General features: G+C 39.8%; 69 protein-coding genes (1 of these 69 running past the window's edge). 49 read left to right on the top strand and 20 right to left on the bottom strand.

The window, feature by feature from the left end; translation table 11 throughout:
- The 14 genes from ACFO6W_RS02165 to ACFO6W_RS02100 all read left to right on the top strand — a co-directional run.
- Positions 1–498: the 3' portion of a hybrid sensor histidine kinase/response regulator transcription factor gene (locus tag ACFO6W_RS02165; protein ID WP_379993663.1), read on the top strand. The gene continues 3,309 nt to the left of window position 1, outside the view; only the last 498 of its 3,807 coding nucleotides appear in the window; its start codon lies beyond the left edge, outside the window; it ends in the stop codon at positions 496–498.
- A 500-nt stretch (positions 499–998) separates the two neighbouring features.
- Positions 999–3,452 carry a glycoside hydrolase family 31 protein gene (locus tag ACFO6W_RS02160; RefSeq protein WP_379993662.1) on the top strand — a complete coding sequence of 818 codons (2,454 nt, stop codon included), beginning with the start codon at positions 999–1,001 and terminating at the stop codon, positions 3,450–3,452.
- 3 nt (positions 3,453–3,455) lie between these two features.
- Positions 3,456–4,826 carry a glycoside hydrolase family 43 protein gene (locus ACFO6W_RS02155; RefSeq protein WP_379993661.1) on the top strand — a complete coding sequence of 457 codons (1,371 nt, stop codon included), beginning with the start codon at positions 3,456–3,458 and terminating at the stop codon, positions 4,824–4,826.
- Positions 4,827–4,841: 15 nt separating this feature from the next.
- Positions 4,842–7,427 carry a xylan 1,4-beta-xylosidase gene (xyl3A, locus tag ACFO6W_RS02150; protein WP_379993660.1) on the top strand — a complete coding sequence of 862 codons (2,586 nt, stop codon included), beginning with the start codon at positions 4,842–4,844 and terminating at the stop codon, positions 7,425–7,427.
- Between the two features lie 30 nt (positions 7,428–7,457).
- Positions 7,458–9,401 (top strand): glycoside hydrolase family 97 protein, encoded by a 1,944-nt coding sequence (locus tag ACFO6W_RS02145; protein WP_379993659.1) that lies wholly within the window; start codon positions 7,458–7,460, stop codon positions 9,399–9,401.
- 13 nt (positions 9,402–9,414) lie between these two features.
- Positions 9,415–10,749: a glycoside hydrolase family 43 protein gene (locus ACFO6W_RS02140; RefSeq protein WP_379993658.1), complete on the top strand. Its 1,335-nt coding sequence runs from the start codon at positions 9,415–9,417 to the stop codon at positions 10,747–10,749.
- A 3-nt stretch (positions 10,750–10,752) separates the two neighbouring features.
- Complete coding sequence (locus tag ACFO6W_RS02135) at positions 10,753–11,016, top strand: sialate O-acetylesterase (protein WP_379993657.1); 264 nt, start codon at positions 10,753–10,755, stop codon at positions 11,014–11,016.
- 14 nt (positions 11,017–11,030) lie between these two features.
- A complete protein-coding gene (locus ACFO6W_RS02130; protein WP_379993656.1) occupies positions 11,031–13,457 on the top strand; it encodes a glycosyl hydrolase family 95 catalytic domain-containing protein in 2,427 nt (808 codons plus the stop codon).
- A 706-nt stretch (positions 13,458–14,163) separates the two neighbouring features.
- Entirely contained in the window at positions 14,164–17,337 is a 3,174-nt protein-coding gene (locus ACFO6W_RS02125) for a SusC/RagA family TonB-linked outer membrane protein (RefSeq protein WP_379993655.1), read from the top strand.
- Between the two features lie 10 nt (positions 17,338–17,347).
- Positions 17,348–19,204: a RagB/SusD family nutrient uptake outer membrane protein gene (locus tag ACFO6W_RS02120; RefSeq protein WP_379993654.1), complete on the top strand. Its 1,857-nt coding sequence runs from the start codon at positions 17,348–17,350 to the stop codon at positions 19,202–19,204.
- A gap of 29 nt (positions 19,205–19,233) precedes the next feature.
- Positions 19,234–22,071 (top strand): SusC/RagA family TonB-linked outer membrane protein, encoded by a 2,838-nt coding sequence (locus ACFO6W_RS02115; RefSeq protein ID WP_379993653.1) that lies wholly within the window; start codon positions 19,234–19,236, stop codon positions 22,069–22,071.
- 18 nt (positions 22,072–22,089) lie between these two features.
- A complete protein-coding gene (locus ACFO6W_RS02110; protein WP_379993652.1) occupies positions 22,090–23,859 on the top strand; it encodes a RagB/SusD family nutrient uptake outer membrane protein in 1,770 nt (589 codons plus the stop codon).
- Between the two features lie 30 nt (positions 23,860–23,889).
- Complete coding sequence (locus ACFO6W_RS02105; protein ID WP_379993651.1) at positions 23,890–24,903, top strand: DUF5627 domain-containing protein; 1,014 nt, start codon at positions 23,890–23,892, stop codon at positions 24,901–24,903.
- A gap of 20 nt (positions 24,904–24,923) precedes the next feature.
- Positions 24,924–27,095, top strand: coding sequence for an endo-1,4-beta-xylanase (locus ACFO6W_RS02100; protein WP_379993650.1), 2,172 nt, complete (start codon positions 24,924–24,926; stop codon positions 27,093–27,095).
- A gap of 313 nt (positions 27,096–27,408) precedes the next feature.
- On the opposite strand, the gene ACFO6W_RS02095 is transcribed toward ACFO6W_RS02100, so the two are convergent.
- The 6 genes from ACFO6W_RS02095 to ACFO6W_RS02070 form a co-directional block, all read right to left on the bottom strand.
- Positions 27,409–29,463, bottom strand: coding sequence for an alpha-galactosidase (locus ACFO6W_RS02095; protein ID WP_379993649.1), 2,055 nt, complete (start codon positions 29,461–29,463; stop codon positions 27,409–27,411).
- A gap of 380 nt (positions 29,464–29,843) precedes the next feature.
- Positions 29,844–32,138 carry a GH92 family glycosyl hydrolase gene (locus ACFO6W_RS02090; RefSeq protein WP_379993648.1) on the bottom strand — a complete coding sequence of 765 codons (2,295 nt, stop codon included), beginning with the start codon at positions 32,136–32,138 and terminating at the stop codon, positions 29,844–29,846.
- A 125-nt stretch (positions 32,139–32,263) separates the two neighbouring features.
- On the bottom strand, positions 32,264–33,742 hold the full coding sequence (locus ACFO6W_RS02085) for a RagB/SusD family nutrient uptake outer membrane protein (protein ID WP_379993647.1): 1,479 nt from the start codon (positions 33,740–33,742) through the stop codon (positions 32,264–32,266).
- Positions 33,743–33,766: 24 nt separating this feature from the next.
- Positions 33,767–37,225: a SusC/RagA family TonB-linked outer membrane protein gene (locus tag ACFO6W_RS02080; RefSeq protein WP_379993645.1), complete on the bottom strand. Its 3,459-nt coding sequence runs from the start codon at positions 37,223–37,225 to the stop codon at positions 33,767–33,769.
- Between the two features lie 200 nt (positions 37,226–37,425).
- Complete coding sequence (locus ACFO6W_RS02075) at positions 37,426–38,562, bottom strand: FecR family protein (protein WP_379993644.1); 1,137 nt, start codon at positions 38,560–38,562, stop codon at positions 37,426–37,428.
- An 84-nt stretch (positions 38,563–38,646) separates the two neighbouring features.
- Complete coding sequence (locus ACFO6W_RS02070; protein WP_379993643.1) at positions 38,647–39,249, bottom strand: RNA polymerase sigma factor; 603 nt, start codon at positions 39,247–39,249, stop codon at positions 38,647–38,649.
- 501 nt (positions 39,250–39,750) lie between these two features.
- Here ACFO6W_RS02070 and ACFO6W_RS02065 point away from each other — a divergent pair.
- The 22 genes from ACFO6W_RS02065 to ACFO6W_RS01960 all read left to right on the top strand — a co-directional run bounded on the left by ACFO6W_RS02065 (position 39,751) and on the right by ACFO6W_RS01960 (position 72,815).
- A complete protein-coding gene (locus ACFO6W_RS02065; RefSeq protein ID WP_379993687.1) occupies positions 39,751–41,346 on the top strand; it encodes a glycoside hydrolase family 32 protein in 1,596 nt (531 codons plus the stop codon).
- Between the two features lie 586 nt (positions 41,347–41,932).
- The gene (locus ACFO6W_RS02060; RefSeq protein ID WP_379993642.1) at positions 41,933–42,541 is read left to right on the top strand and encodes an RNA polymerase sigma-70 factor; all 609 of its coding nucleotides are present in this window, start codon (positions 41,933–41,935) and stop codon (positions 42,539–42,541) included.
- A 52-nt stretch (positions 42,542–42,593) separates the two neighbouring features.
- Positions 42,594–43,637: a FecR family protein gene (locus ACFO6W_RS02055; RefSeq protein WP_379993641.1), complete on the top strand. Its 1,044-nt coding sequence runs from the start codon at positions 42,594–42,596 to the stop codon at positions 43,635–43,637.
- Positions 43,638–43,804: 167 nt separating this feature from the next.
- Positions 43,805–47,161: a TonB-dependent receptor gene (locus ACFO6W_RS02050; protein ID WP_379993640.1), complete on the top strand. Its 3,357-nt coding sequence runs from the start codon at positions 43,805–43,807 to the stop codon at positions 47,159–47,161.
- A 14-nt stretch (positions 47,162–47,175) separates the two neighbouring features.
- Positions 47,176–48,957, top strand: coding sequence for a RagB/SusD family nutrient uptake outer membrane protein (locus tag ACFO6W_RS02045; RefSeq protein ID WP_379993639.1), 1,782 nt, complete (start codon positions 47,176–47,178; stop codon positions 48,955–48,957).
- Positions 48,958–48,978: 21 nt separating this feature from the next.
- Positions 48,979–49,755 carry an endonuclease/exonuclease/phosphatase family protein gene (locus tag ACFO6W_RS02040; protein WP_379993637.1) on the top strand — a complete coding sequence of 259 codons (777 nt, stop codon included), beginning with the start codon at positions 48,979–48,981 and terminating at the stop codon, positions 49,753–49,755.
- Between the two features lie 6 nt (positions 49,756–49,761).
- On the top strand, positions 49,762–50,550 hold the full coding sequence (locus tag ACFO6W_RS02035; RefSeq protein WP_379993636.1) for a hypothetical protein: 789 nt from the start codon (positions 49,762–49,764) through the stop codon (positions 50,548–50,550).
- 8 nt (positions 50,551–50,558) lie between these two features.
- Positions 50,559–51,350, top strand: coding sequence for an endonuclease/exonuclease/phosphatase family protein (locus tag ACFO6W_RS02030; protein ID WP_379993635.1), 792 nt, complete (start codon positions 50,559–50,561; stop codon positions 51,348–51,350).
- 19 nt (positions 51,351–51,369) lie between these two features.
- Positions 51,370–52,905, top strand: a complete 1,536-nt coding sequence (locus ACFO6W_RS02025) for a hypothetical protein (protein WP_379993634.1) — start codon at positions 51,370–51,372, stop codon at positions 52,903–52,905.
- A gap of 220 nt (positions 52,906–53,125) precedes the next feature.
- Positions 53,126–54,382 (top strand): Gfo/Idh/MocA family oxidoreductase, encoded by a 1,257-nt coding sequence (locus tag ACFO6W_RS02020; RefSeq protein WP_379993633.1) that lies wholly within the window; start codon positions 53,126–53,128, stop codon positions 54,380–54,382.
- 24 nt (positions 54,383–54,406) lie between these two features.
- The gene (locus ACFO6W_RS02015; protein ID WP_379993632.1) at positions 54,407–57,214 is read left to right on the top strand and encodes a 3-keto-alpha-glucoside-1,2-lyase-like domain-containing protein; all 2,808 of its coding nucleotides are present in this window, start codon (positions 54,407–54,409) and stop codon (positions 57,212–57,214) included.
- A 7-nt stretch (positions 57,215–57,221) separates the two neighbouring features.
- Entirely contained in the window at positions 57,222–58,514 is a 1,293-nt protein-coding gene (locus tag ACFO6W_RS02010) for a GntP family permease (protein ID WP_379993631.1), read from the top strand.
- Between the two features lie 345 nt (positions 58,515–58,859).
- Positions 58,860–59,054: a hypothetical protein gene (locus tag ACFO6W_RS02005; protein WP_379993630.1), complete on the top strand. Its 195-nt coding sequence runs from the start codon at positions 58,860–58,862 to the stop codon at positions 59,052–59,054.
- A 181-nt stretch (positions 59,055–59,235) separates the two neighbouring features.
- Entirely contained in the window at positions 59,236–60,384 is a 1,149-nt protein-coding gene (locus tag ACFO6W_RS02000) for a glycerate kinase family protein (RefSeq protein WP_379993629.1), read from the top strand.
- 544 nt (positions 60,385–60,928) lie between these two features.
- On the top strand, positions 60,929–62,959 hold the full coding sequence (locus ACFO6W_RS01995; RefSeq protein WP_379993628.1) for a glycoside hydrolase family 97 protein: 2,031 nt from the start codon (positions 60,929–60,931) through the stop codon (positions 62,957–62,959).
- Between the two features lie 290 nt (positions 62,960–63,249).
- Entirely contained in the window at positions 63,250–64,551 is a 1,302-nt protein-coding gene (locus tag ACFO6W_RS01990; RefSeq protein WP_379993627.1) for a hypothetical protein, read from the top strand.
- Positions 64,552–64,606: 55 nt separating this feature from the next.
- A complete protein-coding gene (locus ACFO6W_RS01985; protein WP_379993626.1) occupies positions 64,607–65,767 on the top strand; it encodes an imelysin family protein in 1,161 nt (386 codons plus the stop codon).
- Positions 65,768–65,897: 130 nt separating this feature from the next.
- Positions 65,898–67,286, top strand: coding sequence for a di-heme oxidoredictase family protein (locus ACFO6W_RS01980; protein ID WP_379993686.1), 1,389 nt, complete (start codon positions 65,898–65,900; stop codon positions 67,284–67,286).
- Between the two features lie 25 nt (positions 67,287–67,311).
- The gene (locus ACFO6W_RS01975; protein WP_006799955.1) at positions 67,312–68,532 is read left to right on the top strand and encodes a porin; all 1,221 of its coding nucleotides are present in this window, start codon (positions 67,312–67,314) and stop codon (positions 68,530–68,532) included.
- Between the two features lie 11 nt (positions 68,533–68,543).
- Complete coding sequence (locus tag ACFO6W_RS01970; RefSeq protein WP_379993625.1) at positions 68,544–69,269, top strand: hypothetical protein; 726 nt, start codon at positions 68,544–68,546, stop codon at positions 69,267–69,269.
- A 12-nt stretch (positions 69,270–69,281) separates the two neighbouring features.
- On the top strand, positions 69,282–70,427 hold the full coding sequence (locus tag ACFO6W_RS01965; RefSeq protein ID WP_379993624.1) for a Rid family hydrolase: 1,146 nt from the start codon (positions 69,282–69,284) through the stop codon (positions 70,425–70,427).
- Between the two features lie 9 nt (positions 70,428–70,436).
- Entirely contained in the window at positions 70,437–72,815 is a 2,379-nt protein-coding gene (locus ACFO6W_RS01960; RefSeq protein ID WP_379993623.1) for a cytochrome c biogenesis protein CcsA, read from the top strand.
- 10 nt (positions 72,816–72,825) lie between these two features.
- Here the strand turns inward: ACFO6W_RS01960 and ACFO6W_RS01955 are convergent, their stop codons facing one another.
- Entirely contained in the window at positions 72,826–73,572 is a 747-nt protein-coding gene (locus ACFO6W_RS01955; RefSeq protein WP_379993622.1) for an NUDIX hydrolase, read from the bottom strand.
- 200 nt (positions 73,573–73,772) lie between these two features.
- Between ACFO6W_RS01955 and ACFO6W_RS01950 the strand changes: the two genes are divergently transcribed.
- The 4 genes from ACFO6W_RS01950 to ACFO6W_RS01935 all read left to right on the top strand — a co-directional run bounded on the left by ACFO6W_RS01950 (position 73,773) and on the right by ACFO6W_RS01935 (position 80,438).
- Positions 73,773–76,073, top strand: a complete 2,301-nt coding sequence (locus ACFO6W_RS01950) for a glycoside hydrolase family 3 protein (protein WP_379993621.1) — start codon at positions 73,773–73,775, stop codon at positions 76,071–76,073.
- A 43-nt stretch (positions 76,074–76,116) separates the two neighbouring features.
- Entirely contained in the window at positions 76,117–78,429 is a 2,313-nt protein-coding gene (locus ACFO6W_RS01945; RefSeq protein ID WP_379993620.1) for a TonB-dependent receptor, read from the top strand.
- A 20-nt stretch (positions 78,430–78,449) separates the two neighbouring features.
- The gene (locus ACFO6W_RS01940) at positions 78,450–79,379 is read left to right on the top strand and encodes an endonuclease/exonuclease/phosphatase family protein (protein ID WP_379993619.1); all 930 of its coding nucleotides are present in this window, start codon (positions 78,450–78,452) and stop codon (positions 79,377–79,379) included.
- A 261-nt stretch (positions 79,380–79,640) separates the two neighbouring features.
- On the top strand, positions 79,641–80,438 hold the full coding sequence (locus ACFO6W_RS01935) for a histidine phosphatase family protein (protein WP_379993618.1): 798 nt from the start codon (positions 79,641–79,643) through the stop codon (positions 80,436–80,438).
- Between the two features lie 425 nt (positions 80,439–80,863).
- On the opposite strand, the gene ACFO6W_RS01930 is transcribed toward ACFO6W_RS01935, so the two are convergent.
- The 4 genes from ACFO6W_RS01930 to ACFO6W_RS01915 all read right to left on the bottom strand — a co-directional run bounded on the left by ACFO6W_RS01930 (position 80,864) and on the right by ACFO6W_RS01915 (position 84,811).
- Positions 80,864–81,718, bottom strand: coding sequence for a DUF1932 domain-containing protein (locus ACFO6W_RS01930; RefSeq protein ID WP_379993617.1), 855 nt, complete (start codon positions 81,716–81,718; stop codon positions 80,864–80,866).
- A 5-nt stretch (positions 81,719–81,723) separates the two neighbouring features.
- The gene (locus ACFO6W_RS01925) at positions 81,724–82,992 is read right to left on the bottom strand and encodes an MFS transporter (RefSeq protein WP_379993616.1); all 1,269 of its coding nucleotides are present in this window, start codon (positions 82,990–82,992) and stop codon (positions 81,724–81,726) included.
- Between the two features lie 204 nt (positions 82,993–83,196).
- Positions 83,197–83,928 (bottom strand): LytR/AlgR family response regulator transcription factor, encoded by a 732-nt coding sequence (locus ACFO6W_RS01920; RefSeq protein WP_379993615.1) that lies wholly within the window; start codon positions 83,926–83,928, stop codon positions 83,197–83,199.
- A 13-nt stretch (positions 83,929–83,941) separates the two neighbouring features.
- Complete coding sequence (locus ACFO6W_RS01915; protein ID WP_379993614.1) at positions 83,942–84,811, bottom strand: sensor histidine kinase; 870 nt, start codon at positions 84,809–84,811, stop codon at positions 83,942–83,944.
- 446 nt (positions 84,812–85,257) lie between these two features.
- On the opposite strand from ACFO6W_RS01915, the gene ACFO6W_RS01910 reads away from it, so the two are divergent.
- From ACFO6W_RS01910 to ACFO6W_RS01890, 5 genes are all read left to right on the top strand, one after another.
- Positions 85,258–85,716, top strand: coding sequence for a MarR family winged helix-turn-helix transcriptional regulator (locus tag ACFO6W_RS01910; RefSeq protein ID WP_379993613.1), 459 nt, complete (start codon positions 85,258–85,260; stop codon positions 85,714–85,716).
- A gap of 6 nt (positions 85,717–85,722) precedes the next feature.
- A complete protein-coding gene (locus ACFO6W_RS01905) occupies positions 85,723–86,847 on the top strand; it encodes an efflux RND transporter periplasmic adaptor subunit (protein ID WP_379993612.1) in 1,125 nt (374 codons plus the stop codon).
- 82 nt (positions 86,848–86,929) lie between these two features.
- The gene (locus ACFO6W_RS01900) at positions 86,930–90,097 is read left to right on the top strand and encodes an efflux RND transporter permease subunit (RefSeq protein ID WP_379993611.1); all 3,168 of its coding nucleotides are present in this window, start codon (positions 86,930–86,932) and stop codon (positions 90,095–90,097) included.
- 2 nt (positions 90,098–90,099) lie between these two features.
- Positions 90,100–91,509, top strand: coding sequence for an efflux transporter outer membrane subunit (locus ACFO6W_RS01895; protein ID WP_379993610.1), 1,410 nt, complete (start codon positions 90,100–90,102; stop codon positions 91,507–91,509).
- A gap of 542 nt (positions 91,510–92,051) precedes the next feature.
- The gene (locus ACFO6W_RS01890) at positions 92,052–92,273 is read left to right on the top strand and encodes a winged helix-turn-helix domain-containing protein (RefSeq protein ID WP_379993609.1); all 222 of its coding nucleotides are present in this window, start codon (positions 92,052–92,054) and stop codon (positions 92,271–92,273) included.
- Between the two features lie 202 nt (positions 92,274–92,475).
- Here the strand turns inward: ACFO6W_RS01890 and ACFO6W_RS01885 are convergent, their stop codons facing one another.
- Together ACFO6W_RS01885 and ACFO6W_RS01880 are read right to left on the bottom strand one after the other, a co-directional pair.
- Positions 92,476–93,435 (bottom strand): hypothetical protein, encoded by a 960-nt coding sequence (locus ACFO6W_RS01885; RefSeq protein WP_379993608.1) that lies wholly within the window; start codon positions 93,433–93,435, stop codon positions 92,476–92,478.
- Between the two features lie 199 nt (positions 93,436–93,634).
- Positions 93,635–94,594 carry a hypothetical protein gene (locus tag ACFO6W_RS01880; RefSeq protein ID WP_379993607.1) on the bottom strand — a complete coding sequence of 320 codons (960 nt, stop codon included), beginning with the start codon at positions 94,592–94,594 and terminating at the stop codon, positions 93,635–93,637.
- A 503-nt stretch (positions 94,595–95,097) separates the two neighbouring features.
- On the opposite strand from ACFO6W_RS01880, the gene ACFO6W_RS01875 reads away from it, so the two are divergent.
- From ACFO6W_RS01875 to ACFO6W_RS01860, 4 genes are all read left to right on the top strand, one after another.
- Positions 95,098–95,700: a hypothetical protein gene (locus ACFO6W_RS01875; protein ID WP_379993606.1), complete on the top strand. Its 603-nt coding sequence runs from the start codon at positions 95,098–95,100 to the stop codon at positions 95,698–95,700.
- Between the two features lie 7 nt (positions 95,701–95,707).
- Complete coding sequence (locus ACFO6W_RS01870; protein WP_379993605.1) at positions 95,708–97,246, top strand: L-type lectin family protein; 1,539 nt, start codon at positions 95,708–95,710, stop codon at positions 97,244–97,246.
- A gap of 561 nt (positions 97,247–97,807) precedes the next feature.
- A complete protein-coding gene (locus ACFO6W_RS01865) occupies positions 97,808–100,822 on the top strand; it encodes a SusC/RagA family TonB-linked outer membrane protein (protein ID WP_379993604.1) in 3,015 nt (1,004 codons plus the stop codon).
- Positions 100,823–100,843: 21 nt separating this feature from the next.
- Positions 100,844–102,421, top strand: a complete 1,578-nt coding sequence (locus ACFO6W_RS01860) for a RagB/SusD family nutrient uptake outer membrane protein (protein WP_379993603.1) — start codon at positions 100,844–100,846, stop codon at positions 102,419–102,421.
- A 215-nt stretch (positions 102,422–102,636) separates the two neighbouring features.
- Here ACFO6W_RS01860 and ACFO6W_RS01855 read toward each other — a convergent pair whose 3' ends face one another.
- The 7 genes from ACFO6W_RS01855 to ACFO6W_RS01825 form a co-directional block, all read right to left on the bottom strand.
- Positions 102,637–104,154: a calcineurin-like phosphoesterase C-terminal domain-containing protein gene (locus ACFO6W_RS01855; protein WP_379993602.1), complete on the bottom strand. Its 1,518-nt coding sequence runs from the start codon at positions 104,152–104,154 to the stop codon at positions 102,637–102,639.
- A 96-nt stretch (positions 104,155–104,250) separates the two neighbouring features.
- On the bottom strand, positions 104,251–105,729 hold the full coding sequence (locus ACFO6W_RS01850) for a hypothetical protein (protein ID WP_379993601.1): 1,479 nt from the start codon (positions 105,727–105,729) through the stop codon (positions 104,251–104,253).
- Between the two features lie 32 nt (positions 105,730–105,761).
- Positions 105,762–108,599 carry a M16 family metallopeptidase gene (locus tag ACFO6W_RS01845; RefSeq protein WP_379993600.1) on the bottom strand — a complete coding sequence of 946 codons (2,838 nt, stop codon included), beginning with the start codon at positions 108,597–108,599 and terminating at the stop codon, positions 105,762–105,764.
- A gap of 4 nt (positions 108,600–108,603) precedes the next feature.
- Positions 108,604–109,110, bottom strand: coding sequence for a hypothetical protein (locus ACFO6W_RS01840; RefSeq protein WP_379993599.1), 507 nt, complete (start codon positions 109,108–109,110; stop codon positions 108,604–108,606).
- Between the two features lie 17 nt (positions 109,111–109,127).
- On the bottom strand, positions 109,128–110,615 hold the full coding sequence (locus ACFO6W_RS01835) for a RagB/SusD family nutrient uptake outer membrane protein (protein ID WP_379993598.1): 1,488 nt from the start codon (positions 110,613–110,615) through the stop codon (positions 109,128–109,130).
- A 25-nt stretch (positions 110,616–110,640) separates the two neighbouring features.
- On the bottom strand, positions 110,641–113,853 hold the full coding sequence (locus ACFO6W_RS01830) for a SusC/RagA family TonB-linked outer membrane protein (RefSeq protein ID WP_379993597.1): 3,213 nt from the start codon (positions 113,851–113,853) through the stop codon (positions 110,641–110,643).
- A gap of 157 nt (positions 113,854–114,010) precedes the next feature.
- Positions 114,011–115,162 carry a FecR family protein gene (locus tag ACFO6W_RS01825; RefSeq protein WP_379993596.1) on the bottom strand — a complete coding sequence of 384 codons (1,152 nt, stop codon included), beginning with the start codon at positions 115,160–115,162 and terminating at the stop codon, positions 114,011–114,013.
- Between the last annotated feature and the right edge of the window lie 181 nt (positions 115,163–115,343).

The raw sequence follows: 115,343 nt of genomic DNA, 5'->3' as shown, positions 1-115,343 counted from the left end.
TCCGATAAAACAAAACAATTAGAGGGTCTCGGTCTGGGTGCGGATGATTACATAACAAAACCTTTTGATATAACGGTTCTTACAAAACGTATAGAGTCTATTTTGAAAAATAGAGAAATTGTTCGGGAGAGAACTTTAAAAATGATAAATGCAACCGGAAATAAGGAGAATGTCTTTTCGAACGAACTGAATGACCGCTTTATTAAAAAAGCTCTTGATATTGTACGGAAGAATATTGATAATAGTGAATTTGGAAAAGATGAATTTGCTTCAGCAATGAATGTCAGCCCTTCTTTGTTGTATCAAAAAATGAAAAATCTTACAGGTCAGTCCCCTATAGAATTTATTAAGGCAATACGTTTCAATTATGCATCCGAACTACTTCAATCAGGAAACTATAACATAACCGAAGTAAGTGAAATGTGTGGCTTTTCGAGTGCAAATTATTTCAGTACCGCCTTCAGAAAATATTTTGGTAAAGCTCCAACAGAATATTAGATCAAACCGATCTGGTAAGTATAAATTTCTCTCTTAATTACTCAGTCTGAAGATTGTATATTTTGAAAACAATGCAGGGTATCATTCTCTTCTTGCTCCTTGATCGTTCACATAGATTCGGGATAGGAGCTTTTCTAACAAAACCCTATTTATACTTTTAAAGAGTTGGAATATCCAGTAAAAACCTAATACATCATACTAGCGTTGACCAAAAATCGCTAAAAAAGGCTTTAAAGAGTTTGATACTTTAAACCGTAACCGAATTTATTTAACTTCTGAATAAACCACAGTAAAAAGCCAAATTCCCCGAATCCTGAGATAACAGCAATAATATAATAGGGGATCAGGACTTTTTATTTAAAATAGAGAGTATATTATATGATCTGTCTAAAATATAAGGTTTATTGTTTAAAAACGAAGTAAATGAAGTGTCTATATCAGTAATTTTGTATTACCAACACTAAGATTAACATATTAATTAAATTCAAAATATTTTAATCATGAAAAGCCGATTAATTACAAAGTTTTTATGGTTGTTTTTTTTGCTGATAGAAAGCTTATCAATAATAGGCCAAAACTTTCAGAAAACAGCTAACGGAATCAAAACTGAGATTGATTCTATAAGTATAGAATTGCAATTCTACACTCCGTCAACCATTAGAGTGGTCAAATCACCCAACGGCTGGAAATATACAAAAGAGAGTCTTTCAGTCGTGGCAACACCCGAAAATACAGCATTTACTGTAACACAAAAGGGTGATGTTGTAACACTAAAAAGTAGCAAATTACTTGTTAATGTAAATCTGAAAACAGGGCTAATTACTTTTTACAATATCAATAATAAAGTTTTATTTAAAGAGAAAAAAGCTCCTGTATTCACCGAATTTAATGATGCAGGAACTAAGACATTCAAAGTATATCAGCCTTATCTGCTCGATAGAGATGAATCTATATATGGTTTAGGCCAGTTGCAAAATGGAAAAATGGTGCAACGTAACCAAACCAAATACCTGATTCAAGGCAATGTTGAGAATGTGGTTACATTCTTTCAGTCAGACAAAGGATACGGAGTGTTTTGGGATAATTATTCCCCGACCACTTTCAAAGACGACGAGAAGGAAACCTCATTTATATCTGAGGTGGGGGATTGCATTGATTATTATTTCATGCAGGGAAGCGATTCTGATGGAGTTATAGCTCAAATGAGAAACCTTACAGGGCAGGTACCTATGTTTCCGTTATGGACATATGGCTATTGGCAAAGTAAAGAACGCTATAAGAGTCAAGAAGAAATTACAGGTGTAGTAAGAAAATACAGAAAAATAGGTGTTCCTATCGATGGTATAATTCAAGATTGGCAATACTGGGGACATAACTACCTGTGGAATGCAATGGATTTTAAGAATCCGGATTTTAATGATCCTCAAAAGATGGTTGACGATATACATTCCATGAATGCCCATATGATTATTTCTATCTGGTCGTCATTTGGTCCGGCAACAAAGCCTTATAGGGAGCTGGATAAGAACGGAATGTTATTCAATTTTTCCACATGGCCTCAGTCTGGTATGGACTCTTGGCCACCGGATAGAGACTATCCGTCAGGCGTACGCGTATACGATGCATATAACCCCAAAGCCCGCGACATTTACTGGAAATATCTAAGCGAAGGCATATTGAAATACGGAATGGACGGGTGGTGGATGGATTCTACCGAGCCTGATCATTTAGATTGGAAGCCGGAAGATATGAATACGAAAACTTACTTAGGCTCTTTCCGAAAGGTAAGGAATGCTTTCCCTTTAATGACAGTAGGCGGGGTGTACGAACATCAGCGTGCCGAAAATTCGGATAAACGTGTATTTATTCTAACCCGGTCCGGATTTGCCGGGCAGCAACGTTACGGAGCAAATGTATGGTCGGGTGATGTCGGTTCTTCATGGGAATCATTGCGTAACCAGATACCTGCCGGACTCAACTTTTCCATCTGTGGCCTACCTCATTGGAACAGTGATATAGGTGGCTTTTTTGCAGGACAATACAATAAGAATTGGAATGATGGTAGCGCAACTAAGAATCCTCTATTCCAGGAACTTTATGTGCGTTGGCTGCAATTCGGAGCATTTAATCCGATGATGCGTTCACACGGGACAGATACTCCCAGGGAAATATATCATTTTGGAGAGAAAGGCGAACCGATATACGATGCTATAGAGAAAATTATCAATTTACGATATTCTTTATTACCTTATATTTATTCAACATCGTGGGAAGTAACGAATAAACAATCGAGCTTTATGCGTGCTTTGGTAATGGATTTTCCAAAAGATAAGAATGCCTTGAATTTGAATGATGAATTCATGTTTGGTAAAGCGTTTTTAGTAGCCCCTATCGTCAATGCCCAATATACTACAGAAAAAGTAGTAAAAGTAAATGAAGAAGATGGATGGAACCGTACCGAATCAAGAGATGCTGATGGGAATCTGATCGTAAACTTTAAAGAGAAAAAGGCTACGGATGTATATCTACCGGCAGGTACTGTCTGGTATGATTTCTGGACAAATCAAAAATATAATGGTGGACAGCAGATAACTTTAGAAACTACAATTGATATGATACCATTGTTTGTTAAAGCCGGCAGTATAATCCCCCTTGGGCCAAAGGTGCAATATGCTACCGAAAAAAAATGGGATAATCTGCAGCTTCGGGTTTATACAGGAGCAAATGGCTCTTTCATCTTATATGAGGATGAGTTTGACAACTACAATTATGAAAAAGGTGAATATACAGAAATACCTGTTACATGGAATGATTCTGCTCACAAATTAACCATTGGAGAAAGAAAAGGTTCGTATAAAGGTATGTTATCGAATAGAAAATTCACTGTAATACTTCAGGATGGAACGAAAAAAGAAGTAGAATATAATGGAAACAAATTAGAACTAAAATTATAATATATGGGATATAAATTGAATTACTATTTACTGACAGTAACATTCTCTTTCATATTTGTAGTGATGGTAAGGGCCCAGAATCCCATCATCCAAACATTTTATACTCCCGATCCGGCCCCCATGGTGTACAATGATACATTATTTCTCTATACGGGCTGTGATGCGGATACCGCCAGTTATTTCGATATGAATGAATGGCAGGTATTTTCTACGGTCGATATGGTAAACTGGACTGATCATGGAGTACAGCTTTTCTATAAAGATTTCAAATGGACAAAGCCCAAATCTGCTTGGGCAGCCCAGTGTATAGAGAGAAACGGGAAGTTTTACTGGTATGTATGCTGCGAATACCCGGGAAACTGGCATGTGATAGGTGTGGCTGTATCCGATCGTCCTACCGGACCATTCAAAGATGCGATTGGCAAGCCATTAGTATATACGGGTAAAATGGGAGATATTGATCCTACAGTATATATTGACGATGACGGACAAGCTTATCTTTATTGGGGTAATGGTAAAGTCTGCTATGTGAAACTCAATGAGGATATGATATCTTATGATAAAGAAATGGGGATTGCGGAACTGGATATGAATAAAGAACAATTTGAATATTTGGAACGCAATGATCCCAACCGTGCAAATACGTTGTTTGAAGAAGGGCCATGGCTTTATAAACGGAACGGATTGTATTATATGATATATGCGGTTGGTGGTATCCCCGAATATATAGCTTATTCTACAGCATCGTCTTTTAACGGACCTTGGAATTATAGGGGTGTAATAATGAATAAGGGCTACGAAGATCTGGCATTTACCAACCATCCCGGTATTGTGGACTATAAGGGAAAATCTTATTTTTTTTACCATAATCAAGGAATATCCAAACATGGGTTCAGACGTTCTACATGCATCGAAGAGTTTAATTTTAATGCCGATGGTACTTTCCCAAACATAAAACCTACAAAAGAAGGTGTTTCTCCTATTGCAACACTGAATCCTTATAGACGGACAGAAGCCGAAACTATGGCTTGGGGACAGGGGGTGAAGACAAAGAAAGATAGTAAAGGAGGAGTTTATCTGACTTCAATCCATAATAATGATTATATAAAAGCGAGAAACGTTGATTTTGCTAAAGGAGTTAAATCTATTGAAATTATTGCGACCCCGGTTGCAGGAGGAGAGATCGAAATTCGCTTGGATGAAGCTGATGGAGCATTGATAGGAATATGCAAAATCGATAAAACAGGGAATTCAGATACTTGGGGCAGCTTTTCCGCTAAGGTGAAAAAAACAGGCGGAATCCACGACTTGTTTTTTGTATTTAAGGGAGCTGATGGAGAACTATTCAATCTTGATTATTGGATATTTAAATAATAATTACTTAATATTATGAGGATTATAATACTTATATCAGCGTTATGCTGCTATATCGCATCATTCGCGCAGATAATGCCTTATAAAGATGCAAATTTAACTCCGGAAGAAAGAGCTCAAGACCTTTTATCACGTCTGACATTAAAAGAAAAAGTAGGATTGATGGGTGATAATTCAATCGAAGTCACTCGCTTAGGAGTAAAGAAATTTGCATGGTGGAGCGAAGCCTTACATGGAGTAGCTAATCAGGGAGGAGTAACAGTGTTTCCCGAGCCTATCGGAATGGCTGCATCTTTCAACGATGAGTTGTTATACCATGTTTTCGATGCCATATCCGATGAAGCGCGTGCCATATTTCATTTTCGAGAGAAGAAAGGAGATGAACGCAGGCAAGATAACGGGTTGTCGGTATGGACACCAAATGTAAATATTTTTCGCGATCCACGTTGGGGGCGTGGTCAGGAAACATATGGTGAAGACCCTTACCTTACTTCGCGAATGGGCATATCGGTTGTAAACGGCTTACAGGGACCTAAAGATGCAAAATATAAGAAACTTTTAGCATGTGCCAAACATTACGCAGTTCATTCAGGACCTGAATGGAACAGACATGTGCTAAACCTGAATAATCTGGACAATCGGCATCTGTGGGAAACATATATGCCTGCGTTTCAGGTCTTAGTCCAAAAAGCAGATGTGAGTCAGGTAATGTGTGCCTATCATCGTCAGGATGATGATCCTTGTTGTGGCAACAACCATTTATTAAAACGTATTCTTCGCGATGAGTGGGGCTTTAAGCGTATGGTCGTCTCTGACTGCGGCGCAATTGCAGATTTCTATACTTCTCATAAAGTATCATCCGATGCACTACATTCAGCGGTTAAGGGTGTATTGGCGGGTACCGATGTAGAGTGTGGTTTTGGATATACTTATCATGAACTGGTCGACGCTGTCTCACGGGGCTTGATATATGAAGCTGATATTGATAAAAGTGTTTTGCGATTATTGACCGAACGTTTCAGATTAGGAGATTTTGATGATAATTCAATCGTACCTTGGGCAAATATTCCCGATACAATAATTAATTGTAAGAAACATCAGGCCTTAGCGTTGGAAATGGCTCGCCAGTCGATGACTTTGTTACAAAACAAAAATAATATCCTACCTCTTTCCAGCAAAAAGAAAATAGCTGTTATCGGCCCTAATGCAGATGATGCAAAATTGATGTGGGGTAACTACAATGGTATTCCCGTAAAAACGGTAACTATATTAGAAGGTATTAAGTCTATTGCAGGTAAAGATATTTTTTATGAAAAGGGTTGTGATATAGTAGATGATATGATTCTTGAGTCTTATATAACAAGATCTACGGCTGATGGGAAAACGGGGATTAAAGCAACATATTGGAATAATAAACAACGAACCGGAGATGCGATAAATACTATACAGTACGATAAACCCATGAGGCTATCTACAACAGGCCAGCATCCCTTTGCCGATAAAGTCAATTTACAAAATTTTTCAGCTGTTTATGAAACATCATTTATTGCGCCGGAAACTGAGGAAATTGTATTCAAAATACAATCAGTAGGAGATTGCCAGCTCTTTATTAATAATGAACTTGTCTCTGAATATAGCTCATGGCGGTTTGTCGCCAGGCGCACTCCTTATAAAGTGGAAAAAGGAAAACAGTATGATATAAAAATAAATTTCACACAGAACTACGATTTTACAAATGCGAATTTGAATTTCGACATGGGGAAAGAATCTCCTGTCGACTATAAAGGTCTTGTCAACAGATTAAAAGATATAGATGTCGTCGTATTTGCAGGAGGAATATCGGGTGAACTCGAAGGAGAAGAGATGCCTATCGAAATGCCTGGATTTAAAGGGGGTGATCGCACAGATATTGAATTACCAGCTTCACAAAGAAATTGCATAAAGGCATTGAAGAAGGCTGGAAAAAGAGTAATCATGGTCAACTGTTCGGGTTCAGCTATAGGTTTAATGCCTGAAAGTGAAAGTTGTGAAGCTATATTGCAGGCTTGGTATGGCGGTCAGTCAGGGGGGCAGGCTATAGCTGAAGTCCTTTTTGGAAAATATAATCCTTCAGGTAAATTACCTATTACATTTTATGAAAATATCGATCAGCTACCCGATTTTGAAGAATATGATATGAAGGGGCGCACTTATCGATATCTGGAAGATAAACCTCTTTTTCCATTTGGTTATGGACTGAGTTATACAACCTTTGATATAGGTAGGGCTACCGCAAGTAGTATATCAGCCAAAGCAGGAGAAAAAATAAAGTTGGTTATCCCCGTCAAAAATACGGGAAAACGCACAGGCTCTGAAACAGTTCAGGTGTATGTGAAAAAAGTAGATAGTGGCGGTCCGATAAAAACACTTCGGTCATTCAAGCGAATAGAACTACCTCCTAATGTATCACAAGATCTTACATTTGAGCTAGAACCTTCATTTTTTGAATGGTATGATCCTGCAACTTTAAGGATGAACATATTATCCGGCGATTATGAGATTCTTTATGGGACTAGTTCTGATAACAAAGACCTGCAAACCCTAAACATAACATTAATCTGACAATTTTAAATAATAACTGACAAAAACGCTATGAAAACTTTTTTACCGTTAATCTTACTTTTTTGTTCTTTAATAACATCTTCATTTGTTCGTTCACAAGAAGCTGTAATTACAAGTCCTAACAAAGATCTAAATCTGAAAATATTTATCGAGAATGGAAAACTGTTGTATACTGTAAATTATAAGAATGCGGTGATCCTTGAAAAATCACCTTTAGGATTACAAACAAACGAAGGTGATTTTAGTACCGGTCTATCGTTTGTTGGAAAATCGGAAAATAAAATAAGTAAAACATATACACAAGATAAAATTAAACGTTCAGAGGTAAACTATGAAGCGAACACGCTGAAATATACCTTTCAGAATGGAAAAGAACAAAAGATGTCTGTTCTTTTCCAAATAAGTAATAATGATATTGCTTTCCGGTACGAACTTCCTGCATGGGGTGATCGTAGGGCATGCGTAGTAGTGGCAGAGATCACAGGCTTTCGTTTTCCTTCATACACGACTGCATTCCTGTCTTATATGATGGGCCCAATGGGAGCTTTTGCCCGGACTTCTCCTAGTTACGAATCAGGTTATCAGGCTGACGTTCCTATCGGAGATACCAAGTCTAATACAGGTTATGTATTTCCGGGACTTTTCAAGGTAGGAGAGGATGGTTGGGCTTTACTTTCCGAAACGGGAGTAAGCAGCTTATATTGCGCCTCACATTTAAGTGCTTATAAAGAGGGTCTGTATACTGTCGAATATCCAAATCAGAAAGAAAACAATGGGTTTGGGAGTGTTGGTGCCCAGTTAAGCTTGCCTGGCACTACACCTTGGCGAACAATTACCATAGGCGAAAATCTGAGACCAATTGTAGAAACTACCATCCCTTTTGATGTAGTAGAACCGTTATATGAACCAACAAAGAACTATAAACATGGTAGAGGAACATGGAGTTGGATCGTATGGCAGGATAATAGTATGAATTGGGATGATCAGGTTAAATATATTGACCTGGCATCTGAAATGGGATATGAATATATCTTAATAGATGCATTATGGGATACTAATATCGGCTATGACAAGATGTTGAAACTGATTGAATATGCCAATTCTAAAAATGTAGATGTTTTCCTATGGTATAATTCTAACGGGGGTTTCAATGATGCTCCACAAGGACCAAGAAATAAAATGAGTACATCAGTGGAGCGTAAGAAAGAGATGAAATGGTTAAAAGATGCAGGAGTTAAAGGCTTGAAAGTCGATTTTTTCGGTGGAGATAAACAAGAAACAATGCGCTTGTATGAAGATATACTATCCGATGCCAACGATTACGGACTGATGATTATTTTTCATGGCTGCACCCTTCCTCGTGGTTGGGAACGTATGTATCCGAATTATGTCGGAAGCGAAGCGGTGCTGGCTTCCGAAATGTTGATTTTTTCGGAAGGCGTGAGAAATGATGAAGCCTTTTACGCATCTCTTCATCCTTTTATCCGCAATACTGTCGGTTCTATGGAGTTTGGAGGCGTTTTATTAAATAAATACCTTAACAAAGGAAATAAAGAAGGACAAAAGCGCCTGACTACGGATGCTTTTCAATTAGCGACTGCTATACTTTTTCAAAATCCGGTACAGATGTTTGCTCTTACACCCAATAACCTTTTCGATACGAAAGATTTTGCTCTTGACTTTATGAAAAAAGTTCCCTCTACATGGGATGAAACATTATATATTGATGGGTATCCCGGAAAATACACAGTGATAGCTCGGCGATCCGGCGACCAATGGTATGTTGCAGGTGTAAATGCACAGAAAGAACCTTTAAACCTGAAATTAGAACTACCTATGTATGCAGGGATGAAAGTACGGCTCATCTGTGACGGTAAGAAGCAAGAAATTATACAAAAAGAAGTGAATATAAATAAAAACGGAATTCTGGAAGTAACCCTTCAGTCACGAGGCGGATTTGTATTATCAAAGTAAAAAATAAATAGATATGAAAACTCATTTAATATTTTTGCCACTACTCGTTCAAATATTATTGAACTTGCCTATTGTCAGCTCTGCTCAGAACCCTCTTATTCAAACTAAATATACGGCCGATCCGGCTCCAATGGTTTACAATGATACTGTATTTCTTTATACCACTCATGATGAGGATGATGCTCAAGGGTTTAAGATGTTGGACTGGTTGCTGTATTCTTCTACCGATATGGTAAACTGGACTGACCATGGAATAGTTGCAACCTTAAAAGACTTTAAGTGGGCAACACGCGATAATGGAGCCTGGGCACAACAATGTATTGAGCGGAACGGAAAGTTCTATATGTATTGCCCCCTGCACGGTCAGGGAATTGGTGTACTTGTAGCCGATACCCCTTATGGTCCATTTAAAGACCCTATAAACAAACCACTTGTATGGCAAAAAGAGCATTGGGACGATATCGATCCGAGCGTATTCATTGACGACGACGGTCAGGCTTATATGTATTGGGGTAATCCAAATGTTTACTATGTAAAACTCAATGAGGATATGATATCATATTCAGGCGACATCGTGAAGTTGGAAAATAAACCGGAACATTATCAGGAGGGGCCTTGGGTATATAAAAGAAATGGGCATTATTATATGGCATTTGCCTCTACTTGCTGTCCTGAGGGGATCGGTTATGCTATGAGCGATTCGCCAACCGGCCCGTGGACAACTAAAGGGCATATCATGAAGCCAACTCACCGTAGCCGGGGAAATCATCCGGGCATTATCGACTATAAGGGTAGTTCTTATGTTTTCGGATTAAGCTATGAATTAATGCATCTGGAAACCTTTAAACATCACGAGCGGAGATCGTCTATGGCTGCAAAAATGCACTATAATACAGATGGGACTATCCAAGAAGTACCTTATTGGGCGGAGACAATTTTGGAGCAAATCGAACCATTCAACCCTTACCGCCGCGTAGAGGCTGAAACTATGGCGTGGGGTTACGGTCTAAAAACGGAAAAGATGCCTGATGGCAGGATTTGTTTGACAAATATTGATAATAATGAGTCTTTATGCCTCCGTGGGATTGATTTCAAAAAGGGCGCCCGGGAATTTTCTGTTATGGCAGCATGTAGCGTCGATGGGGGGTATATTGAGCTTCGCCTGGGTAGTACTACAGGGAAACTTATAGGAACATTACCTGTAACACGTTCGGGAGCTATGGATAGATATAAGCTTATGTCGTGCCTGATTAAGGGAGCCGGAGGTGTACATGATCTGTATCTTTGTTTTAAAAGTAATTCTCAAAAAGACAATCTTTTCTTTTTAGATTATTGGGAGTTTAAATAAGGCGTGTATGATAATCTCTTAAGAGATATAAACCTTGAAGCTAATTCGATACCTCTACTTGTCGGCGAACTGGTTAATGCAGACCAAAATGGAGCTTGCTCAGGAATGAATGAAATAATAAGGACGTTACCGGATGTTATTCCTAATGCCTGCATCATACCTTCCGATGGATGTGAAGGGGTTGCAGATCGTCTGCATTTTAGTGCAGAAGGGTATCGAGAGTTAGGCAGACGTTATGCGAAACAAATGTTGACCTTGTATAAATAAAAAGTAACGTAAAGATGATAAAACATAGATTGTATATTTTTATAATGTGTTGTATATTAATATACGACTTATCGGCACAGGATCTCAAACTATGGTACAACACACCTGCCAAAATCTGGGAAGAAGCCTTGCCTTTGGGTAATTCAAGGCTTGGAATTATGATATATGGCATCCCTGAAAAGGAAGAGTTACAGTTGAATGAAGAAACAATCTGGGGCGGAGGTCCATACCGAAACGATAATCCAAAGGCTTTAGGAGCATTACCAGAAGCCCGCGAACTGATATTTGAGGGGAAGACCCCGGAGGCAGACCAATTGATAAACCGGACATTCTTTACCAAAACACATGGAATGCCTTTCCAAACGGCAGGTAGTGTCATACTTAATTTCCCCGGACACCAGAACTATCAGGGTTACTGCCGGGAGCTTGATCTGGACAAGGCTTTGGCCACTACACGCTACACTGTAAACGGAGTAAAATATACCCGTGAAGTTTTTTCTTCATTCGCTGATGATGTAATTATTATGCGAATTACCGCCGGGAAGAAAGGAGCACTTAACTTTGAGACGGAATATACCAACCAGTCCCAACATACGATCTCAAAAAAAGATAATACATTGATACTGGAAGGTAAAGGCTCAGATCATGAGGGCATAGAAGGAAAGATCCGTTATCAAATACATACACAGATAAAAAATCAGGATGGAAAGATCGAGGTTACAGACAGTAAAATATCGATATCTGGTGCCACAGTAGCGACCATCTATATCTCGATAGGTACCAATTTTATCAATTATAAATCTGTCGAAGGCGACCCGGCTAAAAAGGCTTCCGATGCTCTGACTAAAGCTTTAAAAATAGATTATAGGTCAGCACTGAAAAATCACTCGGATATTTACAGTAAGCAATTCAGGCGTTTCAAGCTCGATTTGGGAAATGTACCTGAAGCGATGAAATCAACGACTACTCAGCGAATTATTGATTTTCAGAAAAATCATGATCCGGCGCTGGTTACACTATTGACACAGTTTGGACGTTATTTGTTGATATGTTCTTCACAACCCGGTGGGCAGCCTGCTAACCTGCAAGGTATCTGGTGTAACAGTATGTATCCGGCCTGGGATAGTAAATATACCATCAATATTAATGCAGAAATGAATTACTGGCCGGCAGAAGTAACCAACCTTAGCGAAATGCATTTACCGATGATACAGATGGTAAAAGACCTGTCGGAAAGTGGGCAGCAAACCGCAAAAACTATGTATGGTGCGAGAGGATGGGTTGCACATCACAATACGGATATATGGCGTGTTACCAGTCCTATCGATTTTGCGGCGGCAGGTATGTGGCCCACAGGAGGAGCATGGTTGGTTCAACATCTTTGGGAACATTATCTTTTTACCGGCGATAAGAAATATCTGGCCGATGTCTATCCTGCAATGAAAGGTGCAGCAGATTATTTTCTATCGTCTTTGGTAGAACATCCCAAATATGGGTGGATGGTAGTTTGCCCTTCAGTCTCTCCCGAGCATGGGCCAGTGTCTGCAGGTTGTACAATGGATAATCAACTTGTTTTCGATGTGTTGACCAGAACAGCGCAGGCAAACAATATTCTGGGTGAAAATGAAGAGTATCGGAATCAGCTGCTGGCTATGGTAAGTAAACTACCTCCTATGCATATCGGGAAATACTCCCAATTACAGGAATGGTTGGAAGATAAAGATGACCCCCAAAACGAGCATCGTCATGTTTCGCATCTGTATGGCTTGTATCCGGGTAATCAGATATCACCATATACTAATCCCGCGTTATTCGAAGCGGCCCGAAACTCTTTAATATACAGGGGGGATATGGCTACAGGATGGTCTATCGGATGGAAAGTGAATCTTTGGGCGCGTCTGCTTGATGGTAACCATGCATATAAAATAGTGAGTAATATGTTAACATTGGCAGGAAAAGGGAACGAAGACGGACGAACATATCCTAATATGTTTACCGCGCATCCGCCCTTCCAGATCGATGGAAATTTCGGATTAACTGCAGGCATCGCTGAAATGCTCGTTCAAAGTCACGATGGCGCAGTTCACTTATTACCGGCTCTTCCCGATGTATGGAAAAATGGATCGGTTTCAGGGATTATGGCACGTGGCGGATTCGAGATCTCGATGAAATGGAAGGACGGCGAGGTTTCGGAAATTTCAATATTGTCGAAGCTTGGCGGTAACTTGCGTATTCGCGCGCATGTACCTCTTACCGGGAAAGAATTAAGTAAATCAGAAGGTAATAACTCTAATCTGCTTCTGGCCCCGGCTGACATTGCAAAACCGATCATATCCCGGGAAGCTTCACTGAAAGGGATTTCATTAAAAGAGATATTTGAATATGATGTTCCTACTCAAGCCGGGAAGAAGTATGTTTTTTTACGAAAGCATTTTATATAAATTCCACAATCTTTTAATTGCAACATTTCCGGAATGCGGGTTTGTTTATCTGCTATGAGGAAATAATGCAGGATTTCCATAAAGATACAAGGAGTAATTTTCTTTGAGATTGCAAACAAAAAGGTAAAAATGGGGCTGCCTTTCCAACCATTGAGTATTTCCTATGAGTATTAATTATCAAAGTTGGGATGAGGTTTTGTGTCTATTTATAGATTATTTAGATTTCCGGAACTAATCGCTTTCTTAATTTTCTATTCTGGTTTCATCGATAATTAAATAATCCTTCTGCATTTTCATATTCCAAACCATGAATTTCCTCTAACGATAAAATTTTCTCTCAGACAAAAAATGTGTAATACTGTCTCATGACTCAATCTGTTATTTGCTATTACCGGTAAACCGGCAGCTATAGTCTCTTTTGTACTGTATCGTAGATAATCACTGTGTTACCTAAACATATTTCCCATAAAGCTAAGATAATCATAATCATCGAGAGAAAGCTTTTATGGACATGTAACGGCAGTTAAAGAATATGAAACATTTACGATAAATAATCAATAAAGAAATACTCAAAATTATCTAAAATCAAATATCAAATATCTAAAAACAAATGTCATTCGGTAATAACACTCTTTAACTTTATCGCAAGTTAACACTTAAAAAAATAAAAGTAAAACGAATTTGTATAACAATTAAATCAAATCGTATGAGAATGAAAAACAAATCAAAAAAGAAAAGAAAAATTCGGTCGGCATGTATATGGCTTCTGCTCGTTTTCTTCGGTAGTTTGTCGGTGTTCGCGCAGAATAACCGGACTGTACGGGGAACAGTACTGGACGACCATAACGAACCGATTATTGGAGCTGTCGTTGTGCTGAAAGGTAAAGCTTCAGTTGGCACGGCTACCGATGTAGATGGCAAATTTACCATGAGCATTCCGGAAGGAAGCCAGACACTTGTCATTTCCTATATGGGAATGGTAACACAAGATGTGAACATTGCCGCCGGGAAAGACAATATTACAGTTGTCATGAAAGAAAATGAAGTTAGCTTGTCGGAAGTAATCGTTGTCGGCTTCGGACAACAAAAAAAAGCCAGTGTCGTAGGTGCCATTACTCAAACGACAGGTAAAGTGCTGGAACGCGCCGGTGGTGTATCGAGCATCGGAGCAGCATTAACTGGTAACCTGCCGGGCGTTGTAACCATGTCTAGTACCGGTATGCCGGGTGAGGAAGATCCCCGCATCATCATCCGTGGACGCAGTTCATGGAACAATGCCGACCCGCTTGTCCTTGTTGACGGCATCGAACGCCCGATGACAAGTGTCGATATTAATTCGGTAGAAACAATTTCTGTATTGAAAGATGCATCTGCAACAGCCGTTTACGGTGTGCGCGGGGCAAATGGTGTTATACTGATTACCACAAAGCGCGGAAAGGAAGGACGTCCTGTAATCAACATCAATATAAGCACAACCATAAAAGTGCCCTCAAGTTTACCTAAAACAATGGACTCTTATGATGCATTAAGTGTACGCAACCGAGTAGTAGAGAGCGAATTGGGACTTAAACCCGAAGCATGGGCCTACATGACTCCGCAATCGGTCATCGAAAAATACCGTTATCCGGCAAATCTCGCAGAATACGAAAGATATCCGAATGTAGATTGGGAAAAAGAGTTGCTCAAAGATTTCGGAATGTCCTACAATGCGAATGTCAGCATTTCGGGCGGAAATAGCTTTGTAAAGTATTTCACAAACGTGGACTATGTGAACGAAGGCGACCTTTTCCGCAGGTACGACACCGACTTTAGCTACCATGACAAACTCGGATACGGGTTCGATCGCCTCAATGTTCGTAGTAACTTGGATTTCTCACTTACAAAATCCACTACTTTACGCGTTAATCTGTCAGGCTCACATGGAAAAAGGACAACCCCTGCAGATAAACGTTATGAATATACCATGTGGGCAGGTTTGTATGGTATAGCGCCCGACTGCTTTCTCCCGCGTTACAGCGATGGCTCGTGGGGATATTATTATCCGAGTCCCACGCAAGCTGCTCAAAACTCAGTAGAATCAATCGCGACAACCGGTATCGAATACATTACCACCGACCGCCTTACTACCGACTTTGTTCTTGAACAGGACCTGGGCATGCTGCTGAAAGGTTTGAAAGTGCAAGGACAGATTTCGTTCGACAATAGCTATCAGGAAACCGAAAGAGGTATTAACAATCTATACCAGAACACCAACCTGCATAAGTGGATTGATCCCGAAACCGGAAAATCTTATACTGACCAGACTATCGACGTAAACAACAAATTCGACACGCAGAACACTTTTAACTGGACGGCAAGAGCAGGCCAGGTCAATAACCAGAGTTTATACCGCCGATTGTACTATTCCGGACGGATCTCATACAACAATTCGTTCGGAAAACATAATATAGGAATAATGGGTGACTTCAGTCGCGAGGAAAATGCAACAGGTAGCATGATACCTTCCTATCGTGAAAACTGGGTATACCGTACCACTTATGATTTTGCCGGAAGATATTTCGCCGAATATAACGGAGCATACAACGGTTCCGAAAAGTTTGCTTCCAATAATCGTTTCGCTTTATTCCAGTCCGGAGCACTCGGATGGATGGTTTCTGAAGAGCCAATAATAAAATCGCTTGGCCTGAAATGGCTGGATATGATGAAAATAAGGGGCTCTTACGGGCAAATTGGCGATGATCAGGTCAACGGCCGATGGCTATATATGACTACATGGGAATACCTCTCGGACAGAGGTTTTTTTCAGGGCTTGACCGGCAATAACCCACCCCAAAGCCCATATAAATGGTATCGGGAAGCAGCTGTAGGAAATCCCAATGTGCATTGGGAAACGGTTACGAAAATGAATCTCGGCCTTGAACTGGCTATATTTAACGGATTGCTTACAGGAACTTTCGAATTTTTTAAGGATAAACGTTCCGATGTTCTGATTGCAGGAAGTTCACGTGCTGTTCCTTCTTATTTCGGAACTACTGCGCCAACGGCTAACCTTGGAAAAGTTAATACGCAGGGATATGAAGTCGAACTACGTCTGAACAAGCAACTTAACAGGGACTTGCGGTTGTGGGGGAATATGGTTTATACACATGCTGAAGACAAAGTTATTGAAAAAGATGACGCCATATTAAAACCAGAGTACCAAAAAGCGGCGGGCAAAGCCAACGACCAGCCATATGCTTATGTAAGTCATGGTTATTATAATAATTACGACGAACTGTATGGTAGCACTGCGCATGATGCTCTTGACGACGCCCGTATGCCAGGCAACTATATCATCCTCGACTACGATGCCGACGGTGTTATTTCTACTTTCGACAATATTCCTTACGGCTTTTCGGGAACTCCCCAAAATACTATCAATGCAACATTGGGAGTAGATTACAAGGGATGGAGCGCATTCCTTCAATTTTATGGAGTAACAAATGTGACCCGTCAGGTAGTATTTAGCAGCCTTGGCGGAACGCGCAACACTGTATTCGATGAAGGCTCTTATTGGTCGAAAGACAACCCGAATGCAGATGTGCCACTACCGCGATGGAGCACAGTTGCAAGTTCTTATACGCCCGGTACACGTTATATGTACGACGGCTCCTACATACGCTTGAAAAACGCCGAAATAGGATATACGTTTTCTAGCGAAAAATGGGTAAAATCACTAGGCCTTAGCAGTTTAAAGTTTTATTTGAACGGAAATAATATCTGGTTGTGGACAAGAATGCCTGACGACCGGGAATCGAACTTTGCCGGTACGGGATGGGCTTCACAAGGAGCGTATCCGACCGTAAAACGTTTTAATATAGGTATTAAAGTAATATTATAAAATCCATCCCATGATAAGAACAAATATAAAATACTATCTATTTTGCGGGATACTTTCTGTATTGTTTGGGATTACTTCCTGCACAGACTATTTAGACCGTGATCCGGAATCAGTTATATCCGGCGAGACGGCATTCCGTAATTTTAATAATTTTCAAGGGTTTACGGAAGAAATGTACGCCCTGATCCCAGATGTGGCTAAACACAACTGGGTAAGCTCTTTTAATTGGGGCGAAGACGAAATTATCACTATCGGAAGCGGGGAATACCTAATGGGTTTCCATATCGACCGAGGCAACTACCGTGCTTATATTAACAAAGGTGATTGTTTTCTCGACAGAACCTGGAGCAGTACAGGTGACAGGTTTGCTAAATCTCTATGGGGAGGCTCCTGGGCAGGTATCCGCAAGGCCAACATGGGACTGGAAGCCTTGGAAAAAGGAATGATGGTAGACGGTTCCCAGGCTGAAAAAGATATTATTGCCGGTCAACTCTATTTTTTCCGGGCATGGTTTCACTTCCAACTGATACAATATTGGGGGGGGCTTCCATATATTGACTATGTATTACCTAGCGATGAAAAACTAATTTTACCACGCATGACATATAGAGAATGTGCGGAAAAAATAGCTGCCGATTTCCGTAAAGCTGCCGATTTATTGCCTGTCAACTGGGACGACACCGAAATCGGACGTCGCACATCGGGACAAAATGCCTTGCGTGTGAATAAAATATGGGCATTGGGATTCCTTGGCAAAAACCTGTTGTGGGCAGGCAGTCCATTGATGGCGAACGGAGTTAATGGACCCAGAACATACGATGCTGATTTATGCAAACGGGCTGCTGACACTTTTGGTGAATTGCTCAACCTTGTCGAATCGGGACAGACCCAGTATTCATTAGTTAGTTTCGAAAATTACAGTTCGTTATTTTATACCAATCACCAAAGCTGGTTGATGCCCGGTGGAACGGAAGCCATCATGAGAGGGCCGACTTATGGACCAGACTCATATTGGCGGCAGGCAAACTCATATCAGGTACAGGCCATGGCAAACGGAGATAACATTGTATTATGTCCGACGGCAAACTACGTCAATTACTACGGAATGGCAAACGGATTGCCGCTGAATGACCCTGAATCGGGTTTCGACCCCACACATCCGTGGAAAAACCGTGATCCGCGTTTCTATAACGACATTCTCTACGATGGACGGAAAGTAACCCAGTCGGCAAACGAATATCAGTATGCAAATCTTTATACAGGAGGGAATTACAGTAACGATGACCGCAACAAAAGCCGTACAGGTTATCTCAATTATAAATTTATCCCCATTGGAGCTAATACATACGACAATGACTATGGTTACAGCACCGCGCTCCATATCCACCTGAGTTGGCTGCGCCTTGCCGACGTCTATCTGATGTACGCCGAATCTGCAGCTCAAGGTTATGGGGCAGCAACCGGTAAATCAGGTAAATTTTCCAAGACGGCGGCAGATGCCATCAATACCGTTCGCGATCGCGCAGGTATAGGACACCTGAATGCTAAATATATATCGTCACTTGATGGATTCATGGACGAATTACGCAGGGAACGCGCTGTAGAACTATCGTTTGAAGCGCACCGCTTCAACGATCTGCGCCGTTGGCTGCTTCTCACGGAATACCCTTACAATATAAAGACCCGTCAGAGATTTGACCGTGCAGCGCAGCTTGACCCTGCTGCGGACCCGAAAGAAAACGGCGTGAAAAATTTCAAAGAAGAAATCCTTGTAACCCGCAATCTTTCGTCCAAGCACTACTGGCTTCCTCTCAAAACTGACGATGTCAGCTTGTATCCTGAATTTGGGCAAAATCCGGGCTGGTAACTGATTGATAACTTTTAAAAGAATTAGTAATGAAACAAATACAAAAAATAGTCGTATTTTGCGCAATACTAGCCTTTTGTTGCGGCAACGCCACCGCTCAGAATACGGATAAAACAGACTTCGATACAGACATCGATACGTTGAGCATCGATAACGATAAAGCCATAGAAGTCGCTTTTCGTAAGGTTAATAAGGAAGACTTCATGGGAGGCGTTTCATATATCGATATGACAGAACTGATGTCTAAATCATACAGTCTAAGCAGTTTGGGCTACCTGGATGTAGTCGGAGGTATAGGCAACGGTATCTGGGGTATGGGCGAATATCTTGTACTGGTTGACGGATTTCCCCGCGATGCCAATAACGTCCTTCCTACCGAAATTGAGCAAATAACTGTTCTGAAAGGTGCTGCGGCAGTCGTGCTATATGGTAGCCGTGCATCAAAAGGTGTAATAATGATAACCACGAAACGCGGTAAAATAGGTAAACGTACAATATCGGTACGTGCCAACCTCGGAGTGAATACTCCGAAGGCATATCCTAAATATTTAGGCTCGGCGGAATATATGTCGTTATACAATGAAGCCCGCGAAAACGACGGACTTACGGCTCTTTATTCAAGAGAAGATATTTATAATTACAGTTCGGGTGCCAATCCGTACCGTTATCCAAATGTCGATTTTTATTCTTCCGATTATCTTAAACAGGCATATGCCCGCTCTGAAGCAATGGCGGAAATAACCGGCGGTGGCAACCGTTCGCGATTTTATACAACGGTAGGTTACTATAATGAAGGTTCGTTATTGAATGTAGGAAATGCTAAGGACAACAGTACAAGCCGCCTCTTTGCGCGCGGTAATATTGATCTGAGTCTGCACGAATTGATTTCGGCCAAAGTGGATGCGAATGCGACATTCTATGATTTAAAAACTGCAAACGGAGATTTTTGGAATGGTGCGGCTACGTTACGTCCCAATCGTGTAAGTCCTTTAATACCAATTAGCTATATCGAAGGGAATGATGAGCACTCGCTGGCATTATTAAATGCAAGTAATTATATTATCGACGGAAAATATTTCCTGGGCGGTACACAGCTGGACCCAACAAATCCTATAGCAGCTGCTTATGCAGGAGGCGAAAATAAGTTTGTAAGTCGTCAATTCCAGTTCAATGCAGGCATAGATTTCAACCTCCGCGATGTTTTGGACGGTCTTTTCTTTCGTACAAAATACGGAATTGACTATGCTTCAACCTACAATCAGGCATATTCAAACACCTATGCGACCTACTCTCCGGTTTGGACAAACTACAACGGGAAAGATGTGATTGCAAGTCTCACAAAGTACGGAAAAGACGAGAAGACAGGAAATCAGAATATTGACAATACGTCATACAGGAGTACCCAGTTCTTTTCAGGGCAATTCGACTATACAAAAGTCTACAACAATACCCACAACTTCTATGCTATGTTGGTAGCTAATGGCTGGCAACGTCAATTAAGCGAACAATATCATAACATGACAAACATTAATTTGGGACTTCAGCTTTCTTATAACTTTCTCCAAAAATATTATGCCGATTTCAGTGCGGCCGTGCCTTATTCGGCAAAACTACCGAAAGGCAATCGCGCCGGATTTTCACCAACGGTTACCTTAGGATGGCGTCTGACTAAAGAGCCTGTGTTCCAAAATATCTCTGCTCTTGACGATTTAATACTGTCGGTTTCGGGTGGTATCATCAGTCAGGATCTGGATATCACAACAAGTGATAACGAAATGGGCTATTATCTCTATGAGAGTATCCTGCAAAGAGGAGGATGGTGGTCATGGGGCGACCTTGGCGGAGAGGCTGCTACCGAATATAACCGCGGCAATAATCCCAACCTTACGTTTGTTAAACGCAAAGAAGTGAACATAGGACTTCGCGGCTCTCTGCTGAACAAGCTGATTACATTTGATTTGAACTGGTTTTCAAACAAGATGGATGGCGGCATAACCCGCGCTACGTCCCTGTATCCTATATACTTTACTCAGGTAGGTTACCCCACTTCTTCCATCATCCCTTATGTAAATTATAATATAGATGATCGTTCGGGTGTAGATTTCAGTATAAACCTGAACAAAAAAGCCGGAGAATTTGATCTTACATTCGGTGTAAGTGGACTGTATAATACTATTACAGCTTCACGGCGCGACGAAACTTATGAATTCGACTACCAAACACGTGTGGGTAGGGCACTCAACGGCCTCTGGGGCTTGGAAAGTCTAGGGTTCTTCAAGGATGATACCGAAGCGGCAGCAGCTAACCAGACTTTCGGACAGGTGAAAGCGGGCGATATAAAGTATAAGGATCAAAATGGCGATGGACGTATCGACAGCAACGACGAAGTATTCCTCGGACGCTGGGACAATCCACTCACTTTGGGCGTCAATTTTACGGCGAAATTCCGAAACTTTACCCTGTTTGTAATGGGAAGCGGTAATTATGGAGGTAAAGGATTCAAGAACAGTAGCTATTACTGGGTAAGGAGCAACAATAAGTATTCGGAGGTTGTACGTAATCGCTGGACGGAAGAAACGAAGAACACGGCAACCTATCCGCGTCTTACGACGACCAACGGAGACAATAATTTCCGTAATTCCGACTTCTGGCTCTACAAGACCGATGCTTTCCGGTTATCGCAGGTGCAACTAACCTACGATGTACCTGAAAATGTCTTTAGAGATAAATTTGTCAAAGGACTCAGTATATACTTTGGAGGTTATAACCTTCTAACAATTTCAAAAGAAAGGAAACACCTGGAGATGAATGTGGGTAGTGCTCCTCAGACTCGCTTCTACAATCTTGGTTTGAAAGCGACATTCTAACTAAAAAAAAATAATCGTATGAAAAATATATTCAAATTATTAGTTATGATTCCCTTTCTCATAAGCTGCGAAAACCTGTTCGAACCAGCTCCCGAGAATTTCAGGAACGTAGAATCGTTATATAACGAGCCGAGTTTTGCGCAAGGTTTGTTGGGACATGCCTATATAAGCAATCCACTGGGCTCATGGTCGTTCAATGATGTTGCTACCGATGATGCCGTATCGAACGATCCCGGCAATAATTACCGGCGTATGGCTACCGGACAGTGGAGATCGAACAATAATCCAATGGACAGGTGGCAATACCTCCGTGCATCGGTGCAGTATATCAACCAGTTCATCGAACTCGTAGATGATGTGAATTGGGCAAGTGACCCATTAGTATCCGAAATGTTCAGAGACCGCATGAAAGGTGACGCCTATGGTATGCGCGCCCTCTACATGTATCATCTGCTGTTGAATCACGCTGGATGGGGTGAAGACGGACAATGCCTGGGTATTCCCATACTCACTCATTCCGAAACGGTCTCTTCCGAATTCAACCTGCCTCGAAATACATTTCAGCAATGTATCGACCAGATTTATGCAGATGTAGAGCTGGCAACCAGCCTTCTTCCATCAAGTTATGGTGACATATCAAGTGAAAGCCTGGTGCCGGAGAAATATAAAGCTAAAGGTGTAACAGCAGCTCAATATACCCGTGTATTCGGTAATTTGTCGCGCAACCGCATGAGTGGAGCTATCGCCGAGGCCGTTCGTGCACAAGCTACCTTACTGGCCGCTAGTCCGGCGTATAGCACAGGTTCTTCATACACATGGGAAGATGCAGCTCAACAGATGGCTATCGTGCTTAACCGACTGGGATCAAATCCTGCAAACCAGATAGATCCCAAAGGTTTGACATGGTATGCCAATGCTTCAGATATTATCAATACCAATTCGGGGATAAATGTAAAGGAAATACTTTGGAGGGGCGGACGCGAGGAAAACCGTACCCTCGAAGAAGACCATTTCCCTCCTTCTATTTTCGGACGCGGACGTCTTAACCCAACACAGAATTTAGTAGATGCTTTTCCGATGGCTAACGGTTATCCCATTACTCACACTTCTGCCGGATACAACCCCAATAATCCATATGCTAACCGCGACCCGCGTTTGAGCCTGTACATTATCTATAATGGCAGCAAAGCCGGAAGCCAAAACTCAGTAATAACAACTGCCGCCGACGGTATAAACAACGATGCTCTTGAACATGCAGAAACCTCTACCCGTACAGGCTATTATATGAAAAAACTGCTTCGTCAGGATGTGAATGCCAATCCGAGTTCTCCAACAAATCAGTTCCACTACAAGCCTTTCATCCGGTTCACAGAAATATTATTGGGCTATGCCGAAGCGGCAAATGAAGCTTGGGGCCCTACCGGAGCCGGTGGTAACGGTTACTCGGCTTACGACATCATCAAGGCTATCCGTGCCAGGGCAGGTGTAGGGAAAGATAATAACGACGCCTATCTTGAATCTGTAAAAGGAAACAAAGATGCTATGCGTGAGCTTATACATAACGAGCGCCGTCTCGAACTCTGTTTCGAAGGACATCGTTTCTGGGATCTCCGCCGCTGGAAAGCGCCAATCACTGAGGCGGCAAAAGGTATAAATATCACTGCTGGAGTACATGAAGTTATACCTTCAGTGGAAAATCGTTCATATGCCGACTACATGTATTATGGTCCTATCCCTTATGATGAAACGCTTAAATTCAGTGCCCTCATTCAGAACAAGGGATGGTAGTCTTATGTCAAACAAATAATATGAAGAAAAATGAAAAAATATCTGTTAATATTGATAATTATAAGCGGAATATTCACATCCTGTAAGAATGGTGATTGGGAATTTCCCGACTACGACTATACTGCCGTTTATTTCGCATACCAGACGCCTGTCCGCACGATAGTGATCGGTGAGGATGTATATGACACTTCCCTCGACAACGAGCATAAGTGCCAGATAATGGCTACAATGGGCGGAGTTTATGAAAACAAGAAGGATGTAGAGATTGGTTTTCGCATCGACAATGCATTATGCAACGGCTTGACCTTCGACGGCGGAGCCGAAGTAAAGCCCATGCCTTCCAATTATTACACCCTTTCTTCCACCGGAAAAATCGTAATCAAAAAAGGTGAAATTCTGGGAGGAGTAGTTGTTCAGCTGACTGACGCTTTCTTCGCAGATCCCCTCGCTGTTAAAAACACTTATGTGATTCCGTTGGTAATGACCGATGTGAAGAATGTTGACAAGATCCTTACCGGAACCCCGTTGGCGAATACTCCAAATCGAGTGAGAGCCGAAGACTGGGACGTTCTTCCGAAAGATTATATCTTGTATGCAATCAAGTATATCAATAAATATCATGCCAACTACCTGCGTCGTGGTAAGGACGTGATAACCGGAGATAAGAATGAGACCGTAATCCGTCACAAAGAGTATGTCGAAAAAGACGAAGTGGTCAGTACTCATACCCGCTCTCTCAATATGGTTGAACTGCCGCTCAGAATCACAGACGCTGCAGGCGATCTACTTGACTGTACGCTGCTACTCTCTTTCGACGACTCTGGTAAATGTACTGTTTCATCGGGCAGTGAGGGAGTTACAATGAGCGGAAGCGGACAATACGTTGTCAAAGGCGAAAAGAGAAGCTGGGGCGATAAGGATCGTGACGCTATCTATCTCAGCTACAATATTAATTTCGGGAAAATGCAGGTTTCTACCGTTGATACGCTCGTCATTCGCGACCGGGGCGTCAAACCGGAAACTTTTAAACCGGTTCTGAAGTAAAACTTTTAAATTTTGTACGTATGAAATATATTAATAAAATATTACTGACTTTGATATCGACGGTTGTTTTGGCTTCCTGTGTTGACGATGCACCGCTAATGTTCGATGTTAGAGAACCTTCATCGATAGCGGAGTTGAAATACCTAAACGATTATGATGTACTAAAGTCCTACATTGACCGTACGGCAAATCCCAATTTCAAGTTGGGACTCGGGGTTTCCGTATCGGAATATAACGCAAAAGGTGTTGTTTACAGGCTTGCAAACAGTAATTTCGACGAAATCGTAGCCGGATGGGAAATGAAACATGGAGCAGTAGTTCAAGACGACGGCAGCCTCAATCTCGCCAATGTAACTACATTTCTGGAGACAGCCCAGAAGGCCGGCGTCTCGGTCTTCGGTCATACTCTCTGCTGGCATGCCAATCAGAATGCCAAATACTTAAACAACCTGATTGCCGACAAGTTTATCCCGAGTACGGGTGAACCCTCATGGGACAGCTTTTTCAGTGCCAACTTTGAAACCGATGATGCTTCCAACTATTCAAGCAATCTTACAAATATAATAAGCTTTACTGCTACAGGCGAAGGATTTGAAAGCAAAGGCAGGGCCTTAAAAATCGTCAACGAGAAAGTACGGGAAAATGACTGGAATTGTCAGCTTTTTGTAACCTTCCAAAAGCCGGTGGCGGCAGGCGAAAAATACCGGCTGACGATGAATGTGCGGGCAGAAGCGAATGCAACATTCGGTACCCAGGCACATACTGCACCGGGCGCATACAAGCATTGGGATTTCTTCGGCTCCATTACGGCTACTCCCGAATGGACGACCTTTACAAAGGAAATTACGATTTCGGACGACCAGGCTACTGCTAACACCATCGCATTTAATCTTGGTTTGACGGCGACTACGTATTATTTCGACAATATTACCGTTGAAAAGTATAACGACGGTTCCGGTGGCGGACCTTCATATGTACCAGTATCAGGAGCCGACTTTGAAACCGGTGATAATTCTAACTATTCGGGCAACAGTAATGCCGTTCAGTCTTTTATAAGTCCGGGATTTGATGGAAAAGGAAGAGCTTTGAAAATCGCCAATGCGGAAGTTCGCGCCAATGACTGGGATTGTCAGTTCTTTATGACATTTCCGACGGCCACTGAAACCGGGGAAAAATATCGTTTCATCATGAATGTCCGCGCCGATGCTCCGGCTTCATTCTCAACGCAAGCACATATCGTTCCTCAGTCCTACAAACATTGGGATTTTGTCGGTACCATTAACTCTACTACCGAATGGACCACTTATACAAAGGAAATTACCATCGATGACAATACGGCCGGAGTGACAGCTATCGCGTTTAATTTGGGGAAAACCGCTACTAATTACTATTTCGATAACATGAGGTTTGAGAAATATACGGAAGGCGGTATCTGGATCATAAAAACTCCGGAAGAGAAAAAGGAAATTCTCACGAACGCTTTAGAAACATGGATCTCGGGTATAATGACCGTTTCCAAATCCGTCAAAGCTTGGGATATAGTGAACGAGCCGATGTCAGACTGGCCTGATCCTTCCCAACTGAAAACCGGTGTCGGTAAAACCGATATGGGCGCCGATGAGTTCTACTGGCAGGATTACCTGGGTAAAGATTACGCAGTAACTGCTATCCGGATAGCGCGTAGTCAGGAAGGTCATACTGACGATAAACTCTTTATCAACGATTACGGTCTTGAAAACAGTCTGGATAAATGCCGGGGACTGATTGAATATGTGAAGTATGTCGAAAGCAAAGGTGTGAAAGTAGACGGCATCGGCACACAGATGCATGTTAGCTTAAATGGAGTGAATAAGGAAACCATTGCTGAACATTTCCGACTATTGGCCGCTACCGGTAAGCTGATAAAAATATCTGAACTGGATATGGGTATAAATGTTGACGGCAAGGGTATTAAAACGGAAGATGCCACTGACGAACAGCTCCGTGAGCAAGCCGAACTTTATAAATACATTGTGAAAACTTACTTCGAGATTATTCCGGAAGCTCAGCGTTATGGTATTACACAATGGGCCGCCACGGATAGTCCGGCAAGTTCGAGCTGGAGAGGCGGCGAGCCGATCGGCCTCTGGAATTCGGACTATAATCGCAAACATGCTTATGCCGGATTTGCAGAGGGTTTGTCTGCTAAATAATTCTAACGCTCCTTGCATATATTCGAGTTTATTACAATAGAATATTATAATTTTGATTTTAAGTTAATTATCCATTTAGCATTTTAGGGGCAAGGTTTACCTACCTGATATCAGTTATTGGGTAGGTAGATCCGGTCCTACAAATACAACGTTCGACAAATAATTGAATATGAGCTTCCTTGCGGCATTACCGCAAAACCTAATATTGAATAAATAGATTCATAAGATAACAATAAGCCTTATAATGGACTTTGGGTATTCTTTTGAATCGGTGCATCCATATTCTTTTTACAGCCTTATTTATTTCCTGAGATTATTTTATCGTTTCATATCTGTATAGTGCAAAGCTATTTATGTCTGTTAGCTCTGCTTCTATATACCCATTATGGTCGGGAGTACAATCAAAGTCTGAACCGGAGCCCGTTATAAGAGAAAACCTGGCAGCTACACCTTCTGGCAGCCATGTCTTGAGCATTATCTTGCCTGCCGGATTATTTTCGCGAAAAATAAGCAGATAACCTTTATCCCCGGATATGGACTGGAAGCCTGTCCAGGATTTGCCGGAAGGCTCATCCCCTATTGGAAGGATAACCCCGCAATGAAAGTCATGTTGTATCTTACGATAAGGCTCGATATAATTTACAATCCCTGATGCCTGAGCGGGCAATCCACTTCCTTCGAACCACGCTAAAGGCTGGCCGGCCATTGTTATTGCGAACAGATATTCGAAGCTATAGTTATCAGGCGCAAATACATCACTCCCATATTTAGCGGTGTTTCTCCATTTATTCAGAAATTCGACCTGAATTTTTTCAGCCGGAACATATCTTGACAATTGCCATAGATTTCTTAGAGTCCAGTACGGATAATAGTTTTGCCAGTCGGTATAACGATTTTCCAAAAATATGTTGCCGTATTCATTAAAGAAATGATACCCGCTCCTGCGGCCTGCGGTAGCATCCAGATTAAATATGACCTGATCTTTTGTTTCTAAAAGGACTTTGTCGAACAGCTTCCTCAAATTTGTTTCAGCTCTTTTTGACGGAATAGATAAACCATCTATTTTAAACGTTCGAATACCATATTCTTTATACAAACTAATTATGGCTTGTGCATCCTTTTGCCAATCGGCATAGTCATCCTGTATACTCGGATTGAACCAAAGACAGATTTCAACCCCCAATTCTTTTCCTTTCTCTACAATGGGATGAAGTCCTCTCGGATACTTCGTTTTATCCGGCGTCCAATAGTCCGGGTTGTTCCATATATTCTTAAAGGAACCATTGGCTACCGCCGAGTTGGGGCTTTTCCCGGTTTGCCATCCATCGTCAATCTGAAAATGAGATATGCCCAATTTTCCGGCTTTTTCGACCTCATCGAGACAGAATAATTCATTGACTTTCGAGTCCTGGCTGCGATCTCCCCATGTGTTCATCATTACCATTTCATCCCTGTCAGATAAGATTTTTCTGATATTCTTCTGGTACATCCTCAATGCAGTCAGCTGATCCAGATCGCTACCGTCATAAACACCCAAAGCGCAACTGTATGTTTTCACCCATTGGTCTTTATTGAGGTCGTCCGGAACCACGCCCATACCCACGACAGCAAAATCTCCAAATTCGGAGACAAAATCAGAACCCGGGTAAGCCAGCTGAACATCCGGACAAGGCGCTTCTTTCAGAAAGAAGAGCCCCCGCTCATTTTCTTCATTCCGGGCGATAAACAGATTCCCTTTGTAAGAGTTTTTCCTGTATGACAGAGTATTATATTCAGCTACCAGATTATTGTTTCTGTCGGTAACATCAAAAAATCGGACAGTTCGTATTTTCCAATGTTTTCCAGCCAGCGAAATCCGGTCTAAAATAGGATTTAGCTCTTTTTGAGTAAAATCTTTCGTTGATTCTATATTTTTCAGATCTGCTTTATTTCCATTTTCCACCAGCCAGACATTGCTTGTAGTTCCTTTCAGATATGTTTCACAGGATACGACAGGGCTGTTCTCATATACTTTGTATATTCTTTTTATATCTGTTCCGTCTAAAGAGAATGTAACCTCGCTGGCCAGATATGCAGTATGAATCGGATTTTCCTCCACGTAGCGTATATCCCATTTACCGGACGTGGCATTGTCTCTATCCGATATAAATAGATCGGGTCTGTGGTCTACATTTATCCAAACGTTCTTATTAACTTTATCTGTAACCGAAAAAGTAATAAGGTTGCCGTTATTCCACAGAAATTTCCGTTCTATCAGCCTGTTTCCTATGACTAAAGTATCATTCTTCAGATTACTGTAACATCCACTCTGAGCTATACTAACAGAGACGAGAACATTAAAAAAAATCAGAAAAGAAATGTATTTCATATGTATAAAAGTATTAGGTATTTATTATTTCAAAAAAGGTAACAGATATATCAGTTAACAGTAAACAGTGAACTAACTTGTAACTCGTAACTGCCCGCAGGGCAAAGTAACTTGTAACTATTAAAAAAGGTAACAAAAGTAACACATTTTTAGCTATTAGCTGATAGCTGTTAGCCAATAGTTTACAAGAAAACTTGACAAAGTTGACACTTTTTCTACTATTTTCTACCTGACTTTTTTTAACATTGGCACATTGGCATATTGACTAATCGGCACATTAAATTCATTCTTTCAAAGAACTACACGCTAACGGCTGACGGTCATCGTTAAATATATAGATAAAATTATCGTACAATAATGAATATCTGGTCAAACAGAGGTCACTTGCTCCCGGCCTGTTTTGTCCCGGAAGAATATGGGACGGATTCAGGAGAAGATGCCCATTGTTTGTTCGGGATATTTCCCATCTGAAAAGACAATACCCCGCCATTCATTATATCCGAGTGCAGGATGTAACTTTTATCATAAGGTTTCCCGTTGAGCGTAGCCGATTGTATATAAATATTATTATCCGAAACGTTTTTAGCCTCGATTTTAAATTGTTTCCCATTTTCCAGATTAATCTCTATGTACTCAAAAGCAGGGCTTCCTATTACATAATATGGCATACCAGGGCATACGGGATAAAAACCCATCATGCTGAACACCAGCCAGGCCGACATCTGTCCCGAATCGTCGTTTCCTGACAGGCCATCCGGAGAATTGAAATATTCCTTATTAATAATCTCATGCACCCATTTCTGAGTTTTCCATGGCTCTCCCAAATATGCAAACAGATAGGCTACATGGTGACAGGGTTCGTTGCCATGCCAATAATACCCACCATCGAAGAAGGTGTCCAGATAGCTGATAGACCGGTCTCTACCCAGGATATCAACCAGTCCTTCAACATCATGCGGAACATACCATGTATAATGGTAAGGAGTGCCTTCACATATATAGGATACAAATTTTGTATGATCGAAAGGCAAGACCCATTTACCATCGGCATAACGTCCCCGGGCAAATCCGGTTTCAGGGTCTATCACATTTTTATAGTTTTTCGCCCGTTCCTGTAATATATTATAGTCTTCGGTTCTTCCCAGTTTCCGGGCAACCTGAGATAATACGAAATCATCATACGCATATTCTAAAGTACGGGATACCTGCTCTCTCCTGTGAAATGCATCCGGAACTTCATCTTCTAATGGGATATAGTTATATTTCAGATAAGACTCCATCGCCCTTCGTCCCTTTCCGTCTATATAACTTTGGTGATCCCGGTTGGATTCAAAAGCGTTTTTGCGCATCAGGGAGTAAGCTTCTTCATAATCAAATCCCGGAGTATCTTTTATAATAGCATCTCCAATCATTGACAGGCAGTGATCACCGATCATTGCTGCTGTATAACTGTTCCAGGCAGGAAAGATAGGTAACCATCCACCTTGCTGTCCTTTCAGTATGAGAGAATGTGCCATGTCTCCATTCCGTGCAGGATTCAATATGGAAAAGAGTGGGTGGACAGCCCTGAACGTATCCCACATCGAAAAATCACAATAATAGGTGAATCCTCCGGCTTTCATTATCTTTTTGTTGCCGTCGAAAGCCGGATAGGAACCATCTGTATCGCTAAATGTTCTTGGTAGAAAATGCGTGTTATACAGCGCTGTATAAAACCGTACTTTATCATCCCCGTTGTTTCCGGTGACAACAATCTGTCCGAGGGTTTTCTCCCATATGTCGGACGATTTGTTCCGGACAGCGGAAAAATCCCACCCATGAATTTCGGCTTCAAGGTTTTCACGGGCATTCTCCACAGATGTAAAAGAAGTCCCGATCTTTGCCAATACTTTATGAACAGAAGGGTTTAGCTTCACCCAGGCCCCCACCTTATTTTTCCGGCCTTGTGCCTCATTTCCTCTGTCGATCACAGAATCCCCCACCCATACTCCGAATTGCTCGATGCCGGCGTCCAGCTGTATCACGAAATGCCCGCTAAAGCCGGCCGGTTGCCCATATCCCTGATAGATACGGTGTACGGGATTATATCCTGTAATCTCCTTTTTTTGATGATCTATTTTAATGTATCCTTCACCCTCATCACTATTAGGCTCTATTATAATATAACGGTCTCCGGTTTTCTTATAATCGAAACTCAGGATTCCTCCCCGGGACAATCCGGTCATTTCAACCTGAATATCATAATCATCAAGCAATACACTGTAATAAGAAGGTGTTGCAACCTCATTCGTATGCTTGAATGCCGAAGCTCTCTTTTCGGGGTCTATTTCGAGTTTGCCTGTCATTGGCATAATGGTGACACTTCCATAGTCCTGTGTGCAGGACCCGTTCATCCAATGGCTGGTTCTGAAGCCTTGTATCGCATGCTGATAATAATAGTAGGGAGGGTAACATTTTTTTTCAGAAGCCTGTGTTTGTGCAACCCAGTTTGTCATTCCATGCGGAACTCCTACCGCAGGCATATTCTGCCCCCGCTCTTCGGTCGAACTTTTATCTTTCCCCTCTATTACCCTTATGTCGGTTCCGATGAGAGGATTTACATATTTTTGATAATTTACCTGCTGCCCGGTACATGATATTGATAAAAGGAATCCTGCTATTAAATAATATTTCATATCAATTATATCTTTATTATTGCATACGGCAATTTCACGTATGGTGAAATTGTATTCCGAATATAAGCAAAGAAGAATATATAATCCGGAAAACGAATAATATATTCTTCTTGCCTGTTATGGAATTATTTCGGTTCTATCTTATAATTATTCTGCGAAAGTTTGGGATTTACATCGATTTGCTTTTGAGGTATCGGACAAATCAGGTTTGTTTCGTTCAATTTATATCCTTTCGATTTTAGGACTTCAATTGCACGGCCTGTGCGAACCAGATCGAACCAACGATGTCCTTCGAATGCGAGTTCCGCCCTGCGTTCATTCTCTACAGCTAATAAAAAGGCATCCTTGTCGGTCGTGTTGATATCCACAGAGGTTGTTTCTGTTGTTTGGTATCCGTATCCCCGGCGACGCACCTTGTTGAGATATGCGCAGGCATCGGCAGTCTTTCCGTTTCGGTTCAAGGCCTCGGCGTACATCAGCAATACATCCGCATACCGTATTACCGGAAAGTTGTTGTTAGAGTCCCCGTCCTGATATGGGGTATCGAAATACTTGCTTACATAACGTGAATCGACCCATTTGTTTGTCTTATTATTGATATAACCCAGCCTCATAGAAAAATCGCGGCGGAGGTCTCCCGCACCATAGGAATCATACATCTCCTGTTCGGGTACATTATTACCGCCTGATCCACCAATAGAAATTACACTTGTACCTGAGTTTTCAGGAGCAAATGCGTTCGGGAAATTATTTCCTTCTCCATAACCTCCTTTTTTGAACTGGACCTCAAATACAGCTTCTTTACTATTATGATTATTCGCATTGAATACACTTGCATATCCATCTATATTTAATGAACCGGCCGTGTTTTCAAGTAAAGAATATTCCCCGCCGCTTATTACTTCCAACAGTTTCTTTTCGGCTTCAGGATAATTGTTCAGAGTGAGATAAACTTTTCCCAAAAGGGATTTTGCCGCACCGGAAGTTGCACGTCCTATATCGGAGGCCGGATAGGATTTCGGTAATTTTTCAGCCTCTGTCAGGTCTGAGATTATTTGGGAATATACCTTATCCTTGCTTTCACGCGCATAATCGTACGCTTCTGTTATTGTGACCTCTTTCAGCACTAAAGGCACATCGCCATATACACGGACCACATTGAAATACAATAATCCCCGCAAGAACTTACATTCCATTTTATAGTGCTCTTTCAGATTGTCATCCATAGAGATATTGTCAATCCGTCCCAGGATTGTATTTAATCTGTTTATCGCATCGTAAGATTTATTCCAGAAATCGGCAATATACGGATTTGTTGTACGAATATAGAATTTGTCGAACTCATCCTGATCTGTTACCGAACCGGACAAGGCATTGCGTGTATTATCGGATGGAATCTCGGACATAACATACCAGTTTCCGTACAGGTTACCCTCCTGCAACGCGGAATAAACTCCGTTTACAGCTGCTGTAAATTGTTCCGGAGTCTTGTAATACTGATCAATAGATAATTCTGTTTTTGGTTGCAGGTCCAAAAAACCGTCGCATGATATCAAACTTAAGCAGATACCCGATAGTAATAATAATTTATATATATTTTTCATAATAATCATATATTAATCTATTTGTTAGAATGTTACATTTACCCCAAAAGTAAAACTCCGTGCCAGTGGATATGCACCGTAATCGGTGCCGGGAGCCAGTACGCTGTCTTCCTGGAAGCTCGTTTCAGGGTTATACCCGCTGTAGTCTGTTATTGTGGCCAGATTCTGAATGGAAAAATAGATACGGGCACGTTGCATAGATAGCCTGCTTGCCAGATTCACAGGTAACGTATAGCCAAGAGTAAGGTTATTGATACGTATGAAAGAGGCATCTTCGACCCAACGGGATGAAACCGCATTATTCTGTCCAGTGGTTAGCGAATTGGCGCGCGGAGTCCAGCCATCTCCCGGATTTGCTTCCGACTGCCATCTGTTGAGTACCTCTTTCATCTGATTCTGGTTTCCTTCCATCTGTGTATAGAACCGTTTGGCAAGGTGCAGTACATCACGTCCTTGCACACCCTGTAGTAAGATGCTAAGGTCGAAACCCTTATAAGTCAGCTGGTTCATCATACCCCATTCGAAGTCAGGCATATTACTTCCGATGATAGTACGGTCATTCGCGTCTATAGAACCGCTTCCGTCGATATCAGCGAACTTAACGTCTCCGACATGCGAATCGGACATACGGGGGCTGTTTGCCAGATCATTCGCATTCATATAAACTCCGATCTGTTTATAACCATAGAAACTGCCGATAGGCTCGCCAATCATGGTTATATGGGTTGTTCCGGCTCCTCCGTCACTCTGGATCGGATCTCCTGTCGGTCCCAGTTTAACCACCTTATTTGTATTGGTTGATATATTAAAGTTCGTGGTCCATGTAAAATCTTTGTTCATTATATTCACGCTGTTAATACCAAACTCCAATCCTTTGTTATTCATTTCTCCTATATTGCGCCATGCATTCTTAAATCCGGTTATAGTCGGAATATCCACATTCAATAACAGGTCTGTAGTGATACGCTTATAAATATCCACAACGAACGAAAGACGGTTTCTGAGTATATTCAATTCAATTCCGGCATCAAATTGCTTTGTTTTCTCCCATGTTAGGTCGGCATTCGAAATGCTTTTCTGAGCTGCGCCGGTCACTACATTACCTGTTCCGGCTCCCAGAACATAATTTTGGGTACTCATCGTACCAATGGCGTTATAATTACCTATATTATTATTACCTGTAAGGCCGAAACTTGCCCGGATTTTAAGGTCGTCGATCCATGTTATTCCTTTCATAAAGTCTTCCTGGGAAATCCTCCAGGCTATGGAACCCGAAGGGAAATAACCGTAACGATTATTCTTTCCGAAACGGGAAGAGCCGTCGGAGCGTATAGAAGCTGTGAGGTAGTAACGATTATTAAACCTGTAATTAACACGCGCCAGGTATGATACCATAGACCATTCATTTATATCGGAAGTTCCGGTTTTTACTTTGGCATTATTAATTGTTTGTATTATATCGTCCGGAAAATCAGAGCCTTCTGATTTATTTTGTGTGTATTTGTTTTTTTGTAATGTAAATCCGGCTACAGCATCTAACTCATGCAGGCCGAAAGTACCCGAATAAGATATTGTATTTTCGTTTAACCAGTTGAATATCTCATAAGCTTCAGCCGTTGCTTTCCTGTCTGTGGAAGGAAGGGGGGCTTCGACTCCGTTTTTAGGGACTGTCGACGGACGAAAATAATTATTTCTCCACTCTTTGAAGTCTGCGCCTAAAGTAGTTTTTACTTTCAGATTATTCATTAATGAAAATTCTGCATACATATTACCGAACAGGCGAAGATTTGTATTTTCGTCCTTTATTCCATTTGCCAGGGCTACAGCATTCGGCACTCCCGTAAGTCCGTCACCGGCTACAGCATACATCGCCTGCGATGCGTATGTACCATCTTCCTTATATACCGGCACTATAGCCGATGTGGATAAAGCTGCATTAACAACGCCGTCACTGGCCCAGTGTCCGCGTCCTACTTTTTTGGAATTCATATATGACGGGGCCAGATTAATCCCTACTTTCAGCCATTTATTGAAGTCTGTATCTACCTTAGCACGGGCAGAGAAACGATTAAAGTCGCTACCAATGATAATTCCGTCCTGTCCAAAATATCCGCCGGAAAACATATATTTTGTTTTCTGGTCTCCTCCGGTTACCGTCAACTGATAATTCTGAATCGGGGCAGACCTGAATATTTCGTCTTGCCAGTCTGTGCCGGCTCCTATAACTGCCATTGCTGCTGCATCATCGTATATCGCCGGATAACGATAGCGGTTTCCTGCCGGGCGGGCACTTAGCGGATCGCTTGCCTTTGCTCCGGATACTCTGTCGACATAGTTGTTATTAAATGCTTCTTTACTAAACATAGCAAATTCCTGGGCATCGAGCATGTCTATCTTTTTTGTTATATTCTGGAACCCATAGTACATATCAAGGTTGACATTCACTTTTCCGGCTTTACCCGACTTTGTAGTAACAAGAACAACCCCGTTAGCGGCCCGTGAACCGTAAATTGCGGCTGCTGACGCATCTTTTAAAACTTCAATAGATTCAATATCGCTGGGGTTAACAGAATTCAGGTTCTGATCTCCTAACGGATATCCGTCGACCACGTATAACGGAGAACTCGACGCCGATATGGAGCCTGAGCCGCGGACTCTGATAGTGGCGCCCTGTCCGGGTGTTCCTCCGATCTGTTGTATTTGCACACCGGCAATTTGCCCGGCCATTATTTGGGTAGCATCCGATACTTTCAGATCTTTAGTCCGTTCGGACGACAATTGGCCGACCGAACCTGTCAAATCCTTTTTCTTTACTACACCATATCCTATAACCACCACCTCGTCCAATGCCGCTGTACTTTCGTTTAGTGTAATATTCAGTTCGGTTTTTCCTTTTACGGCGACTTCCTGAGTGATATAGCCGATATAAGATATAACAAGAACAGCGTTTTCGTCGGGCAGGTTAATTGTAAAATGACCATCCACATCGGTCACTGTACCGGAAGTCGTTCCTTTTTGTACTATCGATACACCGATAAGCGGCTCTCCTGTTTTGTCGAGGATTCGTCCCTTTACTCTGTAAGCAGGTTTTTGTTGATATTCGGAAAGGTGCTCTTCTGACAGACCGTTTTTAACAACAATGATCTGTTTCCCCTTGATATGATAGTTCATATTGCGGGGGATCAACACACTGTTCAGTATCTCTTCTAAATTTTTATTTTCAGCTTTGACAGATATCCTTTCTTCATTCAGAATATCTTTTTTGTAAAAGAAAACATACTCTGTAGAATTTTCTATTTCCGTAAATAACTTATCCAGAGTTACATTCTTTACATTCAAAGATAAATTGACGGTCTGTGAATGTGCACTTGCTGAATATACAGTATTGATACTGAAGAATAACAATACAATGTATAAATTCATCATTTTCAGGAAAAGATTGTTTTGCCTACAATCTTTAAAAAGGTTAGGTGTTTTTTTCATAAGATTAAAGATTTTTGAATGAACTAACAATTCATTATTTGCAAATGAATAAAATGAACAATGATTTTACATCTGAACTTTGTGGCATGGCATTTTTCCGGCGTTTTTCATAGTTTCGGTTTTTTAGGGATAAAACTTAATTACTTATTAAATAAATTATATTGGTGTTTGCGCACACACATATTTGTAAAAAATCCAGCTTATTCTATATATATAATATTGTTTTCCTTTCTTATTACAAACGGACTGGACAGGGATATGCTTTTCAATACGTCTTCAACTGAATCTTTAAGATCTAACTTACCTTTGTACAGATCAGATATATACTCATCATCAGCATGTATTTCCACATTATAATAACGGCTGAGTTTTTGTATTATAGAGCTTAACGGTTCTGTATCAAATACCATTACGCCTTCTTTCCAGCATATATATTTGTATACATCAACAGTTTTTATACATTCTTTTCCATCTTTCAGGAAGAATCCCTGATCGGGCATTAACGCACCTTTTTTACCCGAACATGTAACCTCGACTTTCCCGGCTACCAGAACCACAGAATTTGAGGCATCTTTGTTGTAAGCCGAAATGTTGAATTGTGTGCCCAGAACCTTCACTTCAAACTTACTTGTATGTATGATAAAAGGATGCCGTTCATCTTTAGCTACATCAAGATACATTTCACCATCAATATATATGTCACGTGTTTCTCCTGCAAATTTTTTAGGATACATCAGTTTTGATCCCGAATTTATCCAGGCAAATGTGCCATCACAGAACTTTATAGTGGCCCGCCTTCCATTTGGAACAATTAATTGTAGAAATTGATCTTTAATATCGGCTGATTTTATTTCATCGTTCCCGACAATAAGGCTGCCTTCATTGGTTTGCTTTATAGTATCGTTTTCATTTACATAAGTGTGTGAATCTCCTGAAATTATTCTTACTTCGTCAGAGTTTATACTGATAGAGTCCAGCATTGATAATAGCTCATGCTCTTTGGTGATGGATGGCTTCGTGTGTAAAAAAAAGAAATAGGATACAATGAATATCAAAGAAATGGCTGCAGCAGAACTTATCCATAAAAAAGGTCTTCTCTTTTTTTTCTTTTCAATAGCGGAAACAAATTTTCCCCAATCTTCATCGATAGTCTCCTGAGTGGCTAAATCTGGTTTTATTTCGATATTGCGAAGCAGTAGCAGAACCTGCTTTATTATGATTTCTTTATCAGGGTTCGCCATTATATAACGCTCCAGCGCTTCTTTGTCGCAACCCTGCGCCAGTTGCAAAAAGTCATCATCCAGCAAAAAATCTTCTATTGTATCATAATTTTTCATGCAAAAAATTTAGCTGTTTTCATATAATACAACCGAAGATTGATTTTGTAATCAGTCCCTATATACTTTTTTTATTTTTTTTGATCAATGTATATGGATAAACAGGATAATAAGAATTAATAAATCCTTATTATTGTCATTCTCCCGGGCCTTTGTTATTGCCCGGTGCAGTAAGTTTCGTGCAGCCTGCCCCGACAGGGACATGATTTGAGATATCTCTTCATAGTCCATTTGGTGTATAAAGCGTAGGTAAATTATTTCTTTTTGACGGGGAGTTAGTACCGATAATATATTCTTTATCCGAAGTTTGAGATGTTCCTGCTTTTCCGTGTCTTCTATATCATCTGTTATAATCGAATATCTTAATTCAAAATTGATCTGTTCGAAATCTGTATGCCGATTTTCTGTTTTTTTTATATTCAGAAATGCATTTCGCACAGATCGCAGGAGAAATGGTTTAATGGTGTACAGATCATTAATCAAATCAGAGTTAGTATATAACCGGATAAAAATATCCTGAATAATATCTCTCACTTGCTGGCTGTCCATTCCAAGACCCATCCCGTAAGAATAAAGTATATTGTAACCCTGGTTGTAAAAATCAGCAAATGCCTCTTTGTCTCCATTAACAAATGAAAGCCAATAGTCTGATAAGGTGTCTTTTTTATTTACAGATGGAGGAGACATTGTTACTACTTATGATTGAATACAATACAAATATAATAAACGGTTTTTCTGAACAATCCTTTTTTGTAATAACTCTTATCCTTTTTGAGGTGCCGCCGGATACACATGACTTCTGGCGACATCTTTTCCCGGAACTATAACTGCCGGATCTGTTCTCTGTCCGATTTTACCGTATTGTTAATAAAACTTTTATGATGTTCTCACACTATGAAAATTATGATACAACATTGCAAATGTAATTTATTTTGCTCAAATCATTTTATTAATTTTCCTATTTAATTCGAGTTGCGATAAGATGGAAATAAAGAATACAACATTTTTATAAGAATTTACAACATTTTTATCAATATAAAAGAATGTTAGCTTTATGTTTGCAGTACGAAATGTAATGACTTTCAAAAATTGGATGTCATGTTATACTTAAATGAATTATTTAATACTAAAATATACCAGATGAAACCACTAGCATTAAAGGTGCTGACTGCAAGCCTTTTTATTTTTATGAGTCTTTCCATATCAGCCGGGGAAATCAAAATTAAAGTCAATAAGAAATATCTGAATTTCCCTGTATCGCACAGGCAGGACCGGGCAAGGATGACATTTAAAACAGATGGTAAGGACGATTTGTCGGTCGTTATCCGGTTAGCACCGGAAGGAGCCGATTATTGGGTGTTTAAAGATGTCGCCGACCTGAAAGGCAAGACTATTACAATAAGTTACGAAGGTAGTGATAAAGCCTTGAACAGAATATATCAGGATGACGTCATTGCAGGACAGGATAGTCTGTACAAAGAAAAAAATCGCCCGCAATTCCATTTCACAACCCGCCGCGGATGGATTAATGATCCTAACGGACTCATATATTATGACGGGGAATATCACCTTTTTTACCAGCATAATCCGTACGAAAGGGAATGGGAAAATATGCACTGGGGACATGCCGTAAGTAAAGACCTTATACATTGGCAAGAACTTCCCGATGCTTTATATCCGGATCATCTTGGAGGGATGTTTTCAGGATCGGCAGTTATAGATTACGATAATACAGCAGGTTATAATAAAGGGCAGAACCCGGCTATGATCGCCGCTTATACTGCTGCCAGTTCTGAAAAACAGGTGCAGTGTATTGCCTACAGTCTGGATAAAGGACGTACATTTACCAAATATACAGGTAATCCGGTTATTGATTCCAAACATATATGGAACAGCCAGGATACCCGCGATCCGAAAGTATTCTGGTACACACCCGGCAACCATTGGGTAATGGTGCTCAACGAACGTGACGGACATTCAATATATACTTCTGCAAACCTTAAGGATTGGAAATATGAAAGCCATGTTACCGGATTCTGGGAATGCCCCGAACTCTTCGAGCTGGCTATAGATGATAATCCGGACAATACCAAATGGGTTATGTACGGAGCATCGGGGACATATATGCTGGGCTCGTTTGACGGAAAAGTGTTTACTCCCGAAAAAGGGAAATATTTATATTGCAGCGGATCAATATATGCAGCTCAGACTATTACCAGTATGACGGACGGACGGCGCGTACAGATCGGTTGGGGACGCATAAGCCATCCGGGTATGCCATTTAATGGAATGATGCTTTTGCCTACAGAACTGAAATTAAAGAATACAAAAGACGGTGTGAGATTATTCAATATTCCAGTAAGGGAAGCGGAACAACTTTTCGTTCCGGCCCGTAAATGGAATAATCTGACATCAGATAAAGCAAATGAGTTACTGAAAGAATTTTATTCGGCGGATTGCCTAAGGGTAAAGGCCAGAATAAAACTGTCTCATGCGACCAGCGCGGGTTTCAATCTCTTCGGGCAAAGGATTCTCGATTATGACCTGAACTCTACCAGGATCAACGGAATATTCTATTCTCCCGAAGATATGACAAGTATGGAGTTATCGGCCGACATATATATAGATAAAACATCTATTGAAGTATTTATCGATGGAGGCGCATATTCTTACTCAATGGAAAGAAGCCCTGATGTAAACAATAAGGAAGGTTTTCATTTCTGGGGTAATAATATTGAAATAAAAGATCTGGAGGTATCCAATATAAAATCTGTCTGGATGTAATAGAACTGATTAAAAGGAACAATCTGCTGGTTGGTAAATAAAAAACGGGGTTATAAGCTTAATCGTTAACAGACTTCAATATCATAAATTAAAAGAGACTGTAGATTGATGATTTTCAGTCTCTTTTTTTGTCCTGCCATAGGAGTCCGGAAATAATAATTTTCTTTGTTATATTGGGATATCTGTCTTACAATTTAGCTGGTGCCTGTTAGTATATACTTACTTTATTTATATACAGAATATATATCTGTAAAATAAAGAAGAAGTATTTATCAAGTTAAAGATAAATGTAAAATTTTGGTATTAAAGAAAAAAAGCTAAATTTGAAACGATGAGCCAGGTGCCTGTTTAATTATTATCCGGTTCAACTTTTCAGGGCTGTTTTTTCCAATCTGAATGAAAAGAAAGATTAAGTGAAAAGAAACTGAAAAGAAACAAAAAAGAAACGAAAAAAGATGGATAATGGGATATTTTTGTAAGATCAAAATAGAGGCCCTAAATAGATAAACCTAAAAGTGCAGTATCAGTCTCTTTTGTAAAAAGACTATAATCAGGGCAAGCTAAGCATAAAAGACATTTTTGCATCATGGATAAGGAGCAAGATCTGATAAAAGACTTAATAGCAGGAAAAGAGCATGCCTATAAGTATATATATGATTATCACTATCAGGCTTTATGTACATATGCTTATCAGTATGTGAAGGACGTTTATATAGCAGAAATGATTGTAGGAGATGTCATTTTTTCTATTTGGTCTAAACACGATAATTTGATTATCAACAGTTCTTTGCGCGGGTATCTGATGAGTGCGGTTAAGAACACGTCGATAAATTATCTGATCAGAGAGAAAAAAATGGAAGGCATAAAAACGGAACTCCGGTCATCAATGGAAAAAAATACGGATGTACTGGCTTACCCGGACAACTCTCCATTGATAAAACTGATAGAAACAGAGCTTGATCTGAAAATTAAGGATAGTCTTGCCAGTATGCCGGACTTAACCCGAAGGGTATTTGAACTGAGCAGATTTTCTGATATGAAGTATCAGGAAATAGCTGAGACCCTTGATGTTTCGGTCGATACTGTAAAATATCATATGAAGGTAGCATTGTCCCGTTTGAGAAACGATCTGAAAGACTATATAAATGTATTAATACCCTTCTTATTAATTTTATTGAAAAAAAATCTATTCTGATTTACCCTCTTTTCATTTTGGCTTGTCTTTAATTATATAAGCAACATTATAAATGGAAGAATACCACAATATAGACGAGCATAAACTTACTCTTATTATAGATTTTCTTGAAGGATCACTTTCGGAAGAAGATAATGATGAACTGCAGCTTTGGTTGTCAGAGTCTGAATTACATGTGTCCTACTTTGAGGAAATAAAAAAAATATATTATTCTTTTGAATATATTAAAGAGAGTCAAAAATATGATAAAGACAAGGCTTTCGATCTTTTTAAAGAGCGTATAGAATCATCTTCAAATAACATCAGTGAAGAAGGTACACAGGTAAATGAAATCACAGAGAAATCATATAGCCGGAAAACACTTTTACAAATGGCCGGTATTGCAGCAACTATTGCTTTACTTATAGGCTTCTCCTTTTCTCTTTTTCAGATAAAGGCAACGAAACCTTTACAAAAAGAGGTGACCATCGAATCCCCTCCCGGGCACAAGACAAAACTCTTTTTGCCTGATGGAACATTAGTATGGTTGAATTCGGGCACAAGAATAACCTATAATACCGGTTATGGAGTGGATAACCGGAATATAAAGATGGATGGAGAAGCTTTCTTCGATGTGACGAGGAATGAAGGATTAAGTTTTAAGGTTGCGGTTAATGATATACAAGTGAGTGTGTTAGGTACTTCGTTCGATGTTGAGGCTTACCAACGGGACAAAGAAATATCAGTCTCTGTTATGACCGGACAAGTCTCTGTGGGAAAGATGAATGACAAGATATTTGGAGTATTGAAGCCTAATGAAAAAATAGTTATAAACAAAGATAAAAATAGTTTTAAACTGACAACCTGCGACCCGGAAATAGATGGTATATGGCGGCATGGACAACTCAAAATTATAAATGACCCTATGCCGGTAGTCATATCCAAAATGGAGCGTTGGTATGGTGTCAATATTACTATAGAGGGTAAAATATCGCGTGAATACTATTGGATGACTATAAAAACAGAATCGCTGACGGAAATACTCGAGTTAATAAATAAAATAACCCCAATAACTTACAAAATAAAGGGAGAGGAGGTGACCATCAGATATAGATAGAGTGAAAAACGGGCTAAGAAACCCCAAATTCCTTAACCCGAATCAAGCAACAATTTGATCATAATACCAAGCACAAGTTGCTAAGAATAAATTCTTAGTAGGAGGTTATTATACCCATTGTCTGTTGCAAAGATAATAGTTTATTCAAAAATTTAACAACTTAAACTATGATAAAAACGACCAGATTTATCGCAATTTTGTCTTTTTTCGTGTTTTCTCTTTGTTCTTTACCTTCAATAGCAAATACAAATCAAACCTTATCTAAAATCAGTATTGCCGGAGAGATGTCACTTAAAGAGCTGACGGCTCAAATAGAGAAGAAAACGAATTACACATTTGTTTTTAATTCGTCGATTAATATGAATCAGCAAGTGGCTGCAAATTTCAGAAATGAGACGGTACCGGCCATCCTGCAAAAAGTATTTGAAGGAAAAGGTATTTCCTTCGAAATTTTGAACAGGCAAATAATACTGAAACCACAGACACAACAAATTCCTGCCGGTAATAAAAAATCGATGAAAGGGACTGTGACCGATAGTGAGGGAGAACCGTTGATCGGCGCTACAGTGAAGATAGTAGGAACCACTACCGCCACCCTGACGGATATAGATGGGAAATTTTCTATCGAAGCATCTCCAGGAGAGGTTTTGGAAGTTTCTTATGTGAGTTACCAGACAGAGTCGATAAAAATCAGGAACGAGGCGGAATTTAATATCGTATTACAACCATTAGACAAGCTTCTGGATGAAATAGTAGTAGTCGGATATGGCACGCAAAAGAAGATCAACCTGACTGGTTCTGTCGGTGTTATCACCCCAGATGAACTGAATAAGCGTCCGATAACCAATGTATCTACAGGTTTGCAGGGCTTAGTCCCGGGAATGACCGTTACAGCAAGTGCAAACGGAGGTTTACCGGGACAGTCCAATGCATCGATACAGATCAGGGGTATTGGTTCAGTATCCAACAATAGTCCATTGATATTAATTGATGGAGCCGAAGGCGATATGAATATTATAAACCCGAACGATATAGAAAGTATTTCTGTATTGAAGGATGCTGCCTCGGCGGCAATATATGGAAACCGTGCTGCAAACGGGGTAATATTGATTATTACTAAAAGCGTAAAAGGCAGCGAACGTGCCCCCCATATCAATATCAATTCTTATATAGGAATACAAGAGCCTACCAAAATGCCGAAAATGGCAGACAGCCCTACCTTTATGGCCTGGGAGAATGAGGCTCAGGCAAATATCGGAGGTAATCAGAATTATACAGCCGCGGATATACAGAAAGTCCTTGATGGCTCAGACCCCAATTATTACGCTAACACCGATTGGATAGATGCCGTATTCAGGTCTTCGGCGCCGCAATATAACTTTAATGCAAGTGTAGACGGCAAAGCGAAAAACATGGGGTATCTGATATCTTACGGTTATCTCGATCAAAAGGGCTTAACAGTAGGAAAATCTACCAGCTCACAAAGGCATAATGTACGTTTAAAACTGAACACAAAAGTCGCGGATATATTTAATATTACGGCCAATATGGGATATGTCGAAAGAAATTTTACCGCGCCTAATGCATCTTTTGATCTTACCGCGGGATCTTTATATAATGCGATGAGAACCCGTCCGTTAGTTCCGGTTCGTTTTACTGACGGGAAATGGGGATATGGAGGAGGACAAAGTAACCAGGTTGCATATCTTACCGATGGTGGCGGCCAGAACTTCAGATCGAATGAGTTTACAGGTAACTTTACAGTGGAAGCAACTATAATGAAAGGCTGGACGGCCTCGGCAAACTATATAACCCGCCAGTCCAACAGTTTCAGGAATCTTTTTAGTAAAACGATCAATTTCTACTATCCGGATTCTGACGAAATATGGTATACAACCAATACGCCAAACTCTATCGAAAACCGCGATTACAGTACTCTTAGCCAAAACTTGTTTATTCAGACAGACTATGACCTGAAAATCAAAGATCACAGTATCCATGCCATGTTAGGTTATCAGCAGGAATGGCAAAGAAGCGACCAGTTTAATGCGTCGAGAAAGAATCTGATAACGGAAAAAGATCCTGTCCTTGAATTCGGATCTGCCGATACTCAGGCAAACTCGTCTGCTGCCAGCCATTGGTCTATGCGGTCAGGCTTCGGGCGTTTAAACTATGACTATAAAAGTAAATATCTTCTGGAAGCGAATCTTCGCTACGATTTAACGTCCCGGTTTGATAAAAGTTATCGTGGAGAATGGTTCCCATCTTTCTCTGCCGGATGGCGTATTTCCGAAGAGAGTTTTATGGATAACTTCAGGAGCTTCCTGGATCAGTTAAAACTGCGCGGATCGTGGGGGATACTTGGTAATCAATATTCTATGGGTTCGGATCTCTACCCTTATCTTTCCCGTATAGGTTCTGTGTCTGTGCCGGCATTAGGAGCAGTTCCAAATGACGGATATGCTGAGACATATATAGGTAATCCTATGTTGTTGTGGGAAATGCTACATACTACCAATATTGGGTTGGATATCAATGTGCTGAATAATAAACTGTCTTTCACAGGAGATTATTACGTAAGAAAAACCAAAAGAATATTATTCAACAGGGAACAACCCGCCGCAGGTGGATTTCTTAAAGATCCGGATGAAAACGGAAACGAAATGGAAAATAAAGGATGGGAAATGCAGATAGACTGGAGAGACAGAGTAGGCAAAGATCTTAACTATGGAGTAAGATTTACTTTGGCCGACGTGAAAAATAAAATTACAAAATGGGATTCAGACAAAATTGGAACATATACTATATCCAAAGAAGGAGAAGCATATGATGCATTTTACGGTTTAGTCGCCGATGGTATAGCCATGCCTACCGACTTTGAATATTATGACGCGGCAAGGGGTAAGTATATGAATCCGAAGTTTCCGATTATGTCCGGCGATGCAGGAATGGTACAGCCCGGAGATATAAAATATAAGGATTTTGATGGGGATGGCGCTATCGACTTGGATAAAGACAGGAGAGTAGTCGGGAGCTCTATTCCTCGTTATACATTTAGCCTGAAAGGCGATATAGAATATAAAGGTATTGATTTCAGTTTCTTGCTTCAGGGAGTGGGTAAAGTAGACGGATACATTTACGGGCCTGCCCGCCATGCCTTTACCGACCAGTCGACATATCCTCAGACTTTCCATCAGGATCGTTATCAGGCGTCTAATCCGAATCCGAATGCAAAATACCCTCGTTTTACATATAATCAAAGTTATAACCAGCGTTTTTCTACATTCTGGATTGAGGATGCATCGTATCTGAGAATGAAAAATATACAGATCGGTTATACATTACCTGCGAAGTGGACAAAGCATGTGAGAATAGACAAGTGCCGTTTCTATGTGTCGGCAGATAATCTGTTCACTATTTCCGATTATTTCTCTTCCAGCGATCCGGAAACTCCTATTCAGGGTGGAGGTAATTATCCTCAGATAAAAACTTTCGTATTTGGTGTAAATATAAGTCTTCATTAAAAACACATTTGATTATGAAAAAGAATATTACATACATCTTTATATTCGTATTTTCAGCTATACTCTTTTCCTGTAATGATGACTTTCTGGAAAAGACTCCGTTAGACGAACTAACCGATGCTAACTTTTGGGAATCGGAGTTGCAGGTCAAAAATGCGGCAAATGGCTGTTACTGGGCTTTGATAGGGAAAGATATGATGATTAATATCTCGGAAGGATTGAGCGATAATGCTTTATGGTATACTCTCAGTGGTTGGAGACAGGTAGGAAGCGGATTGTACGGATCAGACTTCTCTACATTGGATAGCCGCTATAAAGATGCATACAAACAATTGAGGCGTTGTAATTATTTTCTGGCTAATTATAAACGGGCCGAAGGTGTTGTCGACACTAAAAAACTGGACCAATATGCCGGAGAGGTACGATTCCTCAGAGCGTTTATTTACTATTATCTTACATGTTTCTGGGGTGATGTGCCATTTATTACAGAGCCGTTACCTCCGGGTGATGACAGGTTGTTTGATGCCCGTACTTCCCGCAGCGAAATTGTAGATTTTATGTTGGAAGAACTGGATGCAGCCGCGAAATCTTTACCCCGTTATATAGAACCGGCAACCACCAGCTTTGGCCGAATCTCAGGCGCTGCTGCAAAAGCGATGGAATCACGCGTCGCATTGCAGAATGAAAGGTGGACTGTGGCAAAAGAAGCTTGCGAAGCCCTTATGCCGGCCGGAGAATATGCTTATCACGAACTATATACAACAGGACGTCCAAACCAGGACTATTTTGATTTATTCACCTTCGAAGGAAGGGCATCCCGTAAGGCTAATAATAAAGAAGCTATTCTGTCTTATGTTTATAATTTCGATCTGCCATCTCCGACAAGGCATAATTTGAGCCGCGAATTACAGGTTCCCGACCAGATCATAAGATTTAATGCTACCAAATCTATGGTAGATAGTTACCTGTGTACTGATGGTTTGCCTATCGAAAAATCAAAACTATATAAAGGGGACGGAACATATACTCCGGCTTATAGCGCATATGATAGTGTATTCGTTAACAGAGACCCCCGGTTAAAACAGTCTTTCGTCTATCCGGGATACGACAAGTGGTACGGCAAAGTGGATGGCAGAGGCACGACAAATGCTGCCGAAGACGCATCCAAAACAAATGTTTTCCGTTCTCCTAAGTTCAATAATGACGGAAAGGGAGCTGTGACTTATACAGGTTATTATATCCGTAAATATTGTGAGCCATCTAAAGTTCCTCTTTACAATCAGGATGATAATGATATAATCTTTATCCGTTACGGGGAGGTGCTTCTTAACTATGCTGAAGCCATGTTCAACTTGAATTCTTTGGATCAGGATGTTATTGATAAAACGATCAATAAATTGAGAGACAGGGTAGGGATGAAGAAAATGATCCTTACAGAATTGCAGAGCAACGGATTGGATCTGAAAACGGAACTTCAGCGTGAACGCCGTGTAGAATTATTTATGGAAGGGCATCGCTGGTACGACCTTATGAGATGGAAACAAGGCTATGAATTAGGAGTAGATAAATCTGAAACACCCGAACGTCAGGAAAAAGGAATTATGAAAGGTATCCGTAAAGACTATGCTTACGATCCGGCGGTATTTACAGCAACTACCAAATTTGACGATAAAGGGTTCCTGATATTTGATGACTCCCGTGTTTTCTCAAGTCCTAAAAATTATCTGTTCTCACTTCCATACCGGCAGATGGAATTAAATCCTAATCTGAAACCAAACAATCCGGGATGGGAATGACAATTATCAAAATAAATGATTATGATGAACAAGATTAGATATTTAATTATTTGTGTTTTATTAGGATTGCTGGCTAATGGGACGCTGATGGCGCAGACATCATTCAGGCTGATGAATTTCAATACCCGCATGTCGGGACAGATGGTTAATTATTCAGCCAAACCGTTTGCTACTTTGATAAAAAAGCATAATCCAGACTTTATCATCTTGCAGGAAGTGGATTACTTTACTGCCAGAAATGGAGGAAAAGATTTTACGACGGAGTTGGCAGCGGAGTTGGGGATGTTCTCTGCTTTTGGCCCGGCCATAGTTTATCAACAGGGAGAATATGGGGTTGCTATCCTGTCAAAATATCCGATACAGAAAATCTCCAATAACCCGTTGACTAGCAGTTCTGCCGATATGAAAGAAAAGCGGACTGTTCTCTATATCGATGTAATATTACCCGGAAGCAACGAAAAAGTGCGGGTGGCGGCTACTCATCTCGACCATTCAACGGATAATGTGCGTTTAGATATGGCGCGCCAGTTGGATTCATATGTCGGAAATTCATTTCCTACTATATTGGCGGGGGATTTTAATGCCAAACCCGGAGAAAATGCTGTTGTGCAGGGAATGGCCAATTGGCAACGGATTTGTAATAATTTCCCGACTTTCCCGGCAATTCCTACAAGTAAGATCGATTATATTTTTGCTAAACCTACAGGAAAATGGACTGTAAAATCCTATGAGATACTAAAAGAAACCGGGATTTCAGACCATTGTGCCTTAGTCACGGATGTTGAATATAATAAATAACCGGATATGAAAGATTTAATAAAACTGATAGGAATACTGTTATTCACGCTATTGCTGGCCTGTTCGTCCGATAGTGGTGATGACGGAGGCAATGGTGGTGGCGGTGGAAAGGATGATGTATGGGATAAAAGCAGGACTGCCAAGGTTCTGGTAATATCCGATTTATCGGCCGGAAACCTCTTCCCGAATACGAATTACAGTTCCGTAGTGAATACAATAAAGGCAACAGAGCAAAATGTAATCTTGCTCAACAATACCAATGTTTCTTTTTCGGCAACGGAGATGCTGAATCCGGCTGCGAAAGTTGCGCATCAGTCCCTTTATATGCCTTATTTTGTTCCTCATGGAAAAACCGGCAATGAATATCTGGGAAATACGATACTTCTCGGTCAGGCATTAAATGAGATGCAACAAACGGTTTTGTCTGCAGATTGTTGGATGTTTCAGGCAGAGATTCCATTTACTTCTTCGTTGAAAATGAGATTCTCGTCCGGATCTTTCAGCTCAGAGGATCAAATCGCAGCTGCTGTCAGTTCCATAAAAAATAATCTTTTTGTTTCAACATTAGTTGCCGGTACTGTTAAGAGAAATATTGTGTCCAAGCTGGTGACGTCTCTGAGCACTGCTTTAACGAAAGATTCTTATATGCTGAATATCGTTGATAATGTAAATAAATCGAGCGAATATTGTATATATATTCTTGGTTCGTCAAAATGGAAATTGAGGGACACGAACGAATCTGCCATATCAGGAGATATTAAAAGCTTTCTTATCCAGATTGAATTACTCAAATAAAAATACAGATGAAGAAGATATTTAACTTTCGTGTATATATACTGATAATCCTTTCTTTTTCAGCAATAAACTTACTGGCACAGGATAAAGTACAACTTAAAGTTTTGTGCTATAACCTTCGTTTTGGAGAATTGGCTTCATTGGAAGAATTTGCCGATTTTATAAAGAAAGAAAATCCTGATATCGTTGCCTTACAGGAGGTGGATGTAAATACTTCGAGAACAAGGGCCCCGCATCAGAATGGCAAGAATTTTATTTCAGAACTGGCTTTTCGTACAGGAATGCTATCCCTTTATGGCAGAACAATAGATTATGCCGGAGGATATTATGGGATTGGCATACTTAGTAAATATCCTATCAGTCAGTCGCAGCGTATATTTTTGCCAATGCCGGAAGGAGCAAAAGAGCGGCGGGCGCTTTTAACGGGAGAAGTAGAATTATCTGAAGGAAAATCAATCACTTTTGCCTGTACGCATCTCGATTACACAACCTCAGAAGTGAGAAGGGCGCAAGTAGATTTCATTAATCGACAATTGATGACGATTGAAACACCGATCATACTATGCGGTGATTTTAATGCCAGACCCGATTCGGATGAAATTGCCAATGGTATGAAAAACTGGATGCAGGTGAGCACTATGGATTTTACGATTCCGGCTAAAAGCCCAAAATCTAAAATAGATTACATATTCTGTTATCCGGCATCGGATGTATGGAAAATTGTGAAATCATACACACCGGTTGTCCAATTATCAGATCATTTACCGATTATCACGACGTTAACTTTAGAGACTAATTAATGACTAAAAATGAATGAATATGAAAAAGAATCTATTATATATCAGATATAGATTATTGTGTGTTTCGTTTATGGTAGCTGCTCTTTTTATGGCTTGTGGCGATGACGACAAAGCGACCAATTATCTGGACGATAATGCTTATCCGCCTCCGACAGTAAGCCTGACTTCTGAAACATCATATAGCGAAGTGGATATAAATACCAACAAAATAGTGGAAGGTACCGTTACTGCTCCTAATGGGTTACGGAATATTTATGGGACTCTTTTGCGTAAAACGGCAGACGGGTATGAAGAAATCGACGCGAACAAAAGAGTGCATGTGAAGTTAGCGGAATTTCCAAATACTTATAGCTTTTCTATTGAAGTTCCAGTAAATGCTGAAGACGCAGGTGGTATTGCGATTGTAGCCAATGATATTTATGTAAAACAAGTGGTTCAGAATATTTCGATTGAAAAGATAACAGGAATACCTCCGAAAATCACAACAAATCCGGCCGGGATAGAGTCTGTAGAATTAAATGGAAGTGTTTCTTTGGAGGGGGTGGTATCTTCCATTGAGGGGCTTAAATCCTTGAGCTATGGTTTGGTTCAGAAATCACCATATCTTGAACTTCAGGATGTAAAGAATATTGCTGTATCGAACGATAAAGAAAAATTATTCCAGTTCTCTCTTGTTGTAGATGATGAAAGAGCAGATGCGATTATGATTAAAGCTGTCGATATCAGAAATGTAGAGAAAGTACACTTCGTGGATATTAAAGGGATAACAGGAATACCTCCGGGCAGAGCTTATATATTTGATAATGTAGAGATGGCTCCGGAATGGGAAAATCCGGGTGATCCGAACCAGCCGTATATATTCTCTATTGATGGAGTAAACGTAAACGGAACTGTTAAGAATGTACTGTCCTTAAATGAGGCAATCTCGGCAAGTAGTGGTAATGTTGACTTTATGTTTGCAAATATCTGGCGTAACCAGACTAATTTTGCTTATACTGCACAACGTGGATTTGCATTTGTTGGTGCAAGCCGCCTTAATGGAGGACCTGTAGGCAGGCAACAAGATGCTCAATGGTTAACTACCATGACACTAAATCTTTCTAACTTTAAGATAATCACCGATGTCCTTGCTACAAGTATGGACTTAGATAATTTTTTTGAAGACGCCACCGGTAATTGGCAAACTTTCGAGGCGTTGGATGGACTTAAAAGCTATTTAGCTGCATCTACTGCTACGACAAACAACCTTGTTATGTGGCGTCAGGGAGCATCTACAGATCAGGTGGATGCCTGTAGCCACAATATTAAACAAGGTACATATGTTGCTTTTAACCGTCGCAATATAGATGGTGAATTTAAATGGGGTATAATAAAAGTACTGGAAGCTCCGGACGATTCTGATGCTTTGAAGGATGGCTGTAAAATAGATCGTCCAGCTTCAGGCAATGGTATGAGTGCACACTACTCTGCTCCGGGACTGGCCGGATTCGATTATTCCGGAGTGACAAAACTCTATGGAAGAAAGTGTAAACTGAAAATTATCGTTCAACGGTAACGGAAATAATCTTATCTTTGAGGAAGTACAGATATATAATCTGTACTTCCCTCTTTTCTCGGCAATCATTACTGTTTGTAGATTTGTATTGTATAAAGCTTAAAAAGAATTATATAGACTGCAAATTATTTGTACAAGCGGAGTTGAGAAGATTTATATTATAAATATTGAAGTTCTGGACCTTGAAACGCTAAACCATGAAATATAAATAGCAGATATTATGAAAACTAACCGACGAAATTTTATTAAGACTTTAGGGGCATTCACTGCTCTTACAATTATTCCCCGGCAAGTACTGGGAAATGGCTATATAGCTCCCAGCGATCAGCTTACTAAGGGCATAATTGGAACAGGAAATATGGGACGTGGACATCTTAAATATGCTGGTACACGTTTAGTCGCAGTTTGCGATGTAGATAAGAAACACCTGGAATTAGGTAAAAACCTTGTCACAGACAAAATAGCGGCATACCATGATTTCAGGGATCTCATTATGGACAAAAATGTCGATATTGTCCATATAGCAACCCCTCCGCACTGGCATGGTATCATGTCTGTAGAAGCGGCCAAAGCCGGAAAAGACATTTGGTGCGAAAAACCTATGACCCGTACTATAGGAGAAGGCAAGAGGGTGATGGAAGCTGTAAAACAATACGGAAGCATGTTCCGGTTGAATACATGGTTTCGTTTCAAAGATAATTTTTATGGATTGGGAACTCCCGTTCAGCCGTTAAAGAAGCTGGTACAGAGTGGGATGTTAGGTTGGCCGCTGAAAGTAACGATTAGTAAACATACCGGATTCGACTGGAAATTCTTTTGGGTAGGAAAAGAGTATCTTGAACCGCAACCTGTTCCTGAAGAACTGGATTATGACATGTGGCTCGGACCCGCGCCGTACAAACCATATAACTCCCACCGTGTACATAGCACATTCCGTGGTTATTGGGATTATGATGGCGGAGGATTGGGCGATATGGGACAGCATTACATAGATCCCGTTCAGTATCTTTTGGGTAAAGACCATACAAGTCCTGTAAAAGTGGAGGTAGATGCGCCTCAACAGCATCCCGATGCCATCGGTGTCTGGCGTTCTATAACTTATACGTATGACGATGGTTGCCAGATCGTATTGTGGGGAGGTGATTATGGCAATCCTGATACTCCGTATATATCAGGCCCTAAGGGAAATGTGTACAAAAACTTCGTATGCGATATTCCCGGTTGGGAAAAGAAACTGGCCGACTATCCCGAACCGGAACCCCAGGTCACGGACTTTATAGAAAGTGTGAAAACCCGGAAAACATTTGTCCTCAACGAGCAAAACGGATTCAGGTCTGCAACTATTGTGAATATGGGACTTGTAGCATTAAGGCTAAACCGCACATTGCATTTCGATCCGGTAAGACTTGAGTTTATCAATGATGAGGCGGCAAACCGTCTTGTGGATCAACTAATGCGCTCTCCGTGGAATATATAATGGTTTAATCTTAAAGTGATTTTTATGAAAAAGATATATTTATTATGTTTAGCTTATATATATTGTCTTATGGCTTTAGGCCAGACTCCGGCAGGGAGAACGGTTGAGACTATCGTTGCTGATGTTCTGGCGCAGATGCCGGCTCAGAATGCAGAACAATACAATACGCTGTTAAATGACCTTGTTTCGACCAAGGAAGAAGGTGTTTTTCAGTTGATAAAAATGATAAATCCTCCCGGTAAAGGAAGCAATGCTCAGGTGGAATATGTCCTGAACGGGCTTTCCTGCTATGTTTCTGCTGAGGGACAGGACGCAAATCGTATAACTGTTTCTAATGCTTATATAAAAGCATTGGATATGACTGATAGTAAAGATATCAAAGCCTTTATTATCCGTCAGCTCCAGATCGTAGGAAAAGACGAAACTGTGGAAAAACTGTCGTCGCTTATCAGCGATGAATCTTTAAGTGGCCCGGCTTGTCGTGCATTGGTTTCGATCAAATCCGATGATGCCGCCAAGGCACTGTTGGATGCTCTTGCTACGGCGACTAATCAAAAGGCGAAAAAAGATATTATCGAAGCTATCGCTGAAATGCAGGTAGCAGACGCGGAAGGAAAATTACTTGCTATATTGGGCAATGATAAGGACGACGATACCCGGAAAGCCGCACTGTATGCTTTAAGCCGTTGCGGATCAAAAGCTTCTTTAAAAGATTTGTCCTTAGCCGCGGAGAAGGCGGGTTATGCGGTGGATAAATCAGGAGCGACAGAGGCTTACATAGCGCTGCTGAAAAGATTGCTTGATAAGGGTGACGCAAAAGATGTGGCGAAGTCGGCAAATGATTTGATGAAAAAAGCCGAAAAAGCAGGTCAGGGACATATGCGTGAAGCTGCTTTGCAAATACTGATGAGTGCAAATACCGGCGATGTGTTAAAGCTATTGCAGGCTGCACTGAAAGAGGATAACAGGAATTATCGGTTTGCTGCTCTGAATTTTGCATCGGAATTTGCTTCCGGAAATATGTATAGGGAACTGTTAAAAACAATGCGAAAAGCACAGCCGGCAGTAAAAACGGATATTACCAACTGGTTTTTACAGGAGTGCGCAGATGAAAAGAAGAAAGCATTAGTAGGTTCCTTCGCTACAGATATATTCATTGAGCAGTTAGAAAACAATGATATGGTCCTGAAAAAAGCGACCATAGATGTTTTGGTCAGAATCGGAGGGCATAAGTTTATACTGGCTCTGGCGGATTTGCTGGCATCTGATAATAAGGAAGTTGTGTTGATGGCTAAAAATGGCCTGTTATCTATGAATGGAAATATATCTGCTGCTATTGTTCCCGTAATGGATAAGGCGACCAATGACGGGAAAGTTGCCGCCTTGGAATTACTGGCAGTCCGAAAAGCGTCGAAATATGGTGATATAGTATTCGGCTTATTGACATCGGATTCACAAGATGTAAAGGCGGCTGCCTATGCAGCACTGAAAGATGTCAGTACCTCCGGTAATTTATCCGGTCTGTATGGGTTGTTGGAAAAATCCGATGCTTCTTTCGTATTTCCGGTGCAGCAAGCTATAATAAATTCATTATCGGAATATCCTGCAGATAAGCAGGTGACTTTGGTTATTAACCAGATGGATAAAACTTCTTCAGATAAAAAATACCTGTACTACCCTGTCTTAGCCGCAACCGGAGACAAACAGGCATTAAAAATAATATCCGAAGGCTTCAAAAATTCTACTGGCGAAGCTCAGGAAGTCGCTTTCCGGTCGTTGCTCGACTGGAAAGGTATGGAGGCAGCCAAAGACTTGTTGGCTATCTGTAAAGATACCGGCTTGTCCGCCTATTTTGACCGCTCCTTATCAGGATATATAGGGCTTGTCTCTAAGCCTCAGATCAAGGCGGAAGAACGGTTCGGCTATCTTGACAATGCCTTGTTGCTGGCCAGAACTACCGCGCAAAAGAAATCTATATTAACCCAGCTTGGTAAAACCAATGTATATCCCGCAATGCTGGCGGCAGGGAAATATCTCGATGACGCGTCTGTGCAACAGGAAGCTGCCCAGGCTGTAATGACGATAGCTCTGGTCAATAAAGATTTTGCAGGGAAAAATGTGGAAGATTTATTAAATAAGGTGATCCTGGTTCTTGATAATCCGGATGCTGAGTACCAGAAACAGGCTATTCGCGATCATCTGAGTAGTTTAGTTCCTCCTAAGCCCTTCCTGCTCCCGGACGAAGAAAAAAAGGAGGGGTATTATATTCTCTTTGACGGAACCAATATGGACCAGTGGACAGGAAACATAACTGACTATATTTTGGAGAATGGCTGTATATCACTGCATCCAAGCAGTGCCCACGGAGGAAATCTATATACGAAAGAAGAATTTTCCAACTTTATTTTCCGTTTCGAATTTCAGTTGACCTCCGGCGCAAACAATGGTTTGGGTATCCGTACCCCGATGGAAGGTGATGCCGCTTATGTTGGTATGGAACTGCAGATTCTGGATAATGAAGCTCCTGTGTACAGCAATCTTGCCCCGTATCAGTATCATGGTTCGGTCTATGGTATTATTCCGGCCAAGAGAGGATATCTGAAGCCTGTCGGAGAATGGAATTATCAGGAAGTTATTGCTAATGGCGATAACATAAAGATAACTCTTAACGGGACTGTTATCCTTGACGGAAATATAAAAGAAGCGACTAAAAACGGGATACCTGATAAGAAAAATCATCCGGGACTATTCAACAAAAAAGGACATATAGGTTTCCTTGGTCATGGTTCGCCTGTTAAGTTTAAAAACATAAGGATCAAGAACCTGAAATAAACTATATATGGAAGCAGCAACCATCCACTGGTATGGAGCCCTGATCGGTCTGGCGATAGCGATCATCCTGATTTTAAAAAAGCTGAATCCTGTTTATTCTTTATTTCTGGGCGCGATAACAGGCTCCCTGATCGGGGGAGCCGACTTCTTACAGACGACCACTATTATAATTAATGGGACGCAAAGTATTATCGGTATTGTAGTCAGGGTATTGGCAGCCGGGGTACTGGCCGGGGTCATGATGGACTCGGGTGCTGCGGAAACCATTGCGCAGACTATCGTAAGAAAGCTCGGGGGCAGTAAAGCCATTCTTGCTCTTGCCTTGGCCACGATGATAATCACGGCCGTAGGAGTATTCATTCCGGTAGCAGTGCTGATTGTTGCCCCGATCGGACTGTCGGTCGCTAAAACAATGGGTTTTTCCAAGATAGCCCTTCTTTTAGCTCTTTCGGGCGGAGGGAAGGCTGGTAATGTAATATCTCCTAATCCTAATTCTATTGCAGTTGCCAATGGCTTCGGGGTAGAGTTGAGTGATGTCATGCTCTATGGCTTTATCCCTGCGGTTTTCGGATTGCTTGTGACTGTTTTTGTGGCTACGATGATAAGAAATAAAGGATCGGAGATAAAGGACAGCGATATAAAAATGCCTGCCGATACCTCGGATTATCCCCCTTTTCGTAAAGCGATTGTTGCACCGGTGGTTGCGATATTATTGTTAATGGTCAATCCTGTCGGTTCTGTCTTTGGGATACCTGCATTGCAAAGCCTGAAGCTGGATGCGATGTATGTGCTTCCTGTAGCCGGGATAATAGGGATGATGGCAATGGGAAAGGCAAAGAAAATACTCGATTATACAGCAAGCGGTATGAACCGTATGACCGCAACTGTACTTATACTGATAGGCGCGGGAGCGATAGCCGGATTGATATCCGCATCGGATTTATCGGTAAGGATTGTGGCTCTTATCAATGAATCCGGAATTTCCGGGACGTTTCTTGCCCCTATCGCAGGAGTTTTGATGGCGGCAGCAACCGCTTCGACATCCACGGGGGTGATATTGGCTTCGGGTTCTTTCGGTAAAACCATTCTTGATATAGGGACGGCACCTATTGCAGCGGCGGTGATGGTGCACACAGGGGCAACGGTGATAGACCAGCTTCCTCAGGGGAATTATTTTCATGTAACGGCAGGTTCGATGTATATGTCGATAAAGGAGCGTATGGAAGTTGTTCCGTATGAAGCCATTATAGGTGGGGTTATGACAATTGTTTCTACAGTTCTGTATGGGTTTATATTTTGAGGAATGGATAATGTTTATTGTTATATAGAATAGTTCAATTTCATTAGTCATTTTCTCGCAATGGCATAATTCAAATAAATTTGATTCTGCCTTCATTGCTTAACGAAAATGTTCAATTATTCTATGCATTTTTTCTACGCGGAATTAAAATTCCTTGTGTTCCTTTTGGCCAAAGCCCCAAAAGGAACCAAAAGTGCTTTAGCGCCCCACTTCAAAGGCCGACCCGTTAGCAGAAGAGACGGCTAAACGAAAAAACTCGCTCCGGGGTTTGTATAATCCGAATCGTCGGATAAGCTCAAACACGTTTTCGTTTTTTAGCCTTTCTCTCCTGACGGGTGCCCGTCCGTGAAGCATACGGCGCCTGCTGACGCGTATTTATTCATCAAAGGGCTTCGCTTACTAAGGCGTCAGCGGATGCGCATTAGTGCCGCAGGCGGGCACCTGTCCGGTGCAGTCGGCGTAGAAAGGGACGGGGTGATAGCCCGTTTGTCTCTTTCAGCCGGCAAACCGTTGACAGGTCGCCGAGGAACGAAGCGCTAGCTTTTTGCTTACTTTTGGGCAATGCCAAAAGTGAGGACAAGCCCGGGAGGGCGCGGCAGGATTGAGCTAAAATTCCCTATATAAATTAAGAATAGAATTATGTCGAGAAGATTAGAATATTTAATTCTACAATACAATCGCATACTTTATATCATTTAGTTTAAACAAATATTTATCATATATGAAAAATACCGTTTTTGTTCTGGCTCCCGATTCATTTAAAGGCTCGATGACTGCGAAGCAGGTTTGTGATGCCATGGAACGCGGGATAAAGAAAGTTTTACCCGATGCGGAATGTATAAAAGTACCGATGGCCGATGGCGGAGAAGGTACAATGCAGTCGCTGGTAGATGTAACAAACGGGACTATCTATGAACTGGACGTTACAGGTCCTTTGGGTAAACAAGTAAAAGCCCGGTATGGAATTATGGGTAATGGCAAAACTGCTGCTATTGAGATGGCTTCTGCCAGTGGAATACACTTTGTGAATGAGGATACAAAAAATCCACTCAATACCACGACTTATGGTACAGGGCAATTAGTAAAGGCATGTCTCGACAGGGGTGTTCATAAAATTATTCTTGGAATAGGAGGGAGTGCTACCAATGATGGTGGTGCGGGTTTTGCCCGGGCGCTCGGAGCGAAATTTCTGGATAAAGAAGGACGGGAGCTTCCCCCGGGAGGGGCTGCATTAGCCGGATTGGACAGGATAGATATTTCTTCACTCGACCCGAGGTTGAAAGATGTGGATATTGAAGTTGCCTGTGATGTTACAAATCCGCTTTGCGGCAAGACCGGAGCGTCTTTTGTTTTTGGCCCGCAAAAAGGTGCAACTGCTGAAATGGTAACGATTCTGGATAATGCGCTTGATCGTTATGCAGGGATTATCTCCAGGGACTTGAAAAAAGAAGTGAAAGATGTACCCGGTGCCGGAGCCGCAGGTGGTTTGGGAGCCGGATTGTTAGCCTTTACCAATGCCCGTTTGGAAAAAGGGGTTGATATTATAATCAATTATACCAATCTGAAAGAAATCGTACGAAAAGCGGATATAGTATTCACGGGTGAAGGTGGTATCGATTTTCAGACACAATACGGGAAAACACCTTTTGGGGTGGCACGGACTGCAAAAGCGGCAGATAAAACAGTGATAGCTATTGCCGGGTATATAGGAGAGGGTATAGAACAGTTGTACAGTATGGGGTTTGATGCTATCTTGGGGATTATACCCGGAGCAATGACTATCGGGGAAGCGATGATGAAAGGAGCAGAAAATGTGGAGAGAACTGTGGAGAATATAGTGAGGTTATTAAATAGCCGTAGTAAGATATAGAAAATCCGGAAGCAATATAAAATATTTATATATATGGTTTTTATACTTTGAATTTTGTAATAAATAATGAATTTAATTATCTGTATGTAAATGATTTGATGTGATATGCGAAAGATAAAAAGCTACTATCGGAAAATGAGCGAAAACTGTAACCTTTGTTACCTTTTAACAAATAGTAAGTTTTAAGTAGTAAGTTGAAAGTTATATGAGATACGGGTTGTTACTGTTGACTGTAAAAGTTGTAACCTTTGTTACCTTTTTGGAGAAAGATACGAGAGACAGGTTGTTAACTACTCTCTGACGAGATGCTTCGTTTCCCTCAGCATGACAGACCACGATACTGTTTACTGATGACTGTTTACTGTTAACTGATATATCTGTTACCTTTGTTACCTTTTGATGATATATGCTTGAAAAATAAACGATTAATAAAAAGAGGAAATATAGAGTTGAAAAAGTTTGAAATGTGTCATTAATTGCGATCAATTACTTAATTCAGCATGTTTTCCAAATAATTATTTATAAATAAGAATACAATAAACCAATGAGAAATAATACTTTTTTGATTCTATTGATAAGCTTAGTTTTTTGTCAGGCGAATATCCTGGCACAAAAGCAATTTACTCTGAAATCACCTGATAGCAAGATTGAAGTTAATATATCTATAGGTAAAACCATAGAGTATTCTGTGTTTCATCAAGGAGATCTGATGCTTGACAGATCTGCTGCCTCCATGACTTTAGGCGACGGATTTAATTATGGCGTCAATGCTGAATTGGAAAAATCATCGACACGGACAATAAATCAAACTATCGACGCCCTTATTTATAAGAAGAACAAGATTGAAGATCGTTACAATGAGCTTTCCTTAAAATTCAGGGGAGACTACAGCGTGATATTCAGGGCATATAATGATGGTATCGCTTATCGTTTTGTGTCTACGTCGAAGAAACCTTTTGTGGTTGTAAATGAACAAGCCGATTTTAATTTCCCCGGCGATACCAAGGCTTTTATCCCTTATGTGAGGGATAACCAGTCGAAGAGGGCTAAGACCGGTTATCAGAACACAACTTTTGAAATGCAGTTTTATAATTCGTTCGAAAATATATATGAACATAGTCTCTTATCTGAATGGATAAAAGGGCGTTTGGCTTTTTCACCATTGGTTATTGAAGGTATTAACGGGAAAAAGGTATGTCTCGCAGAGGCCGATTTAATGAATTATCCGGGTATGTACCTGTATAATGAGACAGGAGGTAATACCCTCTCCGGCGTATTTGCTCCTTATCCGGATGAAATTAAGCAAGGCGGCCATAATATGTTGCAGGGTGAGGTTTATTCCGTGGAACCTTATATTGCTAAATTTGAGGGGGCTACGGAATTTCCGTGGCGTGCGGTAATCATCTCATCGGAAGATTATGAGCTGGCAAATAACGATATGGTCTATAAACTTGCTAGCCCTGCCCGTGGAGATTATTCGTGGGTGAAGCCGGGGAAAGTGGCCTGGGACTGGTGGAATAGCTGGAATCTGTATGGTGTGGACTTTAAGACGGGGGTGAATAACGAAACTTACAAGTATTATATTGATTTCGCTTCAAAATCCGGTATTGAATATGTTATTCTGGATGAAGGATGGGCTGTGAACCTGCAAGCTGATCTAATGCAGGTTGTACCGGAAATAAACCTGAAAGAACTGATAGATTATGCCGGCAAGAAAAATGTAGGACTTATCTTATGGGCAGGATACTGGGCGCTCAATCGTGATATGGAGGGTATCTGTAAACATTATTCCGAAATGGGAATAAAAGGATTCAAGGTGGATTTTATGGATAGAGACGATCAGCTGATGGTGGACTTCCATCGCAAAGGGGCTCAGATTGCCGCGAAGTACAAAATGCTGATGGACTATCATGGTACATATAAACCGACCGGATTGCAACGCACTTACCCCAATGTTATCAATTTCGAGGGTGTATTCGGGCTGGAGCAGATGAAATGGGATGCAGATACCGATCAGGTAACTTATGATGTTACAATGCCGTTTATCCGTCAGGTCGCCGGCCCGGTAGACTATACCCAGGGTGCGATGCGTAACGCGACTAAGAGCAATTACAGGTCTGTGTATAGTGAAGCCATGAGTCAGGGTACGCGCTGTCGTCAACTTGCACAATATATCATATTCGAATCTCCTCTGAATATGCTTTGCGATAATCCTTCCAATTATATGCGAGAGAAAGAATGTACAGAATATATCGCCTCAGTGCCAACTATTTGGGATAACACAATCTCATTGAACGGGGAAATAGGGAAATATATAAGTATTGCCCGTAAGAAAGGAGATGTGTGGTATGTCGGCTCCATGACTAACTGGGATGCACGAAGCCTTGAACTGGATCTGTCTTTTCTGGGTGAAGGCAGGTTCAAAGGTGAAGTATTTAAGGATGGAGTGAATGCCGGTAAAGCCGCCCGCGATTACAGGAAAGAGGTTATAGATATTCCGGTAGATCGTAAATTGCCTGTTTTGATGGCTCCCGGCGGAGGATATGTTATAAAGATATATCCTGTATTTAATTGATTAATAAGTTGTTATTTATTAAAGTGTATGACGGTCTGAAGGATAGGTTTATGTAGTATTTGTCTTTTTAGGGAGCCTTTTTGATTTATTTCTCTTATTTATACCATTCATATCGCCTATATGGTTTTAAATCGAGCATGCAATATTATTCTGTAGTGAAAAGTTTGTTTTTCTTAACTAAATCATACCTAGATGTAGGTATGGTTTTATCAAAATATAATAAAAAATAGTGATTGTTAGATAAAATTAACACCTGTACATTTGTCGTCTATTATAAATAGATAAAATTTATGAAGACCCAGATTACGTTATTAATACTACTATCAATCCTCTTCTGTAATAAAATTTTAGCCCAGCAAGAGGCTATCCCTGAAAAAAGCGATACAATCGCAGCAGATACTCCTCCCGAATGGAATTACAATAAATATCGTTTTGGAGGATACGGAGAGATTCTTTTTCAGCAAATGGATTATGGTCCCGACAGGTATAAAGATCCGGCAGGAGCACCAAGCGACAAACGCTCTTATATTTCAATACCCAGAGCTGTATTTTCGTTCGAATATAAATTCAGGCCTGACATTGTATTTTCTACCGAACTTGAGATAGAATACGGAGGTACAGGTTCTGCGATGGAACTTGAATATGAAGAAGGTGGAGAATATGAAACCGAGATAGAGAAAGGCGGTGAAATAGAACTGGAACAGTTCCATATAACCAAACGGTTTAGTAATGCCTTTAATATCAGGGCCGGGCATATGATTGTCCCTATAGGCATTACGAATGCGCATCACGAACCTATATTCTTTTTCGGAACAACCAGACCGGAGGGTGAATCTACGATATTACCCTGCACATGGCATGAAACGGGGATATCGGTACTCGGTTATTTCTCCGGGTTCAGATACGAACTGATGCTTATTAACGGACTTGATCCCAATGGCTTCTCATCGGCCAATTGGATAAAAGGCGGGCGTCAAAGCATATTTGAAAGTTCTACGATGACCAATCCCGCAGTTGCCGGAAGGGTAGAATATAAAGGAATCAGGAATTTGAGATTAAGTGCATCCGGATATTATGGAAACACGGCAAAGAATGCAAGTAAACCTCAAAAGATGACCGGTATAAAAGCTCCTGTCAGCATCATTTCGGCGGATGCCCAATACCTGTCAAAGAATCTGGCTGTGAGGGGTAATTTTGTATATGGAAACCTCGGCGCGTCGAAGAGAGTATCTCAAATAAACAAAAGTGTATCGAAAAATACAGGTTTCTCCCGGACACCTGTGGCGAAAAATGCTGTAACATATTCCATTGAGGCCGGATATAATATCCTGTCGTTTTTCAAGACAAAAGAAAGATTAATGCCTTTCGTAAGATATGAATATTATAACAGTGCTGAAAATGTAGAGGAAGGTATGGCCGAAATGCCTATAAACAAACGGAATATATTCACATTTGGTGTAAACTATAACTTGTTGCCTAATATGGTTCTGAAAGCCGATTATTCGAACAGAAGGCTTGATGGAGGAAACTATAATGATGAGAATACATTCGGTTTGGCTTTGGTGTATACCGGATGGTTTTTCAAAAAATAAGAATATTGATTAATCCGAATCCTTTTAATATCAATTTTACATAATAACCAAAATAATGAAAAAATTAAGCGTTTATTTTTTACTGTTATTCTCTGCTTTATATTTCTTTTCTTCATGCGGTGAAGACAGTCCCGGAGGTGAATTTACAGATGACGGGTATGGATATGATTTTACCCAGGTGCTGAAAGTATATACAGATGATGTTATACTTCCTACGTATGCAGATATGAAAAATAAGGCCTGGGCCCTCTATGATGCGGTGCAAACATTTAACGCCAGTAACGGAAGAACACAAACAAACCTGAATGCTGTTTGTGCAGCCTGGCGTGCCACACGTATCCCTTGGGAGCAAAGTGAAAGTTGTTTATACGGACCGGCAGACAGGCTGGGTCTTGACCCTTCTTTGGATTCATGGCCTCTGAAGAAAGGAGATATAGATAAAATAATCAATTCCGGAAATATTACTATCGATAAGATTATGGACCCGGGTGTTCATGGCTTTCATACAATCGAATACCTCATATTCTCGGAAGGAAATCCTAAAGTGCTTTCCTCTACGCCTCTTTCCGATGCAGAAATCCAATATTTAGTAGTAGCAACCGAATATCTTAGAAATGACTGCATCATGTTGTGGGCTGCATGGAATGGAACTCAAAACATCAGTGCAAAGGATCAGGCTGTAATTAATACGTTTGACGAAGATCCTACCCAATACAATTTTGCTTATAATTTCAAGAATGCAATAACAAGCAGTGGTGTCGACCTTGCCACAATGGATGATGCCATTGATAATATAATTGAAGGATGTGCCGGAATCGCAGATGAAGTTGCTGCCCAGAAAATAGGAGCTCCGAGAGATTTGGCTCTGGATGGAAGAACCGACGAAGCGGTTCTAGAAGTGGAGTCATGGTATAGCTGGAACTCAATCGATGACTATGCAAACAATATTATCAGTATTCGCAACTCGTATTTCGGGGGATTGAATAAAACAACATCCAACAGAAGCCAACACAGCATGTCTGTTTTTGTAGAGTCTAAGAATGCAGCTTTAGATACAGAGATTACTGCCGCAATAGACAAAGCATATAAAGCGATAAATGAAGGGATGCAACGTCCTTTCCGCAACAATCTGACCGGAGCTAAAGTGGATGCGGCAATTGATGCTTGTACCGATTTACAATTGAGTTTCGAGAAAATTAAACAGCTGAAAGATTAATAATCTCTTTTCTCTATACTAAGTAATCAACAAATAGGAGAATCAGGGAATAACAATATTACTTAGATTCTGACAGATTTATGAAAAACTATTTATGTTAAGATATAAATTCTTAAAAGTTGGTGTCGTGATGTGTCTTTGCATCACGGCATTTACAGCTTGTAGCGACAACGACGATGATATCATTTACAAGCCCAATGGAAAAGTTGCGCATCCGGACGAATTATCGGCCGGAACATCTACCGTATTTATGTCCGGGATCAGGGCATATGATACTCCTGCGCCGTGGGTGAAGGGTGATATGCTGACCCGATTCAATCTGGGAGATCAACTTTATGATGATCCCCGGACAACAGACCAGTCCGATCCGAACAAAGGAGGGCTTGGCCCTCTCTACGCAGGTTATTCGTGCGGAAGTTGCCATAAGAATGCAGGGCGGACTTATCCCACTCTTTTTTCGGAAGGAGGTTCCGGTAAATATGGCTTCTCTTCTATGCTTGCTTATATTACACGAAAGAATGGAGCCTTTTTTCGTCAATATGGACGAGTCTTACATGATCAATCTATTGTAGGGGTTGAGCCGGAGGGTAAGCTTAAGGTAACTTATGAAGAGAAAGAGTATTCTTTTCCTGATGGGGAGAAGTACTCTCTCATCACTCCTCATTATTCTATATCGGAATGGTATGCCGATGAAATAAAACCGGAAGATCTGATTATTGATGTACGTATCCCTCTCCGGCATGTTGGCATGGGGCAGATAATGGCGCTCGATCCAGATGAATTGAGAAGGTTGGCTGCACAAAGCAACTATCCCGAATACGGAATTTCGGGACGGCTTGCCGTCATACAGGAACGTAACAAAACTATGATAGGAGTGGGCGGGAATAAAGCACATCATGCAGACCTGACCGTAGAATTAGGTTTCTCGTCCGACCTGGGAGTTACAAACGACCGCTACCCGCTCGAAGTGAGCGAAGGACAGTCTCAGAACGTTGGTTACTCACATTACGGTATCCAGATATCAACACATGATATGGAGAATGTCGATCTGTATCTGAGCACATTGGGTGTCCCCGCACGGCGGAATATTACGCATGAACTGGTGAAAAAAGGCGAAGAGAACTTCTATAAAGCCAAATGTCATCTGTGTCATACCCCTACTTTACACACCCGGCAGGATGCCCCTGTTTTGCTTAACGGGACACGCCTTCCATGGCTGTGCAACCAGACGATACATCCATACAGCGATTTTCTCTTGCATGATATGGGACGTGAGCTGGACAGCGGTTATAAATCGGGAGCGGCTTATACCTATGAGTGGCGTACAACTCCGTTGTGGGGCATTGGTTTGCAGGAAACTGTAAACGGACATACGCACTTTCTGCACGACGGGCGTGCCCGGAACCTTCTTGAGGCTATCATGTGGCACGGAGGCGAGGGTAGTGTGTCGCGGGAGTTGTTCAGTCGCATGTCGAAAGAAGACAGGGACGCTTTGCAGATATTCCTCAATTCACTTTAAACTAAATAGAAAAGAATACATTGATATGAAATTCAGATTTTTATTATTCGCAGGATTACTTCTATCCGTAAATTTATTAGCACAGGAGAGTGATAATAATGATAAATATATCGAAAGCGATGTTATCCCTCTTGCCGGAAAGAAAGGATTCAGCTTCGAAAGTAAGGCCGGGGACTTTGTTTTTAAACCCTTTGCTCTTGTACAGGCATCGGCCAAGATGAATTACTACGATGATGAGCAGATAGGTGCCGACGATCAGGATAATGTAGCCAATAGCGGCTTTGAGATAGGAAACGCATTGATCGGTTTTGCCGGAAAGGCTTTCGGAAAAGTAACGTTCAATCTTACGTTGAATGCGGCTCAGTCGGGAGATGCCTTGCTTCAGCAAGCATGGGCAGACCTCAATTTGAAAGATGAATTGCGCTTCCGTGTGGGGAAATTTAAAACTCCTTTTAATCAGGCCTATCTTGTGACATTGGGAGAAACGCTTTTCCCATCGTTACCTGTTTCGCTCACAGCTCCGGTTAATATTCCATATTCTATAAATTCAGTCAATCCTAATTTTGCGACCGGGTTCGATCTTGGCGTACAGGTACATGGCTTGATTAAGAATAAATGGGAATACAGGGTAGGGATTTTTAATGGAACAGGCATAACTGTGAATAGCGCGAAGAAGACTATCAGCGACGATCTGCACATCCCGTCACTGTTATACTCGGGGCGTATTGCCTATATGCCTAAGGGTGTGATGCCTACCCATCAGGGAAGCCCCGATGATTTGAATAATAATAAATTTTTAGTCGCGCTTTCTTCTTCTTACAATGTGGAAGCCAACTGGCAGGCAAGTAATGATTTCCGTGCAGGTCTGGAATTTTCCTATTTATATAACCGCTGGTATATTTCGGCAGAAGCCTATTATTTAAATATGGATTTTGTAGAAAGGCAGCAGGTTTCTCATTCTTACGATTTTGTCGGCGGCTATATTCAGGGAGGGTATTTTGTCAATCCGAAAATGCAATTGGCGGCGCGATATGACTTTTTTGACCGTAATTCATCCAGAACCGATGGAATCCTGAATGCTCCGGCAGTAGGGTTCAATTATTATATTGTCGGTTATAACCTGAAATTACAGGCTATGTATCAGTATCTGGGAAAATGGGGTCACGAAAACCAACTGGAGAGGGATAATGATGACTTAGGTCTTGCTCAACATTTTGCACAGGTAATGTTCCAATTTTCTTTCTGATAAATAAAATCATGGGAAAGAATAATTTGATAAAATTTTGGATATTGTTTGTCGTCTTATTGTCTGTCATTACTTCAGGTTGCGATAGTGGGGATATATATCCTAAAGATAAGACTTCGGGCGGAACGGATGTAGATGTTTCTGTCAGTTTCCAATTTACACACATCGAGGCTTTTCCTGAAAGCTATAAGATAGTGTTCGGATCTTTCAACGATGATCTGGCGTATCCAATATCATCGAAAGTAATATCTAAACCCTCAGATAATGGAGTGGTTACGGTCTCGTTGGCTAATATTCCGGAGAATACAACATATCTGGCATTATACCTCGTACAAGAACATAGTAACTATAAGATTTATCCTTTTTATACCTATCCGATAGTTAATATGCCGCAGGAAGATTTTGAAATTCCACTTCAAAATATCGATTTGGCAATGTTTGGGCGGGTGCAGAAACAGGTGTTTTCTCAATGCCTCCAGTGTCACGGGGGAAGCGGATTTGCCGCTGCGGGCCTGCATTTAACCGAAGGCAGGAGTCATGCAGATTTGGTAGATATAACGGCATTGCATAATCCTGATAAAATGCGGATAAGCCCGGGAAATATCCAGAATAGTTATCTGATGGATATATTGAAAGGCGAAGCCTTAGAGAATCAACACTCGAGTCTCTCTTCTCTTAAAGATGATGATATTGTTCTGGTCGGGCAGTGGATAAAAGGCGGGGCTAAAAGTGAATAATCATAAACAGAAATGAAATATAGAAATATAGGATGGGACGACTTGTCCGTCAATATAAATTTAAGTTGCTTCTTACCCGAAGGCGGGGTGGCAGAATATCATGCCATTATTGAGCTAAATAATAAATATAACAATGCTGAAATTCAGTACAGAGATATAGAAGCCGCGCTGGAACGTTTGCAACAGTCGGATATATTACTTGGTTCCACATTGGTATTGAAACGGTACTTTGTAAGTGATGCTGTCAATCAATCCCAATTTTTGAAACAGAAGAATGAGAACGCTGCCGTTTCTGTTGTACAACAGCCTCCTCTGAATGGAACAAAAGTATCCATGTGGGCATATTTTGTCGCTGATAGTAGAATACATACAGATGGTTATGGTACAACAGTTTTGTCGCGCCCTCATTTTAAGCATATTTATAATACCCAATTGCAGAAGTCATTGAAGGATGAGTATGCCGAGACGGAATGTATTTTCAATACATATCTGGAATCATTGTATCTGCATGGTTGCACGTTGAAGGATAATTGTATCCGCACCTGGATATATGTGCAGGGAGTAGATGTTCATTACTCAGAGATGGTAAAGGCCCGTATTGCTTGCTTCAACAGAGAAGGTCTGAATAAAGAGACTCATTATATTGCAAGTACAGGTATAGAAGGGCGGTATACAAATGCTCAGACATTGGTATTGATGGACGCTTATGCTGTTAAAGGTATTTCTCAGGAACAAATCAAATATCTCCATGCCTCTACTCACCTGAATCCTACCCACGAATACGGGGTGACTTTCGAGCGGGGAACTACGGTGGATTATGGCGATCGCAGGCATATTTTCATATCAGGCACGGCCAGTATAGATAATAAAGGCGAAATTGTACATCTTACCAATATTGAAAAACAGATAGAGCGGACAATAGAGAATATAGAAGTTCTGCTCGCTGAGGCGGATGCGGTAATGAATGATATTTCGAAAATGATTGTATATCTGCGCGATACGGCAGACTATCAGATAGTTTCTGATTATCTTGATAAATATTATAAAGAATTGCCTAAAGTAATCGTATGGGCTCCTGTCTGCCGTCCGGGATGGCTGATAGAAATAGAATGTATTGCAATCAAAGAAATAGAAGCGAATCAGTTTGAGAAATTCTGATCTTGACAGATGAAAAATAGATTGTTGGCATTATTCTCATTACAGAAGCTTCCTTTTTGGGGTGTTTTTGTCCTTTCCGTTATTATGGCTTTGGCAACCTTTGTAGAAAAGAGTCATGGTTCGGAATATACCTATTCTCATATATACGGCTCATGGTGGTTCTCCGCTTTGTGGGGATTATTAGTTATACTCAGCCTTACAGGAATTGTAAAAGGGCAGATGTACAGGAATTTGTCATTGCTATTTGTCCATATTTCTTTTATACTGATACTAGCCGGGGCTTTTTGTACAAAACTGTTTGCCGAACATGGCTATGTTATTCTCAATAAAGATACGGATTGCAGCAAAATGCAGGCTGACGCGGATACCGTTGAGCTACCTTTCCGGATGCGGCTGGATACTTTCTATGTTTCATACTATGCGGGGACGAATGCTCCGGCCGACTATATTTCGCATTTCTCCATAAAGGATAAACTGTCGGGCAAAACCACGATAGCAGAGGTGTCTATGAATAATATATTCAGTTACGATGGCTACCGCTTCTATCAGTCGTCTTTCGAAGACGATTGGCGAACAAGTATATTGAGTGTCAACCATGATAGTTGGGGAATTCCTCTGACCTATGCCGGTTATGCCTTATTCGTTTTAGCGATGATCTGGTATTTATTCTCGCCTCAGAATGCTTTCCGGAAGTTGCTGAATCATCCCCTCCTGAAAAAAGCATTGATAATCATATTATTTATTATTCCGGTTTCCTGTTTTTCTCAGATTCTTACTAAGGATAGCTTGTCAGTAAACAAAAAGCAAGTAAAGGAATTCTGTAAATTATGGATGCTGTACGATGGAAGAATAAGCCCTGTAGCAACCTTTGCCCATGATTTCACTTTGAAAATTACAGGGAAGACATCATTCAGTTATCTCGATGCAAATCAATTCCTGATGGGATTTCTCTTTTTTCCTGACAAATGGCAACAGGTAGCCTTGTTCGAGGTAAAGGATGGTATGCTGAAAGAAGAATTAAATGCCGAGACCGAAAAAGCTGCATTGATAGATTTCTATGATACGGAAGGTAACTATAAGCTAAGTAAGTATTGGAAAGATCTGAGCAGTAATTCGCCAAAAACGTCTTTGTTGAAAGAGGTGGAAAAGCTGGATGAGAAGATACAATTAATCAATATGCTTCATAACGGGAGCCTTTTACAGATATATCCGCAAAAGATTGATAATGATGTAAAGTGGTTTTACCCTACGCAAAATCTCAGAACTAAAGATGAACAGAAAAATATAAAACTGATAAGGAATTCTCTTTTGTTTTATTATCAGGCAATTTCGGTCAATAGCGAAGAGAATGCGAAGCTTGCTCTTGAAACGATAAGTGATTATCAGAAAGCGAATGCAAAGGAAGTGCTTCCATCAGACCTGCATCGTGATATAGAGATCTTTTATACCAATGTAAATTTTACCTCGATCTTGTTTAAAATAAATCTTACTCTGGGATTATTGTCACTCTTATGTGTCTTTTTTCTGGCGGATAAGAGGGTTAAGCATGCAGATAAGATATTCTTCGGTATTCTTATTCTATCTTTTATTGTGCATACCTTTTCTATTGGGATCAGAACGTATATCGGAGGAAGATTGCCGTTCAGTAACGGATTTGAAACGATGCTTCTTATTGCATGGTCAGCCATGTTGATCGCCGTTTTAGCAGGACGCAAAATGCCTTTAATAGTATCATTCGGCTACTTAATCTCGGGCTGTTCTCTTTTGGTCGCTCATTTGGGTATGATGAATCCCCGGATAACGCCATTGGTACCCGTCCTTTCCTCCCCACTGCTAAGCATTCACGTATCAGTGATTATGCTTGCCTATACACTATTGGCTTTTATTATGCTTAACAGTCTTATTTCATTGATACAGATAGCTCTATGTCGGAATAAAGATGCTGCGGATACTCTGAAGAAGTTGGAACAGAATAAAATCTACAGTCTGATCTGTCTTTATCCCAGTCTTTTATTTTTGGGCGCCGGTATTTTTATAGGCGCTGTATGGGCAAATATATCGTGGGGACGTTATTGGGGATGGGACCCGAAAGAGGTATGGGCGCTGATAACATTTCTTGTGTATAGTCTGATTATTCACCAGAAAAATCTGAAAATATTTACGAATCTGTTTTTCTTTCATGCCTTTGGCCTACTATCATTTTCTACTGTGTTGATGACTTATTTTGGTGTGAACTACTTTCTTGGGGGAATGCACAGTTATGCGGGGGAGATGCAATTCGATTCTACCATTATTCTCATTATACTGATAAGCCTGTTAGTAATGGGATTGTTATACGTTTCTTATAAAAAGTATAAAAAGATGGGAGATGCTGAATTTGAAATATAGCCGGATTATATTAAAACTTCCCCAGAAAGTTCTCATCTCTGTTTTGCAAATTGAACGAGTATAATATGGGTGCGTTGTACACCTGAGATTTTTTTCTTTCTTCTAATTGAAATACATAGCCTTCAGCGAGAATTTTTCTTTGAAAATTGCGTCGGTCGAGTGTTTTACCAAGGATATTTTCATATATCTTACGTAATTCGGTCATGGTAAATTTTTCCGGAAGCAATTCATATCCTATTGGTATTACAGGTAACATTGTACGGATTGTATCAAGAGCTGTTTTTATTATATTATTATGGTCTGAATACAGATTGGGAAGGATATTGATATCATACCACTTGGATAATTCACCCTCTACGGAGGTTAACTTTACCTCATCATATTTAACAAGAGCATAAAAACCCAGAGAGATAAATCTTCTTAAAAGCCATTGCCCTTCACCTTTTGTCGTTTCATTCCTTTCTACAAAATCTATATTTTGCTTCATTATCGTCCTTTTGGGATCACTGAAAAGATAAAATTGTTTTAAAAATATATTGGTTAATCCGGTCCGCGTTTTTAGTATCCTGTATGCAGCTTCATCTGCGGCTTCACTATTGAGCATAAATCCTCCGGGCAGAGACCAGTAATCTTCAAGGTTGAATTTATTCAACAATACCTTTAGCTTTCCTTTGTGAAAACTGATAATGACACAATCGACAGAAAATCCCGGATGGATATTCTCCGCATTATATGGCCATAATTTGTTTGTACTCATCTTCTGTTGGAACTTATATTGCTCGATCTTATAAGTACAAAGGTAATAATTAAAATATATTCAAAGTGCGTCAATGGGACACATAAAATATGTTGTAAAACATTTATGCGTTATTTTGACGCACTTTTTGATTCAAAATCCAAATATTAAAAATATATTTGCGTCATAATAACGCACTTTTAGCGATAAAATAAGAAATCATGAGAAACACACTATTATTAATTGGAGCTATACTGATTACCTTATATAGCCAATCTCAAGAAAAGTTTATTACTGTAGAAAATAGCAATGGAGCTACACTGGCTTATTCTCCAAACTCCGGAGTGAAGATAATTACAGTCGGTGGACTTAAGTTTAAAGACCTGAATAAGAATGGTAAACTTGATAAATATGAAGACTGGCGCCTGCCTGTAGATCAAAGAGCTGGAGATTTAGCTCAAAAGATGACTATAGAGCAAATTGCAGGCCTTATGCTTTATAGCATACATCAAACCATCCCTGCACAGGATTTCGGTTTTGGTTCAAGTACATATGATGGTAAACCTTTTTCTAAAAGTGGGGCTAATCCATGGGATCTGACAGATGCTCAGAAGCAATTTCTGAAAGAAGACAATCTTCGGCATGTATTAGTAATGACTATACAAAGTCCGGAAATCGCGGCGAAATGGAATAATGAAATGCAGGCGTTTCTGGAAGGTATAGATTTTGGAATACCAGGGAATACCAGTTCTGACCCGCGTCATGCAACAACAAGTGATGCAGAATTCAATGCCGGTGGCGGTACAATATCTATGTGGCCCCGGGAATTGGGTTTAGCAGCTACATTTGATCCGGATTTAGTAAGGCGGTTTGGAGAAATAGCTTCTGCCGAATATCGGGCGCTGGGCATTGGTACGGCTTTATCACCACAGATAGATTTAGCTACAGAACCCCGCTGGTTTCGTATGGGGATGACCTTTGGAGAGGGTGCAAAACTGGTTACGGATCTGGCCCGGGCTTATGTAGATGGTTTTCAGGATTCTGCCGGTAAAGATGAAATAGCTGATGGATGGGGGTATAAAAGTGTAAACGCAATGGTCAAACACTGGCCGGGTGGAGGTCCTGAGGAAGGTGGACGCGATGGACACTGGGCTTTTGGTAAGTTTGCTGTGTACCCGGGTAATAATTTTGAAGAGCATTTGAAACCCTTCACAGAAGGGGCGTTCAATCTCGATGGGAAGACCCGGACGGCCTCTGCAGTAATGCCTTATTATACAATATCGTATAATCAGTCTAAAGATGGTTCTAATTATGCAAACGGTTTTAATAAATATATAGTGACAGACTTGCTGCGTGAGAAGTATGGGTATGATGGAGTTGTTTGTACCGATTGGTTGATTACAGCTAATGAAGGGGAAACTCCCGATGTATTTGCCGGTAAACCATGGGGCGTAGAAGATAAATCTATTGCGGAAAGGCATTATTTAGCAATCAAAGCCGGAGTAGATCAATTCGGAGGGAATAACGAAAAGGGCCCGGTTCTTGAAGCCTATAAAATGGGAGAGAAAGAATTTGGTAAGTCGTATATGAGAAAACGATTTGAACAATCAGCTGTTCGTTTGCTTAAAAATATATTTCGTCTCGGACTGTTTGAAAATCCATATCTGAATCCACAGGAAAGCTCAGAAATTGTTGGTAATCCTGAATTTATGGAAGCAGGATACGAAGCTCAATTGAAATCATCGGTTTTATTAAAAAATAAAAATAATGTCCTTCCTATTATAGATCGTAAAACAGTGTTCATACCAAAAGTATATACCCCTTCTGCTAAGAACTGGTGGGGAATATGGACTGAATCAAAACTAGATTATCCTGTAAACCTAAATATTGTGAAGAAATATTACAATGTAACTGCAAATCCGGCAGAAGCGGATTTTGCCATGGTCTTTGTGAGTAATCCAAAGAGCGAGCATGGGGGGTATTCTTTGACCGATCGCAAAGCCAGAGGGAATGGTTATATTCCAATTTCGCTTCAATACGATCCATATACAGCAACAGAAGCCAGAGAACATAGTATTGCAGCAGGTGATCCTGTTATAGATCCTGATATTAAGAATCGTTCTTATAATGGAAAATCAACAAGAACGAGTAACTCTAATGATTTGGATGTTTTGCTCAAGACTAGGGAGATGATGGTAGACAAACCTGTGATTGCAATCGTAGATGTGTCTAATCCGATGATATTTAATGAATTTGAAAAATATATGGATGGTATAATTGTAAATTTCGGGAGCTCCGCTCAATCAATACTGGATATTGTTTCCGGAAAATATGAACCGTCAGGACTACTTCCTGTACAGATGCCGGCTAATATGTCAACTGTAGAAAAACAATATGAGGACGTTCCGTATGATATGGAATGTCACAAAGATACTGAGGGTAATGTATATGACTTTGCTTTTGGTATGAACTGGAAAGGTATGATAAAAGATAATCGCACAAGTAAGTACGCTAAACCTTAAATTCAGAAGAAAACCTTTTTAACCCTATTTAATACTTTAAACAATGAAGAAAAGAACTTATTCTCGAGCTTTACTACTAGCTCTGGTTTCTACAATGGGAGTCTCTGCTGCTATATCGCAAACTAAGACACCGGCGGATACTATAAAAGTAGCAGATCCTAAAGCGGGAGGGACAGCCAATGTGATGCTGAATGCTTCGGCGGATAACGGACCACGCGCTGTAAATATTGGATTGCCTGCCAGTGTCGGTGGAACTGTTATTTTAGAAAATGGATTACCTGTGACATATGACTATATGGGGCAGATGCCTACCGCCCTGTGGCGACAAGATGCCGGAATTGCAAAATTCGGCGTGCTAAATGTTTCCGAAACAGCTTTGTTTGCGAGTGATGTCGGCGTATCTGTCAGTACCTGGACAAATAGAGGTACTGAAAAATTTAAAGGTTCTGCCGGTTTTACAACTAACTCATTCGGATTGTTAAGAGGTGATGTTGGTATCAGCGGGCCAATGAAGAATGGCTTTTATTATTCTCTCACAGCATTTATAAATATGGACCCTGGAACTTTTCGCTCCAATATATCTACATTCATGGATAAAACTCAGATATATAAAGGGGTCATTAACAAGAAATATGGCAGAGGACAAATAGGGTTGCAATATAAATTTGCATATAGTGAAGCTATAAATACTAAAAATAGTCCGTACATATATCGTAAGGATGGAACAGTGGATAAAATTTCCGGATTCAGGATAGGTCGGGATTCATACTTAGAACAATCTGGTATATTGAATGTGATAGATCCAATAACAGGAGAAGCAAAAGCATGGGATGCTATGAAAGATCTGGCTAGTACTTCTCATGTTATAGACCTGATGGGGGATCATAAATTTGATAACAATATGGTACTGGACTATACATTACGTTATCATTATGCAAACTCCGGTATGTACAACCCATACCTGTCCAATATCAGTAATGCAGAGCAACCAAGTGCGACACCTAAAGAAGGGGATAAAAGATATTTTTATGCAGATCATCCGGATCAACCTTATACTGGTCTTGTACAAAACGGTATGATGATCGCTGCCCCAAGTACTGTGAAGAATACGGTAATGGCTCGTCTCGAATTAAGCAAGAAATCGGAAAAGCATCATTGGATGGTAGGGTTTCACAACTGGTATTATAATGCAGACAAAGTGAATATGGCCACATATAGTTATCAGTTTGAAGCTGCTCCAAATCCAAGAGCATTGGTTTATGAACAATTCGATGGAACAAACTGGGTATCTAAAACAGATCAGCATGGCAACAGGAATCATAATGTTGCTATGCAATATTACAATGGGACAGATAATAAAATGGCGGTTGTGGGTACAGAGAAATGGACTGTTAATGACCGGCTTACCATCGATATGGGCACACGACTGGAATGGCAAAGAATAGATGGAGACTGGTATTCGGCCGAAGACCGGAAGGCCGGGGGAACAAACTGGGTATCAGGAAAAACGACAGATGTAAAGAAAGATTGGTTCAATATCACAGGTACGGCTAGTGCTACATGGAAGGCGCTCCCGAATTTAGGCACACCGGAAAAACCGGTGAACTTAGGTTTCCTTGCGGATGTTATGTATATTCAGCAGGCGGGAAAACTCAGTATGTATGCCGGAGCGGACGATCCGGGTATCGAAAAATGTGAAATCCCTGGTTTCTCGGCAGGTGTCTATTTTAATCATCCAATGATTAATATAGTATCTAAAATGACAAAGATCAAGCGTACAAACTTTAAAAATAACTCTACATTCAACAAAGTCATAGCCGGTGAAACCATAACTGAAAAACAAACGATCAGTTACGATGTAAATACTATCGGATGGACTACCGACATTTTGTTCAAGCCTTTCAAAGGATTCCAGCTGCATGCTTTATTAACGCTTCAGAATCCTAAATATGAAAATTATGAATTTGAAGTGTTCGGGGAAAAGTTCAGTAACAATGGGAATGTAGCACGCAGCGTATCGAAAACTCTGATCGAAATCGATCCCAGTTACTCTTGGGGTAAATTCAGGTTATGGGCAAGTGCCCGGTATTTTAGTAAAGAATATGCAAACTATCCTAATACATTAGTATTTGCCGAGCGTTGGGAAACATTTGCAGGATTGAACTTCAAATATGACAAAAACGTGGACTTTTCCATTAGTGCTGTAAACTTGTTGAACCAAAGTGGTGCTCAAGGCTCTATTTCAGGAACAAATACAACAACTGCGGAACAGGCGACAGCTCTTTATGATAAACCCCTGGTGGGCACATATATTCGTCCGTTTACTATCGAGTTTAAGACAAAGATTAAATTCTGATCATCCTTAAATAGCATATTATGAGAAAGATAATACTAAAAATATTAATGCTTTTGTCTGCTGGTATTCTTATTCCTTCATATGCGTTAGCTCAGGAAGGAAAAACATTTAAACTAATCAGTTATAATGTTTACTGGGGTATGAGGCAGGATAGTACAGAGAATAAATCCCGGTTCGCAAAATGGATAAAACAGCAGGACCCGGATATTCTGGCGTTACAGGAAATGAACGGGTTTACACAACAAAATCCTGAATTTGCTCCTAAAGGGTCCAATCCTGATAATTTGCAGAAATTTGCAGAAAGTTATGGTCATCCTTATGTATTTATAGTAAGGGAACCGGCTCCGGATGGATCAGTCAGTTTTCCGGTCGCTATTACTTCCAAATATCCGATTGTGAATGTAACCCGTGTTGTAGAAAATGCTTCTCATGGATTCCTCACTGCCGAAATCGAAGGACATCATTTTGTAGTGACACACTTTCATCCTTTTTCATCGGAGAAGAGAGGTTATGAAGTTGACCAGATACTGGCAACTGTAAAATCGAAACCTGCTGATTGGAAATGGTTGTTTATGGGTGACCTGAATTCAGTGTCCCCACTGGATAAGAGCGGATATGACAATAACTTATTGCGCGATTTTATCAGGGAAGACAGAAAGAAAAGACCACATAATAAAAATCTGGGGAAGGATGATGAGTTGGATTATACAATACAACAGAAGATATTGGATTTCGGATTTATTGATGCATTCAAAGTATCTCATCCGCAATTTGTGCCATCTGCCCCAACTAAATTATTCTATGATCAGTCGACGTTCCCTCTTCGCTACGACTATCTCTATGTGAGTGCTAATATGAAGAATGATATTGTAAAGTGTGATATCATAAAAGATGATTTTACTGATATTTATTCTGATCATTATCCTGTGTTGCTAATATTTAAGAAATAGGAAAGACTTTTTCAGACCTTATAGCTGCAATGCGGCAATACACAAAACAATTCTATAAAAATGAAGGAGTGTCAAAAGGGGAACAGCACTATCAATGTGCTACCCTCTTTGTCATCCTGAGAAACGAGATGTTTGCCTCGCCTTCGCTTCGGCGATTTGCAATTCACTCCGTTCAACATGACAAAAAGAAAGTGAAAAATACTTTTGACACACCCTCATATTAAAAACCGGAGAATTATTAAGAAAATAAAAATACATATTATGAAAAAATGTAAATTATTTCTATTAGTTGTCTTATTAGGCATTATGCCATTCTCTTTTGCACAAAAAGGAGGAACGAAAGATAATACAGTTACGTTCTATTTTACCCGTCATGGTAAAACGATATTGAATACAATGGACCGTGTGCAGGGTTGGGCCGATACTCCCCTTACTCCGGCAGGGGTAGAAGTTGCTGAATATTTAGGTGCAGGTCTGAAAGAAGAAAACATTCAGTTCAAAGCCGCATATTCCAGCGACTTGGGGCGCGCCCGTCAAACAGCCCGTATAGTATTGGATGCTAAAGGCCAGAAAGATATGGTAGTGACTGAAGTACCGGGAGTACGCGAAACTAACTTTGGCAGTTACGAAGGCGAATTCAATCCTAAAATGTGGAATGACGCAGCTCTGTACTTACACTACAAGTCTTACAAAGAAATGATGGCTGCTATGGAGAAAAATCCGGCATTACTAAAAGATATGGTGGATTCATTCAAAGCGTTGGAAACACTGGGAATAGGAGAGGACTACAATGAGGTAAAAGCCCGGGGGCAAAAAGCTATCCGCGAAATAGCGGAAAAAGAGGCTGCAAATGGTGGCGGAAATATTCTGCTTGTAGGTCATGGTATGTCTATTGGAATCTTTCTTTCAGATCTTGATAGCTATGGAAAGAAACCGGATGCCGGACATATGGGGAATGCAGCTGTATGTAAAGTAACTTACAAATATGGTAAATTTAAATTGGAGTCATTTGGTGATATGAGCTATATAGAAAAGGGTAAATTGGTTTCAGGGAAATAATTAAACGCAAGAAAATGTTGGGATATGTGTTAGATGCATTATCCCAACATTTTTTTAATGAATTTGAGATGAAAGATTATACCACTTCATTTGGTATTCCTGGATATAAATAAACCCGGCTGATAGCCGGGTTTATTGCTTTGTGATGCATAAATCGACAAGGTGTAGCTTTGAGATGCTGAATTATCAATGGATTAATCAGGATTTATGCATCTTTCTGAGTGTTGTTAAAAGAAGAGTTTAGCATTACCGGAAACCTCAAACTGATTCCATTTTGCACCAGGTTCCGTATACTGTTTTTCCATGTTAATAAAAAGATATTATTGAATGTTCTTAAGTTCTTTTTCAATAAAATCTTCAATTACTTTTTCTTGACTGATTGAAATGAATTGACGATGTAATAAGTTTTGAATTGAGTTTGCTGTTCAATGCAATAATTTCAAAAAATCCCAGACGTTATCAGCTGTGGACGCTTTTTCCTTTTTAAAGTATTCTTTCGAAACGATTTCAGCATATGTTTTTGCACTGGCTTCGGCCATATAAGACTGTGTCCCCGATGCAGAGAGCATTTTAGAGAGTTCTTCCATTTCTTCAGTACGACGTTTTATATGTTTGGAGTATGAGGGGATAAGCCTTCCCAGTTCAGACATAATTCCAGGTAATTTTGTATTTACTTCTCCGAAGAGAGTATCGAAAAGCCCGTAATGATTGGCAGCCAATGCCATTTCGAAAATAGATGCGGTAATTATTTTATTAAAGCCGGTGAAGCACATTTTCATTTGTGTCGCTTTCACCACCTGATCTCCCAGATAGGTTTCCTGTATGGACCCCTTTAATATTACAGAAAGAAGTTCCGACCTAACTCCGCTTGTATAAATATGCCCGGTTTCCTGTATCCGTTGAGATTCTCCGATGATACATGCATTTGTAAAAGGGATTTGCGCCAAGTCCATTTTGGCTGCAATGACTTGGGCTGTTTCTAGCGATTTGGCATTCATGTCGATAAATGGCGTCTTTATTCCCGTTTCCATAACTGCCCGGATATGTTGTTCTACCACGGGTATGACGGCATGAGGTGGTACAATTGAAAGAACAGCATCGGCCAAGGATATCAATTCGGGCAAAGATTCTATATTTCGGAGATGGTATTTTTCAGCATTATATATGGTCTGCTCACTGCGCCCTTCAAGGTAAGTAACCACATGGTATCCATGTTCGATTAGGCAGCTTGCTATAGCAGATCCCATCTCTCCCGGATATAAGATTGCAATTGTTTTCATTTCTTTTATACTTTTTCAGATTTATAATTATCACCGGAATATCCCGGCTTTTTCAAAAAGACAAATAAGATAACGGTAGCAACGGAAAGGAACATGTATAGGATAAAGCCGTTTTTGTAACTTCCCGTAATGTCCTGTATTACTGACGCGGACAACGGCCCTCCCAAAGCTGCAAACAACAATAAAGGATTGGTAATACCGCTTATGGCACCCTGAAACTTGCTCCCGTAGTATTTGGCTAGAATGATCGGCATAAGAGCGATAATACCGCCGCTGCTTAACCCGCTAATGATAGAATAAGCTAAATATAAAGCTGTCTTATTTGCTCCGTAAACAAAGATGATCAAGGCTGAAGTTTGAAACAAGCTCAGAAGAGCAGCCAGCATATTGGGCGAAATACGATCCGAAAACCATCCTGCGCCTATTTTCCCAATAATTGCCATGATGCCGTATACGACTACAATGCCCGCAGCATCTGTAATTTCATATCCCATTTCCAAAGAGAACGGGATTCGGTTAAGTAATGCTCCTTTCATAACAAAATCTGCAAGATTCCATGCAATTATAAGTAGCCAGAACACAGGTGTTTTCAAAGTCTCTTTAACTGTAAAAGAGATTTCCGGAGATTTTTTTTGTAGTGGTAGAGGAGCCGAAGAAGTTAGCTTATCTGTACTCCCCTTTTCCGTTTTTGAATTTTTCCTTAAGATAAAATAGACGAAAGGAGAGATAATAATCGGTAGCCATCCGATAAGAAACCAGGTCGAACGCCAGTTATCCGTGCTGTTCATCAATAACACAACTACCGGAGCAAGGATGGCTGCTCCCAGATTTGCCCCTGAAGATACGATACCCATCATTGTCCCGCGATTTTCATGAAACCATTTAGATATGAATGGCATAACCAGAGAGTTACCTATACATGCTTGCGAGATGCCTCCCAAAAGTCCTATCATTAAAGTCAGTTGCCACAATTGTTGAACATAGGCCATCAATACAAGCATGACGCCGTTTGCAACCAAGCCGGTGGTCAGGATGTTTCTTGCGCCGAAAACATCCAGCCTTTTCCCTATATACGGAGCTAGAACTGCTGCGACTATTAACTGGAATGTCAGGCTGAAAGTAATACCAGTCGTGCTCCATTTCATTTCATTTTGCATAGGTTCTATGATGAATCCTAATGTTTGCATACCGACTCCGGCGCGTACGGCCAGCATCACAAAACTTGTCAGAACGACATAATAACCGAAATAGACTCTTGTTAATAACTTTTTCATTTAAAATATTAGTTTGTATATATAGCGTTTATGTAAACACCATATATAGTTTACAGATATACCTAATTCAAAATATAAATTGTATATACGCACAATGCTGATTAAACAGGTTGATTAGGTGAATGTGCGCCATTCGCAAAACTGAAGTATTCTGAAACAATTATTCATGCAAAACTTCTCAAGAAGGAAGGCTTTTATTCTATTCTACATTTTCTCTAATCTTCGCAGAAGTTCTTCTTTGAAACTTCTTCCTATAGGTAATTTTTTTCCGGCAATATGAAGAAAATTCTTATCAATTAGCTCCAGATGTTTGACTGATACAATATATGACTTATGTATTCTTATAAATTTATTCACAGGTAGTCTTTCCTCTAAACCTTTCAATGATGCAAGAACCATAATTTTCTCTTTGACAGTATGAAGAGTAACATACTCCATTTGACCTTCTATATACAACAGGTCTGTATAATTTATCTTATAATACTTATGTCCGCTTTTCATAGCTATACTATTGTCTTCTATCTCTTCAGCTCGTGCAGAAGTTTGAGCAACCTGATATGTATTATGAATTCTATTCCTTTTCTCGATCACTTTATTTATCGCCTGCAAAAAACGTGGAAAAGCAATAGGTTTTAATAGATAGTCGACTACATCCAGTTCGTAGCTTTCAACTGCGTATTCCGAATATGCAGTCGTAAATATAATTGATGGAGGATTCTTTAAACTCCGGGCAAACTCCAATCCTGAGATTTCAGGCATCTGAATGTCTAATAATAAAATATCTATCTTTTCTTCCTTGAATATATTCATCGCTTCGAATATATTTAAACTTATTCCTGCTATCTCAAGAAAAGGTAACTTCGATATATATTCCGATAACAGTTTCCGGGCGTGAAACTCATCATCTACAAGAAGGACTTTTAATATCTCGGCCATAATCAATTTTATTTTATAAACGGATTAACAATTCGACTTTAAAATGATCAGTACAATCCAAAATATCTATGGAATAACTATCTCCATAATAAAGAAATAAACGCCTTTTTACATTTTTAATTCCTATTCCCATTCTTTTTGCTGATATATTATTTTTAAGAACAGGCTGGTTGTTTTTCGATGTAAACCGGATTTGTTTATTATCTGCTTCCAGATCGATGTACACATAGCTTTTGGGATCGACTTCGAGAGGTGCATACTTGAAACAGTTTTCCACTAAGGGCTGGAAAAGCATAGGAGGAACAGAAATACTGGCATTATCTTTTACATTGTAAGTAAAAACGATATTCTTATCGTTCTCAAACCTCAACTTCTGAAAGTCAATGTAGTTTCCTATATATTCAATTTCTTTAGCCAATGGAGTAAATTCCGTTTCACAATCATCCATCACATAACGCATCATCTGTGCTAATTTTAATACGTAGCCCGATGTATATTCATCTTTAAAATAAACCATGGAATAGATATTATTCAGGGCATTGAAAATAAAATGAGAGTTGATTTGAGACTTAAGTACCCTCATTTCCAACATCCTTTTTTCTAAAAGAAACTTTTCTTTTTGTTTCTTGTCTTCTACCGTTTTTTTAGAGAAGAAAATTATGTTTGATATGGCAAATGTCAGGATAGATAATGCCAGAAATTTTGCCAAAGCAAAAATAAAATGAGATCCATCTTTGGATTCCACTTCAAAATATTGAAATGTATAGATTTCTAATAAGCTACAAATGTAAGCTAATGATACAAGTAGAATAAATGAAAAAATAATGTATTTTTCTTTTTTTCCTTTTATCAATAATACGGGAACAAGTATCCTCTGTGTCATTAAATATATTATCAACAGGCTTACTATTGTTATAAAAGTTATTATTAGAGCTAATACTACCCCTGCCCATAACATATGTATTAATGACATGACAAATACGGCTGTCCAAACAATTATTAATTGAAGTTCTTTTGAAGATCGTATATGGTTTAATATCCTATTCATAAATCAATATAAAGTTATAAGACTCAGTATAAAGGTAATAGCGATAATGATAAAGAAACAAATATATTCAATCAATAACCTGATAATACCTATTAAAGTACTGAAACCTTTCACAAATGGAAATATGACCAGATTTTATCTATAAAACTATATAATTGAATCTTTATAAGTGTTTCGTATAGAAAGTTTTTCTGTTCATTGATTTTTTTTTTGAGATGTAGGAATAGTTCATAATTTCCATTTTTGAAAATAAAAGTATTTACAAATGCAATTTATGAGATATGGAAAAGAATAGGGCTACATCCGGCATGGAAAATATAAATATCGATACATTGATCAGTCATGTTCTGAAACTTTGGTCAAGAAGCAAAAAACAGATATTAGATGAATTTGGACTTACAGGCTCCCAATTTGAAATTCTGGAGTCACTATATGATATGAGCGCATCCGGAAGGGATATTATACAGGTAAACTTGTCAGAAGAAACAGGGATTGACCCGATGACGACCTCTACCATTCTCCGCAATCTGGAAAAAGGATGTGTGATTACACGTGTACGGGGAAGAATAGATAACCGCGTGATATATATTGGGCTGACGGATAATGGGAAAAATCTTTACAAGACAGCATTTGTTAAAATGGCGAATTGCTGTGACAACCTCTACCGTAATATTGATAAAGAGAATCTTACAATTCAACTACTATCACTATCCCGGGAACTGAATAATTTTAATAATTAGATAATAATGAAAACAAAAATAATTTTTATTGGGGCAATTGTGCTGCTAATCTTTGCTTCATGTGGAAACAGTAATACAACAGGTCGGAGTGGAGAGGTTCTTAAGTATCCTGTGATGGTTTTGAACAGGCAGGATGCCGATATGCAATCTGTATATCCGGCCACGATCAGAGGGCAGGAAGATATAGAAATAAAACCGCGTGTGGATGGGTTTATTGAGGCTATATATGTAGATGAAGGTTCTGTGGTTAGGGCCGGACAGCTATTATTCAAAATAAACTCTCCTTCATCAGAACAGGCATTGACTTCGGCCAAAGCTTCAGTGAACAGTGCTAAAGCCCAGGTGAATACGGCTGAGGTAAATGTTAACCGCTATCGCCCTTTGGCAGAAAAAGAAATTGTAAGTGAGGTACAATTACAGACATATGAAAATGCTTACGAAACGGCATTAGCCTCTTTGGAACAAGCTAAAGCAACCCTGAAAAATGCACGGGCTACGATCAGTTGGGTGACAGTAACCAGTCCTGTAGATGGAGTTGTTGGCGTTATCCCTTATCGCAAAGGAAGCTTGGTTAATAGTAATAATATTTTAACGACAATAGCTAATACCGGAAACGTATATGCTTATTTTTCATTAAATGAACGTAAATTGATGGATTTCCTTAAAGGAGTGGAGGGTAATACCCAGTCTGAGAAAATAAAAAATATACCTCCTGTCACATTAATCTTATCCGATGATTCCGAATATAGCGAAAAAGGGAGAATAGAAACTATAACAGGAACGGTAGATATAACCACCGGTACAGCTAATTTTCGAGCAGAATTCCCTAACCAATCAGGAAAATTGAGGAGTGGGACAAGCGGAAAAATAGTTATACCAAAAACGCTTAATGATATTTTTATAATACCACAAAAAGCGACATTCAGCCAGCAGGATAAAGTATTGGTTTATAAACTGGAAAATGATTCAGTAAAACAGCAGGTTATATCTGTTCAGTCTACACCGGATGGACAGAATTACGCAGTAACAAATGGATTATCCGATGGTGATACAATCGTGTACGATGGAATAGCAACACTTCGAAACGGAATGAAGATATTGATCAAAGAAAGCTTGACAGCTTCTTATTAATCAAATAACGGTCAAAAGGTATAGATTATATATTCTGTTTGACAGGATATCTGAGGTTTAACAACTATAAAAACAAGAAGATATGTTGAAAACATTTATAGAGCGTCCTGTATTATCCACTGTAATATCCATCATTATAGTTGTTTTGGGTATGATCGGACTCAACATGCTGCCGATAGAACAATATCCTGATATTGCGCCTCCTACGGTAAGGGTTGAGGCAACTTACAGCGGTGCAAATGCTGATGTGATTATGAATAGTGTTATTATTCCATTAGAAGAAGCCATCAACGGAGTGGAAGGAATGACCTATATGACATCTTCGGCCGAGACAGGTTCCGCTAATATAACGGTTTATTTCAAACAAGGGATAAATCCTGATATGGCAAGTGTAAACGTTCAGAATCTGATAAATCAGGCATCATCGCAACTTCCGGCCGAAGTAATCCAAACTGGGGTAACGGTGAGGAAACAACAGACCAGCAATATACTGATGATGTCACTTTCATCTGAAAATCCGGCATATGATGCTACGTTTATAGAAAACTATGCCAGCATCAATATCATCCCTCAGATAAAACGTGTTTATGGTGTAGGAAATGTCTCTGCTTACGGGTCGAGGGAATATTCTATGCGCATCTGGCTGAAACCGGATATAATGGCTTCCTATAAAATATCGACAGATGAACTGATCAGCGCTTTAAGCGACCAAAATATAGAAGCGGCCCCCGGACAATTGGGAGAAAATAGTAATCAGGCATTCCAATATACACTCAAATATACAGGGCGACTCTCCTCTGTAAATGAATTTGAGAATGTAATCGTTCGTTCGAATGAAGGAAGAATAGTGCTTCTAAGTGATGTAGCTACGGTAGAATTGGGTGGATTACAATACAATACGTCTACGTCTACAGATGGTAATCCGGCAGTAATGGTACGCATTAACCAAACACCCGGGTCGAATGCCCAAGAGGTGCTTACGAATGTAAAAGCAGAATTGGAGAAAGCCATATCAGAATTTCCGCCGGGACTGAAATTAACTTATTTAGTAGATATCAGTGATTTTTTAAATGCGTCAATTAGTAAAGTTATTACAACTTTAATCGAGGCCTTCTTACTGGTCTTCTTAGTTGTTTTTATATTTCTTCAGGATCTACGTTCTACTATTATTCCGGCTATAGCTGTTCCGGTAGCTATTATAGGAACATTTTTCTTCCTATGGTTGATGGGGTTTTCCATCAACCTGCTTACTTTGTTCGCACTTTTGTTAGCTATCGGGATTGTTGTTGATGACGCCATTGTTGTTGTAGAAGCAGTGCATTCTGAACTCGAAAATAGGATAAAAGACCCAAAAGATGCGGCAATTAAGGCAATGGGGGAGATAGCTCCGGCTATTATCTCTATTACTTTGGTTATGGCTTCGGTATTTATTCCTGTTAGTTTTATCGGGGGAACAAGCGGCATCTTCTATAAACAGTTTGGTTTGACATTAGCGATCGCGATTAGTATTTCTGCTGTTAACGCATTGACGTTAAGTCCTGCATTGTGTGCATTATTTCTAAAGCCAAATGATGAAACTTCCCTCAAAGGAGGCTTTATCAGACGTTTCTATTATTTTTTCAATATCGGATTTAATATATCAACTGCAAAATATAGAAAAACACTTGTCTTTCTGGGAGAAAAGAGGCACCGATGGATTACTGTTTCGATTATTTTGGTCTGTACCTGTATTTTGTTCGGTTTAATGAAAGTAATGCCTACCGGATTTGTACCACAAGAAGATAGCGGAAGACTTATGGGCAGCATAACATTACCACCCGGATCTTCTTTGGAGAGGACAGATTCGGTTGTAAATGCAGTTCTGGAATTAGCGAGTGAAATTCCTGAAATAGAACACTTAGGCGGCATCACCGGGATAAGTTTCATGAGTGGTAATGCCAGTTCGTATGGATCGGTTATGTTAAGTATAACTCATTGGGACAACCGGAAAATAACAGTAAATGAAGTTGCTGCAATACTAACACAGAAAACAAGTTTTATCGAGAATGCTACCTTTATGTTTTTCGGTACACCTACTATTCAGGGATTTGGTTTGAGTAACGGGGTAACAGTAAATCTACAAGATCGCACAGGAGGGGATATATATGAATTTTACAATGTTACGAATGATTTTATTGAAGAAATGAATCATCGGAAAGAGGTAATGATGGCAATGACCACCTTTAACCCTAATTTCCCTCAAAAACAATTAGACGTCAATATGACTAAAATCAAGGATGCAGGTATTACGCTAAATGATGTGATGGGTACTTTACAGGCATATATCGGCAGCCAATATATATCAAATTTTAATCTATATGGGAAGCAGTACAGGGTAATGGTGCAGGCGGCACCCGAATATAGATCCAAAATTGATGATCTGGACGGAATATTTGTGAAAACAGCAAGCGGGGAGATGGCTCCGGTAACAAGTTTTCTGACGGTAAGTGACATTACCGGTCCGGAAACCCGTACGCGTTTTAATCTGTATTCTTCTATGGAACTAACCGTTATACCGGATTATTCGGCAGGATACAGCACCGGTGATGTCATCAAAGCTATTGAAGAAGTAAAAGAGCAAAGTCTGCCAACAGGATACAGCTACGAATATTCGGATATGACACGAGAGGAAGCAAATGCCGGTAGCCAGACAATATTGATATTTGGCCTGTGCTTAATCTTTGTTTACTTGTTATTAGCTGCGTTGTACGAAAGTTATATATTGCCTTTGGCTGTAATCTTTTCTCTGCCCGTGGGACTATCGGGTGTATTCATTTTCCTCTCTGTATTCGGATTGAGCCAGGGAATAACGAACAATATTTATGTACAGATATCCCTTATTATGTTAATCGGATTATTGGCAAAAAATGCGATACTGATTGTCGAATACGCTATTCAGCGTCGCCAACAGGGTATGAGTGTCGTAGATGCAGCTATAAATGGAGCTGAAGCCCGTTTACGCCCTATTTTAATGACTTCTTTTGCCTTCATTTTCGGACTTTTACCATTGGCTGTTTCCTCAGGTGCAGGAGCAATCGGCAATCGCTCGATAGGTATCAGTGCTATCGGAGGTATGTTCATTGGTACCCTAGTCGGGGTGTTGGTTATACCTTCCCTTTATATTATATTTCAAACTATTCAAGACAGGTTTAGCAAATCGGGCATAGTAAATTCAAACGATGAATTTATTGCACAACAAAACAGGAGATAATTATGAGTAGATATAAATATATAAAGAATATTACTTTATTAGGATTTATGATCCTGACAGGTCTTCCTGCCTGTCAGGTAATGAATAAATACAAAGTTCCTGAAATAGATAGTGATAATTTATACGGAGAAATGACGTCTTCCGATACAACTACCATAACCGGTATTCCATGGAAAGAGTATTTTACAGATTCGTTTTTGATCCTTTTGATAGATGAAGGAATAAAGAAAAACCATGATTTACAGATAGCCTATACCCGCATACAACAAGCCGAAGCGAACCTGAGTATGGCTAAAGCAGCATATTTCCCCGACATATCGTTAGCCGGACAAGTAGACCAATCCCGCTTCAGTAACGGGAGTAATGGCGAAAAGGTACTCGGTTACCATTCTACAGACTATTCTTTAGGTGTATCGGTAAGTTGGGAACTGGATATCTGGGGAAAACTTAACAGGCAATCCAGATCGAAATATGCTCAATTTTTGAATAGCTATGCTTATAAGAATCTGATTCAGACATCATTGATTGCGAATGTAGCCTTGTCGTATTACTCCTTACTTGCTTTAGATGAACAACTTGCTATTATGAAAGAAACAGTGGATCTTTTAGAAGAAAATGTAGAAACGATGGAAGCTCTTAAAAAGGCCGGATTGCAAAATGGAGCCGCAGTAGAGCAAAGCAAATTCCTTTTATACAGTACACAGGCCTCTATTCCTGATCTGGAAAGTCAAATCAGACAAATGGAAAACTCGATCAATACTTTACTTGGGAGGAAATCTGAGAAAATAGAACGGTCAAGTATATATAACCAGCAATATCCTAGCAGATTACAATATGGGGTTCCGGTTCAAATGTTGGCAAAACGTCCGGATGTACAACAAGCGGAATTATCTTTCCGCTCAGCCTTTGAACTTACCAATGCTGCGCAAGCAAGCTTTTATCCGTCTCTAACCCTCAGTTCATCATCGATAGGTTATGTTACTAATAATACATTATCTAATTTTTTCAATCCTGGAAATATTTTCGCAAATATAATCGGGGGATTGACGCAGCCTCTTTTTGCGAGAAAGCAACTGGTTGGAAGCCTGAAGATAGCCAAAGCGCAACAACAAGAAGCTTTGTTAATTTTTGAACAAACAGTTTTGATTGCCGCACAGGAAGTTACGGATGTTTTATATACTTTCGAATCTTTACTGAAAAAACAAAAAGCAAGAGAGTTACAAGTCGAAACCGGCCAACGATCTGTTTATTTCACTCAAGAGCTCTTAAAAGCAGGGGATGCAAATTATACAGAGGTGCTTACTGCCAAACAAAATCTTTTATCCGCGTTGATAAGTCAGGTCAATGATAAACTGGAACAATTACAATGTACCGTAGTTTTATATAAGGCATTAGGAGGGGGAACTGAATAAATTGGCGTCAGTCCTTATTTCGGATTATATCATTTCAAAAGCTTAACAGAAGAATAAAGAAGTAAGAAAATAGGGGTAATAGGCTAATGTCCGGAAATGAGTTTCTTTAGTTACCCGTAACTGGAAATATTAAAAATTTATGTTTGTCTGTGATTTTGCATTGTTAATGTTATTATTAGAAATCCTGCGAAGTGATTTTGCGGGATTCTTTTCTGGAACTCCTCGGTTTCGGAAAATCACTTTTATAGGACAATTCACTTTCTCGAAGCGTCTCAATAATTTTTTTGAACGATTTCTCTCTTGCAGTAATGAGCTTATCTGTATACCAAAAACTGATACGCCTTTTTTACCGATTTTCGTGATGCGAAAAAGATATTCCGGAATAAATGCATATTGAAACGGCCGGTAGAAAATAATAGGCTAGTTTTGTAGTCAGTAGCTCGGAAGAAATCACAATAAGGATTCCTTATTACAAACGAGTCTCTCGTTGTTGTAGTAATATAAACACGGTAAAGACAATTATGTATATAACTCAAGAACAAATGGAAAATTTCATCAGGAGTAATGCTGAAAATATATGGGAGCTCTTATGTGAAAGAGGGCAGATGACCCTTAGACAGATTGGAGAACATACTCACTGCAGGGATACTATTATATTTATGTCTATAGGATATCTGGTTAAGGAAGACAGGATCAATATCGAGGATAGATTTGGAATTTTATATTTCCAATCAAGAAATACTATAACGGAAATATATTATTAATACGGATCAACTGTTAAGTCTATTCTCTGATTTATTTTGTTGAATTATTTATAAATAATGAAATAATTGTCAGGATGTAACACTATAGATAGATATTTAAAATAAGAGGGTTTTGTAGTTTTTTAGTTCTGATCCCAAGAAGGAATTGCTTTATCAGTTTAGGCACTTTCTTCTTGGTTTCTTTTATTGCTATTCTGGTATATTAGAATTCGTCCAATTGATGATGCAAATCCTTAAAAAATAAGATACGTTTCGGCTCTCCGCTACAGGAAATTAGTGTAGAAATGCGTCGGCGTGAATGAATCCAGCTATTCATTTCATAATAGCAGCTTTTCTCTGTGCAGGCCAGACCATTTAAGACGCAGGCCTGGATAACACTGAGATGATACTGGCCAGCTTTTAAGTTATAGAATGCCTTGTCAAACTGTGTATTCGAAACATACATATATACATCATTTCCATTCTCATATTTGCCGGTGATTGAAAGCTGTTCCATATAATCCAAAAGCTTGTGAACTTCTCCCATGATAACCCTTGCGTCGCATTCCCTTAATAATTTTATGGATACGAAGTATTTCAGCTCATGCGTCAGCGCCCAGCACAGCTGCCTGTCGAAGACATAATAGGCGTTTCGTATCTGCATGTGGGCTTCCCGTGAAGCCCGGAAAATCTCTTGCATACGTTCTTCAATCTTTACGTCGTGGTAGGCTTTGGCCTCCCGTAATCCACTTTCGTATATCCATTTGAAAAGGGCAAACCGGGTAATGTTCTTGTAACGTAAATACAATTGTTGAGGAAATCTGTTCGACGTAATGGCTAACTGAGAGAAAGGGTCCTTGCTTCCCTGGCGGACATCATCTAAATAGGCCTCTAAAATCTTATAATCTTTAGGACTGGGCGTTTCGAAATCAACTAAGTGTATACTGTAATTAAATCTTTTGTCTGGAGATGTATTTACAACTTCGCCAAGTGAAAAATCCAGCTCATTGGCCAATAGAGCCGCTTCTTTCAGACTAAACGGGACTTCTCCGCGTAGGCGGCGGTAAGCAGCTTCCTTGCCTATGGACAGCACATTCATGATAACAAATACAGGATTGACTTCTGATGGAACCCGGGCTTTGACAGCATCGAGTAAAGCCTTGTCGTAATTATATGTTTTCATACTTGAATTTTGTTACAAATGGTATTAGAAAATAAATCTTGTTACGGAAAGTATTCCAAAACAGAAAATGCCTTTATTTCCGTAGTACGCCATATCTGCTAACATGTCAACAATATGGGAACTATGAATTATCATTTAGAATTTTTGAATAATGTGTAGAATAGCATGAGATAAGAACCTTTTGGACCAAAAACCTAAATCACAACTCATCTAATAGTTTACGCAGCGAGGAGAAAAATTCAATACGTTGAAATTCTCCACTCTGGGTAATCAAAGTAGAAAGCCTGCGCCGGGAATCGATCCAGTCTTCCATTTTCAGATAGCTGGTTTTATTCGTAGAAGCTACGCCGTTGAGGATACAGGCTTCAATGATGCTGAGATAATTCTCATGGATTTTGAGGTTGTAATAAGACCGTTCGAAGCTTATATCTGAGATGTATATCTGGACTTTATTTCCATTCTCATATACTCCATCAATACAGACCTGCTCCATATAATTAAGCATAAGATACGCTTCTCTGCGGATATTTTCTTTATCCTCTTCTCTTATTAATCCGATAGAGACAAAATGTTTCAGATCTGTAACTAAGGATTGTCCGATTTGTTTATCAAAAATAAAACAGGTCGAAGCAAATTGTCTATATGCATGCAGCGAATCATTGAAAATCTGTTGCATCCGGCTGGGTATCTTCACTTGGTGATATGCCTTTCCCCGTCCAGATTTGTTATGGTAAATCCATTTAAATAGGAAGAAATTTAGTAAACTCTTATAACCCAGATAGATCTGTTGCGGGAAAGTATTAGTAGATATAGTTATATGAGAAAAAGTATCCATGCGAGAACTGAAAAGCATGTCTATGTATTCCTGGAGGATGCGGTAATCATTCTCATCCGGGTTCTCAAATTCAGCCAGACGCATGTGTAGATGCTGGATTTTTTCATCATTGTTTCCGGTTACTTCGTCTAATGAGATTCCCAATTTTTTTGATAAGAGTACAGCTTCCTGTAAGCTAAGACATACTTCTCCGCGTAAACGCCGATAAGCAGCTTCTTTTCCGATAGATAAGATATCCATAACAAACCACACTGGATTAATGTCTGCGGGCAGTTTAGCTCTTACTGCCTCAAGTAAAGTCTTGTTATAATCATGTGTTTCCATATACATAATATATAGGTATACCAAAGATATAAATTAAATTGAGGTTCCCATTATTCCATTTCTAAATTTGTGAATTTATACGAAAAATATCTAATACTCCCCGATGCCGGGAGGTAAAGGTTGATAAAAATGCAACTAAGTGCAAAGGAAATTAGCTATCCAAAATTAGTTTATTACTCAGCAGTGTTTATTGCAAATAGCAAATAAGTTTCCGGACGTTCTTCCTGAAATTACAAATTATACTGATAACGAATCTTTTTTTTCTGAATATTGAAAATAAGGAGTTCCTTCTTCTTTTAAAAGAAAATGTATTCTGAAGAAGGGTGAAAATTGGAACATGAAAATTGAGAGTAATAGATACTTTTGAAACTAAAAAAGAGCGAACAGTTCTTGTTATGAATTTACAATATTATTGAAAATGAGTTAATATCTGATCCTATTCAATCATAACTTAAAATGAAGATAAAATGAGATATATAAATTTAAAACATTCCCGGATAGCAGTGAGAGCTATTATTTTATCTGTTCTATTGGGCCTGGTCTTATATATACAAGCGCAGGTTACTATTGGTTCGGGGATTCCTCCTGATGAGAATGCTCTTTTAGATTTAAAAGAAGATGATAATGGTAATTCGACCAAAGGTCTTTTATTGCCAAGAGTACAGTTAAGTGATATTGATAGTCCCTCCCCGCTTACAGAACACAAGGAAGGTATGTTTGTCTATAATATCGGAGAAAATGGTTTTGTAGGGCGGGGGGTATACTATAATACAGGGGAAAAGTGGGAAAAGGTAAGCTCTCTTTTTACCAACTGGTTTTACATGCCTTCTGTGGTTTTTGATACATCATTAACCGGCGAAGGTTTTACTAAAAACCTTTATGAACTTTATAGAGATCAATTTGAAAATCCGATGATGAAAAGTTCTGATGCTCCTCCAAGTATACCACATATGCCTGCTGCCAACGATCTCTATTACTATATAACTGTTTATGATACAGATGTCTTTGAGATAATATCTTTGTCAGATTCCGGAATACTGGTGTATAATATAAAGCAGGCTGTCTCGGCTTACTCTTTAATCAACATTATATTCGTTTTAAAATAATAATGTTATGGATGATAAATATATAGTTGGTTGCATCATAATTGTCGTACTGTTTTTTACTTGTCAATTAGGTCAGGCGCAGAATTATGGTGATTTTCCTTATTCTCAAAGTTTTAGAACAGAAACGCAGCCTGAGGAAATAGATATAGTAACACCGCAGAATTCTCAGATACAGAACGATGCTACGTTTACATCGGAGGGACTGCGTTTGACCTCAAACGAAACCGGTAGGTTCGGTGCAGTTTTTATCGGAGATCATCAATTCCAGTCGATACAAGGCATCCGAATAGAGTTTGAATATCTGATGTATGGTGGTAGTGGTGCTGATGGAATGTGTGTATTTTTCTTTGATGCAGGCATAAACAATCCTGTTATTGGAAGCATCGGTTCAGCTCTAGGGTATACTTATAATAGAACAAATTCCTATTATGCAGTAAACAGGGCAACAGGACTGAGTGGTGCATATCTGGGTATAGCACTGGATTCTTACGGAAATTTCAAGAATAGGTTTTGGCAGGGAGACTCCCGGATAAATGGGATTCCTGACATTTCCGGAGATTTAGGGGATAGATACATCAGTAATGTAACTCTACGTGGAGCCAGAGGTGGAGCTACGCAAGTGGCAGACTTTGCGTCTATTGCCGGGATGGACGACGGCTATATGGGCTACCCTGTATTGATAAGTCAGCCAACCTTGAATAATAATGAAGGGTGGCAGCTTAACGGTATAGGAGGCTATTCTTCCATAAATACATATAGAGGGGACTTCAATCTAAGAGGAGAAGATCAATCTGATTATAGGAGAGCTATTATTGAAATCTACCCTTTGGACTCTAATGAAGGCTTTGAAATATCAGTCACAATTCAGCATGGAGAAACGGAGACAATCGTTATTAACGACTATCCGTATAGAAGATTTGTTGAATATGCTGAAAATGCCTATGATTTAGAAGGGGATAACATTATCGGTGGTTCTGTATATCCGGAAAGCACACCTACTATCCTGGATGCAACTATTCCGATGTATTTACGTATTGGCTTTGCTGCCAGTACAGGAGGAGAAACAGATATTCATTTACTCAGGGAATTAAAAATATCTCTGCCTTCCTCGGCCGAAGCTTATGATGATTATGCCTCTACGACCCGGATGGAGCCTGTTGTTATTGATGTTTTGGATAACGATATCGGATATAGCGGGCAGATAACAAAAACGCAGATCGGAGATAAAGAGCACCTGAACCCAAATTCATTCCGTTTTTGTGACGATAGTGGGGAATTTTTGGGAGTAGTTGTCGATGATATGACTGTTTATGATACTGCAGAGGGTAATTGGTTGTTTAATTTTCAGGAAGGAAAACTCACTTTTACATCGGCTCGTGATTTTATTGGGTTGGCTGCTGTCAGATATAGTATTAAATCAAAAGATGAAATCGGGGAACCATACGACGATGAGGCTTATCGGTCTCCACCTGCTGTAGTAAATGTGAATGTATCTACTTTCCAGACTATTATCTCTAATAGAATGGTGACTCCTTTGGTAAATTAAATATAGAATAGAATGTTTTTAGATTCAAAAAGTGGAAATTATCTCAGAAAAAAAGCCTTAACCTTTATATAATACCTGAATGTATTACTACGCCTAAGCCGAACACTTAAATCTCTCTCGAAGTCTGAGATGAAGGAATTGATGCAGTATTTCTTTCAGGCAGATGATAAACGATATATAAGTCTCTCTGGTGACGAATATTGTTATTACGCTCTTTTCAACGTTTAAATAACAGGCAACTCTATAATAATCAGGGCTGAGAGTGCATGAAAACTTTTCTGCGAAAAAGAAGAAGTGCTTCTCAGGGATATAGAGTGATATGCCTATTGCACAGATTAGTTAAAAACTCAGTCCACTTTTTATGAAGATACATCAAATATTATGAAGAAACGGAAATAGCCAGAAGATAGCCTCTGATTGAAAACAAAGAAGAATTCTCTGTCAAAAAGAATACTAATAAATTTTTATTTTAAAATTGTTAACATGGATACAAGAAAAAAAAATCAAAAGAAGCTTTTAAATAAGCTTTTTAGGGCATTAGCATTGGTAATATTTTGCTCTATGAGCATAAGCTTATCTGCTCAAAAAGTAAATATTACCGGAAATGTGAAAGACGAGCTGGGCGAAGCTCTTATTGGCGCTAGTATCAAAGAAGTAGGTACATCAAATGGTACAGTTACGGATGTAGATGGAAATTTCTCTTTGTCTGTAGAGGCAAATGGTTCATTAGAATTCTCTTACATTGGGTTTCTTACCCATGAAGAAAAAATAAATGGAAGAACAACCATTAATGTAGTAATGATAGAAGATAGCCAACAACTCAACGAAATTGTCGTTGTTGGCTATGGGACAATGAGAAAATCGGATGTAACAGGTTCTATTGCTATAGCTAAAGGGGCTGATATGATAAAAGCCCAAAACTTTAGCCCATTGGAAAATTTACGGGGTAAGGCTTCCGGGGTAAATATTTTTTCCAACTCCAGCCAGCCTGGAGCCTATGGGAACCGGGTTATTATTCGTGGTAACTCTACAATTAATTCTTCTTCCGACCCTTTATACGTGGTAGACGGCGTGGCTATATCGGATTTTCACCTATTGAATCCTAATGATATAGAAAGTATAGAAGTATTAAAGGATGCTTCTGCAGCTGCTATTTATGGGGCAAGGGGGGCTAATGGTGTCATACTGGTGACAACCAAGCGAGGTCTCAAAAGCGAGGGGACGGTTGTAAGCTATCAAGGTTCGATGAGTATAAATTCTGTAGCCCGCTATATGAATGTACTTAATGCCCAGGAATGGACAGACGCTTTCATGATTGGTTTGGAAAATGAAAATAAATACCAAGGAAGGAATTGGTCGTTGAATCGGACAGATTGGTTTACGGACAGAGATTATTTCGATGCAAACGGCAATCCTTTATATGACACGAATTGGCAGAAAGAAGCGACACGTACATCAATTTCTCACAATCATCAGTTAAATATTCAGCAAGGTGGGGAAAAATCTTCAGTGGGGGCATTTTTAAACTTTTCCGATAACCAGGGGATTGTAAACAACACATATGCTAAACGTTTGAACGGAAAAGTCGCTTATGACAACAAGCCATTACCATGGTTATCTACCTCTGTTAATTTCCTGGTGAATCATGTATGGAGCCGGTATACACCGGAAACAGGAGGAGGGCAGGAGGCCCGCCGCACGATGATAGAGATGTTGCCATGGTTGCCGATTTATGATAAAAATGGGGATTATACCACATCTACATCTACTTCGATGAATGATTCATTCGGATTCGAAGGGATGTCTAATCCGGCAATGATACTCGACCTGCAAAAACGGATGCTGTATAATACCAAGATATTTGGAAATGCCGCATTGACATTCCATTTGATGGACGGACTGGATCTGAAAACCCAATTTGGGCTGGATAATAGAGCGGTAAAATACAGAGAGTATTCCTCTGTTAATTTGAATAATATATCCATGCCAAACGGAAGAGCTGAAAGATGGCATAGCAACACCTTTTACTGGCAAGAGGAGACCTATTTGACCTTCAATAAGGTACTGGAAAAGCACCGGATCAATGCTATGGCGGGTATTTCATGGTCTGAAACTATATACGATTACGATAGGCTATACACAGAAGGTTTTGACGATGATTTCTACGAGGATTACAATATGGCAACCGGTACAATACCTGGTTCACCGGAGTCTGATTGGAATAAACAATCTATGAACTCTTATTTCTTGCGTATGGCTTATACTTTCAACGATCGTTATTCTGCGACAGTTACAGGACGTATTGACGGCTCTTCTAAATTTGGTGAAAACAATAAATATGCCTTCTTCCCTTCTGCAGGCCTGGCATGGAATATAAGTAACGAAGATTTTTTAGTAAACAATACTTCAGTTAGCAATCTGAAACTGCATACAAGTTACGGGCTTACAGGAAACTCCGAAATAAATCCTTATAGTTCTTTGGCAAAAGTTTCCGCTGGTACACTCTTATTAAATGGAACGCGTAGTCCATATTCATGGATCAGCAACATTGCAAATCCTGATTTGAAATGGGAAAAGACAGCACAATGGGATATAGGAGTAGATCTCGGTTTATTCAGGGATCGTCTGAACTTTGATGTCTCCTTTTACACCAAGAAGACGACAGATTTGTTGCTGGATACCCCTATCCCTCACTCTACGGGGTATCAATCGGTATTTAGAAATATAGGTTCTGTAAGGAACCAGGGATTTGATATTTTGATTAACGGAACTCCTGTAAGAACGAATGACATGGAATGGAATGTGTCTTTAAATATGAACTATAACAAAAATAAAGTTCTTAAACTAGGAGACAATGATGAAGATATCCTTCAGCATTCATGGGTAGGGGGCGCAGAAAGTATTATCCGGGTAGGAGAAAATATGAACAGTTTCTATGGTTACAGAAGATATGGCGTTTATACACTAGAAGATTATAATGCCGGAGACTGTACCCTGGAGCAGGTCGGTAGAACAAAACGTTCAACAGAAAAAGAAATTTTGGGAAAAGGAACGCCTGACTGGACCGGGAGCTTCATCAACAACTTCAGATATAAAAACTTCGATCTGACTGTTGACTTTCAATTTGTATTGGGAGTAGAGACTATGCAACAATTCTATCACTCAACATATGATCGTTTTGGTATTACAAACGGCCTTGCCGAGATTTTGCATGGGGCATATGACGGAACAAATCCGAATACTATGCAACAAGCGATATACCTGAGTAATTCAGGTCATGCCGGACAAGATACTACAGTGGACTCGTCATGGGTTGTCGATGGCTCTTATCTCCGTTGCAATATGTTACAATTAGGCTATACATTCACTCCGGGATTATGTAAGTCGCTTGGAGTATCAGCCTTACGTGTTTATGGAAGTGCAAATAATTTATTCCTGGTGACCTCTGGCGATTTTAAAGGATACGATCCGGAAAGTACATCTCAGGGGGATACTGATAAGTTTGGGCAAAATATGACTTTTTTCTCATATCCTAGGGCAAGAACATTTACATTCGGTATCAATCTTACATTCTGATTAACTTAAAAAATAAATAAGATGAAAAAAATAATATTATATATATTTGCATATATCACTATGCTGTCTTTTCATGCATGTAGTAGCTTTTTGGAAGAGAGTCCTAAATCACAAATTGTCAAAGATACATATTATAGTACGCCCGCTCAGGCTTTGGCTAATGTAAACTTTTTGTACAGAGTTGGGGCACAGGGCAGGATGTCAAATGCCGGTAGTGCCTATGTAGGTCCTAATGCATCCATTGACGGTATGTTGACCGGTTATTTTATCAATTCTTACGAAGGGCAGGAATTAGCATGCAGGTATGCCCGCCTGCTTACACGGAGTACCAGTTTGAGTACACTTTCTAATCTGTTAAACGATATTTGGGATAACTGTTATCTGGCAATAAATGTTTCAAATAGTGCGATTAAGTATATTCCTGATATTCCCGGAATAGATGAAACATACGCAGACAGATTGGTGGCTGAAGCTAAATTCTTCCGGGCTTTTAATTACTATTATCTGGTAAAAACATTTGGAGATGTACCAATGTACGAAGAACCTTATGAATCATATACGGATAATTTGCTATTGGGGCGTACTCCTGTTGCAGATATTTACGCATTGATGGAGGCGGATCTGACTGTAGCTGTTAATACACTCCCGGAAGTTATGTTTGCTATGAACGAACACCGTATTTCGAAATACATTGCAGCAATGACATTAGCAAATGTATATCTGCGTCAGGAGAAATATTCTGATGCTGCTGATGCTGCCCGGATTGTAACGGGTTCTCCTCATAGATTGGAGACTAATGATGATTTAGCATTGGGAAGCGCTTATAATAAGTTACGCAGTATAGATGATCTGGATGAAGTAATTTATGCCCAGGAATATGATGAAAGTATAAGTTCCGGAGGATGGTGGCCAACATATGCTTTCTCTTCTGGAGCTGTATCGGTTTTTGGAACATATTCAATTTTTGAAAGAGTATATGGACCGATTGACAGATTCTTAAATGTATATGAAGCAGACGATTTACGTATTCAGCCTAATCAGTTTTTCCACTGGACATATACTAATCCGAATAACGGGAGGACATGGTCTTCTGAAAGTGCCGGATGCTGGTATTATTATGATGAAAATGCTTTACTGAATTCGGGACGGGCAACTAAGGACTGGAATTTCTTTCGCTATGCTGAAGCTTTGTTAGTTGCTGCTGAAGCTATTGCGGCGAGTCCCGAAGGCGTGACTTCTGAAGCTGCCGGATATCTGGCCGAGATCAAAGCCCGCGCTGACATGAATGGAAAAACAATTGCTCAATACTCTACCGAACTGCAAGCTTTGTCAAATGATGACTTTATTAAAGAATGTTGGACAGAGCGCTTACGCGAATTTCCACTGGAATTTAAAATCTGGGATGATTGCTCACGTACAGGGATGTTTCCTGTAATCTCTGAAACGACTCAAGGTGAAGTTACATATGTTCCTCTGATAGGGGCAACAAACGGCGCAGGTGCCGTATTTAGTAGTTCCGATCTGTTTTGGCCTCTTTCTATAGATGAGTTGCAACGCAATCCAAATCTGGAACAAAACGAAGGTTATCCAACACAATAATCTGTAATTTATCCATATTGTGCCTTAATAAAAAATAATAGCTCATTAATATTTAATGGGCTGTTGTGTTTGGACGGCTTGTATTGGTGTAATATTTTTGCAGAGCGATTATTGAACCAGGAGCCAAATTAAAAGAACCAAATGTATAACACACACGGAACAATTATTATTCCGTGTGTGTTTCTTTTTCTATAATTCAGAGCGGGGGAGCATACTTAGAAATTTGTTTTGCTGAAAAGCCTTGAACCATTCACTTCGAATCCGTACTTATCTTTCGCATATATCTTTATTGTATGAATTCCTATGGATAATTCCGTAGGTAATGATACAGTCCAGATGTGTGGCGATTCCCTTTTTCGTAATGCCCCTTTTCGGCTGAATGAAGCGGGATACCCACCCTTGTTATTCATGTATATGAGACGGCTGACAGACGGCGGAACCATTGATGTTTTATCCATTTCGATCCAGTCTCCAGCATCTATTTGCATCATGACTGTAGTACTATCCGATCCACCGTAAATATTAGCTACCACAAGATTTTTATCCAATTGAGACAGTGCTTCAATATGAGTATCTACTGTATCCTGACCACCAATCCATATATCCATTTGCCTGTCGGCACTCAGTCCTATCCCTTTATAATTGATCTTATAATTATTCTTATCGAAGTCTATTGTAAAATAATTTTTGGGACTTCCACACTGCATCAGTGCTGTAGGAATCCCCAACCAGTCGCGTTCTCCTATCCACCAGTTTCCACATGAAGCTCCCACACCCAGTTCGTGAACGTTAGGTGCAAGTATATGCCGGCTTATCTGATGAGTGTGTCCGGATAATATAAGTACGGTAGGATAGTCTTTCACTAAATCGAGAAAAGCATTCCTGTTGCGAGTGTAGACCATCGGTATATGCTGGCACACTACAACGGTTTTATCTTTTGATACATAGGCAAGATCATTCTTTATAAAACATAGTTGCTCGTCACTGATCAGTCCTGTGTAATCACGCCCCCCTTTCGATGCGACGTTGTTGAGTACGATAAAGTGTACGTTCCCATAATTAAACGCATAATAGCTTGCCCCAAAATAACGGTTAAATACATCATCCTGTCGGTTTGTCCCTCGTACATTTCTATCATGATTTCCCAAGAGCAACCATGAAGGCATAGGAAGGCTTTCTATCATTTGTGTAACTGAGGGCAGAATATCAAGGGTTTCATTTATCTGATCGCCCATAAATATATTGAAATCAATATCTGATCGTTGCAATAGTTCGGATATAACGCTTTGGTTGGCGTAATTGATTTCCTGATAATCTTTCATTTGGATGTCACCGATGGCTCCTACTCTGAATGTCTTTTTTTCGGAGAGTGGAATTAGAGGAATATCGAAATCAAGATTCTCATTTTCTGTCAACGATGTGTCAATATATAAAAAGGCCGTATTTTGTATTTGAGGCTTATTTTTCCTCCAGACACCATATTGGGATGGAATTATAGGAAATATAGACGAGCCAACAGAAGTATTAATTGTATAAGCTCCTGCCTTGTCTGTCAAAACAATTTCTTTTCCGTTCGATACGAGTATATTTTTTACTCCTTTCTCCGAGGCATCCTTAACTCCATTCTTGTTCTTGTCTTCGAAAACAATACCCGACACTTTTACCTGTTGTGCTGCGATAGTAAATGAGAATATCCCGGCGAGGCAAAGAAGTACAATACCTTTTATTTTCATATTATTCAACAATTAAAAAAGTAGGGGCACGATATATTACACACCAATACCCCCACATAGTAACTAAGTAGTGTTCTGCTTTATCAATAATATTATTTATTCATTGTCTTCAATGTATTCCCATATTAAGAGATTTTTACTTTCGTCAATATATATGGCATAACCGGTTCCATCAGACCCAAAAGCAATATTGGTTTTACCTGTTGTCACATTAGGGAACACAAATGGAGATGTCCATGTTTGAGCCTCTTTGTCAATAGTGACAAATGAGGTCGTACTATTAGTTGCTGTGTTATTATAAGTGACAGAAGGAACTCCTTGAGGGTTTAGTGCCAAAGAGAAATATCTCGTATTTGAAGCAAGGTTAACAGGGGTTGCAAACAGACTCCACGAACTGGTACTCGCTGTATATTTGTGAGTAATTAATTTATAACCACTACTCAAACGCTCTAATCCCATTACATATATATTTCCTTGGTTGTCCACATCCATATCAAGGTCATAATAATTAACTTCAGTTGCATCTTCGTGTCGCATTCCTTGGGCTAGTGTAGACCATGCTCCATCTTTATTTACATACACAGATATTGTACCACTTATATTGGCATAATCATTTACAGCCAGATAGAGTATATCCTTTTTCAGTACAGAACGCATATTATAAGAGTTATAACTTCGTCCAGGCATTGTTTGATTAGTTGTCCACGAACCTCCACTATAAGTACTAATGTTCATAAGTCGACGGCCAACAACACCTCCGGCTAAATTATTCATAGAGAAAACATACAGTTTTCCCATAGCATCGAAACAAATACTATTATACTGAACTCTCACATCATTGTAATTACGACCTACTACCACCCAAGAACTTCCATCATAATATTGGACCGTAGCTGTTTGTGGTATAGCGTTGGTGTAGTCTGTATATACTACATATGGGGTTCCGGTCGAGCTGAAAGTGAAATCCATATCAGATGTCTGGCCGTTCGATATAGTGTCGCCAACCATAGACCATGTCTCATTTTCATATTTTAAAAGTACAGCTTTCCGGTAACTTGTATTCGTATTATTTTTAATACCCATAACATATGGAACATTATCTACGGGATTAACCTTTAGAATGGCATCCATTAATTGAAACTCTGAGAAACGGACTTTTTTAATCCACTCGATAGGTCTTTTTATCCGTACAGTATATTTCCTGTTATTCAGACTGGTATTAGTCAAGACGAAATCGACAGGTACTGAAAAGTCATTTGCTGTTTGCTGACTTACCTGAACTGTACCTTTAACCGTTACGGCAGGATTATCTTCTGAGGTTGTAAAACGAGCTATCAAACTTGATTTATCTATTTTAGATGGAATTTTCATCTCAATATCGCTACCAACTATAGGACCATCTACCACATAATCTTTATCCAAAACACCTTCATTGTCTTCGACATAGAAACCAAAAGAAACCAACTTGGCCCCAACTATATCGGGTGCTGAAACGGATTTATCCTCTTCGCTACACGCCGAAAATAATAGCACAGCTATAAGAGGATAGCACAGATTTTTTATTAATTGTTTCATAAAATTCTTATTTTATGGATGAATAACTTTCTTTATTTACTTTTATTTCCAGTCTTATCATATCCCTTAGGATAAAGAACGGCTTTCACCATTAACCTGTCTTTATACATTTTACTCTCTGCAAATGAAGCTATATCTTTTGCCGTAATGCTATTTACGATATCATTATAATCGGATACATAATTCCAATCAGTTTCGTTATTGAAAATAGTATTTCGTATGAAGCTACTCCAGAATGAGCTTTTCTGCACATCGAGACTCATTTCTTTTATCAGGTTCATTTTTATATCTGCCAGTTCCGAATCGAAAGACTCCGGATTATTGATCATCATTTCTATTTCTTTCAATGTCCGATCCAACAGTTTTTCTACATTTTCGGGTGCAGTCGTAAACCCTATTGTCTGACGGCTCAATGGTTCGGGAGCTATTGCCGATCCGGCCGATACACTCACACTATATACCATTCCCATTTCTTCTCTTAATGATTTCAGCAACTTAGTTCTTATTACAGCCTTCAATATGCCATTTTTCAGATTTTCCAATCTCAAACTTCCATCTACTCTGTTCTGCTGAAATACAAGGTTTACAATTGCCCGCGGCGACTCACCATCGTTGCGTTCAAATACGATATACTGATCCACTCTTGCCGGCCGTTTGTACTGGTATGATGTGCTTGGCTCTCCACCAGGCAACGCAGCTAAATATTGGGTTATATAGGGTGTAACAGCTTCCAGATCGCAGTCGCCGATAATAACAAAAGTAAAGTCTTTGGCGCCGCCAAAAGAATGATTGTATATAGGAATAAGTGCCTCAAGTTTCAATTCATTTTCTAAGATAGTATCACTAACTTCCCGGTTAGTATAATCTTTGCCTTGAAGAATATATGACAAATCCTCATAGAACTTTCCACTTTCTACCTTATTGGCCGTACGATAAGATTCTATTGCATTTTTCTTTATCTGTTCATACATAGTTGTATCAATACGCGGATACATCCATTTCAGATATAATAATTGGAATTGGGTCTCAAGATCCTCATTGTTTGATGAACCTCCCATTCCGACACGCGAGTTATCGATTAAGAAAAGCATCTTAGCTGTATTGCCTGTCAGATAATGAGCCAATTCGTCACGAGACATATTTCCTGCTCCACTAAGTCCAATCACGTTTTTGGCATATAGCCCGTTTACAAAATCAAGCGAATCGAGCGTATATAAGCCTCCTTTACGGAATCCCGACAAGGTGATCTTATCCTTGTCTATGTCGGTCGACTTAAATACAACTTTGGCCCCATTGGACAGCGACAGTATATGGGCGTTTATTTCTTTGATATATTGCTTATCTACAATTGATCCGGGTTTGGGCAATGATGCCAATAACTGATCCGGGATATTCACTGTCTTCTTATATGGAGCAATATTTTCTTTGCTTATTTTAGAGAAAACAGATTTAATGTTGTCGTCGGACGGAAGTTCCTCTGCAACTTTATCGAAAGCCGAAAGAATGAAGTGAGTTTTTGACCAGTCGGCTGTCTTATGCAAATACTTGGTAAGAGATGTAGAGTCTATTTTTGAGATGTATTTCTTTGCCAAATTATACTCTTCCTCCTGCGTCACAACCTTATTGCCTACATAGAAGTCAGAATATATTTCATTCATCAAATTGATTGAAGGTACAGGACGCTCCGATTCAGCATTTCTCTTTAAAGAAGCCAGATAGCTTTTCTTCACCTTTTCTATTTCAAGAGGAATAAATCCGTATCTATATATCTGTTCTATTTCCCGGGCAAAAGTATTGATACCATCGTCAATCTTAGTTGGCGTGAGTTCTACCGATGTCAATAATATGCTTTTTGTATTCAGAAAACTCAAAACACTAATATTTGCTTTCTTGTAGGATGGATCATTGAATGATAAAGAAGTCATTCGTTCGTTAAACAACCTGTTGAGTATAACACGTTCTAAATAAGCCGGATATTCCTTTTCGGATTGAACGGGTGACAGTGTAGGTAATAACTGAACAGCTACAAGTTCCACTTTATCTAATGACTCGTGGATAACACTTTTGACTGCCATATCCTTATAACTATCAATAGCATATGTCGGAGCTTTCTTCTTTTTCGGTGTTGTTTTTAGTTCTCCGAATTTTTCTTTAATCATACGTTCTATCTCGGTCGGATTAATGTCTCCTACCACGGCGACAGCCATCAACGATGGATTATACCACTGTTGGTAATAGTCTTTAATATCCTTGTGTGAAAAATTTTGAATAACAGCAGTGTCACCAATCACAATACGATCCGAGAAGCGAGATTTATTCAGTAGTTCATACAACAGCGCATTCTGAGCGTCTTGTTTTGGCCCGGTCTTAGACAGCCATTCCGACATGATTACGCCTCTTTCTTTTTCTATCTGAAGACTATCTAGAGACAGTCTGCCTGCCCAATCGGACAAAATAGTCATAGTAGAATCCACAACTAAGGGATTATTCGAAGGCAACTGCAATTTATATACAGTTTCGTTGAAAGAAGTATGTGCATTCAGGTCCTTTCCGAACTTAGCTCCTTTCGACTCAAGAAACCTGACAATACCATCGTCCGGAAAATGTGCCGTACCATTGAATGCCATATGTTCGAGAAAGTGAGCGAGTCCTTTCTGTGAATCCTCTTCGAAAACTGAACCGGATTTGATGAAGAGCCGATATACAGCTTCTCCTTTAGGCGTTTGATTCGGGTATATATAATATGTCAACCCATTATCTAAACGCCCTTTTATCAAAGTCGGATTTTGTTTCAGTTTTTGCCCCGAAACTGAGGTTGAAAATAACATTATGGCCAGCCCCAATAGTATATGCTTTATATAAAATTCCATTCTGTTATTCCGCCTTTTTCTTTTCTATTACAATTTCTTTATACTTCTGATCGGGGCCAGGATATCCTAAAGTGAAGCCCGCACTATTACTTAATAACCTGATAGTAAGTGTCGTGTTTTTAGTGCCATCCAATGTGTCACTTATTATGTTGTTATCTTCATCACGAACACATGTTCTTAGCCATTTGATCCGTATTGCCAAATCATAGATGCCGGGAAGGAAAGACTGAGTCTCACCTTCTGTCAGGATTTGATAATCTACACCTTCAACAAGCCCGTTGCCGGCGATTATTTCATACTTAACGATTACACTTTGTGATTGTGCCTGTGCATTCATGTATAACATATATTCCCCAACAAATTCCTGATCGGTATTGATCGGGCCTGCACTCGATGAGTTGATAGGTTCGACAGAGATAAATGGAGTATCGAAGACAATATTTTCGTCTTTACCACATGACGAAAATAGTACTGCAAATATGAATACCGGTATTATATATATTCTTTTCATAATCAAAACTTATTTTATCAGTTTACTGTAGGATTACCCACCATATCAGGATTAATATCCAATTCTCGCTGGGGAATCGGTTTTAGAAACAAGTCGTTAGGGTAAGTTAGTTTCTGTATCGATGATGATGTTGTTATACTACGTACCATATCCTGTTTTCTGCGAGTTATATCATATAGTTGGTGCCCTTCAAAACAGAGTTCTTTTGCACGTTCATTTTCTATGATTCTTTTCAATTCGGTTTTGTTTGTTTCCGTAACAGTTACATCTGCAACATCTTTATTCAGAGCTCTGGCAATTATTGCTTTCACATCCGCAGCGGCATTTGACAAATCATCTTTATTCAGATAAGCTTCGGCTCTGTTCAGATACATTTCCGAACTTCTTAAAATAATAGGATTAAAATGTTCGTAAGTAGGATCGTTATCCGTAACATTAAACTTATTTGTAACATAATACACACTGCTACCCGAAGTAACTTTTTCTATAATAGAATTATATCTGATATCACTGGACTGGGTGTCGGGGCTGAATAAGCTGAGCAACAGATTGTCTACTGTCGCCGATGGAACTACTGGTGTTACCATGCCGCCTGTCTCGGTCTTGTATGTGAGATTGAAAAGTGTTTGCAACGTTTTTCCCTGGTTTTTGGAACCATTGAAACGAAATACTACTTCAGTCTCTTTATTGTCCAATTGTCTATACATCGCTACATAATCGCTACCTTTAACTAGAGGTACTCTGTCTATTACATATCCTGCATATTTGATTGTGTTTTCCCAGTCTTCCATATATAGATATACACGAGACAGCAATCCATAAACGGCCTCTTTAGTCACTGTATATTTGGTTTTTGCATCTGTTCCAATACTTGAACTTCCAAACAGAACTTCAGCATCTTTCAAATCTTTGATAATCTGAGCATAAACATCTTTTACGGAATTTCGAGCCGGCTTGTGGTCGAAATTAGGAGCTATCAGTTCGATAGGTACTCCTAAATGACTTGCATCGGAAGTATAATTATAAGGTTGCCCATATATTTTACATAATTCGAAATGAGACAAGGCTCGTAAAAACAATGCCTGAGCTTTTATACTTTCCAACTCCGTTTTACTATCGGGATATTTACCGAGAAGAGCAGGTTGATACTCTATAATATTGTTTATATTGACAAGAGCTTCATATAATGTTCCCCAATATCCGGCACCTAAATCTTCTATCTCATAATTGTATAGCGCTAATGAAGCCGGAGATGCCGTTGTTGATAATGAAACCATGTTTGCTGCAAGATCCGGATAAGCGTAATAGATCCCGCTGTAAAACCTGAACATCGTGTAGTATGATCCGGCCATAGCACTTCGTATACCTTTCATATCCGAAAAGGCCGTAGGTGTAACTGTTTTGCCGGTGGGGGTTACTTCCAGAAAGTCGCTACAAGAAGATAATGCAACAGCCAGAAATAGTAACAATTCCGATAATTTAATCTTTATTTTAAAATTTTTCATAATGATCATCTGTTTTCGTTTGTTTTTAGAATGTTGCATTTAATCCTATCGTTACAGAGGATTCCATTGGGTAACCACTCATCGATTGGCGGTACGAGTTACGATCCGATTTATCATATGGTGTCCATATCGCTATATTGTCCAAAGCAAGTAGAACACTTGCATTGGCGATACCGACAGATCTCACATAGCTTTTCGGTATATTGTAGCCCAAAGCTATATTCTTCAACCGCAGGTGTGTCTTGTTAAATAAGAAACGAGTAGATGTTCGGGATGAACCGTTCGATATGCCCCATATTGGCTTGGGAGAGATAGCCAAGTCACCGGGCCTTTGCCATCTATCCAGCTGATTTACAGATTGGTTTTGCGACATTATCTGATATCCGTCCGAAGTGGTGTTGTTACTGCTGAAAGAGCTGAACCCATATCCACCTATCATATAAGTCATTAATACATTCAGACTAAAGTCTTTGTAACGGAATTCGTTAGACATGCCACCTTCCCATGTAGGTACCGATGTTTTATAAGGTACGGCATAGCTTGTACTATATACATTTGTAATATTTCCTTTATCATCATACCAAAGAGGTTCTCCATTGCGTGGATTTACCCCCGCCCAACGCACAAGGTTCCATCTATTCTTATCTCCACCTACTTCCCAAACCTTATTTGTAGAACCCAATCTGGGAGCTTCCAATTCTAGTATTTTATTTTTCGTATGCGACATATTCAGCGTTGTAACCCAATCAAAATCTTTTGCTTTCAGGTTTATAGACTCTATTGTTATCTCTATTCCGCGGTTTTGCATACTACCCACATTGGCATCAATTGCAGTGGCACCGGTGGTCATAGATATGGCATGGTTGCTGAGCATATCTTCCGTTTTCTTATTGTACACTTCCACTTCCACATCCCATCTGTCCAAAAAACGTACTCTCAAACCAATATTAGTCATATAAGATGTTTCCCAGCTTAGCTTTTTATTCTGAATAGAACTCATTACCGAAGCCGGATCTCCATTGTAACTGCTGCCATAATCATAGAGTCCTTTGGCCTGCATACTTCCGAGACGAGAATTTCCCGAGGTTCCGTAAGATGCTTTCAACTTCAATACATCGATCTTGTCGATATTGAAGAACGATTCGTTATGAATATTCCACGATGCCCCTAACGATCCGAATTGAGCCCATTGTACATCTTCCCCGAAGTCGGAGTTACCATCGCGCCGAGTATTCAATGTCAGATAATACCGTCTGTCGAATGAATAACTGGCTTGTCCGAAATATGAAAGAACATGATTGATAACCTCACCGCTCGACCCGATACGATTTACCGCATAGGTTATTTCTTTGATGTGGTCGTTGGCGAATGTATTTCCAGTTGCCTGAGTATACCTTCTCTCATCCGAAGAAGCTTCGAATCCGGCAAGCGCACCCACTGTGTGTTTACCGAAAGTCCTGTTATAATTGAGACGTACAACAGAGTTCCATAAGAATGTGTTAGAACTTGATCGTGTAGCATATCCCAGCTCATTGGCATTGGAGTCTCTTCCCGACCAGTTGCTCATAGCTCCGTATGTGTTTTCTTGTGTACTTTTATAGTCAACCCCAAATTGTCCGGTAAGGTTCAGACCTTCTAGTATGTCATAGCTTAAAGACAGGTTTGCCATACCGGCAAATGTACGTTGCCTGTTGTCATTCTCATCGCGTTCGGCCAAGGAATTGAAAAATTTATTTGATTTTTCAGATGGATTCCCTGCTGCGTCTTTTTCTATATACGAATAATACATACGATAAGTACCATCTTCGTTATATGGTGATATAATCGGCAAAAAGGCATAATAATCTGTTCCCGGAGAGAATATATTACTTACGTTATAAGAAAATGATGACCTGACAGAAAATGTCAGTTTTTTCAGAATCTCCACATCTGTATTTGTTCTTAACGAAAACCGTTGCTGGTCATTTCCTTTGGTCGCATATTCCTTCTGATAATAAGATGCTGAAACATAATTCTGCATTTTTTCGCTACCTCCGGTATAAGATACATTGACCTCGGCGGTATTTCCTGTCCCGAAATATTTGTCATACCAATCGGTGTTGTTACGGCTGTACATATTATTTTCGACATTCTGATATGGGAAAAAGGTCATATCGGGATCAGTTGCTGCATACCTGTTCATATACGATTCTTTGGCAAGAGTCATGTAGTCCTGAGCATTAAGCACCTTGAATCGTGTGCTTTCGTTTATTTTATCGAGGCTATATTTTACCGATGCACGAATCTGAGGATTAGAAATCTTTCCTTTTTTGGTGGTGATTAATATAACACCGTTCGAACCGTCGGCACCATACAGTGCAATAGTAGAAGGGTCTTTAAGTACCGTAAAGCTTTCTATATCATTTGGGTCGAGATAAGACAATGGACTTAGGGTCGAATTTACACCATAAGCCATATTAGTCCGTTCGCCTGAATATATACGGGTTCCATCGACAATCCAAATAGGTTCGGAACTAGCACCTAACGAGCCCTCGCCACGTATACGGGTCGATAAGCGCGGTCTTACGCTTCCTTCGCTATCGGAATTATAGCCGATTGCTAACCCCGGAACTAAACCTTCCAGTAGATTATCAATCCGTGCCGAAGGTAAATTCTGGATATCTTTTGCTGCAACTTGATATGCGCTACCTACCATGTCCGAACGCTTTTGGGCAAGTCCATAACCGGCTTCAATAACTACATCGCCTAATCCTATCGATGAGAGATTCATCTGTGCATTAAGTATATCTCCTTTGCTAACTGTCATTTCCAGTTGTTCCATTCCCACATAGCTAAAAACTAAGGTTTGCGTTCCGTCGGCAGGAATAGATATCTGATAGTTTCCATCAGTATCAGAGAAAGTTGCAGTCTTGTTATTTCCTTTCAACTTTACTGTAACACCTATCAATGGATAGTTGCTTTCGTCAAAAACCTTTCCTTTTATAACTCGGGTCGAAGGTCTTTGTTGAGGATTTCCACTATTACTCTTGGATGAACTAACTACAATGACATTATCATCAATTGTATAGGTTAGACCAACCGGTGTCAGTAGCTCGTTAAGCACTTGTGTTAAGGGTTTATTGTTAGCGTCTACATTTACAGCCTTTTTTCCCTGAACGACTTCACTTTTGTAGAGGAATATATAATTAGTTGCTTTTTCCAACTCATGAAAAACCTCTTCTATTGTCGCATTCTTCACATTTAAAGACACTCTTACTGTCTGAGAATAGGCACTTGCACATATGTGAAAAGTCCCTATTAGCATGAAAACAAGGAATGTATTAAAACGCAATCTAATTTTATGATGCCGATTTTGTTTCATAAATACAATTTGTAATGAATTAATAAATATTTATTTATTGCTTTTTTGATATTGTGATTGTGTTGTCTGTCAACTCAAATTTTAGTCCTCCGGTCTTTTCAAACTTTCTCAGTATATCCTCCGGATGTGTATACATTCTTACCTTACCGCTGTATACTATTTTCTTCACATTGGGATCATCATCTGCGTACCGGATGTCGACACCGTACCACCTGCTCAGGCTTCTCATTACATCGTCTAATGGTGTGCGGTCGAAATAGAACATATTATCTACCCATGCTACAATAGGCTCGGTATCTATTTCTTTTATATCCAGCGCTTCAGTCTTTTTATTCAATACAACCTGTTCTCCGGGTTGTATCGATTTCAGTTCTTTATCGGTCGATAGTTCGATTTTACCTTCCAGCAGTGTTGTATAGCTATTGCTCTCGTTGTCATAAGATTTTACATTGAATTTTGTACCCAGTACTCGTATCGACATATTGTTTGTGTTCACTATAAATGGTTTCCCATCTGCCTTCACTACATCGAAGAAGGCTTCTCCTTTTAGTTTTACAACTCTTTCGCTTGCCAGAAAATGATCAGGAAATTCAAGTGTTGATCCCGAATTCAAATTTACCTTAGTCCCATCAGGCAATATTACTTTATATGTTCCTTTGTATGGTACCTCTATTATATTATTACCATTCGATCTTTTCTTGGCGGATTTTTCATATTCTGTTATCGTAAGTATTCCTTTTTCATTGTGAACAGATAAATCATTGAGATATGCTATTGATGATATTGTATCGAGGCTTACAATATTTCCGTCCGATGTTTTCAGCACCGTTTTTCCACTACCTATCAAATCTGCGTTGTACTTTGACCCTCTTGTTTGAATATAGATAAGGGGAATCGCGATAGCAAGTATGGCTACAATACTGGCAACCCTTAGGGCTAACGTCAACCTACGTCGTAATCTTACGGGTCTGGTTACCTTTTCATACGCTGGTTGCGTATTGAATGAATTTATTATTGATAGTTGAGCACTTATTTTTTCTTTATCGCACAATTCATCGTGTAAGGTTTTAATTTCAGAAGACCCATTCATCAGATCTTCTATTTCCTTCTGCTTCTTTTCATCAATATCCTCTTTCCTCAAATAAGAGAAAAGGAGAGAGGCAAACTTAAATGGATTTATTTCCATATATCAATTGTTTAATGTTCAATTCAACCTTAATAGAAAGCAATATTCATTAAGAAATAGAGCTAACAGATATAAGCTATATTGATTAATACAATTAAAAGATGTAAAAGGATTAGATAAAGCAGGAGTGGTCGGAAGAAATATCTTCCGACTATTTTTTTATATAATCATTTGATATTAA

Origin of the sequence: Dysgonomonas termitidis, from assembly GCF_042654545.1 — a bacterium.
Classification (GTDB): domain Bacteria; phylum Bacteroidota; class Bacteroidia; order Bacteroidales; family Dysgonomonadaceae; genus Dysgonomonas; species Dysgonomonas termitidis.
This window is presented reverse-complemented; position numbering and strand designations above follow the sequence as displayed.

What these genes read in the sequence shown, in the direction of transcription:
- ACFO6W_RS01970 (WP_379993625.1), top strand. Translation starts at nt 68,544, where the DNA reads ATGGGAAAGAATAATTTGATAAAATTTTGGATATTGTTTGTCGTCTTA.
- ACFO6W_RS01980 (WP_379993686.1), top strand. Translation starts at nt 65,898, where the DNA reads ATGTGTCTTTGCATCACGGCATTTACAGCTTGTAGCGACAACGACGAT.
- ACFO6W_RS01935 (WP_379993618.1), top strand. Translation starts at nt 79,641, where the DNA reads ATGAAAAAATGTAAATTATTTCTATTAGTTGTCTTATTAGGCATTATG.
- ACFO6W_RS02055 (WP_379993641.1), top strand. Translation starts at nt 42,594, where the DNA reads ATGGAAGAATACCACAATATAGACGAGCATAAACTTACTCTTATTATA.
- ACFO6W_RS02075 (WP_379993644.1), bottom strand. Translation starts at nt 38,562, where the DNA reads ATGAAAAATTATGATACAATAGAAGATTTTTTGCTGGATGATGACTTT.
- ACFO6W_RS01890 (WP_379993609.1), top strand. Translation starts at nt 92,052, where the DNA reads ATGGAAAATTTCATCAGGAGTAATGCTGAAAATATATGGGAGCTCTTA.
- ACFO6W_RS01990 (WP_379993627.1), top strand. Translation starts at nt 63,250, where the DNA reads ATGAAGACCCAGATTACGTTATTAATACTACTATCAATCCTCTTCTGT.
- ACFO6W_RS01930 (WP_379993617.1), bottom strand. Translation starts at nt 81,718, where the DNA reads ATGAAAACAATTGCAATCTTATATCCGGGAGAGATGGGATCTGCTATA.
- ACFO6W_RS02050 (WP_379993640.1), top strand. Translation starts at nt 43,805, where the DNA reads ATGATAAAAACGACCAGATTTATCGCAATTTTGTCTTTTTTCGTGTTT.
- ACFO6W_RS01965 (WP_379993624.1), top strand. Translation starts at nt 69,282, where the DNA reads ATGAAATATAGAAATATAGGATGGGACGACTTGTCCGTCAATATAAAT.
- ACFO6W_RS01925 (WP_379993616.1), bottom strand. Translation starts at nt 82,992, where the DNA reads ATGAAAAAGTTATTAACAAGAGTCTATTTCGGTTATTATGTCGTTCTG.
- ACFO6W_RS02115 (WP_379993653.1), top strand. Translation starts at nt 19,234, where the DNA reads ATGAAACAAATACAAAAAATAGTCGTATTTTGCGCAATACTAGCCTTT.
- ACFO6W_RS01910 (WP_379993613.1), top strand. Translation starts at nt 85,258, where the DNA reads ATGGAAAAGAATAGGGCTACATCCGGCATGGAAAATATAAATATCGAT.
- ACFO6W_RS01945 (WP_379993620.1), top strand. Translation starts at nt 76,117, where the DNA reads ATGAAGAAAAGAACTTATTCTCGAGCTTTACTACTAGCTCTGGTTTCT.
- ACFO6W_RS01940 (WP_379993619.1), top strand. Translation starts at nt 78,450, where the DNA reads ATGAGAAAGATAATACTAAAAATATTAATGCTTTTGTCTGCTGGTATT.
- ACFO6W_RS02160 (WP_379993662.1), top strand. Translation starts at nt 999, where the DNA reads ATGAAAAGCCGATTAATTACAAAGTTTTTATGGTTGTTTTTTTTGCTG.
- ACFO6W_RS01920 (WP_379993615.1), bottom strand. Translation starts at nt 83,928, where the DNA reads ATGGCCGAGATATTAAAAGTCCTTCTTGTAGATGATGAGTTTCACGCC.
- ACFO6W_RS02000 (WP_379993629.1), top strand. Translation starts at nt 59,236, where the DNA reads ATGAAAAATACCGTTTTTGTTCTGGCTCCCGATTCATTTAAAGGCTCG.
- ACFO6W_RS01860 (WP_379993603.1), top strand. Translation starts at nt 100,844, where the DNA reads ATGAAAAAAATAATATTATATATATTTGCATATATCACTATGCTGTCT.
- ACFO6W_RS02070 (WP_379993643.1), bottom strand. Translation starts at nt 39,249, where the DNA reads ATGTCTCCTCCATCTGTAAATAAAAAAGACACCTTATCAGACTATTGG.
- ACFO6W_RS02140 (WP_379993658.1), top strand. Translation starts at nt 9,415, where the DNA reads ATGAAAACTCATTTAATATTTTTGCCACTACTCGTTCAAATATTATTG.
- ACFO6W_RS01995 (WP_379993628.1), top strand. Translation starts at nt 60,929, where the DNA reads ATGAGAAATAATACTTTTTTGATTCTATTGATAAGCTTAGTTTTTTGT.
- ACFO6W_RS01845 (WP_379993600.1), bottom strand. Translation starts at nt 108,599, where the DNA reads ATGGAATTTTATATAAAGCATATACTATTGGGGCTGGCCATAATGTTA.
- ACFO6W_RS01950 (WP_379993621.1), top strand. Translation starts at nt 73,773, where the DNA reads ATGAGAAACACACTATTATTAATTGGAGCTATACTGATTACCTTATAT.
- ACFO6W_RS02025 (WP_379993634.1), top strand. Translation starts at nt 51,370, where the DNA reads ATGAAAAAGAATCTATTATATATCAGATATAGATTATTGTGTGTTTCG.
- ACFO6W_RS01840 (WP_379993599.1), bottom strand. Translation starts at nt 109,110, where the DNA reads ATGAAAAGAATATATATAATACCGGTATTCATATTTGCAGTACTATTT.
- ACFO6W_RS01885 (WP_379993608.1), bottom strand. Translation starts at nt 93,435, where the DNA reads ATGAAAACATATAATTACGACAAGGCTTTACTCGATGCTGTCAAAGCC.
- ACFO6W_RS02125 (WP_379993655.1), top strand. Translation starts at nt 14,164, where the DNA reads ATGAGAATGAAAAACAAATCAAAAAAGAAAAGAAAAATTCGGTCGGCA.
- ACFO6W_RS01880 (WP_379993607.1), bottom strand. Translation starts at nt 94,594, where the DNA reads ATGGAAACACATGATTATAACAAGACTTTACTTGAGGCAGTAAGAGCT.
- xyl3A (WP_379993660.1), top strand. Translation starts at nt 4,842, where the DNA reads ATGAGGATTATAATACTTATATCAGCGTTATGCTGCTATATCGCATCA.
- ACFO6W_RS02030 (WP_379993635.1), top strand. Translation starts at nt 50,559, where the DNA reads ATGAAGAAGATATTTAACTTTCGTGTATATATACTGATAATCCTTTCT.
- ACFO6W_RS02020 (WP_379993633.1), top strand. Translation starts at nt 53,126, where the DNA reads ATGAAAACTAACCGACGAAATTTTATTAAGACTTTAGGGGCATTCACT.
- ACFO6W_RS02060 (WP_379993642.1), top strand. Translation starts at nt 41,933, where the DNA reads ATGGATAAGGAGCAAGATCTGATAAAAGACTTAATAGCAGGAAAAGAG.
- ACFO6W_RS01985 (WP_379993626.1), top strand. Translation starts at nt 64,607, where the DNA reads ATGAAAAAATTAAGCGTTTATTTTTTACTGTTATTCTCTGCTTTATAT.
- ACFO6W_RS01900 (WP_379993611.1), top strand. Translation starts at nt 86,930, where the DNA reads ATGTTGAAAACATTTATAGAGCGTCCTGTATTATCCACTGTAATATCC.
- ACFO6W_RS01850 (WP_379993601.1), bottom strand. Translation starts at nt 105,729, where the DNA reads ATGAAACAATTAATAAAAAATCTGTGCTATCCTCTTATAGCTGTGCTA.
- ACFO6W_RS01975 (WP_006799955.1), top strand. Translation starts at nt 67,312, where the DNA reads ATGAAATTCAGATTTTTATTATTCGCAGGATTACTTCTATCCGTAAAT.
- ACFO6W_RS01825 (WP_379993596.1), bottom strand. Translation starts at nt 115,162, where the DNA reads ATGGAAATAAATCCATTTAAGTTTGCCTCTCTCCTTTTCTCTTATTTG.
- ACFO6W_RS02085 (WP_379993647.1), bottom strand. Translation starts at nt 33,742, where the DNA reads ATGAAAAATATATATAAATTATTATTACTATCGGGTATCTGCTTAAGT.
- ACFO6W_RS02110 (WP_379993652.1), top strand. Translation starts at nt 22,090, where the DNA reads ATGAAAAATATATTCAAATTATTAGTTATGATTCCCTTTCTCATAAGC.
- ACFO6W_RS02120 (WP_379993654.1), top strand. Translation starts at nt 17,348, where the DNA reads ATGATAAGAACAAATATAAAATACTATCTATTTTGCGGGATACTTTCT.
- ACFO6W_RS02040 (WP_379993637.1), top strand. Translation starts at nt 48,979, where the DNA reads ATGATGAACAAGATTAGATATTTAATTATTTGTGTTTTATTAGGATTG.
- ACFO6W_RS01960 (WP_379993623.1), top strand. Translation starts at nt 70,437, where the DNA reads ATGAAAAATAGATTGTTGGCATTATTCTCATTACAGAAGCTTCCTTTT.
- ACFO6W_RS02090 (WP_379993648.1), bottom strand. Translation starts at nt 32,138, where the DNA reads ATGAAATATTATTTAATAGCAGGATTCCTTTTATCAATATCATGTACC.
- ACFO6W_RS01915 (WP_379993614.1), bottom strand. Translation starts at nt 84,811, where the DNA reads ATGACACAGAGGATACTTGTTCCCGTATTATTGATAAAAGGAAAAAAA.
- ACFO6W_RS02065 (WP_379993687.1), top strand. Translation starts at nt 39,751, where the DNA reads ATGAGTCTTTCCATATCAGCCGGGGAAATCAAAATTAAAGTCAATAAG.
- ACFO6W_RS02080 (WP_379993645.1), bottom strand. Translation starts at nt 37,225, where the DNA reads ATGAAAAAAACACCTAACCTTTTTAAAGATTGTAGGCAAAACAATCTT.
- ACFO6W_RS02010 (WP_379993631.1), top strand. Translation starts at nt 57,222, where the DNA reads ATGGAAGCAGCAACCATCCACTGGTATGGAGCCCTGATCGGTCTGGCG.
- ACFO6W_RS02015 (WP_379993632.1), top strand. Translation starts at nt 54,407, where the DNA reads ATGAAAAAGATATATTTATTATGTTTAGCTTATATATATTGTCTTATG.
- ACFO6W_RS02045 (WP_379993639.1), top strand. Translation starts at nt 47,176, where the DNA reads ATGAAAAAGAATATTACATACATCTTTATATTCGTATTTTCAGCTATA.
- ACFO6W_RS01870 (WP_379993605.1), top strand. Translation starts at nt 95,708, where the DNA reads ATGGATGATAAATATATAGTTGGTTGCATCATAATTGTCGTACTGTTT.
- ACFO6W_RS02035 (WP_379993636.1), top strand. Translation starts at nt 49,762, where the DNA reads ATGAAAGATTTAATAAAACTGATAGGAATACTGTTATTCACGCTATTG.
- ACFO6W_RS02130 (WP_379993656.1), top strand. Translation starts at nt 11,031, where the DNA reads ATGATAAAACATAGATTGTATATTTTTATAATGTGTTGTATATTAATA.
- ACFO6W_RS01865 (WP_379993604.1), top strand. Translation starts at nt 97,808, where the DNA reads ATGAGCATAAGCTTATCTGCTCAAAAAGTAAATATTACCGGAAATGTG.
- ACFO6W_RS02100 (WP_379993650.1), top strand. Translation starts at nt 24,924, where the DNA reads ATGAAATATATTAATAAAATATTACTGACTTTGATATCGACGGTTGTT.
- ACFO6W_RS01955 (WP_379993622.1), bottom strand. Translation starts at nt 73,572, where the DNA reads ATGAGTACAAACAAATTATGGCCATATAATGCGGAGAATATCCATCCG.
- ACFO6W_RS01835 (WP_379993598.1), bottom strand. Translation starts at nt 110,615, where the DNA reads ATGAAAAATTTTAAAATAAAGATTAAATTATCGGAATTGTTACTATTT.
- ACFO6W_RS01855 (WP_379993602.1), bottom strand. Translation starts at nt 104,154, where the DNA reads ATGAAAATAAAAGGTATTGTACTTCTTTGCCTCGCCGGGATATTCTCA.
- ACFO6W_RS02145 (WP_379993659.1), top strand. Translation starts at nt 7,458, where the DNA reads ATGAAAACTTTTTTACCGTTAATCTTACTTTTTTGTTCTTTAATAACA.
- ACFO6W_RS02155 (WP_379993661.1), top strand. Translation starts at nt 3,456, where the DNA reads ATGGGATATAAATTGAATTACTATTTACTGACAGTAACATTCTCTTTC.
- ACFO6W_RS01905 (WP_379993612.1), top strand. Translation starts at nt 85,723, where the DNA reads ATGAAAACAAAAATAATTTTTATTGGGGCAATTGTGCTGCTAATCTTT.
- ACFO6W_RS02095 (WP_379993649.1), bottom strand. Translation starts at nt 29,463, where the DNA reads ATGAAATACATTTCTTTTCTGATTTTTTTTAATGTTCTCGTCTCTGTT.
- ACFO6W_RS02105 (WP_379993651.1), top strand. Translation starts at nt 23,890, where the DNA reads ATGAAAAAATATCTGTTAATATTGATAATTATAAGCGGAATATTCACA.
- ACFO6W_RS01895 (WP_379993610.1), top strand. Translation starts at nt 90,100, where the DNA reads ATGAGTAGATATAAATATATAAAGAATATTACTTTATTAGGATTTATG.